General features: G+C 41.1%; 116 protein-coding genes, 3 pseudogenes, 1 riboswitch and 1 other annotated feature (1 of these 121 running past the window's edge). Of the genes and pseudogenes, 97 read left to right on the top strand and 22 right to left on the bottom strand.

Translation table 11 applies throughout. The features are described from left to right. From hutU to C1A12_RS04610, 5 genes are all read left to right on the top strand, one after another. Positions 1 to 314: the 3' portion of a urocanate hydratase gene (gene hutU, locus C1A12_RS04590; RefSeq protein WP_101842657.1), read on the top strand. It extends 1,366 nt beyond the left edge of the window; 314 of the gene's 1,680 nt are visible here — the last part of the coding sequence; the start codon falls outside the window, past its left edge; its stop codon occupies positions 312 to 314. Then, complete coding sequence (gene hutI / locus C1A12_RS04595; RefSeq protein WP_101842658.1) at positions 314 to 1,588, top strand: imidazolonepropionase; 1,275 nt, start codon at positions 314 to 316, stop codon at positions 1,586 to 1,588. Before hutU ends, hutI begins: the two co-directional genes overlap by 1 nt. Beyond that, on the top strand, positions 1,585 to 2,577 hold the full coding sequence (locus tag C1A12_RS04600) for an agmatinase family protein (RefSeq protein WP_101842659.1): 993 nt from the start codon (positions 1,585 to 1,587) through the stop codon (positions 2,575 to 2,577). The genes hutI and C1A12_RS04600 overlap by 4 nt, the downstream gene beginning before the upstream one ends. 84 nt (positions 2,578 to 2,661) lie before the next feature. Continuing rightward, positions 2,662 to 3,990: a YjiH family protein gene (locus tag C1A12_RS04605; protein ID WP_101842660.1), complete on the top strand. Its 1,329-nt coding sequence runs from the start codon at positions 2,662 to 2,664 to the stop codon at positions 3,988 to 3,990. A gap of 176 nt (positions 3,991 to 4,166) precedes the next feature. Then, a complete protein-coding gene (locus C1A12_RS04610; RefSeq protein WP_101842661.1) occupies positions 4,167 to 4,727 on the top strand; it encodes a DJ-1/PfpI family protein in 561 nt (186 codons plus the stop codon). 111 nt (positions 4,728 to 4,838) lie between these two features. On the opposite strand, the gene C1A12_RS04615 is transcribed toward C1A12_RS04610, so the two are convergent. Together C1A12_RS04615 and ggt are read right to left on the bottom strand one after the other, a co-directional pair. Further along, positions 4,839 to 5,033: a hypothetical protein gene (locus tag C1A12_RS04615; protein WP_101842662.1), complete on the bottom strand. Its 195-nt coding sequence runs from the start codon at positions 5,031 to 5,033 to the stop codon at positions 4,839 to 4,841. Between the two features lie 238 nt (positions 5,034 to 5,271). Then, entirely contained in the window at positions 5,272 to 7,035 is a 1,764-nt protein-coding gene (gene ggt, locus C1A12_RS04620; RefSeq protein ID WP_101842663.1) for a gamma-glutamyltransferase, read from the bottom strand. A 339-nt stretch (positions 7,036 to 7,374) separates the two neighbouring features. Between ggt and C1A12_RS04625 the strand changes: the two genes are divergently transcribed. From C1A12_RS04625 to C1A12_RS04685, 12 genes are all read left to right on the top strand, one after another. Continuing rightward, positions 7,375 to 7,623 carry a hypothetical protein gene (locus C1A12_RS04625; protein ID WP_101842664.1) on the top strand — a complete coding sequence of 83 codons (249 nt, stop codon included), beginning with the start codon at positions 7,375 to 7,377 and terminating at the stop codon, positions 7,621 to 7,623. Positions 7,624 to 7,758: 135 nt separating this feature from the next. Then, on the top strand, positions 7,759 to 7,935 hold the full coding sequence (locus C1A12_RS04630; RefSeq protein WP_101842665.1) for a glycine zipper family protein: 177 nt from the start codon (positions 7,759 to 7,761) through the stop codon (positions 7,933 to 7,935). 121 nt (positions 7,936 to 8,056) lie between these two features. Then, complete coding sequence (locus C1A12_RS04635; protein WP_101842666.1) at positions 8,057 to 8,278, top strand: DUF3953 domain-containing protein; 222 nt, start codon at positions 8,057 to 8,059, stop codon at positions 8,276 to 8,278. 64 nt (positions 8,279 to 8,342) lie between these two features. Next, a complete protein-coding gene (locus tag C1A12_RS04640; protein WP_145997032.1) occupies positions 8,343 to 8,714 on the top strand; it encodes a hypothetical protein in 372 nt (123 codons plus the stop codon). Between the two features lie 578 nt (positions 8,715 to 9,292). Continuing rightward, a complete protein-coding gene (locus C1A12_RS04650; protein ID WP_101842669.1) occupies positions 9,293 to 9,574 on the top strand; it encodes a hypothetical protein in 282 nt (93 codons plus the stop codon). A gap of 92 nt (positions 9,575 to 9,666) precedes the next feature. Next, a complete protein-coding gene (locus C1A12_RS04655; RefSeq protein WP_101842670.1) occupies positions 9,667 to 9,954 on the top strand; it encodes a hypothetical protein in 288 nt (95 codons plus the stop codon). Between the two features lie 502 nt (positions 9,955 to 10,456). Beyond that, a complete protein-coding gene (locus tag C1A12_RS04660; protein WP_101842671.1) occupies positions 10,457 to 11,146 on the top strand; it encodes a response regulator transcription factor in 690 nt (229 codons plus the stop codon). A gap of 1 nt (position 11,147) precedes the next feature. Further along, positions 11,148 to 12,152: a sensor histidine kinase KdpD gene (locus C1A12_RS04665; RefSeq protein ID WP_101842672.1), complete on the top strand. Its 1,005-nt coding sequence runs from the start codon at positions 11,148 to 11,150 to the stop codon at positions 12,150 to 12,152. Positions 12,153 to 12,249: 97 nt separating this feature from the next. After that, a complete protein-coding gene (locus C1A12_RS04670; RefSeq protein WP_101842673.1) occupies positions 12,250 to 12,933 on the top strand; it encodes an ABC transporter ATP-binding protein in 684 nt (227 codons plus the stop codon). Then, positions 12,930 to 15,512: an ABC transporter permease gene (locus C1A12_RS04675; RefSeq protein WP_101842674.1), complete on the top strand. Its 2,583-nt coding sequence runs from the start codon at positions 12,930 to 12,932 to the stop codon at positions 15,510 to 15,512. Before C1A12_RS04670 ends, C1A12_RS04675 begins: the two co-directional genes overlap by 4 nt. Positions 15,513 to 15,748: 236 nt before the next feature. Then, positions 15,749 to 16,102: a DUF2200 domain-containing protein gene (locus C1A12_RS04680; RefSeq protein ID WP_101842675.1), complete on the top strand. Its 354-nt coding sequence runs from the start codon at positions 15,749 to 15,751 to the stop codon at positions 16,100 to 16,102. 246 nt (positions 16,103 to 16,348) lie between these two features. Continuing rightward, positions 16,349 to 16,918, top strand: coding sequence for a GbsR/MarR family transcriptional regulator (locus tag C1A12_RS04685; RefSeq protein ID WP_101842676.1), 570 nt, complete (start codon positions 16,349 to 16,351; stop codon positions 16,916 to 16,918). Between the two features lie 296 nt (positions 16,919 to 17,214). Here the strand turns inward: C1A12_RS04685 and C1A12_RS04690 are convergent, their stop codons facing one another. After that, complete coding sequence (locus tag C1A12_RS04690; RefSeq protein ID WP_101842677.1) at positions 17,215 to 18,237, bottom strand: DUF3231 family protein; 1,023 nt, start codon at positions 18,235 to 18,237, stop codon at positions 17,215 to 17,217. A 282-nt stretch (positions 18,238 to 18,519) separates the two neighbouring features. After that, positions 18,520 to 18,621: riboswitch (guanidine-I (ykkC/yxkD leader) on the top strand. Between the two features lie 59 nt (positions 18,622 to 18,680). Between C1A12_RS04690 and C1A12_RS04695 the strand changes: the two genes are divergently transcribed. Both C1A12_RS04695 and C1A12_RS04700 read left to right on the top strand, forming a co-directional pair. Continuing rightward, on the top strand, positions 18,681 to 19,019 hold the full coding sequence (locus tag C1A12_RS04695) for a multidrug efflux SMR transporter (protein ID WP_101842678.1): 339 nt from the start codon (positions 18,681 to 18,683) through the stop codon (positions 19,017 to 19,019). Continuing rightward, a complete protein-coding gene (locus C1A12_RS04700) occupies positions 19,019 to 19,333 on the top strand; it encodes a multidrug efflux SMR transporter (RefSeq protein ID WP_101842679.1) in 315 nt (104 codons plus the stop codon). The genes C1A12_RS04695 and C1A12_RS04700 overlap by 1 nt, the downstream gene beginning before the upstream one ends. A 106-nt stretch (positions 19,334 to 19,439) precedes the next feature. On the opposite strand, the gene C1A12_RS04705 is transcribed toward C1A12_RS04700, so the two are convergent. Then, positions 19,440 to 20,552, bottom strand: a complete 1,113-nt coding sequence (locus tag C1A12_RS04705; protein ID WP_101842680.1) for a glycerol dehydrogenase — start codon at positions 20,550 to 20,552, stop codon at positions 19,440 to 19,442. A 157-nt stretch (positions 20,553 to 20,709) separates the two neighbouring features. Between C1A12_RS04705 and C1A12_RS04710 the strand changes: the two genes are divergently transcribed. The 7 genes from C1A12_RS04710 to C1A12_RS04740 all read left to right on the top strand — a co-directional run bounded on the left by C1A12_RS04710 (position 20,710) and on the right by C1A12_RS04740 (position 28,899). Further along, positions 20,710 to 22,098, top strand: a complete 1,389-nt coding sequence (locus C1A12_RS04710) for a PLP-dependent aminotransferase family protein (protein WP_101842681.1) — start codon at positions 20,710 to 20,712, stop codon at positions 22,096 to 22,098. A gap of 115 nt (positions 22,099 to 22,213) precedes the next feature. After that, on the top strand, positions 22,214 to 23,512 hold the full coding sequence (locus tag C1A12_RS04715) for an MFS transporter (protein ID WP_101842682.1): 1,299 nt from the start codon (positions 22,214 to 22,216) through the stop codon (positions 23,510 to 23,512). Between the two features lie 22 nt (positions 23,513 to 23,534). Further along, positions 23,535 to 23,900, top strand: a complete 366-nt coding sequence (locus C1A12_RS04720) for a hypothetical protein (RefSeq protein ID WP_101842683.1) — start codon at positions 23,535 to 23,537, stop codon at positions 23,898 to 23,900. After that, the gene (helD, locus tag C1A12_RS04725) at positions 23,860 to 26,193 is read left to right on the top strand and encodes an RNA polymerase recycling motor HelD (RefSeq protein ID WP_101843286.1); all 2,334 of its coding nucleotides are present in this window, start codon (positions 23,860 to 23,862) and stop codon (positions 26,191 to 26,193) included. Before C1A12_RS04720 ends, helD begins: the two co-directional genes overlap by 41 nt. A 257-nt stretch (positions 26,194 to 26,450) precedes the next feature. Beyond that, on the top strand, positions 26,451 to 26,726 hold the full coding sequence (locus tag C1A12_RS04730; RefSeq protein ID WP_101842684.1) for an autorepressor SdpR family transcription factor: 276 nt from the start codon (positions 26,451 to 26,453) through the stop codon (positions 26,724 to 26,726). Continuing rightward, positions 26,723 to 27,355, top strand: coding sequence for an SdpI family protein (locus C1A12_RS04735; protein ID WP_101842685.1), 633 nt, complete (start codon positions 26,723 to 26,725; stop codon positions 27,353 to 27,355). The genes C1A12_RS04730 and C1A12_RS04735 overlap by 4 nt, the downstream gene beginning before the upstream one ends. Before the next feature lie 263 nt (positions 27,356 to 27,618). Beyond that, entirely contained in the window at positions 27,619 to 28,899 is a 1,281-nt protein-coding gene (locus tag C1A12_RS04740; protein WP_101842686.1) for a histidine--tRNA ligase, read from the top strand. 90 nt (positions 28,900 to 28,989) lie between these two features. Here C1A12_RS04740 and C1A12_RS04745 read toward each other — a convergent pair whose 3' ends face one another. From C1A12_RS04745 to C1A12_RS04765, 4 genes and pseudogenes are all read right to left on the bottom strand, one after another. Beyond that, positions 28,990 to 29,457, bottom strand: coding sequence for a FixH family protein (locus C1A12_RS04745; protein ID WP_101842687.1), 468 nt, complete (start codon positions 29,455 to 29,457; stop codon positions 28,990 to 28,992). Positions 29,458 to 29,483: 26 nt separating this feature from the next. Next, positions 29,484 to 29,765 (bottom strand): annotated as a pseudogene (locus C1A12_RS21325) (PepSY domain-containing protein); the annotation flags it as partial. A gap of 818 nt (positions 29,766 to 30,583) precedes the next feature. Next, positions 30,584 to 31,303, bottom strand: a complete 720-nt coding sequence (locus tag C1A12_RS04760) for a GntR family transcriptional regulator (RefSeq protein ID WP_101842689.1) — start codon at positions 31,301 to 31,303, stop codon at positions 30,584 to 30,586. Positions 31,304 to 31,382: 79 nt separating this feature from the next. After that, a complete protein-coding gene (locus C1A12_RS04765) occupies positions 31,383 to 32,486 on the bottom strand; it encodes a tartrate dehydrogenase (RefSeq protein ID WP_101842690.1) in 1,104 nt (367 codons plus the stop codon). A 186-nt stretch (positions 32,487 to 32,672) separates the two neighbouring features. Between C1A12_RS04765 and C1A12_RS04770 the strand changes: the two genes are divergently transcribed. From C1A12_RS04770 to C1A12_RS21200, 5 genes are all read left to right on the top strand, one after another. Continuing rightward, on the top strand, positions 32,673 to 34,307 hold the full coding sequence (locus tag C1A12_RS04770) for a DASS family sodium-coupled anion symporter (protein WP_101842691.1): 1,635 nt from the start codon (positions 32,673 to 32,675) through the stop codon (positions 34,305 to 34,307). Positions 34,308 to 34,786: 479 nt separating this feature from the next. Then, the gene (locus tag C1A12_RS04775) at positions 34,787 to 35,656 is read left to right on the top strand and encodes an SDR family oxidoreductase (protein ID WP_101842692.1); all 870 of its coding nucleotides are present in this window, start codon (positions 34,787 to 34,789) and stop codon (positions 35,654 to 35,656) included. Between the two features lie 17 nt (positions 35,657 to 35,673). After that, the gene (locus tag C1A12_RS04780) at positions 35,674 to 36,201 is read left to right on the top strand and encodes a D-lyxose/D-mannose family sugar isomerase (protein WP_101842693.1); all 528 of its coding nucleotides are present in this window, start codon (positions 35,674 to 35,676) and stop codon (positions 36,199 to 36,201) included. Positions 36,202 to 36,423: 222 nt separating this feature from the next. Further along, positions 36,424 to 37,680, top strand: a complete 1,257-nt coding sequence (locus C1A12_RS04785) for a YeeE/YedE family protein (RefSeq protein WP_101842694.1) — start codon at positions 36,424 to 36,426, stop codon at positions 37,678 to 37,680. A gap of 125 nt (positions 37,681 to 37,805) precedes the next feature. Beyond that, on the top strand, positions 37,806 to 37,973 hold the full coding sequence (locus C1A12_RS21200) for a hypothetical protein (protein WP_200816547.1): 168 nt from the start codon (positions 37,806 to 37,808) through the stop codon (positions 37,971 to 37,973). A 149-nt stretch (positions 37,974 to 38,122) separates the two neighbouring features. On the opposite strand, the gene C1A12_RS04790 is transcribed toward C1A12_RS21200, so the two are convergent. Next, complete coding sequence (locus tag C1A12_RS04790; RefSeq protein ID WP_101842695.1) at positions 38,123 to 39,007, bottom strand: AraC family transcriptional regulator; 885 nt, start codon at positions 39,005 to 39,007, stop codon at positions 38,123 to 38,125. A 171-nt stretch (positions 39,008 to 39,178) separates the two neighbouring features. Here C1A12_RS04790 and C1A12_RS04795 point away from each other — a divergent pair, with 171 nt between their 5' ends. From C1A12_RS04795 to C1A12_RS04810, 4 genes are all read left to right on the top strand, one after another. Then, on the top strand, positions 39,179 to 40,831 hold the full coding sequence (locus tag C1A12_RS04795; RefSeq protein ID WP_101842696.1) for a catalase: 1,653 nt from the start codon (positions 39,179 to 39,181) through the stop codon (positions 40,829 to 40,831). A gap of 143 nt (positions 40,832 to 40,974) precedes the next feature. Further along, positions 40,975 to 41,592 (top strand): hypothetical protein, encoded by a 618-nt coding sequence (locus C1A12_RS04800; RefSeq protein ID WP_101842697.1) that lies wholly within the window; start codon positions 40,975 to 40,977, stop codon positions 41,590 to 41,592. Between the two features lie 169 nt (positions 41,593 to 41,761). Continuing rightward, positions 41,762 to 42,520, top strand: a complete 759-nt coding sequence (locus C1A12_RS04805) for a gamma-glutamyl-gamma-aminobutyrate hydrolase family protein (protein ID WP_101842698.1) — start codon at positions 41,762 to 41,764, stop codon at positions 42,518 to 42,520. Then, entirely contained in the window at positions 42,517 to 43,146 is a 630-nt protein-coding gene (locus tag C1A12_RS04810; protein WP_101842699.1) for a hypothetical protein, read from the top strand. The genes C1A12_RS04805 and C1A12_RS04810 overlap by 4 nt, the downstream gene beginning before the upstream one ends. A gap of 81 nt (positions 43,147 to 43,227) precedes the next feature. On the opposite strand, the gene C1A12_RS04815 is transcribed toward C1A12_RS04810, so the two are convergent. From C1A12_RS04815 to bla, 3 genes are all read right to left on the bottom strand, one after another. Then, entirely contained in the window at positions 43,228 to 43,893 is a 666-nt protein-coding gene (locus C1A12_RS04815) for a TrkA family potassium uptake protein (protein WP_101842700.1), read from the bottom strand. Between the two features lie 15 nt (positions 43,894 to 43,908). Then, a complete protein-coding gene (locus C1A12_RS04820; RefSeq protein WP_101842701.1) occupies positions 43,909 to 45,276 on the bottom strand; it encodes a TrkH family potassium uptake protein in 1,368 nt (455 codons plus the stop codon). A gap of 228 nt (positions 45,277 to 45,504) precedes the next feature. Further along, on the bottom strand, positions 45,505 to 46,398 hold the full coding sequence (gene bla / locus C1A12_RS04830) for a class A beta-lactamase (protein WP_101843287.1): 894 nt from the start codon (positions 46,396 to 46,398) through the stop codon (positions 45,505 to 45,507). Between the two features lie 220 nt (positions 46,399 to 46,618). Here bla and C1A12_RS04835 point away from each other — a divergent pair, with 220 nt between their 5' ends. Continuing rightward, a complete protein-coding gene (locus tag C1A12_RS04835) occupies positions 46,619 to 47,056 on the top strand; it encodes a cell wall hydrolase (RefSeq protein WP_101842703.1) in 438 nt (145 codons plus the stop codon). Positions 47,057 to 47,167: 111 nt separating this feature from the next. Here the strand turns inward: C1A12_RS04835 and C1A12_RS04840 are convergent, their stop codons facing one another. After that, positions 47,168 to 48,721, bottom strand: coding sequence for a glycosyltransferase family 2 protein (locus C1A12_RS04840; RefSeq protein ID WP_101842704.1), 1,554 nt, complete (start codon positions 48,719 to 48,721; stop codon positions 47,168 to 47,170). 229 nt (positions 48,722 to 48,950) lie between these two features. Between C1A12_RS04840 and galU the strand changes: the two genes are divergently transcribed. The 9 genes from galU (at position 48,951) to C1A12_RS04885 (ending at position 57,863) form a co-directional block, all read left to right on the top strand. Beyond that, positions 48,951 to 49,838, top strand: coding sequence for a UTP--glucose-1-phosphate uridylyltransferase GalU (gene galU, locus C1A12_RS04845; protein ID WP_101842705.1), 888 nt, complete (start codon positions 48,951 to 48,953; stop codon positions 49,836 to 49,838). Between the two features lie 334 nt (positions 49,839 to 50,172). Next, entirely contained in the window at positions 50,173 to 51,948 is a 1,776-nt protein-coding gene (locus tag C1A12_RS04850; protein ID WP_101842706.1) for a sigma-54-dependent Fis family transcriptional regulator, read from the top strand. 193 nt (positions 51,949 to 52,141) lie between these two features. Continuing rightward, the gene (locus C1A12_RS04855) at positions 52,142 to 53,146 is read left to right on the top strand and encodes a 2-keto-3-deoxygluconate permease (RefSeq protein WP_101842707.1); all 1,005 of its coding nucleotides are present in this window, start codon (positions 52,142 to 52,144) and stop codon (positions 53,144 to 53,146) included. Positions 53,147 to 53,176: 30 nt separating this feature from the next. Next, a complete protein-coding gene (locus C1A12_RS04860; protein WP_101842708.1) occupies positions 53,177 to 54,475 on the top strand; it encodes a four-carbon acid sugar kinase family protein in 1,299 nt (432 codons plus the stop codon). Continuing rightward, the gene (gene pdxA / locus C1A12_RS04865; RefSeq protein WP_101842709.1) at positions 54,472 to 55,473 is read left to right on the top strand and encodes a 4-hydroxythreonine-4-phosphate dehydrogenase PdxA; all 1,002 of its coding nucleotides are present in this window, start codon (positions 54,472 to 54,474) and stop codon (positions 55,471 to 55,473) included. The genes C1A12_RS04860 and pdxA overlap by 4 nt, the downstream gene beginning before the upstream one ends. Before the next feature lie 312 nt (positions 55,474 to 55,785). Then, the gene (locus C1A12_RS04870) at positions 55,786 to 56,094 is read left to right on the top strand and encodes a hypothetical protein (protein WP_101842710.1); all 309 of its coding nucleotides are present in this window, start codon (positions 55,786 to 55,788) and stop codon (positions 56,092 to 56,094) included. 182 nt (positions 56,095 to 56,276) lie between these two features. After that, positions 56,277 to 56,756, top strand: coding sequence for a DUF2975 domain-containing protein (locus C1A12_RS04875; RefSeq protein ID WP_101842711.1), 480 nt, complete (start codon positions 56,277 to 56,279; stop codon positions 56,754 to 56,756). Between the two features lie 10 nt (positions 56,757 to 56,766). Then, positions 56,767 to 56,988 carry a helix-turn-helix transcriptional regulator gene (locus tag C1A12_RS04880; protein WP_101842712.1) on the top strand — a complete coding sequence of 74 codons (222 nt, stop codon included), beginning with the start codon at positions 56,767 to 56,769 and terminating at the stop codon, positions 56,986 to 56,988. An 83-nt stretch (positions 56,989 to 57,071) separates the two neighbouring features. Further along, complete coding sequence (locus C1A12_RS04885; RefSeq protein WP_101842713.1) at positions 57,072 to 57,863, top strand: DUF817 domain-containing protein; 792 nt, start codon at positions 57,072 to 57,074, stop codon at positions 57,861 to 57,863. Between the two features lie 148 nt (positions 57,864 to 58,011). On the opposite strand, the gene C1A12_RS04890 is transcribed toward C1A12_RS04885, so the two are convergent. After that, positions 58,012 to 58,881 (bottom strand): DMT family transporter, encoded by an 870-nt coding sequence (locus C1A12_RS04890; RefSeq protein WP_101842714.1) that lies wholly within the window; start codon positions 58,879 to 58,881, stop codon positions 58,012 to 58,014. Between the two features lie 221 nt (positions 58,882 to 59,102). Here C1A12_RS04890 and C1A12_RS21035 point away from each other — a divergent pair, with 221 nt between their 5' ends. The 6 genes and pseudogenes from C1A12_RS21035 (at position 59,103) to C1A12_RS21205 (ending at position 63,203) form a co-directional block, all read left to right on the top strand. Then, positions 59,103 to 59,261: a hypothetical protein gene (locus C1A12_RS21035; protein ID WP_159462138.1), complete on the top strand. Its 159-nt coding sequence runs from the start codon at positions 59,103 to 59,105 to the stop codon at positions 59,259 to 59,261. Positions 59,262 to 59,297: 36 nt separating this feature from the next. Beyond that, entirely contained in the window at positions 59,298 to 59,960 is a 663-nt protein-coding gene (locus C1A12_RS04895; RefSeq protein ID WP_101842715.1) for an AraC family transcriptional regulator, read from the top strand. A 129-nt stretch (positions 59,961 to 60,089) separates the two neighbouring features. Continuing rightward, positions 60,090 to 60,272: a hypothetical protein gene (locus C1A12_RS04900; RefSeq protein WP_101842716.1), complete on the top strand. Its 183-nt coding sequence runs from the start codon at positions 60,090 to 60,092 to the stop codon at positions 60,270 to 60,272. A 2-nt stretch (positions 60,273 to 60,274) separates the two neighbouring features. After that, positions 60,275 to 60,616, top strand: a complete 342-nt coding sequence (locus C1A12_RS04905) for a hypothetical protein (RefSeq protein ID WP_101842717.1) — start codon at positions 60,275 to 60,277, stop codon at positions 60,614 to 60,616. Between the two features lie 379 nt (positions 60,617 to 60,995). Further along, positions 60,996 to 62,378, top strand: a complete 1,383-nt coding sequence (locus C1A12_RS04910) for a DUF2254 domain-containing protein (RefSeq protein WP_159462139.1) — start codon at positions 60,996 to 60,998, stop codon at positions 62,376 to 62,378. 563 nt (positions 62,379 to 62,941) lie between these two features. Continuing rightward, positions 62,942 to 63,203, top strand: a pseudogene (locus C1A12_RS21205) (hypothetical protein). Positions 63,204 to 63,267: 64 nt separating this feature from the next. Here C1A12_RS21205 and C1A12_RS04920 read toward each other — a convergent pair. Further along, positions 63,268 to 64,632: an LVIVD repeat-containing protein gene (locus tag C1A12_RS04920; protein WP_101842719.1), complete on the bottom strand. Its 1,365-nt coding sequence runs from the start codon at positions 64,630 to 64,632 to the stop codon at positions 63,268 to 63,270. A gap of 728 nt (positions 64,633 to 65,360) precedes the next feature. Continuing rightward, positions 65,361 to 66,122 (bottom strand): MBL fold metallo-hydrolase, encoded by a 762-nt coding sequence (locus C1A12_RS04925; protein ID WP_101842720.1) that lies wholly within the window; start codon positions 66,120 to 66,122, stop codon positions 65,361 to 65,363. 117 nt (positions 66,123 to 66,239) lie between these two features. Between C1A12_RS04925 and C1A12_RS04930 the strand changes: the two genes are divergently transcribed. The 3 genes from C1A12_RS04930 to C1A12_RS04940 all read left to right on the top strand — a co-directional run bounded on the left by C1A12_RS04930 (position 66,240) and on the right by C1A12_RS04940 (position 68,494). Then, positions 66,240 to 66,665 carry an Lrp/AsnC family transcriptional regulator gene (locus tag C1A12_RS04930; RefSeq protein WP_101842721.1) on the top strand — a complete coding sequence of 142 codons (426 nt, stop codon included), beginning with the start codon at positions 66,240 to 66,242 and terminating at the stop codon, positions 66,663 to 66,665. Positions 66,666 to 66,744: 79 nt separating this feature from the next. Then, positions 66,745 to 67,299: a TetR/AcrR family transcriptional regulator gene (locus C1A12_RS04935; protein ID WP_101842722.1), complete on the top strand. Its 555-nt coding sequence runs from the start codon at positions 66,745 to 66,747 to the stop codon at positions 67,297 to 67,299. A 58-nt stretch (positions 67,300 to 67,357) separates the two neighbouring features. Beyond that, the gene (locus C1A12_RS04940) at positions 67,358 to 68,494 is read left to right on the top strand and encodes an MFS transporter (RefSeq protein WP_101842723.1); all 1,137 of its coding nucleotides are present in this window, start codon (positions 67,358 to 67,360) and stop codon (positions 68,492 to 68,494) included. Positions 68,495 to 68,651: 157 nt separating this feature from the next. Here C1A12_RS04940 and C1A12_RS04945 read toward each other — a convergent pair whose 3' ends face one another. Further along, entirely contained in the window at positions 68,652 to 68,954 is a 303-nt protein-coding gene (locus C1A12_RS04945; RefSeq protein ID WP_101842724.1) for an SHOCT domain-containing protein, read from the bottom strand. 86 nt (positions 68,955 to 69,040) lie between these two features. On the opposite strand from C1A12_RS04945, the pseudogene C1A12_RS20920 reads away from it, so the two are divergent. From C1A12_RS20920 to C1A12_RS05000, 12 genes and pseudogenes are all read left to right on the top strand, one after another. Then, a pseudogene (locus C1A12_RS20920) lies at positions 69,041 to 69,178 on the top strand (acetoin reductase); the annotation flags it as partial. 345 nt (positions 69,179 to 69,523) lie between these two features. Then, entirely contained in the window at positions 69,524 to 69,730 is a 207-nt protein-coding gene (locus C1A12_RS04955) for a hypothetical protein (RefSeq protein WP_101842725.1), read from the top strand. 55 nt (positions 69,731 to 69,785) lie between these two features. Then, positions 69,786 to 70,268: a ribonuclease E activity regulator RraA gene (rraA, locus tag C1A12_RS04960; protein ID WP_101842726.1), complete on the top strand. Its 483-nt coding sequence runs from the start codon at positions 69,786 to 69,788 to the stop codon at positions 70,266 to 70,268. A gap of 76 nt (positions 70,269 to 70,344) precedes the next feature. Continuing rightward, on the top strand, positions 70,345 to 70,716 hold the full coding sequence (locus C1A12_RS04965) for an iron chaperone (RefSeq protein ID WP_101842727.1): 372 nt from the start codon (positions 70,345 to 70,347) through the stop codon (positions 70,714 to 70,716). A 217-nt stretch (positions 70,717 to 70,933) separates the two neighbouring features. Beyond that, positions 70,934 to 71,110: a hypothetical protein gene (locus tag C1A12_RS21040; protein ID WP_159462140.1), complete on the top strand. Its 177-nt coding sequence runs from the start codon at positions 70,934 to 70,936 to the stop codon at positions 71,108 to 71,110. 88 nt (positions 71,111 to 71,198) lie between these two features. Further along, on the top strand, positions 71,199 to 71,744 hold the full coding sequence (locus tag C1A12_RS04970) for a 2'-5' RNA ligase family protein (RefSeq protein WP_159462141.1): 546 nt from the start codon (positions 71,199 to 71,201) through the stop codon (positions 71,742 to 71,744). A 144-nt stretch (positions 71,745 to 71,888) separates the two neighbouring features. Further along, entirely contained in the window at positions 71,889 to 72,431 is a 543-nt protein-coding gene (locus C1A12_RS04975; RefSeq protein WP_101842729.1) for a GNAT family N-acetyltransferase, read from the top strand. Between the two features lie 288 nt (positions 72,432 to 72,719). Next, the gene (locus tag C1A12_RS04980; protein WP_101842730.1) at positions 72,720 to 73,301 is read left to right on the top strand and encodes a nitroreductase; all 582 of its coding nucleotides are present in this window, start codon (positions 72,720 to 72,722) and stop codon (positions 73,299 to 73,301) included. A gap of 1 nt (position 73,302) precedes the next feature. Continuing rightward, on the top strand, positions 73,303 to 74,277 hold the full coding sequence (locus tag C1A12_RS04985) for an ABC transporter substrate-binding protein (protein WP_101842731.1): 975 nt from the start codon (positions 73,303 to 73,305) through the stop codon (positions 74,275 to 74,277). 50 nt (positions 74,278 to 74,327) lie between these two features. Further along, positions 74,328 to 75,341: an iron ABC transporter permease gene (locus tag C1A12_RS04990; protein WP_101842732.1), complete on the top strand. Its 1,014-nt coding sequence runs from the start codon at positions 74,328 to 74,330 to the stop codon at positions 75,339 to 75,341. Between the two features lie 25 nt (positions 75,342 to 75,366). Then, positions 75,367 to 76,410 carry an iron ABC transporter permease gene (locus C1A12_RS04995; protein WP_101842733.1) on the top strand — a complete coding sequence of 348 codons (1,044 nt, stop codon included), beginning with the start codon at positions 75,367 to 75,369 and terminating at the stop codon, positions 76,408 to 76,410. Positions 76,411 to 76,506: 96 nt separating this feature from the next. After that, positions 76,507 to 76,766: a binding site (T-box leader), on the top strand. A gap of 74 nt (positions 76,767 to 76,840) precedes the next feature. Next, positions 76,841 to 78,097 carry an MFS transporter gene (locus C1A12_RS05000; protein ID WP_101842734.1) on the top strand — a complete coding sequence of 419 codons (1,257 nt, stop codon included), beginning with the start codon at positions 76,841 to 76,843 and terminating at the stop codon, positions 78,095 to 78,097. Positions 78,098 to 78,154: 57 nt separating this feature from the next. Here the strand turns inward: C1A12_RS05000 and C1A12_RS05005 are convergent, their stop codons facing one another. Both C1A12_RS05005 and C1A12_RS05010 read right to left on the bottom strand, forming a co-directional pair. After that, complete coding sequence (locus C1A12_RS05005; protein WP_101842735.1) at positions 78,155 to 78,880, bottom strand: poly-gamma-glutamate hydrolase family protein; 726 nt, start codon at positions 78,878 to 78,880, stop codon at positions 78,155 to 78,157. A gap of 543 nt (positions 78,881 to 79,423) precedes the next feature. Beyond that, positions 79,424 to 80,236 (bottom strand): ZIP family metal transporter, encoded by an 813-nt coding sequence (locus tag C1A12_RS05010; RefSeq protein WP_101842736.1) that lies wholly within the window; start codon positions 80,234 to 80,236, stop codon positions 79,424 to 79,426. A gap of 361 nt (positions 80,237 to 80,597) precedes the next feature. On the opposite strand from C1A12_RS05010, the gene C1A12_RS05015 reads away from it, so the two are divergent. From C1A12_RS05015 to C1A12_RS05025, 3 genes are all read left to right on the top strand, one after another. Then, positions 80,598 to 81,131 (top strand): DinB family protein, encoded by a 534-nt coding sequence (locus C1A12_RS05015; RefSeq protein WP_101842737.1) that lies wholly within the window; start codon positions 80,598 to 80,600, stop codon positions 81,129 to 81,131. 255 nt (positions 81,132 to 81,386) lie between these two features. Further along, positions 81,387 to 82,970 (top strand): zinc ABC transporter substrate-binding protein AdcA, encoded by a 1,584-nt coding sequence (locus C1A12_RS05020; protein WP_101842738.1) that lies wholly within the window; start codon positions 81,387 to 81,389, stop codon positions 82,968 to 82,970. Between the two features lie 145 nt (positions 82,971 to 83,115). Next, positions 83,116 to 84,045: a helix-turn-helix domain-containing GNAT family N-acetyltransferase gene (locus C1A12_RS05025; RefSeq protein ID WP_101842739.1), complete on the top strand. Its 930-nt coding sequence runs from the start codon at positions 83,116 to 83,118 to the stop codon at positions 84,043 to 84,045. A 105-nt stretch (positions 84,046 to 84,150) separates the two neighbouring features. Here C1A12_RS05025 and C1A12_RS05030 read toward each other — a convergent pair whose 3' ends face one another. Then, positions 84,151 to 85,038, bottom strand: a complete 888-nt coding sequence (locus C1A12_RS05030) for a LysR family transcriptional regulator (protein WP_101842740.1) — start codon at positions 85,036 to 85,038, stop codon at positions 84,151 to 84,153. Between the two features lie 194 nt (positions 85,039 to 85,232). Between C1A12_RS05030 and C1A12_RS05035 the strand changes: the two genes are divergently transcribed. From C1A12_RS05035 to C1A12_RS05090, 12 genes are all read left to right on the top strand, one after another. After that, positions 85,233 to 87,410 (top strand): malate synthase G, encoded by a 2,178-nt coding sequence (locus C1A12_RS05035; protein WP_101842741.1) that lies wholly within the window; start codon positions 85,233 to 85,235, stop codon positions 87,408 to 87,410. A 67-nt stretch (positions 87,411 to 87,477) separates the two neighbouring features. Further along, positions 87,478 to 88,242, top strand: a complete 765-nt coding sequence (locus tag C1A12_RS05040) for a FadR/GntR family transcriptional regulator (RefSeq protein ID WP_235001538.1) — start codon at positions 87,478 to 87,480, stop codon at positions 88,240 to 88,242. Beyond that, positions 88,235 to 89,569: an FAD-binding oxidoreductase gene (locus C1A12_RS05045; RefSeq protein WP_101842742.1), complete on the top strand. Its 1,335-nt coding sequence runs from the start codon at positions 88,235 to 88,237 to the stop codon at positions 89,567 to 89,569. Before C1A12_RS05040 ends, C1A12_RS05045 begins: the two co-directional genes overlap by 8 nt. A gap of 13 nt (positions 89,570 to 89,582) precedes the next feature. Continuing rightward, a complete protein-coding gene (locus tag C1A12_RS05050; RefSeq protein WP_101843289.1) occupies positions 89,583 to 90,962 on the top strand; it encodes a (Fe-S)-binding protein in 1,380 nt (459 codons plus the stop codon). Further along, complete coding sequence (locus tag C1A12_RS05055; RefSeq protein WP_101842743.1) at positions 90,962 to 92,428, top strand: FAD-binding oxidoreductase; 1,467 nt, start codon at positions 90,962 to 90,964, stop codon at positions 92,426 to 92,428. Before C1A12_RS05050 ends, C1A12_RS05055 begins: the two co-directional genes overlap by 1 nt. Before the next feature lie 19 nt (positions 92,429 to 92,447). Next, a complete protein-coding gene (locus tag C1A12_RS05060; protein ID WP_101842744.1) occupies positions 92,448 to 93,224 on the top strand; it encodes a fumarylacetoacetate hydrolase family protein in 777 nt (258 codons plus the stop codon). A gap of 77 nt (positions 93,225 to 93,301) precedes the next feature. Next, on the top strand, positions 93,302 to 94,069 hold the full coding sequence (locus C1A12_RS05065) for an IclR family transcriptional regulator (protein WP_101843290.1): 768 nt from the start codon (positions 93,302 to 93,304) through the stop codon (positions 94,067 to 94,069). Between the two features lie 262 nt (positions 94,070 to 94,331). Further along, the gene (locus C1A12_RS05070; RefSeq protein WP_101842745.1) at positions 94,332 to 96,113 is read left to right on the top strand and encodes an L-lactate permease; all 1,782 of its coding nucleotides are present in this window, start codon (positions 94,332 to 94,334) and stop codon (positions 96,111 to 96,113) included. A 538-nt stretch (positions 96,114 to 96,651) separates the two neighbouring features. Then, positions 96,652 to 96,912, top strand: a complete 261-nt coding sequence (locus C1A12_RS05075; protein ID WP_101842746.1) for a hypothetical protein — start codon at positions 96,652 to 96,654, stop codon at positions 96,910 to 96,912. Positions 96,913 to 96,972: 60 nt separating this feature from the next. Then, positions 96,973 to 97,404 carry a hypothetical protein gene (locus C1A12_RS05080; RefSeq protein ID WP_101842747.1) on the top strand — a complete coding sequence of 144 codons (432 nt, stop codon included), beginning with the start codon at positions 96,973 to 96,975 and terminating at the stop codon, positions 97,402 to 97,404. 32 nt (positions 97,405 to 97,436) lie between these two features. After that, positions 97,437 to 98,123, top strand: a complete 687-nt coding sequence (locus C1A12_RS05085; protein WP_101842748.1) for a VOC family protein — start codon at positions 97,437 to 97,439, stop codon at positions 98,121 to 98,123. A gap of 112 nt (positions 98,124 to 98,235) precedes the next feature. Beyond that, positions 98,236 to 98,598, top strand: coding sequence for a hypothetical protein (locus C1A12_RS05090; RefSeq protein ID WP_101842749.1), 363 nt, complete (start codon positions 98,236 to 98,238; stop codon positions 98,596 to 98,598). A gap of 252 nt (positions 98,599 to 98,850) precedes the next feature. Here C1A12_RS05090 and C1A12_RS05095 read toward each other — a convergent pair whose 3' ends face one another. Continuing rightward, the gene (locus C1A12_RS05095) at positions 98,851 to 99,777 is read right to left on the bottom strand and encodes a DMT family transporter (RefSeq protein ID WP_101842750.1); all 927 of its coding nucleotides are present in this window, start codon (positions 99,775 to 99,777) and stop codon (positions 98,851 to 98,853) included. 174 nt (positions 99,778 to 99,951) lie between these two features. Here C1A12_RS05095 and C1A12_RS05100 point away from each other — a divergent pair, with 174 nt between their 5' ends. The 16 genes from C1A12_RS05100 to C1A12_RS05175 all read left to right on the top strand — a co-directional run bounded on the left by C1A12_RS05100 (position 99,952) and on the right by C1A12_RS05175 (position 114,908). Beyond that, positions 99,952 to 100,506 carry a GNAT family N-acetyltransferase gene (locus C1A12_RS05100; RefSeq protein ID WP_101842751.1) on the top strand — a complete coding sequence of 185 codons (555 nt, stop codon included), beginning with the start codon at positions 99,952 to 99,954 and terminating at the stop codon, positions 100,504 to 100,506. A 333-nt stretch (positions 100,507 to 100,839) separates the two neighbouring features. Continuing rightward, positions 100,840 to 102,771, top strand: coding sequence for a fructose-1,6-bisphosphatase (gene fbp / locus C1A12_RS05105; RefSeq protein ID WP_101842752.1), 1,932 nt, complete (start codon positions 100,840 to 100,842; stop codon positions 102,769 to 102,771). A 32-nt stretch (positions 102,772 to 102,803) separates the two neighbouring features. Beyond that, the gene (locus tag C1A12_RS05110; protein ID WP_101842753.1) at positions 102,804 to 103,658 is read left to right on the top strand and encodes an AraC family transcriptional regulator; all 855 of its coding nucleotides are present in this window, start codon (positions 102,804 to 102,806) and stop codon (positions 103,656 to 103,658) included. A 140-nt stretch (positions 103,659 to 103,798) separates the two neighbouring features. Then, a complete protein-coding gene (locus C1A12_RS05115; RefSeq protein WP_101842754.1) occupies positions 103,799 to 104,647 on the top strand; it encodes a sugar phosphate isomerase/epimerase in 849 nt (282 codons plus the stop codon). A gap of 36 nt (positions 104,648 to 104,683) precedes the next feature. Beyond that, positions 104,684 to 105,844 (top strand): Gfo/Idh/MocA family protein, encoded by a 1,161-nt coding sequence (locus C1A12_RS05120; RefSeq protein WP_101842755.1) that lies wholly within the window; start codon positions 104,684 to 104,686, stop codon positions 105,842 to 105,844. Positions 105,845 to 105,873: 29 nt separating this feature from the next. After that, the gene (locus C1A12_RS05125; protein WP_101842756.1) at positions 105,874 to 106,950 is read left to right on the top strand and encodes a Gfo/Idh/MocA family protein; all 1,077 of its coding nucleotides are present in this window, start codon (positions 105,874 to 105,876) and stop codon (positions 106,948 to 106,950) included. A gap of 227 nt (positions 106,951 to 107,177) precedes the next feature. Further along, complete coding sequence (locus C1A12_RS05130) at positions 107,178 to 107,756, top strand: biotin transporter BioY (protein WP_101842757.1); 579 nt, start codon at positions 107,178 to 107,180, stop codon at positions 107,754 to 107,756. A gap of 67 nt (positions 107,757 to 107,823) precedes the next feature. Further along, positions 107,824 to 109,290: an AMP-binding protein gene (locus C1A12_RS05135; protein WP_101842758.1), complete on the top strand. Its 1,467-nt coding sequence runs from the start codon at positions 107,824 to 107,826 to the stop codon at positions 109,288 to 109,290. Then, positions 109,291 to 110,427 carry a thiolase family protein gene (locus C1A12_RS05140; RefSeq protein WP_101842759.1) on the top strand — a complete coding sequence of 379 codons (1,137 nt, stop codon included), beginning with the start codon at positions 109,291 to 109,293 and terminating at the stop codon, positions 110,425 to 110,427. A gap of 142 nt (positions 110,428 to 110,569) precedes the next feature. Continuing rightward, a complete protein-coding gene (locus tag C1A12_RS05145) occupies positions 110,570 to 111,172 on the top strand; it encodes a TetR/AcrR family transcriptional regulator (RefSeq protein ID WP_101842760.1) in 603 nt (200 codons plus the stop codon). 22 nt (positions 111,173 to 111,194) lie between these two features. Then, on the top strand, positions 111,195 to 111,353 hold the full coding sequence (sinI, locus tag C1A12_RS05150; RefSeq protein WP_101842761.1) for a DNA-binding anti-repressor SinI: 159 nt from the start codon (positions 111,195 to 111,197) through the stop codon (positions 111,351 to 111,353). A gap of 450 nt (positions 111,354 to 111,803) precedes the next feature. Continuing rightward, entirely contained in the window at positions 111,804 to 112,034 is a 231-nt protein-coding gene (locus C1A12_RS05155) for a hypothetical protein (RefSeq protein WP_101842762.1), read from the top strand. A 366-nt stretch (positions 112,035 to 112,400) separates the two neighbouring features. Continuing rightward, on the top strand, positions 112,401 to 112,691 hold the full coding sequence (locus tag C1A12_RS05160; RefSeq protein WP_101842763.1) for a hypothetical protein: 291 nt from the start codon (positions 112,401 to 112,403) through the stop codon (positions 112,689 to 112,691). A 43-nt stretch (positions 112,692 to 112,734) separates the two neighbouring features. Further along, the gene (locus C1A12_RS05165) at positions 112,735 to 113,232 is read left to right on the top strand and encodes a GNAT family N-acetyltransferase (protein ID WP_101842764.1); all 498 of its coding nucleotides are present in this window, start codon (positions 112,735 to 112,737) and stop codon (positions 113,230 to 113,232) included. A 121-nt stretch (positions 113,233 to 113,353) separates the two neighbouring features. Next, a complete protein-coding gene (locus C1A12_RS05170; protein ID WP_101842765.1) occupies positions 113,354 to 114,418 on the top strand; it encodes a DUF3231 family protein in 1,065 nt (354 codons plus the stop codon). Between the two features lie 22 nt (positions 114,419 to 114,440). Continuing rightward, the gene (locus C1A12_RS05175; RefSeq protein ID WP_101842766.1) at positions 114,441 to 114,908 is read left to right on the top strand and encodes a hypothetical protein; all 468 of its coding nucleotides are present in this window, start codon (positions 114,441 to 114,443) and stop codon (positions 114,906 to 114,908) included. Positions 114,909 to 115,177: 269 nt separating this feature from the next. Here C1A12_RS05175 and C1A12_RS05180 read toward each other — a convergent pair whose 3' ends face one another. Then, positions 115,178 to 115,288: a YjcZ family sporulation protein gene (locus C1A12_RS05180; protein WP_101842767.1), complete on the bottom strand. Its 111-nt coding sequence runs from the start codon at positions 115,286 to 115,288 to the stop codon at positions 115,178 to 115,180. Positions 115,289 to 115,343 lie beyond the last annotated feature (55 nt).

Consider the following 115,343-nt stretch of genomic DNA (forward strand, 5'->3'; position numbering starts at 1 on the left):
GTATGAAGGATGGCAGTGATGCTGTCGCAGACTGGCCGATCTTAAATGCATTGATTAACAGTGTAGGAGGAGCAAGCTGGGTCAGTGTTCATCATGGAGGCGGGGTAGGAATGGGCTACTCGCTTCATGCAGGCATGGTTATTGTGGCAGATGGAACGAAGGACGCAGAAGCCCGTCTTGAGCGGGTATTAACTTCAGATCCCGGGATGGGGATTGCCCGCCATGTGGATGCAGGGTATGAGCTGGCAGAAAATACGGCACGTGAAAAAGGCGTCAATATTCCAATGCTGAACCAACAGGGAGGTGGGAAATAATGACCCAGTCCATTTATATAAGCAACGCTGCTCAATTAATTACGCTTGCCGGTCACTCGCAGAAGCCGGCTGTAAAAGAAGCGATGTCGGATTTGCAGATTATCGAGAACGGAAGTGTATTGATTGAGGACGGAAAAATAACCGCCGTCGGTCCTGATTCTGAACTTCAAAAAAAATACACTGACCGCATCAAAGCTGTGAAAGAAATCGACGCCGCAGGTAAAGTGGTGAGCCCGGGTCTGATTGATCCGCACACTCATCTCGTTCACGCCGGAACAAGGGAAAATGAATACGCCATGCGCCTAAAAGGCAAATCCTATATGGATATTATGGAAGCCGGGGGCGGCATCCATGCTACGACTCGTGCGACACAGAAGGCAAGCCACGAACAGCTTTTCGAGGAATCGATTAGCCGCTTAAATAAATTTTTCCTCCATGGTGTGACCACGGTGGAGGCTAAAAGCGGCTACGGACTGACGCTTGAACATGAGCTCAAACAATTGGAGGTGGCGAAACAGCTCCATGAAAGCCATAACATCGATATTGTTTCCACATTCATGGGGGCCCACGCCGTGCCAATGGATGAGAAAAACAATCCAGATGCGTTTGTGGACCGCGTGATTGAAGAGATGATTCCGGAAGTCGCCAGGCAGGGATTGGCGAAGTTTAATGACGTCTTTTGTGAACGCGGCGTCTTCACTCCAGAGCAATCCCGCCGAATTCTTGAAGCTGGTAAAAAACACGGACTCATTCCAAAAATCCATGCCGATGAAATTGAACCATATGCTGGAGCTGAGCTAGCTGCCGAAGTCGGGGCAATTTCTGCCGACCACCTGCTGCGTGCCTCTGATAAAGGAATTCAAGCAATGGCTGACCAAGGAGTCGTCGGCGTGCTGCTTCCAGGGACCGCGTTTTTCCTGATGGCAGAATTCGCCCGCGGCCGTAACATGATTGATGCAGGCGTACCCGTATCCCTCTCTACAGACGCGAACCCTGGGTCTTCACCGACGATTTCCCTGCCATTCATTATGAACTTAGGATGCCTGATGATGGGAATGACGCCTGAAGAGGTGTTAACAGCATCAACGATCAACGCAGCTCATGCTATTGGAGTAGCAACAGAAGCGGGCAGCCTGGAAGAAGGCAAAAAAGGTGATGTTACCATTTTTGACGTGCCGAACTACATGGTCTTATCCTACCAATATGGGATGAACCATGTCGATACAGTAATCAAAGCTGGAAAACCTGTCGTTGTTGGGGGGCAGCTGCAATGAGCAGCTATCCATACCCTCAACTAGACCGTCCGAAGTTCGTTTGGAATACCCGGACTGAAGCAAAGTCAGATGTGAAGGTCCATGAATGGATTGAGACGTTGACAGAAGAAGAGCCAAATTGGGCAGAGTATGATGTCACAATACTTGGCGTACCGCTTTCCAAGTCGTCCATTAGCTCTTCTTCCGCCAGTGAAAATCCAGATGCCCTGCGCCAAGCATGGAAGGGATTTGGTACGTATAATCTGGACGAAGACATTGACCTGGCCCAACTGCGTATCGTTGACCTTGGAGATGTCGAGCAGCACGTTACAGATATCGCCTATACCCACGAGCGGATTACCGAAGCTATGACCGCGATGCGCTCCCATCATCCTCATACGCTTCCCCTCGTTATGGGAGGAGATCACTCGATTACGGCTCAGCTGGTCAAAGGGTGGAAGCAGTCGCATCAGGAGGAGAAAATCGGCATCCTTCAACTGGATACCCACTTTGATTTGCGGGATCCCTCCACGCTCGGACCGGCAAACGGCACCCCGATCCGACAGCTGCTCGAGGGAGGAGTAGTCAAAGGAGAGCATGTCCACAACATCGGATTGCATGGATTTTTCAATGCCCGCGAATTGAAGGATTTAGCCGATGAAAAAGGCGTTCATTATACTACGATGAAGCAAGCGCGGAGAAAAGGAATCGAAACGACGATCCAGCAAGCTTTAGAAACATTAAATGGAGAAGTAGACACCATTTATTTGACAGTGGATATGGATGTGCTGGACATCACAAATGGACCAGGTGCTCCAGCAGCCACACCGGGTGGCATGTACACCGCTGAGCTATTCGATGCCGTTCAGCTGGCCGGGCAGCATCCAAAAGTGAAGGCCATGGACATTGTCTGTCTTGATCCGCGCAAGGATATCGGCGAAATGCATGTAAAAGCTGCCGTCCATACAATGCTTTCATTTTTAACAGGGTACTGTCAGCGTGAAAAATAACAACAAACCTCAGGTCCTCTGCATGGGCTTGAGGTACATTTTTAAGTTGAATTTTCCTAATATTGTGAAATTGGAGGTTTTATTATGGAGCAAAGAAAAGCAACTGTTTCACAAGATCAGCACTTAAAGCACAGAGGAAACATCAGTAAATTCTTTATCATGAGTTTGATCGGTATCTTTACCTTTTTTATGCCTATAACAATTGACGGCAACTCGTCCATCCCGCTTGATCATATGGTCACTTTTCTCCAAACGACTTTTCCTGAACTTATCCCTTACTATGCCTTGATTGTCATAATTCTTGGTGCGATTTATCCTTTTATCAACAAATCCTGGAACAAAGATGGAGTAAACGTGACACTATCCCTCTTTAAAATTCTCGGTGTGGTCGCAGCAGTCATGCTTGTCGTCGATGCAGGTCCTGCCTGGCTGTTTGATCCGAATATGGGCCCCTTTCTGTTTGAAAATCTCGTCATTCCCGTCGGACTATTAGTCCCAATCGGCGCTATATTCTTGGCGTTGCTGGTTGGATACGGGCTGTTAGAGTTTATTGGTGTTCTCCTGCAGCCCGTCATGCGGCCGATTTGGAAAACGCCGGGGCGCTCTGCGATCGATGCCGTAGCCTCTTTCGTAGGAAGTTATTCGATAGGACTATTGATTACGAACCGTGTGTTCAAAGAAGGAAAATATACGATCAAGGAAGCGACGATCATCGCCACAGGTTTTTCAACGGTATCGGCCACCTTCATGATTGTCGTAGCAAAAACTCTCGGCCTTATGGAAATCTGGAATACCTACTTTTGGGTCACCCTCTTTGTAACCTTTCTTGTAACCGCGATTACCGTACGTATCTGGCCTTTAAATAAAATCAGCGACGACTATTACACCGAGGAAGGACATCCGGAAGAAGTGATCAAAGAAAACCGTATCAAGGCAGCCTGGCAGCAAGCGATGGAAGCATCCAGGCAGGCCCCTTCTCTTGGCAGGAACATTGGGCTCAATTTAAAAGACGGCTTTATTATGACCATGGCTATTCTTCCCTCGATCATGTCCGTCGGTTTGCTCGGACTGGTCCTAGCGGAATATACCCCTGTATTTGATATTGTAGGTTATATTTTCTATCCATTTACATGGGCCCTGCAGATCCCTGAGCCATTACTGGCTGCTAAAGCTTCAGCGATCGAAATTGCAGAGATGTTCCTGCCTGCTCTGTTAGTTGCGGAAGCTCCGCTCATTACAAAGTTTGTGATCGGAACCTTGTCCGTATCAGCTGTCTTGTTCTTCTCCGCTTTGATTCCGTGTATCCTGTCCACGGATATTCCCATCAGCATTCCAAAGTTAATCATCATCTGGATCGAGCGCACGATCTTAACGTTGATCATCGTCACGCCAATTGCCTATCTGCTCCTTTAGATGAATGACAACATATTACCGTGCTCATCCTTAACTTTTTACCAAATATCCAGTAAAATAAATATGTCTGAATATTCAAAAATAAACTCGCGAGGGGATGATCATATGAAAAATTCAAATAAGGTGGTACCCAGGTAACTTGTCCTTAAGTCTAAAACTATTGAGGGGTTGACGAGTTGAAAGCATTATTCTTCTTATATGAAGGGTATGTGGATTGGGAGATCAGCCCTCTGTCCTACATGCTCAACATTTCCGACGTCGATATTCACACGACGGCATTAAGTGATGAAGTTACACACCAGGGGAATTTCACAGTTAAACCTGATCTGAAAATGGAAGCATGCGAACCTGCTGACTACGATATTTTGATCATTCCCGGCGGTGAGCCTGCCCCCTTTGATCAGGATGAACGAGGGTTGAACCTCATCAAGAGTTTTGATAAGCAGGGGAGAAAGATCGCAGCCATTTGCGGAGGGCCGGCCTTCCTTGCAGCAGCAGGCGTCCTTCGAGAAAGGAAATTTTCAACATCCATTGATGATAATCCTCAGTATGCACACTATTTTAATGAAGACTTCATGAGTGAAAAAGATGTGACGGTAAGCGAAAACTTAATTACCGCTGAAGGAAATGCCTATATCGAATTTTCTATTGCTGTTGGAAAAGCATTGGAGATCTTTGAAGACAGAGAAGATGAGTTAGAAACGGTATTGTTCTTTAAAAATCAATTAAGAGGATAACACTGCTGTTTGGTCAACCTTTTGGGTTGGCCATCTTTTTATGGAGAAGTTCCGGGCACTATCACAGTATATGAGCCTCAGCAGTAATATCAAAAACGGACTCCCGAGTTGTCAGGACTCCGTTACAGCTTGTGGAGAAACCCCTGTTTCTCCACAAGCTTTTTTCTTGCCGCCAGGAGCGAAAGCCCCTTCCCTTTTTAGCGGACGAGCGCCCGAGCTTCCTCGCGAAACCCACGCTTGGCGATCTCGGCTCACTCGTTCTTCCGCAGGAGTGGAAGGGGGCCGCTCCTTAGAATTTCTTTTCATAGAGAAAAAGACTCTCCTTCATATGGGTCATCTTGGATAGTTTATGGACAATCTCCTTCATGTTCGGGTAGGCAGCTGTCATCAGCACTTGTTTCGAAAACATTTTCCTATCCGGACGAGCGACAATAAATCAGCCTATCCCGTTCTTTAGTGTACGGAAAGATCAAACTTAAGTAAAAATGCCAAAAATTAAAGCTGTCGAGAACTTTCTCGACAGCCTTGTTTTTTTGCAGAGGTGTTATTTATTTTTTCCTGCTGTTTTGTCTAGCCCAATGGCTGTACCGGCCCTTGATGAATCGGCTGCACCTTCGTAACTGCCGTCTTCAAGAACTCTTACAGCCTGTACGTTCCCAATTTCTCCTGGGCTGCTCTGCCATTGGTGTCCCCAGTCTTCCATTGTAGCTCTCGCATTATCCGGAATGCCCTCTTCCCACCTAATTTGAGGATAAGAGGCACTGTATATTCTCGGTTCCTCTATCGCATCCTTCAACGGCATATCATAATCGATTACATTAACAAGCGTTTGAAAGACAGAAGTGATGATCGTAGGGCCGCCAGGGGAACCCAGCGACAGATAAGGTTCACCGTCTTTAAACACCATGGTAGGCGTCATGCTGCTCATCGGTCGTTTGTCAGGCTCCACCTGGTTAGGTCCTCCCGGGATTGCATTGAAATCCGTTAACTCATTATTCAGCATAAAACCGTATTCCGGCACCATAATCCCAGTCCCGAATACCTGCTCAATCGTTGTCGTATAGGACACGTGATTCCCCCATTTATCCGCTACACTAAAATGGGTGGTCTCCCCAATTTCACGGTCGTCCTCACTACTGGCTGCAGGCTCTGAATCCCCGCCTTGATAATCCCATGGGTCACCTGGTTCGATATTATCATTAGCCTGACCCAGTTCGATAAGGGAAGCTCGTTCTGCTAAGTATTCTTCATTTAACATTCCTTCCATCGGTACATCCACAAACTGCGTATCTCCAATATAAGCATTTCGATCAGCATAAGCGAGGTGCATCGCTTCTGCCATTAAATGATATTTTTCAGGTGATCTTACATCATATTCACTTATATCAAATCCTTCAAGCATTTTGAGCATTTGAAGAACAGTCAGGCCTCCAGAGCTTGGCGGCGGCATTGAAGCAATTTCGTAGCCCCGGTAAGTCCCCGTTACAGGCTCATCTATTGTAAGTTGATAGTTCTCAAGATCATCAGATGTCATAGTGCCGCCAAAATCCTGAACCGTATCTGCAAGAGCCTGTCCAATTTCACCTCCGTAAAAAGCATCTAAGCCGTCTTTACGAATGAGTTTAAATGTATCGGCCAGGTCTTTTTGGACAAGCTTTTCTCCTTCCTGTAAAGGCTCACCCCCAGGTAAAAAGACATCTTTTGCTGCGCTTCTTGATAATTCATATTGATTATCATCAATGGCTTCAGCCAGAACACTATTTACTTCTACCCCATTTTGTGCAAGTTTAATGGCGGGATTGATTAATTGATTGAAAGGCCGGGTCCCCCATTCGTCATAGGCTGTCATTAAGCCTTTTAACGTCCCGGGAACCCCGACAGCATCCCCGGTAATATGTCGTTCGGAAAAGGGAATAACATTACCGTTCTCATCAAGGAACATATCCGGCTCCGCGCCAGCGGGAGCACGCTCACGGCTGTCAATGATCGAGACATCGTCCTTCTCAGCATCATACACCATCATAAAACCTCCACCGCCAATGCCTGACATCATCGGTTCGGCCACGTTTAGCGCAAGCTGTATAGCAATTGCTGCATCCATGGCCGTTCCCCCTTTACGGAGAACCTCTGCACCAATTTCCGAGGCAGCCGGGTGAGCAGTGGCTACCATTCCTTCCCCTCCATAAGCTACTTCATCGTCAGAATGATGAGGAGGACCCTTAGCAAAAGCCCCGGCCGGCAGTGCTGTAGTGAACAAAAGGACAACCAACACGATAAATGACCAGATTCGTACTCGTTTTACATTCAATAAAATTCTCCTCCTTTCTATATTATTCTACATTTTACAGAAGATTCTGAATGCTATATATAGACGATACCTCTCAATTATTTCAATTTAATGCGGCAACTTCATTCGCTTTTCTCAAACTTACAGTAAGAATAACTCAATAAATCGACACTATTTTTCTTTCTCTCTTATAAAAATTCACACATCGACAGCTGTTTTCTAGGTAAAAGGAAATGGAGTGTTTATGTAAAATCTTAATAGAATGCTATGATACATCAATACTCTTAAAGAAGAATTGCACAATTTGACAGATATTGTAACAATGAAGAAGAAAGGAAATCTCATGAGGGGGGATTAGTCATGAACAAATATGGAGGTTTTTCCATTCTAATGGTTGCGCTTAGTATTCTTGCATTTTTTGTATTAAGGGGGCCAAACGCAAACTTATACTTAATTATTGTCATTCTTAGTGTTTTTTCTGTTTTAGGAATTGTCTTAGCAGTTTTATCGAAGAAGTTAGTTGCAGTAACCCTCGGTATCTTTCTTAATGGAGGATTATTAGTGTTTACATATCTGCTTCTATTAACACTTGGAATGAGTGAACCATGAGTTTAGAAAAACATTACGTCAAGGCTTCATATATACGGGAGAGATAGCTGCACAGTGGCTGTCGCTTATTGTGTTAACAGAGCAGGGTTGTTGGAGAGCAAAAGCTAGTAAAATGATCAATGGGGGAGGTAAATGATGAGCAAAAATAAAAAAACAACACGAGACACTTATCTAGCATTTGGACTTGGTATAGGGTTACCTTTAGGAGCAGTACTTGGATTAATTATATTTGATAACCTGGCAATTGGAGCTGGTATAGGTTTGGTTTTCGGAATAGCAATAGGCACAGCAATTGACTCTAATAAAAATTAAAAATACTTATCCATTCTTCCGTTAACGGGAGCTAATCTTAAAGAGGTGTTTAATTCGACCTTGTTCAAGAAAAGGTCGGGATATTACAGGAATTAATTTTATTTTTAGAGGGGGAGTACTGGTGAAAATACTTAGAATAATTTTAGCAATTATTATAGTTGCTATTTCCAGTTATGGGTTGATAACTGGAACTATTGGAATAGTATTACCTTATGTTTTGCTGTTAGTGGGTGGAATGCTTCTTATTATGGGGGTTAATGAATTTCAGAAACGAAAACCAATTGCTTTCACATCATTTCTTGCCGCTGGATTTAGTTTTTTTGTTGGGTTTTATACTTTATAAAGTAGTCGGGCGCAATAATTTTTAACTTACAGAACAGTTTTATTGAAAAAAGTATAATAAGGGAGTGGTTATCATTGGATTTTCAATAATATTTTTAATGATCTTAGCCATGATTGCAATTTTAACGTCAATAATTACTGCATTTTTAGCTGTTAGAAAAAATAAGGAAGGAAATCCCCCTCGAAAAATTTCTTATGGAATATTAGGGCTGTTGGTTTTTCATTGGTTATTTTTCTTAACTAGTGGTTACTCATTATTACCAACGAACTTTGCAGACGTCGTATTTATGCCTGTATGGCTGGTGTTGTGTGTTGCAGGGTTGTTTACAGCTATATATGAATGTAAAAATAACATAGGTTTTGCTATCCCGGTTGCTGGCTTAACAACTATTAGTTTATTATTTAGTATTTTCATTAACGGGATATCGAAAATGTAAATCTTGCATTATACTCAATTATCCCAGGTGCGAAAGTAAATAATTCCCTGAGATATATCTCTGTATACAAGTCTAAAGTAGTTTCAAAAATAACTGATCTTTTGAAATGGATAGGAATAGAGATTGGAGAGAATCTTCATTAGACAAACAACAATTCATGTTATAAACATTATATTAATTCTTCTTCTGTTAGTGGTAGGAGCTGTCATGTGGTTTGGGCTTCATTTTGTACCGCAGCCTGATCCTTATACAGCTGAATACATAGCTATTAGTATAATTTACATGTTGTGGGCTGTAAGCTACTGGTTTCAGTTTAAGATAAGCACTACTAAAAAAATTATCTTATTTAATTTTGCAGTAATTATATTGGTTGTATTGTATATATTTTTTATTTACTATCCAATATCGTTTTTGGAGTATTTTCTAGAATAAAGTCTTCAGAAGTTATTTTGAGGAGCATTGTGGAAGATTTGAATCCGAGTAGATACCACTTTTGAAACTAAATTGTATTAGTTTCGTATTGTGTTATGAGAGATATCATATAGAGGAGAAAAAGATGGCTAAAAGGAGAGATTCTTATGATGCTTTATGGACCTTTATTAGTATCTTTAATACCTGGAATCATTGCATTGACGCTTACGTGGTGGTTCAGTAAAAAGGGCTTTTCCCTATTTATCAAGATGGTACCTGGATGCTTTTTAACTATTGCTGCTGCCATTCTCTTTTATAACGGTTTTGTTAACATCAGAGGCTTTGAAGGTGCAGCTTATGGTATTCTTAGTTTCTTTTTAATCATTTTCTCCATTATATCTTTTGCGATGGGAGTAAAGGTGAAAGAGGGCTTATCTTCAACAAGATAAGCCTTCTAATTTTTGTGAATAAGGATTGATAAGTTTCGGTTATCAATAAGAAGGATCTTACATGCAGTTAGTTTATTAGAAGGGGAGTTTATATGCGTATTTTTTCAGTTCTTATACTTCTTTTGTGGCCAATCGTGGCAGGATGCAGTGATGAGCAAACTCAAACCAAAGATAAGGAAAGTTTTCCAACTGAAGAAGCAGCATTAACCCATTTTATTGAGAATGAAAGTCCAAGAGATGATATTGAAAGAGTACAAACTTCACAGGGAAGTGAATTATTTATAGTCCGTTCCGGGAATCATCAATATAGTGTATATGATAGGGCAAATGAAAATGATGAGCATTCTGTAGAGAAATTAACCGCAACCTTGTCTCCATAATACGAACTCAGGCGGTGCTGAATTTACTTCCTCTAGAGGAGAGGAATACACTTTTCTGGTAGCAAAGAAGCAGGAAGGTTTGGCCAATACCACTAAACCGCAAAATGAGTTTCATCCCATTTTTTCTGATGATGCTTTCCTGGCATTAAGTAGCGGGCACAACCTTGATAAAGCTCAGAGTGGAGAAGCTGCAAATGTTATCCAAGCTACTGAGACATTACAAGATGACTCTTCCAGATAGACCGGTTATCTCATAACCTTCTGTCATTATTGAAGATTCATCTTGTTTTCAAGTAATTGAGATAAACAGGAAGGATAATACATAGTGCAACAATACGAGTTATTATAAATTCAGATGTACAAGTTATAATTATATTGAGGTTTCAATTCCTAAATAAACGTGTTCCTGAACAAGAAATAATTTGTAGTCATACACCAGGAAACAAATAGGGTTATTACAAATACACCCTCAATTTTTTATACCAAAGTTAGGGGGAGAACGGTGAAGATATTAGTAGTGGAAGATGATAAAACCATTGCTTCAGGACTTGAATATACGTTCCAGAACGAAGGATACGAAACCGTCATGTGCCCAGACGTCGACACCGCTATGAAAATGATAGACGAGCATGTGAACGAACTGGATTTATTCTTGTTAGACTTATCGCTCCCTGATGGCAGTGGGTATGAGTTATGTGAGGCAGTGAAAAAACGTGCAGACAAGCCTGTTATTTTTTTGACTGCCTTTGATGATGAAGTCAATGTAGTGATGGGATTGGATATGGGAGCAGATGACTACATTACGAAGCCATTTAGGATCCGGGAGCTGCTTTCGAGGATAAAGTCCGTGACGCGTCGATATCATAAACACTCCCAACCGTCATCCAGTAGTTATATAGATATTGGTCCTATTCGTGTCCATACTGCAGAAGGCAAAGTATACAAGAATGGTGAGGAAGTATTAATGACAGCGTTGGAGTATCGGCTTTTATTGATTTTTACGAATCATATTGGCCAGGTGCTAACAAGAACACAATTGCTTGAGTGGATTTGGGATGTAGCTGGCGATTTCGTTAATGACAATACGCTGACGGTCTACATTAAGCGGCTGAGAGAAAAACTTGAGGATGATCCTCATCATCCGAAAATTATTAAAACCGTTCGTGGAATGGGATACAAGGTCGGTGGTTAAGGTGTTGAGAAATCGGGAGATCCAGGTTCTTATTGGCATTTTAAGTTTAGTGATTTTGCTGGGAACGGTGATAGCGGCATACTTTTTTTCGACTGCGGCTGCGGTATTTCTCTTTATTGTTTCTGCTTTACTTGTAATGATTACCTGCCTGTTCACCGCCTGGCGTTATCGTGAAATCGAAAAGTTATCCGATTATTTAAGAAAAATACAAAGCGGGGATTACAGTCTGGATCTTCGTGACAATCATGAAGGCGAGCTTAGTATTTTAAAAAACGACATTTATAAAGTCACATTAATGCTTTCAGAACAGAGTGAGTATTTACAAAAGGATAAAATGAATTTAACAAATGCGATCTCAGATATCTCCCATCAATTAAAGACCCCGCTTACATCAATGATGGTCATGTCCGACCTGCTGAGTGATGTCGAGCTTAGTGACATGAAGCGTATAGAGTTTACTAAAAATATCCGTATTCAATTAGAGAGAATTGAATGGCTTGTTTTGTCACTATTGAAGCTTTCAAAGATTGATGCTGGTACTCTTCCATTCCATAAGGAAAAGGTACAGGTAACGGACGTGATTAACAAAGCCATGGAGCCTGTTCTTATCCCAATTGATGTTAAACAATTATCCATAAATATAACAGGAGAAGAGCAGGTGTCATTTACAGGGGACTTCAACTGGACGGTTGAAGCTCTTCTCAATATTATGAAAAACGCCGTAGAGCATACAGAAGGAAAAGGCGAGATTAACATCACCTTTACTGAAAATGCCTTGTTCACAGAAATTACCATACAGGATTCGGGAAAAGGAATTTCTAAAGAAGACCTTCCTTACATATTCAAGCGTTTCTATAAAGGGAAAAATGCCGGAGAAGACAGTGTCGGCATCGGTCTTGCCATGGCATACAGCATCATCACCAACCAGAATGGAGATATCGAAGTCAGCAGCGAGGAAGGGGAAGGGACCCGGTTTCAAGTGAAATTTTATAAACAAGTGATTTAATGATCTCCAAGGTGACTAAATTGTCACTTAACAGTCACCGGAGAGTCATTTTAGACAGATATACTGAAAGCACCAAGGACAACATGGAGGTTAACGTATGGAAATTTTAAAAATAGAAAATCTGTCTAAAGTGTATGGAAAAGGGGAAACCGCGGTCAAAGCCCTTGATGATGTTTCCTTTTCAGTCAATAAAGGAGAATTTGTTGTCATCATTGGCCCTTCTGGATCAGGGAAGTCTACTTTGCTGCATCTTCTGGGTGGTGTTGATAAGCCGACAAGCGGCAAAGTAAGCGTCGATCAAACAGATATGTATGGACTCGATGAAACACAGCTTGCTATTTTTAGAAGAAGACAAATCGGATTAGTTTATCAATTTTATAATCTGATTCCGATATTGACGGTTAAAGAAAACATCACGCTGCCGATGCTATTGGATTCTAAAAAAGTAGATCAAACCCAATTGAATGAGATTGTTGATATTCTAGGACTTGAAGAGCGATTAAATTACCTGCCGAACCAGCTTTCTGGAGGACAGCAGCAGAGGGTTTCCATCGGCCGAGCTTTATTCAGTAATCCATCTATTATGCTTGCAGATGAGCCGACAGGGAATCTTGATAGTAAAAACAGTGATGAAATTATGGAACTGTTAAAAATGTTCAATAAAACCTACAAGCAAACCTTGTTGGTCATTACTCATGATGAACGTATTGCTTTACAAGCCGACCGTGTCATTTCAATAGAGGATGGAAGGATCGCCAAAGATGAGGTGATTCGTCCATGAATATTGTCAATAAACTGACATTGCGCCATATGAGGGAGAACAAACGTCGATCTCTCGTTACCGTCATTGGTGTTATTATTTCGGTAGCCATGGTGGCAGCTGTTGCCACGCTTTCCGTATCTTTTCTGGACTTAATGAAGCGACAGACCATTTCCCAGGATGGAGAATGGCATGTCCAGTATGAGAATGTGGATGCTGAACAACTCAAGGCTATCGAGAATGACGAAGAGACAAAAAAACTCATCGTCGAAAATGATCTTGGGTATGCAGAAATGGAAAACTCAGAAAATCAAAGCAAGCCATATGCTTTCATTAAAGAATACAATGCTCAAGGTTTATCGCAATTTCCTATTCAAATAAGTGAAGGTCGTCTGCCTAACGAGCAAACGGAAGTGATGATATCCGAAGCCATGTTGGAGGATGGAGAGTTGGATTATGAGATAGGGGATCAACTGACCTTAGAGGTTGGCCAAAGGTACAATGAAGGTGTACAAGAGCCTTTAACACAGCAGGACCCCTTACAATCCAATGAAAATGGAGTTACTGAGAACATTCAAGTCGAATCAACCGAAAGCTTTACCATCACAGGAGTCATGGAACGTCCAACTTGGGAACCATCGTGGGCCCCTGGCTATACAATGGTCAGTTACATGAATCAAAGCCAAGTGGAATCAGCACAAAACGTCGATGCTGTTGTAGTGTTAAAAGATGTGAATCGTTCGTTATATGAGCATGCGGAGTCGCTGGCTGAGAAACATAACATTGAGAAGGTTTCTTTTAATAATGAACTTCTTCGTTATTATGGAGTATCTTCGAGAGATAACTTGAACCGTACAATGCTGATGCTGGCTGCCGTTATCATGGCTGTGATTATCACCGGCTCTATAGCATTAATTTATAATGCGTTTGCCATCAGTGTTTCAGAACGGACAAGACATTTAGGCATGCTTTCAAGTGTAGGGGCAACCAAGAAACAAAAACGGAATTCTGTATTATTTGAAGGGGGAATCATCGGACTGATCAGTATCCCCATCGGGTTATTAGCTGGGGTAGGTGGAATCGCCATCACTTTTTCCTTCATAAATTCTTATCTTGAAGGGGCACTGGGAATTCCACAAAAGCTCGATGTAGTGGTGACCCCGGTCTCTATTGCTGCCTCTTGCGTTATTTCGATGGCAACGATTTTTGTATCTTCTTATCTGCCGGCAAAAAGAGCGTCAAATATCTCTGCCATTGATGCGATCCGTCAAAGTCATGATATCAAATTATCCAAAAAGGCCGTCAAAACTTCCCCGCTGGTAAGGAAAATCTTCGGGATTGAAGCGGAAATCGGTTTAAAAAACATGAAAAGGAATAAGCGAAGGTACCTGGCCACGGTCTTTTCCCTGGTCGTCAGTATTGTTCTTTTTTTATCCGTTTCTTATTTCACAAACAACTTAAAAAAATCTTATGAAATTTCACAGGAAGAAATCAATTTTGACATTCAGGTATCAGGCAGCAGCCAATTGGAAAAATCAGAGTTAGAGCCGTTAACCCAGCTAAAAAATGTTACAGATTCAATAATCATCGAGCAAGTGGATTTGAATACACTCGTGGATCCCGATTCAATTGCTGAGCCGTTGAAGGATGATGTTCAACAAAATGATGATGTGCTTGAAAATGGAAAATATCCCTATTATGTTGTGCTTCATGCGTTAGATAAAGAAAGCTTTAACAGCTATTTGCAAAAAGCCGGGATCGATGGGGAACAGCTTCAAAACGGAGACCATCCTGGTGTGATTGTGATTGATAAAATCAGCTATGAAGACAGTGAAACTAGAAAATTCCGAGAGACCAAATCCATCGACACGACGATTGGCGAGGAAATCAATTTGTACTCTATGAATCACGAAACAGAAGAAAAGGATTCTATAAATAAAGTAGAGGTCGGTGCATTAACGGACGCTGTTCCAATGGGGGTGAATACGTCCTATCCTGGCGGGGTGGATCTCGTGGTGTCGTCGGAAATGATGGATGAGATAATCACTGAACCCATTGGTCAAAAGAGGACGTCGATGTACATGAACAGTTCCGATCCTATGGCTACCCAGAGTGCTTTAGAAGATGCGAAGAAATCAGAGATGAATGTGTATAATGTGCATCAGGAACGAAAGCAAAATGAGCAGGTTATCATGTTTTTATCCATCTTTGCTTATGGATTCATTGTTTTGATCTCAGCGATTTCCATTGCAAATATATTCAATACGATTTCCACAAGCATCTCGCTGAGGAAACGCGAATTCGCCATGTTGAAGTCTGTAGGAATGACACCCAGAGGGTTCGATAAAATGATCAACTATGAAAGTATATTCTATGGAGTCAAAGCCCTTCTCTATGGCTTGCCGGTCGGGTTCATTGTTATGATTCTGCTCCACTTATCCTTTAAGAATACTTTTGACTATGGCTTTTTAGTGCCATGGTGGAATATTCTTTTTGTTATTGTAGCTATCTTTTTGATTGTAAGCGCAGCTATGCTGTATTCGATTAAAAAAATCAAAAAGGAAAATATTATTGAGACATTAAAGCAAGAAAACGTTTAAGGAAAAAGCAAAATGAATTCCGGCAAATTAGGTTTTTAATTTAGTAATCAATTTAATACTTTTACTATATGGGGCGAATACTTAGTGGAGTATTCGCCCCTATATTGTCTCAGAGCAGCATAATTGAATATAAGTTGGGGTTAAGAGAGATATATTAGAGTATGTCCCAGGTCTAACCTAAGAAAATGATATAATTAGAAGAATCAATCAAAAATACATGAAAGGGAGGATCTGCCATGACGAAACACAAGATTTATACAATGAGTTTCTCAAGTGTCTATCCCCATTATATTACGAAAGCAGAGAAAAAAGGACGTACGAAAACAGAAGTCGATGAAATCATTCGCTGGTTAACAGGGTACAGCCAGGAAGAGTTAGAAGCGCAACTGGAAAAACAGACAGACTTTGAGACCTTCTTCGCGGAAGCTCCACGGCTGCATCCTTCCCGGGCTGTGATCAAAGGTGTGATCTGTGGTGTACGAGTGGAAGACATTGAAGAACCAACTATGCAGGAAATTCGCTATTTGGATAAGATGATCGATGAGTTAGCAAAGGGAAAAGCGATGGAGAAGATCTTGAGGGATTCATAATTATATATGATGGAAAAGAGTCAGGTAAATAACAGCCTCTTCCTATTATGTTTCCCAACTCATAAAACGAACAGGAACCACCGCAGAGGCAGAAGGTTTAATGTAATGATACACTTACCGTATGAAGATAATTACAGTGTGATGAAATTGGGGTAAATTCCTTCTATTGTTTAAATAGGAATCATTAGAAAACATTTGTAACAGTTACAATAAATTGCCCCATATAAAGAGAAAGGGGAGAGAACGATGGACGAGAAAGGACAGCTGTCCACTGAATCAAAAATAAACGATGCTGAGAAAGAAGTCATTAATGCGATTGCTGAAACGATGGATTTGTATGGGATCACCCCGTCAATTGGCCGACTCTATGCCACAATGTATTTTAAACGAGATTCAATGACCCTTGATGAAATGAAAGACGAGCTCGGCATGACGAAACCTAGTATGAGCACAGCGGTCAAAAACTTACAAGAGATCAACATTGTCCGGAAGGTATGGCAAAAAGGCTCCAGGAAGGACCACTTTGTGGCTGAAAAAAACTTTTTCAATTATTTCGGCCGATATTTTGGAAGTAAATGGAGAAGAGAAGCAGAAATAAACCTTTACGCTATAAAACAGGCAGAGTATCAACTTCAAGAAATAGTAGAAGATGGAAAGGTCGAAGAAGATTTATATGAAAGAGCCAAACTGGACCTTGAACAGTTAGAGGAGTACAAGACATATTGTTACTGGCTTGAAAAGCTTGTAGATTCAATCGAAACTGGTGAGATCTTTGACTTCTTGCCGGTGGATCATCAAAGGTCTGATTCCAAGTAATGGCTAGGATTGTAAAATTAATTAAAGAATTTTAAATAGGCTCGACCAAATGTCTAAAGCGCAACAAATTATCATTTTAAAATCACCGAAAGAAGTTCGAGAATTTCTAGCAAAATTAGGATAACAACTGGTCGCAGCTAATCAAAAGTTTTAATTCTAGATTTCAATATAAGAGGGAGCGGGGCTGAAAACCAATCAGATGATTTCAGCTCTTTCTTTGTACAGAACGGTAATTTCTCCAATAAGTCTATGCTGCCGCCGTTGAAAAGACTGAAGTATTCATAGCGTGAATATAATTATTTAGTCTTTTTTGTTTTAGCGAGCTTATGCTTATCGATCGTTCCAAACGGCTCTTCAAGCCAACCATTACGTACCATAATATCACCGCCATCTTTCGCATATCGAGCAATCTCTACAGATAACCGTTCATAATTTACCATAAGGTCATTTCTTTGACTGGCTGCGGCCGCAGTTGCATAGTTACCTGCTCCAGCCCCGCTTAATAACCCCATATGAAAAAGGATAAGCTTATCTGAAAATGGTGCCTTCGTGGAATCAGTAATACTTACATCTGATGGGGCAGGAGCCTGAAGGTCATTATCTATAAGTAATTTCGTAAAGATATTAATATGTTTCTTTGAAATATCAGCCCCTCGTAACAACCATTTTTGAACCTCTTCATTAGGTGATGTTTGAGCAAAACTAAGCGCTAGTTTATTCCCTATCACGTTGGTTTGAATATTCATGAACAAATGAGATATTTCAATTGTATTTAATGGTCGTTGACTGCCGAGCAACGTATACCCATTAAAATATTTTTTTGAGTCTGCGTAGTCTGTTTTGGTTGGATAGGCAACATATGGAGAACGAACGAATAGACCTTTGGAGAGAAGCACGTTTGAACTATTATCATATAAATCAGAGGTTTCTTGTAGTCCTTCCATAAAGTAACTTCTTATGTCTTCGCGGGCACTCATCGCAATAAAGCTGCTGTAAGCAAGTAATCCTACCTTAGCCATGTGATTGATATAACTAAGCATAAATATGTCTGTGTAAAGTCTCGGAGCATTTAAATTTAAATCCTCTTCTTCTGTAAACCCAGCAGGAACAGGTAAATCCTCACCCAGGAAGATATCGGTTAATTTCCCTAAATGGGTCGATGAAAGGTCATAAGAGAACTGGACGACAGACCGAATATCTTCATCTTCCACATATTTCAAAAAATGGCTTAATATGCAAGCGGACAAAGAATCATTCATATAAGAAGTCCATATAGAACTTAATTCAGAAGAAGTTAACTGCATATGGTTGTGAGTCATAAAGGCATCCTCCAATAGATAAAAATTTTCAGGTATGTATATTCTTTGCAATAAAGGCTGAATTATTAATAAAAAGCTAGGTGCTTTGGATTTGAGTTTTCCATAAGAGAGCGATTATTCAATTGTAAGTAATTTTTTAGGTAAGAGGGATAAACTGAATGATTTCTGTGCAGGAACTTGAGATGTTCTATAAGGGAATGGACCAGCAAAACTTTGATAAGGTAAAGAACTGGCCTTGATTCCGAGGTTCTATAGTGTTAAATTGTACTCAATTAAATAAAACTAATGGTTTTCTAGGGTTCCGTAATTTCATTAAATTAGTCTGGTCCGAGAGAAAACACACAGTTTTATTCTGTGACACGGAAGGACAAAAGCCTGGGAGATACTGTTTTTACAGTGGTCTCTCAGGCTTTTTTATTTACTTGGAAATGGAGGAGTAAATCGTGAACAAGAACTGGATTAAAGTTTTTATTGCTGCTTTTTTTGAAGTCCTCTGGGTGATTGGGCTAAAACATGCAGATAGCTTTTGGGCCTGGTCGGGGACAGTTGTTGCTATAGTTATCAGCTTTTACTTTATGATTATGGCAGGGAGAAATCTTCCTGTAGGAACGGTATACGCGGTTTTCGTAGGACTAGGGACGGCAGGTACGGTTATTTCAGGAATTGTATTTTTTGATGAACCTTTTCAATGGGCGAAAATGATTTTAATATTCTTTTTGTTAGCGGGGGTTATAGGCCTGAAAGTAGTGACAGGTAATAATGAAGAAGGGGCTGCGTCCTAATGGCATGGATCTCACTAATCATTGCAGGGATATGCGAAATGTTTGGGGTGGTGATGATCAACAGGGTTCACAAGTATCGTAATTGGCAGTCCGTGATGCTCTTGATTGTTGGATTCGGAGCTAGTTTTATCTTCCTTGCCCAGGCAATGAAAACATTGCCTATGAGTACAGCGTATGCTGTATGGACAGGAATTGGTGCATCGGGCGGAGCTATATTAGGGATGTTTCTATATGGAGAACCAAAGGATCTGAAGAGAATTGTTTTTATTGCTATGGTATTAGGGGCTGCGATTGGTTTGAAGTTGATTTCATAACCTTCACTAACAGAAAGGAAATCCGGTTGAATCTTCCTTTCGCGTGGGCAATGATTTATTTAGATATGAAAAAGCTGGGGAACTTCTCCCCAGCTTCTTGTGTGGGTCACTCTATTTCCAACATTCCTTTGAAGCTTCTGGCATATTGATCGGCAGCCATAATCGCATCAGCCACTTCATCAGCTGTTACTGAAAAGGCTTGATGGATCGTTTCTCCTTCGGCTGTTGCGGCTTCTGCTACTTTGAGAATGTCATCTTTAGAGACATCTTTTAATTTGATATCTTCTAAAGTAATAGGGAGACCAAGGCTCATATATAACGCCATGTATTGTTCGATTTCTTCTTGAGGATGTTCTTCCATCGTTAATTGAACAAGGGTGCCGAATGCTACTTTCTCTCCATGGGCGAGGTGATGGATTTCACCTTCCAGAGCGGTGAATCCGTTATGAATCGCATGGGCAGCACCTAGTCCGCCACTTTCAAACCCAAGGCCGCTGAGAAGGGTGTTAGCTTCAATCACATTTTCCAGAGCTGGCGTTACTACTTGACGTTCGTTCGATTGGTAAGCGAGTAAAGCATAATCAAATAGGACTTCTTCACATTTTTCTGCTATGGCCTGGGCAGCGAGTGTCGTTTGTCCTCCTGCCATCGTATTACCGCTGTTGTTGACCACACTTCTCACCTCAACAAGTGTAGCCAGGGCATCTGCAATACCGGAAGCCAGGAAACGCGGCGGAGCTCCTGCTATGATTTTAGAATCTAGTAACACGAGGTCTGGATTTTTGTTATAGAAACGATAGGATTCAAACACGCCTTCATCTGAGTAAACAACGGAAAGTGCGCTGGTAGGAGCGTCTGTAGATGCAGTTGTAGGAACGATGACCATAAAACCTTGAACCTCATCCGCAACGGCTTTTGCTGTATCCAGCGTTTTACCTCCACCAACGCCAATGACAATTGAAGCTTCAGCCTCCTTCGCAATACCAGCAATTCGATCCATTTCTTTAGGAGATGCTTCGCCATTGAACACGACATTCTTCGTATGGATGTTTGCTTCATTTAGATGACCTGTGACGTCATCTCCTGCAATTTTCCATACTGTTTCGTCTGCCATCACAACAGCAGTTTCACCAACCCCTTCTAAAAGTTCTCCAATGTTTTGAATGGCGTTTCTACCTTGTACATATTTCGCCGGGCTGATAAATATACGTTCCTTCATCAATAATCCCTTCCTTTTTTAATCGATTATAATTGTTATCTTCCCTTGTGCTTAAGAGTGTTAAACCAACGTCACCGCGTTCCTGTTTTTACTTGAAACCGAGTACTTGTTTTATAAATGCCGCAGCCATATAATTTTCATAAAAAGGATGGGGATTATGCCGATTAATTCTTTTGAAAACTATCCGATGAGCTGGAAGCCCTCCATCGATAAAACCAAAAAGCCGATCTATCAAGTACTTGCAGATCAGTTAAAACAGGACATATTGCACGAAGTTTTATTACCTGGCACAAAACTTCCCCCGCAGCGAGAACTGGCCGATTATTTAGATTTAAATTTGAGTACCATTTCAAAAGCGTTTAAAGTGTGTGAGTTAAAAGGCTTATTAAGTGCCTCGGTTGGAAAGGGTACGTTTATATCCTATGATGCGTTATCGAATGCTTATTTACTGGAAGATACGAAGCCGCAGCATTTAATTGAAATGGGAGCGACCGTGCCAGATGATGCTTCCTACGAGCCGCTGCATGCCGAACTGAAAAGTATGCTGGAAGAGCCGGATTATGAAAAATGGTTTGGTTACGGTCGGGCAGGAGAAAATCTTTGGCAAAAGGATGCTGCGGTAAAGCTCATGCGAAGGGGAGGGTTTGAAACAACAGCTGATCGCATTTTATTTACAAGCGGCGGTCAGAATGCGATTGCCGCCTCACTTGCGAGTCTTTGCCAGTCTGGAGATCGTATTGGTGTTGACCCTCATACTTATCCGGGGTTAAAAACGGTTGCAGCGACACTAGGTGTACAATTAGTACCGATTAAATCAGAGAACTATGCAATGAGTCCGGCAGCCTTTGAATATGCATGTAATAATGAAAATATTAAAGGCCTTTACTTGATCCCGGATTATCATAATCCGACAGCTTGCCGTATGTCAGTGGAGAACAGAAAAGAGATTGCAGCTATTGCCCAAAAGTATAGTCAGTTCATTATTGAAGATGCGGCGTATCATCTCCACAACGAAAAATCACTTCCGCCAGTTGCCGCATTTGCGCCGGAACAGGTCATTTATATTGCAAGTTTATCGAAATCAATAGCACCGGGGTTACGACTCGCCTATGCAGCGGTGCCGGATCAATTTAAAGAGCTGATTTCAAGGGCCCTTTATAATTTAAATGTATCCGTTTCTCCGTTATTAACAGAATTGGCAGCACGTACTATTGTATCGAATCAGTTTGAAGTCATAATTAAGAGCCATCAGGAACAAACCATTCGCAGAAACCAAATCGTCAATAAATATCTGGCAGACTATACGTATTTCGGTGCAGAAACAGGCATCTTTCATTGGCTGCTTTTACCAGACCGGATTACGGGTGCTGAATTTGAAAGCTTAGCGGCACAGCAAGGGGTACAGGTGTATGCGGCTGAACGATTTGTCGTTGGAAATAGTAGGCCGGACAGGGCTGTAAGAGTTGCGGTCTGTGCACCAGAAACGCTCGATGAGCTTGAGGAAGGATTGAGTATTCTTAAACATTTACTAACCGAACTTACTTAAAATTGTTCGCCACACAATTAAAATATTGTTTGGTTTTATACGGTGTGCTAAGCTGATTGAAATCTAGTTGGATAATATGAAATAGAATTAGGTTTCTTGAGAGGCAGGTTAGAATGTGTTACAAGATCGTGAAACAAAGTTAGATGTTCAATCCGCTTGGCTACAAGCCTACATTAGTTCTTCAGAAAAACAACACCAATTATATAAAAGAACCTTAGTGGTGGTTGTTCTATCCCAAATTTTTGGAGGGGCCGGACTTGCAGCAGGAATAACAGTGGGAGCACTTCTAGCGCAAGATATGTTAGGAACAGACAGCATAACGGGGCTTCCGACCGCGTTATTTACTTTAGGCTCAGCAGGGGCTGCGTTGCTTGTGGGACGACTTTCTCAGCGATTTGGGCGTCGATTCGGCCTTACGACAGGATTTTTGGCTGGTGGTATCGGTGCGCTTGGCGTCGTGATGGCAGCTTTAACGAACAGCATTCTCCTTTTATTTACTTCACTGCTCATTTACGGGGCTGGAACAGCTACAAATTTACAAGCACGTTACGCAGGAACTGACTTGGCCAGCTCAACGCAAAGGGCAAAAGCTGTCAGTATGGCCATGGTTTCGACTACATTCGGTGCTGTGGCAGGTCCTAACCTGGTTGGTGTAATGGGGGAGTTTGCGCAATCCGTAGGAATTCCTGCTTTAGCTGGTCCCTTTATATTAGCTGCCGCAGCTTATATACTAGCTGGTTTGGTTTTCTTCATTTTACTTCGCCCTGATCCGTTTATTGTGGCAAGAGCGATATCAGAATATCAAAGCACAACCAGTAAGGTAGAGAAAAATTCTAATTTGCTGATGACAAACAGGCGGGGCATTTTAGCGGGTGCTGCAGTAATGGTTCTAACTCAATTTGTTATGATTGCAGTGATGACGATGACTCCTATACATATGGGACACCATGGTCATGCTCTAAAAGAAGTGGGGCTTGTGATTGGCTTTCACATAGCTGCTATGTTTTTGCCTTCTTTAGTCACTGGTTATCTAGTTGATAAAATTGGCCGTGCTTTTATGGCCGTTGCTTCTGCGGTTACACTGCTTGCTTCTGGCATTCTAGCTGCTATGGGACCTGCTGATTCGATGGCAGTACTCATTACAGCACTGGCTTTACTTGGACTTGGCTGGAATTTTGGTTTGATCAGCGGTACAGCCATCCTTGTAGATTCAACTCCCCCACCTACACGGGCCAGGACGCAGGGTTCTGTAGATGTGGGGATTGCTTTGGCTGGAGCATTAGGAGGAGGCGTTTCCGGACTGGTGGTAGCCCACTATAGTTATCCAGCCCTTTCCATTGCGGGGGCTGGACTTTCCTTACTGGTTATTCCCATCGTTATTTGGGCCGGTATCAACCGAAAGAATAAGGTCTGACAATAACTACAGAGCATGTCTGTTGCTGGATGCACAACGGTTTGATTTAAAAGAAAGTATGGCACGCACCGAGCAAATCGCATCCTTTATGGACCTAACTCTAAGAAATAAACACACACGTGATTTTAAACGAAAAAAAACAGCTGTGCTTAATTGCTCAGCTGTTTTTTTAATTCAAAAGCTAAAAAATCAGAGAAATCTATATTGCTTAAAAAAAGAAATTGTGGTAATTTTAATAAGTGACTCTTTTTATTTTAATGTGGATATAATTATTCCTATTATAATTATAATGCAATATTTTTCTGGAGTCAACCCCCCTAATCTGCATTTTTTAAGGAGTGGTTTTTCTGACCAAAGAAATTCGGAAAGAGCAGGAGTATTTGGATAAGGTAATGAGAACCATTGGCGGGCAAATTAACGAGATGGAAGCAGATGCGGCGAAGCGGAAAGAAGAAGTGATCCACATCCGTAAGCACTTCTGGGATGACCTTAAAGTTAATATGGATACGTTTGACGATTATCTTGAAACGATTATTGGAATGAGGCAGCAGGCACAGGATCTGTCTGTAAGTCAAAGTACACACAGACATGCCTATAACAGGCTGGCGAGACTGAAACGAATAGAGAAATCTCCTTACTTCGGCCGGATTGATTTCGTTGAAGAGGGAAATGAAGTTACAGAGCAGATTCATATCGGCGTTTCGACAGTGACTGATGAAACAGAAGATAACATCCTTATTTACGATTGGAGAGCTCCGATTTCGAGCATTTATTATGATTATCCTCCCGGCCCGGCCGAATACACTATTCCTGATGGAGTCATCCGCGGGGAACTTGAGAAAAAGTGGCAGTATAACATCAGAAATGGCGTGATCGAATCGATGTTCGACACGAGCCTTACCATTGGCGATGAGATTCTGCAGGAAGTGCTCGGTAAAGGGTCCAATAAACATATGCAAAGTATAGTGGCCACGATTCAAAGAGAACAAAATAAGATCATTCGAAACATAAGTGGAAGACTATTAATTGTACAGGGAGCTGCGGGAAGCGGGAAAACATCAGCTGCCCTTCAGCGAATCGCTTATTTCCTCTATCGATTTCGAGAAAATTTAAAGGCCGATCAAATCATTTTATTCACACCTAATACGATGTTCAGCAACTATGTTTCTCACGTTTTACCTGAGCTTGGAGAAGAGAACATGCAGCAGGAAACTTTTCAAGACTATCTGGAATACCGGCTGGATCGCTCATTTGAAGTTGAAGATCCTTATGATCAACTGGAATATCTGCTCGAAGCTGCGGATGACCCTCTTTATCGTACAAGAAAAGCTAGTATTCAATTTAAAGCCTCATCCAGCTTTTTTGAAGGGATTAAAAGGTATCGAGAAACCTTAGAGTCAACAGGCATGATTTTTAAAGGGATCAAGTTTCGCGGTCAGTCTATCGTTTCCTCTAAACAAATCAAAGACTTTTTTTATAGTAACCATACCTCTCTCCGCTTTCATAATCGAATTGACAAGTTGAAAGAATGGTTAATGAGTGAGGTCGACAAAACGGAAAAAGCTGAAATGAAGAAGGCCTGGGTACAGGAAGAAATCGAGCTGCTCAGCAAAGATGAACTGCAGAAGGTATACAACCAATTAGAGAATTCTAATGAAGATTCCTTTGATTTTTATAAAAGAGAGAGAAAGATGCTTGCCCGTATGGTCGTGCGCAGGAGACTGCGCCCTTTACGTAAAAAAATAGAATCCCTTGAATTTATAAATATTAAAAGATTATACAAACAGCTATTTGAAGATTCTCTCAGCCTCAACCTCTGGGAAGAGCAAGATATTCCAGGCGAGTGGAAAGAAATCTGCTTTTTGACAAAAGACATGCTGGACGAAGGGAAGCTGTATCACGAAGATGCCACTCCATACTTGCTGCTGAAGGAACTCATCCAGGGTTTTCAATCCAACACTTCTATCAGATATGTACTTATAGATGAAGCGCAGGATTATTCTGTATTCCAATTCGAGTTTATCAAAAGGCTGTTTCCCAGGGCCAGGATGACAGTCCTCGGTGACTTTAACCAGGCCATATTCGCCCACTCTGATCATTTTGCAGACTTTGATTCGCTGACCAGCTTATACGGATCTGATGAAACAGAGCGCATCACATTAGAGCGCAGTTACAGATCCACAAGGCAGATTATTGAGTTTACCCGTGAACTTGTTCCAGAAGGTGAACAAATCAAGGCTTTTGACCGGGAGGGAGAGAAGCCGACGCTTACAAGGCTGCCTGACCATGATGAATTACACGAAGAAATCACTTCTAAAGTAGAATACTTGCAAAACAACGGTTTTCAAACGATTGCGATCATTTGTAAATCAGCTGCTGAAAGTTCATCGGCTTATCATGGTCTTCGTACCATAGACAATCTTAAACTCGTTAAGAAAAACACCGATGAGTATGCACAAGGGGTTATTGTTATTCCAGCCTACCTGGCGAAAGGGATTGAGTTTGATGCTGTCGTGATTTATAACGCCTCCAGCCAGGTATATGGAGAAGAGAGTCTTCGCCGGTTGTTTTATACAGCGTGCACTAGAGCTATGCATCACCTGCATATTTATAGTGTTGGCGAACCGAACCCATTTTTAAAAAACGTTCCTTCAGGAAGACTGCAAATGTCCCGTGAGTAAGAGGGATTGAGGAGCGCTGCTGCTCAAAATATTTCATTATAAAAAAGCCGCAAACCTGCAGGTGGAAAGGGTTTGCGGCTTTCCTTTTTTATTTGAAATCGATTGTCGGCGGAGTTTTATCCAGTACATTTGAAATTTTTGTTAATAAAGTATTGTCATAAAACATAAATTTGTATAAACTATGATTAGATATTTAGAAATTTATCTAATCATCTAATCAAATCTTTGTAAAATAAATGTAGATGAGAGGTGACACAATGTCTCTTAATGAAGCTTTCAAAGCATTATCGGATCCAACTCGAAGACAAATCCTAACTTTGTTAAAGGAAGACGAACTAACCGCAGGGGAAATCGCTTCTCACTTTAATATGCAAAAACCCAGCGTTTCCCATCATTTAAAACTATTAAAACATGCTTCATTAATTGATGATGAAAGAAGAGGCCAGCATATTTATTATTCTTTAAATATGACCGTTTTTCATGAATTAATGAGCTGGTATTTCACGTTTATTGAAAAGGAGGAGAAGAAATGAGGAAGTATGTATTCAGTTTAATTCTCATCGCAGTAAGCCTGGGGATAAGTGCGGCTGTGCTCCCGTACCTGCCAGACCAGGTAGCTATGCATTGGAATATAAATGGGGAAGCTGATCAGTTTTGGAACAAATCCTACGCAGTTTTCTTTGCACCGCTTTTAATGATGGCAATGCTTGGTTTATTTATTCTGCTGCCTAAGATCGATCCTAAAAAAGAAAACTATAAAAAGTTCTCAGGCAGCTATACGATTGTTGTGAATCTGCTCATCGTATTCTTTTTTCTGCTTCATATCGTAACAATGGGGTATAACTTAGGTTTTGCTATTGATATTTCTTTAGTCATTCTCATAGCAGTCGGGTGTCTGTTTATCATCCTGGGGAACTACCTGCCTCGAATTAAACATAATTATTTCATGGGGATCCGTACCCCCTGGACATTGGCGAATGAAAAAACTTGGAGAAAAACACATCAATTAGGTGGCAAAGTGTTTGTGACGGCAGGAGTATTAATAATTGCAGTTTCTTTTTTACCTGGACTTTTTAAATTTATCAGCTTAATGATTGTAATGGTCGTTATGCTCTTAGTTTTAACAGTTTCCTCTTATATATTTTTTAATAGATATCAATAAATCGTACGAAAGATAGATAAATGGTCGATGAAAGCATTTGAAAAAAACATCGATTTGCAGTATGATACGTTACAAGAAATTCGAGGTGAACAACATGGCATATAATATTTTCTGTTCACAACTGCATCATCATATGAATTAGCCTTGCTATTCGATTGAATAATCGTAAATAGGAAGGCTGTTTCTCATGAACCGCATTTGATTAAGTTCTACACTTAATTCAAGTGCGGTTTTTTTATATTTAAATAACCGGAGGGATAACGATGAAGAAAATGAATTATCAAAATGTAAAAGGCACCCAGGATTACCTGGGAAATGAAGAAGCAGTAAGAAGAAATATAAAAAGAACATTAGAAGATGTCTTTATCCAATATGGGTGTAAACCATTAGAAACGCCGATTTTAAATTATACAGAACTACTAGCTTCTAAGTATGGAGGAGGGGCTGAGATATTAGAAGAAATGTACACGCTGACTGATCGAGGAAAAAGGAATTTAGCTTTGCGGTACGATCTCACTATTCCGTTCGCTAAAGTTGCCGCAATGAACCCGGCTTTAAGAATGCCATTTAAGAGATACGAAATAGGCAAAGTGTTTAGAGATGGACCAATCAAAGAAGGGAGGTATCGAGAATTCACCCAATGTGACGTGGATATAGCAGGGGTGGATTCGCAGGCAGCCGAGGCTGAATTAATGACCATGGCTCTGGACGCGTTTAATAAACTGAATATAAGTGTGACCATTCAATATAACAATCGAAAGTTAATAGTCGGCATGCTTGAAGAATTCGGGCTGGAAGAGGAGATGACTAGTAAAGTAATCTTAGTCTTTGACAAGCTTGAAAAGGTTGGGGTCAATGCTGTCCTGACTGAACTGGCCTCACTGGGGATATCCAATTCATTAATTCAGCAGATAAAAGCATTTTTGACGGATAAAGGGAACACAACGGTCAGCTATTTTGAAGCCTTAGCTGAACGAAGTGAGCTTGTTAAACAAGGATTAAACGAGGTCCAAGAGCTCGAATCTTATTTAGACACACTCGGCGTGAAAGCACAGTGTCAATTTAACCCTTTTTTAGCAAGAGGATTAGAGATTTATACGGGAACCATTTATGAGATATTTTTAGCTGACAGATCTATCAATTCCAGCATTGGCAGTGGAGGAAGGTATGATAACGTAATAGGCGGTCTTATGGAGACCAATGAAAAATATCCCACTGTCGGTATATCATTTGGTTTAGATGTCATTTATGCGGCTTTAAGTAAAACGATAAAACAGCAGGAGATCACGGATGTAGATTACTATATAATCCCGCTCAATACCCTTAACGAATCATTACTAGCAGCAAAGTATTTTAGAAACCAAGGATTTAAAGTCGAGCTGGAGTTAAGTAATAAGAAATTAGGTAAAGCTCTTGATAAAGCAAATAAAGAAGGGATCCCTAACGTAGTTATCATAGGAGAGGAGGAGGTGCGAAAACATCAACTTAGAGTTAAAAATATGGATTCCGGCGAAGAAAGCATGAAATCCTTTGATTTTATATAAATGTGTTTTTCTTCATTAGAAACAGCTCCAGGTGAAGGAGGCGATTATTATAATAGAAGTAACCGCCTCTTATCCTGGAAAACCGGGTAATTAATGATGAGGCTCTGAATTTGAATTTTGTTCTGGTGAATTCTCTTTGAGAGCCTCTCTTTCACTGTCAGAAAGTTCTCCCACGACAAACTGGGTTTGAGGAACAATGGTTGACCCATCATTCCCTGCATGTAATTTGGCATAATATAAGCCTTCACTCTCTAATTCTTTACTTAGACTGTACACCCCATCCCCGATATTCTTTACTTCTTCCATTCGGTATGAAACGGAACCATCCTGTTTCCACACCTCCATATGAACAAAGTCGGCATCGGGGACTCTTTGTCCAGACTGGGTGAGAATGACTTTGATTTCTTTATTTTCATTCGCATTAAATGATTCTGGGATGATAATTTCTGCCTTCAGGGGTGTTTCCTTTTTATAGAGAGAAGCGGCATCTTGTTTGAGGGAACATCCTGTCATCATCACAATCAAAAAAATAAGAGACATACCTATCTTTTTCTTCACGGAAAAACCCCCTTTACCAGTTAAGATTAAGCATTTAGAAAGTTTTTGACACTCGTTATTCTTTGGATGATCAGCCAGTCTATCAGCCACACCACGAGGAGAGACAAACCAACCAGCGGAAATACAAGTCCCAATGCTATAAAAAGAACAAGGAAGTATTTATTAATGGCACCGAATTGGGTTCCTTTATGAAGGGTAATACCCCATGCGACAGTTTTTCCAATCAAGCCGTAATGATCGTAGCGATAATCTGCCAGGATAGCACCAGAGTATTGATCGATATGGATAGTGGCTTCATCCTGAGCTTTACGCGTTCTTTAAGCGAGGTGCTTTTGGCGCACCTAATCCTTGTTGTGGTTTTCGTTTCCACCATAAGTATAAGCCGCTGACCGCTACAAGAATAATCCCTAAACAAATAAGCAGGCTGATGAATTGAAGGTAAGAAGAGAATTGCAGGCTAAAAAGAGAGGAAGATTTTTGATAGAGGAAATTCAAGTTGAAACTATGCTTCTCTTAGTGTAAGAGGCTAAAATGTAATTGTTTTTAAGAAGAATTGGAGCTGAGAAGTGGGGAATGGAATATGGAATGAAAAAGGTTTTAAATTGGTTTCTTTGTTTATAGTAAATGCATTAATTTCATATAAGGAGTAGAAAACAGGCTGGGAAAAAACTGAATAAATCATAAAATAATCCGAATGATTCTGTAGAAATCAGTTCGGATTATTTATGTTAAAAAGAATTCACACCATCGCTCCGTCAAAACACTTCGCTTTCCGTGGGCGCGGCCTCAGCTTCCTCGGAAAGCAAAGACCGCTTTCCTGTGGGATCTTCGGCTCGCGCTATTCCCACAGGAGTCTGCGTATTTTGACTAAGCTAATGATCTGCGTTTATACGAACGTTCGTTTTTTTGAATCACTGCTTTACTCATGTTTCAGTCCTTTCTAACTGAAATTATAGACATCAATTCAAGTTTAATATTGGGAGATTTTGATTGGAGAGGAGACCACTATTAGCTCTTGAAATGATGATTGGACCTATACGATTCCTACAAAGTCATTTGCAGCCAGCTAAGAAGAAAAACAACAGAACGAATAGGGGCAAACTCACCTTCAGCTCTACTAATCATCTTATAAGAATTTCAGAATTTCGTTTCTTGCTCTTTTTCTATGTGACTGCATAGAAACCTGAGCAGCTTCACCATCGCTTGCTCTCATGCAGGCTACAATAGCACGGTGTTCGACTATCGATTGAAAAGGTAATGGTCGTTTGTTTATAGTAATAAGGCGAGCTCGATATAATTGGTCTGCATGGACTTCTATAACGTTTGAGAGTCTATTATTTTCAGCATAGCCAATAATTTTGAAGTGAAATAAATTATCAAGCCTGGCCCATTCTGACAGGTCATTTTCGTTAATTGCTTGCTCTTGCTGTTCGATCAGCGTTTCTAACTCATTTAGCTCTTCATCATTAATAGTGTGTGTTGATAGCTTAGCAGCTAAACCTTCAAGCATTTCTACGACTTCGTAAATTTCACGCAAATCCTTAGCTTCAATAGGTTCGATTTCAAAACCTTTTCTTGGTATAAGGTTGACAACTCCCTCTGTTTGCAGGCGAATCAATGCTTCTCTGACTGGTGTACGGCTCATCCCGAGGACCTCTGCGATTTCTCGCTCAAGTATTGTCTTTCCAGGTAATAATTTAAGATTTCTAATGGCTAACCGAAGTATTTGGTAAGCTCGTTGGGGAAGCTTTCTCTCTGTCACATTCATTAGAATGGGTTCCAAATCTTGTTTAACTTTTTGGATGTTAATCGATGATTCAGCATTCTTCGTATGTTGCTCTTTCATAGTTCACCACTTCACTTTTTGTCTTTCTACTTATTATAACAAGAAGAGAAAATAAAAAGAGGGGCTCCCCTCTTTTTATTTAGACACGATTAGATACTCGTGTAGTTTTCGAAATGTGGGATATAATTGAATCCGTTACTTCCTTAGTCGTATTGTTACCTCCGATATCAGCCGTTAATATTCCATTTCTTGTTGTCGCTCTAATTGCATCATTGATTAAATGGGCTTCTTCAGGTAACCCTAAATGTTCCAGCATTAACGCTGCACTTCCGATCGTTCCGATAGGATTAGCGATTCCTTGGCCGGCGATATCCGGGGCAGAACCATGGACAGATTCAAACATGCTGGGAAAGCGGCCATCAAGATGTAAATTTGCACTTGGGGCAATGCCAAGGCTTCCTGCTAGAGCACTTCCCAGGTCAGATAAGATATCCGCATGCAAGTTTGAAGCAACCACCACTTCTAATTCTTCTGGGTGCAGCACGAACTGTGCGGCCATAGCATCCACAAGCCATTTATCTGTTTCCACTTCTGGGTATTCTTTGCTTACTCTCTCAAATACTTCATCCCACAATACCATTCCGTACTGCTGGGCATTACTTTTGGTTACACTCGTTACTTTTTTCCTTTTTCTTTTAAGGGCTACATTAAAGGCGTGTCTAATCACTCTTTCACATCCTTCTTCTGTGAAAACGGATGATTGGATGGCGACTTCTTTTCCTAGCCCTCTTCCTGTAAAATTGCGTCCGCCAATGCCTGAATATTCACCTTCTGTATTTTCCCTGACTAATACCCAATTTAAATCTTCTTTATTAGGATGGTTAAGCTTACCTTCTACGCCTGGTAGAAATTCAACAGGTCTGATGTTAGCCCATTGGTCAAAACCTTGACAAATAGCTAGACGAAGGCCCCAGAGGCTAATGTGGTCAGGGACAGTCGGGTAGCCAACAGCTCCAAAATAGATAGCATCGTGGTTTTTTATTTTATCCAACCCATCTTCGTCCATCATCTTTCCAGTTTCCAGATAATATTCACATCCCCATGGGAAGTAATCGCTTTCAAAGGTGAATCTGTTTAATGTACTAGATAGGTAATCAATAACTCGCAAACCCTCGTTTATTACTTCTTCACCAATTCCATCTCCTGGAATAACAGCTAATCGAAAATGCTTTTTGCTTTCCATACTTAAATTCCTCCTAATAGTAAGATTTGATTCATTATTCTAAATTTTAAATAATGTATACGTAATTGTCAAATTAATTCATGAAAAATAATAAATAACCGGTATTTACAAAATTTTATTGACTTTAATGTATACGTAAAGTATTATGAAAGCGTTACCAAATTTGAGGAAAGGAAGGATAAACGAATGTACTTTCATTCAGTATGGGGTCAATTATGGAGTTGGGACCGTAAGATTAGGAAAGATATAGGGAAAGCTGCATCTTTTTTATTTTTTAGTGTTTCAGCAAATGCTAGCGCAAAGGAAGAAGTCGACACCTCTAAAAAAGAAATAGAGAATAATTCTCCCCAACCAGGGAATTATTCTATTGCGCAAAGGTTAGGTTTGTTTCTTGGTCCTTTATTGTACTTTTTTATTACTTTACTACTTCATCCAGAAGGGATGAGTAGGGAAGCTGTACAAATGCTTGGTCTTATTAGTTGGATTGCCACCTGGTGGGTAACTGAAGCCCTGCCTATTCCTATAACATCCTTGCTCCCTCTTCTATTGTTTCCTATAACTGGGGTTATGGAGACAGGTGAAGTGTCCTCTTCTTATGGGGATCCTCTTATTTTTCTATTTGCCGGGAGCTTCATGATCGCTTTAACAATGGAGAAATGGAATTTTCATAAACGAATTGCACTAGCTATCATTGCCTTCATAGGGGGGAGTCCAACTATGATTATTCTAGGATTTATGGTGGCTACTGGGTTTTTGTCTATGTGGATTTCTAACACCGCCAGCACCATGATGATGGTTCCAATTAGTTTAGCTGTAACGAAACATGTAGCTGATTCATTAAAGAATAGGCGAGATGTTGATGTCTCTCCAGGAAACTTTCCGTTTGGAACCGCTATTATGCTTGGAACAGCATATTCGGCAACAATAGGGGGGTTTGGTACTTTAGTTGGAGCCCCTGCGAACACCATTTTAGCTGCAACGGTTAATAATTTGTACGGAATAGAGATCTCCTTTGCAAGATGGATTCTATTTGGGTTTCCCATGGTTATGCTGCTTATCCCGGTTGTTTGGTTTTACTTGGTTAAGATCGCTTATCCTATGGATATAAAGAATATCCCCGGCGGGCGTAAAATTGTAAAAAAAGAGCTGAAAGAACTCGGGAAAATGAATTATGAAGAAAAAGTAGTGTTAACTGTATTTTCCCTAACAGCCTTAGCTTGGATGACAAGAAGCCTGTTTCTTGAAAAATTCATTCCAGGTATTGATGATACGATAATCGCCTTGTTTGGAGCATTCGCTTTGTTTTTAATTCCTTCCAAAAATAAAGAAGGGAGTATACTGGACTGGAATACGGTATTAAAACTGCCATGGGGAATACTGTGGTTGTTTGGGGGTGGACTGGCTCTAGCTGCAGGGATTGTGAGTTCTGGACTGGATAAGTGGATTGGTAATCAACTCGTTAATTTTACTGATGTTCCTTTTTTTCTCATGGTAGGTTTAATTATAGCTGTAATTACCTTGCTCACAGAGTTTACGTCGAATACAGCTACCTCCACTATGGTTTATCCAATAGTTGCGGCAGGTGCTGCGGCTTTAGGAACTGATCCGATTATTCTCATGGTAGCTGCTTGTATGGGGGCAACATTTGCATTTATGTTCCCTGTGGCAGCTCCGCCTAACGCGATTGTATTTGCTACAGGTTATATAAAAATGAGTAAAATGGCGAAGACTGGCATTTGGCTGAATATTTGCAGTATCGTTTTTTCTATCGTTATTGTTTACTTCTTTGTGCCGTTTATATTTGGAGATTTATTGAATTAAAGAAATTATGATAAGTCCTTTATAATTAAAACCACGGAGACGCGAAAGTTCTTCGTGGTTTTCCTTTCCTCCTTTGCTTAATCCCTACCTTAACCTATTGATTATTCCTGGGGAAAAGACATGGATAACGATATGCTTGAAATAATCAGGTATGGCTGGTTGTGGGAATGGTGGAATCGTTTGGTTAGGAGAGTTAACGGGCGATACTTTTACAGTGGACGGGCACATAGGTATATAAGTGAGAAGAAATATTTAGCGTATTCCGCTTGAAAAGTTTCACTATAAAGAAAAGTTGTACTTAATTGAATACAGATGATAATTTTTAATGAAAAAAGAGGAAGATTCTCTCAACTTAAATGGGTGAATCTTCTCTTTTTTATCGAAATTTTCCATGCATCCGTTTACAAATGTTTACAGGCTTATAAGGTGAGGTAAGTTTTCTACATACACTAATGAATAATGACAAAGGAGAATGTGCGATGGATATTCATAAACGACAGGTTGGCGGCCAGCCTGAGCAGACCCAGGAGAGACAGCCGGGGATAGAATCTGAAATGGATCCACTTCCTGTTCAGCCGCTTGATTACAAAGGAAGCGAGAAGCTGGTAGATCAGGTTGCTCTGATCACAGGCGGTGACAGCGGCATTGGACGTGCGGTCGCGATTGCTTATGCGAAGGAAGGAGCTCATGTGGCGATCAATTACGTAAGCGGTGAAGAGAGTGATGCTGAGCAGACGAAGGAATGGATTGAACAGGAAGGGGTTCAATGTCTCTTAATTCCAGGGGATATTACTGAAGAAGATACCTGTAAGGAGTTAATAGAGAAGACCGTAGACCACTTCGGCCAGCTCGATATACTGGTCAACAACTCTGCGGTTCAATACCCGACTGATGATCTTCAAGACATTTCCTATGATCAATGGGATAAGACGTTTAAGACGAACATCTACTCGATCTTTCATTTAACTAAATTCGCACTGCCGCATTTAAAAGAAGGGAATTCAATCATCAATACAACTTCTGTCAACCCTTATAAAGGGAATCCGGTTCTCATTGACTATACGGCAACAAAAGGAGCCATTGTCGGTTTTACGCGCAGCATGGCAGCCAATCTCGTGGAAAAAGGCATCCGTGTCAATATGGTGGCACCAGGACCGATCTGGACCCCGCTGATTCCGGCGACCTTTGATGAAGAGAAGGTTGGAGAATTTGGAACCGACACACCGATGAACCGTCCTGGTCAGCCTTCAGAACTGGTAGGTCCATATGTATTGCTAGCTTCCAGAGAAGGTTCTTATATGACCGGACAGTGTATTCACGTCAACGGCGGTCAGATTATGACATCTTAGAAAGAGAGATGTATAGGATGAAAATAAACGAATTAACCGAACGAGACGTCCAGCGTAAAGCCAATGAATATTTTCAGAAGGCAGATGTGGTCTTAACTGATGATGAAATTCAGTCGATCCAGGTGAATGACTTCGGTCTCAATCGGCTCGATGAACTCGGCCTTCAACTGTTTGTCTACATTAATACGGACAGATACTGTGCGAAGGAATGGGTACTGTTCCCGCGCCAGACCTGCCCGGAGCATCTCCATCCGCCGGTAACAGACGGAGATCCCGGCAAGGAAGAAACATTTCGTGTGAAATTCGGCACGGTATACTTGTACGTAGAAGGAGAGCCCACGGTGCCTCCAAAAACTCAGCCGCCGGAAAGGGATCATGATTATTTCACAGCGGCTCATGAAGTCGTTCTTACAGCGGGTGATCAATATACAATCCCGCCGAATACGCGTCACTGGTTTCAGGCCGGGGAAACAGGAGCGGTCACAGCGGAATACTCGTCTCCAAGCACGGATGATTTTGATATTTTTACCCATCCGGATATTTAAGAACAAGCAGGGCCTTAGTGGTCCTGCTTTATTATCGAAAAAACACCATAGATCTATTAGAGGCACATCCGGAATATCAAGGAAGCCTTCATTTTAATAGGATAATATAATACTGTAAGCTAGCTGCCCATAATATGATTCTATTCTTTGACATTTCTAAGAATCCCCGTTATTCTAATGATGTAATTCCGACTATTTTTATAAGGAAAAGGGTGTTTTTAGATGGAAACAACAAGAGTTCAACCTATAGATGAAGTAAAAGACCCCGTGCAGCGAAAAGACGCCGACTTAAACAGCCCTCAAATGCCGCTGATTGTTGGCGGTCTCATCGTTGGGGCCATTTTAATGATATATCTCATGGTTACGCAAAATATCGTACAGTCGTTACTGCTCGTTATTGGTTTATTGCTTGGCTACACATTGTTTCATGCTCGTTTTGGGTTTACTTCTGCATTCCGCAGGATGATGTCGGTCGGTAATGGGCAGGCATTGCGTTCGCACATGTTAATGCTGGCTGTTGCCGTGACCTTATTTGCTCCGATTCTGGCATTTGGTTATTCCTTCTTCGGAGGGGAAGTAGCTGGATATGTGTCACCGGTAGGAGTAAGTCTTCTCGTAGGAGCATTTATGTTTGGGATAGGCATGCAGCTTGGAGGAGGATGTGCTTCTGGTACGCTTTATGCAGTAGGAGGCGGCCGTTCTGTCATGCTGGTCACGTTGCTGTTCTTTATCATCGGCTCTACGATTGGCGCGGCTCACCTGCCATTTTGGACAGAAGATCTTCCTGCTTTTGAACCTGTATCGCTTGCTACCTCTACAGGTTTTGGATATGGGGGAGCATGGCTGCTGTCCATTGGGCTGTTTGCCGTAGTGGCCTGGATTACCCTGGTCGTAGAAAAGAAGAAAAAAGCACCGAAGATGGCTCCTGTGCCATCAACGAGTGGATGGAAAAGAATCCTCCGCGGTTCATGGCCATTATTCGCAGCAGCGATTGTGTTAGCTGTTCTTAATGCACTAACGTTAATGACCCGGGGAGCACCTTGGGGCATCACTTCAGCTTTCGCCCTGTGGGGATCGAAAGTCGCCCAGTTCCTGGGCTTTGACGTTGCCAGCTGGGGATACTGGCAGGGAGAGAATGCAGCTGTATTAGATGCATCCATTTTTGCAGACTCTACCACCGTATTAAACTTAGGCGTTATTTTAGGAGCTTTCTTAGCCTCAGCAGCAGGCGGGCTATTCAAGTTCTCTAAGTTAAATGGAAAAAATGTAGCAGCTTCTGTGATCGGAGGCTTGTTCATGGGTTATGGCGCCCGACTTGCTTTCGGGTGTAATATCGGCGCCTACTTTGGCGGGATTGCATCGTTCAGCCTTCACGGCTACATTTGGGGAATCTTAGCATTAGGAGGAACCTTCCTGGCTCTTTACCTAAGACCATTATTTGGGTTATCCGTTCCGAAATCAAAAGATTCCTTCTGTTAAAAAGAAGTAAAAAAATCGCCATGTGATGTACTCACATGGCGATTTTTATTACACCGCCCAATGAACTTGTGTCTGTTTTATCATTGCTGTTATTTTAGGCTACTAACCAAACTGGAGGGATGCTTTTGGGTGCCATCTTGGCTGTATTGATTATAACAGTAGTCCTATTGGATTTCTTTATTTATGTCGATCGGAAACGATGGGGGTGGATGAAGAGCTGGACAAAATATCAGAAAGGCTTATTTTTTTCTAGCTTTATAGTTGTCACCATTTTATTTTACATAACGATTTGATAAATAAAAATTTATATAGGCTATTATACTACAAGTCTTAAAATTAGAATGGATGCTGGGAGCATGAAGGTTAAACTCCCAGAGAAAGATAGATTAAGCAGGAAAAGAGTCCAATATTAAGGACTCTTTTCTAAACAGTAAAGAATGCTTTAGCCTCGTCTTTGGATTGGAATATAAATATCAATCTGTTTGTTCTCTGCTCCGTAACATCTCTTATCATAGAGTTCGAAATCTACGATACCGCTATGTTCATACCCCGATTGAGGAAACCACTCTGTGAAGATGTAGTTCCAAGTAGACTGAATGGTAGATGGAAAAGATTCCTCGTCAGCCTTTGGTGTAGTAAACACCGTATAGGTCAGCTCCGGAAAACTTCTATACACCAATCCTTCAGGTGCTTCGCTTCCTTCTTCGACTTCCATCCCAATTACGTAGACGAACTCGCCTGTTTCCGGAGAAAAGTCAGTACAGATGCCAAGTTCTTCGTTGGTGTGCAGAGGATCGGGAATATTGGAGCTCAATTGATTCTGAAGGTACTGCTGCCAGAACTGAGGGATGTCTTTATCGTTCTGCCCATTTGTATTCTTTGTTTTTAGTTCATACCCAATGATGTGAAAAGCAGGTTTCGTAACTATTTTCGGTTTCATCTTTCGCCCTCCTGATAAACGTATTGGTTGAAGGCAGGCTTTGCCGAGAAAAGGGCCGGCGATTCGGTTTGAGCTGCGGTACTGCTTAGGGGAAACGCCATACCACTTTTTGAATGCCCGATTAAACGATTCATGATAGTGAAAGCCGACATCAAGGGCAATATCAATGACTTTCTCCTCTGAGTAAAATAGACGTTCTGCAGCAATAGTAAGCCTTCTTTTCCGGACATAATCGATCACAGGCTCTCCTACCATGGCTTGAAAGACACGATGAAAATGAAATGGGGAAAAGAAAGAAGCCTCAGCCAATTTTTCTACTGTGAGTTCTTTATCCACATTCTCTTCAATGTAATCGAGCGTTCGTTGTATGCAGTCCCTGTAATCCATACCGCTTTCACCTGCCTTACGTCCACAATATCAGCAAATCAGAATTTTCTCTTAACACTTTTTGCTATCTTCATTTTACATTAAGTATACTGGAAAAACTCACTCACTTCTGCATAAATTTTCTAGTTGGAGTTAAGATAAAGGCGACTACTGTGGAGGAGGTTTTTCATTTTGGCTGCTGATAAAAATAGGAACGCTACAAACGGGCAAGACAGGGAACGCGAGACCTTGACCACGCGCCAGGGGCGCCCTGTAACGGATAATCAAAACATCCGTACTATTGGGAATCGAGGTCCAGCCACGCTGGAGAATTACCATTTTATCGAAAAGATTTCTCATTTTGACCGGGAAGAGGTACCTGAGCGGGTCGTACATGCGCGAGGAGCAGGTGCCTTTGGATATTTCGAAACGTATGGAAAAGTCGGGGACGAGCCGGTAGAAAAATACACGCGGGCGAAAGTGTTCTCCGGCGCAGGAAAGAAAACCCCGTTAATGGTTCGGTTCTCCACTGTGGCTGGAGCGAAGGACGCCCCGGAAACCGATCGCGATCCCCGGGGCTTTGCGGTAAAAATGTATACAGAGGATGGAAACTGGGATTTAGTAGGGAACAACTTGAAGATCTTCTTTATTCGTGATGCGATGAAGTTCCCGGATATGATCCACGCGTTTAAAGCGGATCCGGCTTCAAATGTAAAAAATCCTGAGCGGATGTTTGACTTTGTTTCCCGTACCCCTGAGGCAACCCATATGATCACATTTCTGTTCTCACCGTGGGGGATCCCGGCCACGTACCGCCATATGCAGGGATCTGGAGTGAATACGTATAAATGGGTCAACGATAAAGGCGAGGCGGTTCTTGTAAAATATCACTGGGAACCGAAACAGGGAATACGGAACTTAACACAGGAAGAGGCTGACATGGTTCAGGCGAAAAACGTAAGTCATGCGACACAGGATTTATATGAATCGATTGAGCGTGGAGAGTATCCAGAGTGGGAGCTGTTCGTACAAATCATGGAGGATGGCTATCATCCGGAGCTTGATTTTGACCCGCTTGATGATACTAAGCTCTGGCCGGAGGAAAAGTTCCCCTGGAAGCGGGTGGGCCGCATGGTGCTTGACCGCAACCCCGAGGACTACCATGCGGAGATTGAGCAAGCCGCATTCGGTACGGGTGTGCTTGTCGATGGCATGGACTTCTCAGATGATAAAATGCTGCAAGGACGTACATTCTCGTACTCCGATACACAGCGTTACCGCGTAGGAGCAAACTACTTAAAACTGCCTGTGAACGCTCCTAAGACAGGAATTCGGACCAATCAGCAGCGCGGTCAAATGGATACACGCGACCCGAGAGAGTCTGGAGACAATCCGCATATTAACTATGAGCCATCCATGAAGGGCGGTTTCCAGGAAGCAGATGGGGCAAAAACTCCCCCGCATGAGCCAACGTACAATGCGGCGGCCATGAGTGCACCCATTGACCGGCCAAACAACTATGGCCAGGCGGGACATACGTATCGCAGTTTTGAGGATTGGGAGCGCGATGAATTAATTAACAACCTTTCAAACGCGCTGGCTGTTAGTGATGAGCGCATTCAAAAGGCCATGATCGAACACTTCACTCAGGCGGATAAAGATTATGGACGCCGGGTGAAGGAAGGGATTGAAGCTAAAATGAAAGAGATGCAGGAAATGGATAAAGGCAGTGAAGTTCCCGGCCGTGAACCAGGAGAGCAATCGAAATATGGCCAAGGGTCTTTTGCTCAGCATGAAGCGGCAGAAGAGGCCGTGAAGAAAAGCCACGAAGCTGATCCTTATTAATTTCAACACAAGAAGGCTGCCCGGAAAACTGACGGGCAGCCTTTATTTTAATCTAGCCAATAGAGCGCAAACTTCAGCTGGATATAGGTTGTGGTGAACTGATATCATGCAATTGGTTGGAATTTTGAAAAGGAGGTTATTTTTTGAAACAGCTATTTATCATTTTATCTGCCGGATTTATTCTTGCAGCGTGTTCTGATGCCTCTACAGAACCTGATGAGGAGCCAAGCTCTAAGGATACGCCTTCTTCAGCGGATTCCTTAGCCCTCAATTATTCAGAAATTCTCGATTATTATGGAAAGTTATACAATACAATTGATAGGTCAATGGCAGAGGGTAAGAATAAGGAGTATTACGAGGGTATATCTGATAATGCGCAAATCACTCTACAAACAGCTTTAGTATATGACCAGCTGGAGAATTTGTCCTATGAACATTTATCTGAATACATCTCAGATGAGGAAATAGAAGACGTAAAAGAGATTAATAGCTATTTATACGATGCCACTTACAATTTAACTGAATTAATGAAGGAAGAAGATTTCGATAAAGAGTCCATAACTCCCTATCTGACAGAACTTAAAGCAGAACTTGACGTAAGTGGAGTATCCAGCAGTGATTTAAACTATTTTAACTTAATTCGAAACCCGCGAGCTGTTGCAGAAGAAAACAGCGAGCAAGAAATCACCGAATTAGTTAATCAAATGCTGGATGATGCTAGAGACTTCTTTGAAACAACTCATACTATGTATTCCTCATAGGGAGGAGGCGGCTGCCGCATATGATAATCACCTTCTTACTAGATCCTTCCTTATTATAAAGACTGGGTATAGTATCCCGACGATACTAACAAAATAATAGACAACAGCAAGAATGAATAAAGTCTGCGATAAACCCTTTTAATGAATAATGAAGGAAAGTGATGATGTAATGAAACAGCTGATTCGACCTCTAATTGGAATTACCAGTTCAACAGTTAACCATAATAACATTCCAAGCATTAATCTACACGAGAAATATATACAAGCTGTTATCCAGGCCGGAGGAATTCCTGCTGTCATTCCAGCGGGCACCGAAAAAGGAATGGCGGAAGCGTGGCTCGCCGTCTGCAGCGGCATTATTTTAAGCGGCGGGGAAGATGTTGATCCATACTCATACCAGGCAGAACCGTACCCTAAAATGCAAAAAACGAATGGGAAGCGTGACAAATTAGAAATTGAAATCGTGAAGCAAGCACAGAATCAAAATAAACCGATCCTGGCTATTTGCAGAGGCCTTACAATGGTAAATGCTGCGCTAGGAGGAACAGTCATCCAGGATATTGAAACGAACCTGCCAAACGCCATAAATCATTTTCAACAGGCAGCGAGACCTGAACCTACCCACGAAATTCAGATTGATCCTCAGAGCCGGATTTTTCAAATTTTCAATCGTTCAAACATTCGAGTAAACAGCATGCATCACCAGGCCATTGACCAACTCTCCCCTGTCCTTAAACCAGTGGCTGTTGCTTCGGATGGTATAATTGAAGCCGTTGAGGGAAGCAGCGAAACCTCATTGCTGTGGGGAATTCAGTGGCACCCTGAAGAAATGGCGAGTGAAGACCCAGGTATGCAGCAGCTGTTTAAAGAGTTTGTAGCTGAGTGTACAAACAAAGGCAATAATCAAGAGGATGTGAGAACTTTATGAAATCTGAAAAACTGGACCATGTGTGGTACGCAAGCTATGGTTCTAATTTAAATAGAGACCGTTTTTTATGTTACATAAAAGGAGGCAAACCTGAGGGGTCAGAGAAAGTAGAGACAGGATGCAAAGACCCGACTCTTCCTATTGAAGAAGCCACATATATCATGCATTATCCTTTATATTTTGCAAAGGAATCCGGCCGCTGGCAGCGAAAAGGTGTAGGGTTTATAGGCTTACAACAGGATCCTAAACAGCGTACGTACAGCAGGAAATATTTAATAACCGTCGAGCAGTTTAAGGACGTGGTAAAACAGGAAAATAACGGGATTGCGCTGGATATCGATCTAGATAAAATTATGGAGCAGAAATATAAGACTATAAAAGATTCATGGTATGGAACGATCTTATACTTAGGTGATGAGGGCGGGTATCCTGTCCTGACTTTTACAGCTGACTGGGATTTAGATGTTCCTTTTAATTCCCCATCGAAAGAGTATTTAAGTATGATTATTCACGGATTGCAATCGACCTTAGGTTTAGAGAATCAAGAAATCATTGATTATCTTAGTACAAAGCCGGGGATAGAGGGGTCTTACACAGAGAATGATATAGCGCAGTTAATTAAGTAGTTGATCGTAAAACAGAAACCCCCCATAAAAAGGTCTGGTGTATCGATCCTGACTCCTTATGAGGGGGTTTTTTATAGGCTGTTAATCTTCCACCACAAGGTTTTTCTCAAAACGGTTTACATCCTTATCTGCACCAATGACAATTAAAACATCGCTTTCTTTAACTTCCTCCGTTGCCATTGGTGATACAATGACATCCTTACCACGCTTTATGGCCACGATGTTACATCCGTACTGAGCGCGGATATCCAAATCGACCAGTGTCTTCCCGCTCATTTTTCTTCCTGCTCTTACTTCAACGACACTGTGATCGTCTGATAACTCGATATAGTCTAATATGTTGTCTGAAACGATATGGTGAGCGATCCGCCTTCCCATGTCTCTTTCCGGGTGAACTACTTGATCTGCACCAATTTTGTTTAAAATCTTCTCATGATAATCGTTTTGCGCTTTTACTGTAATCTTCTTAATGCCCATTTCTTCAAGAATTAAAGTCGTTAACATGCTCGCTTGAATGTTATCTCCGATAGCTACAATCACATGGTCAATGTTTGAAAAACCTAATTCTTTAAGCACTAACTCATCCGTCGAGTCAGCCATGACAGCATGAGAGACAATATCTCTGTATTCATTAACTTTATGCTCGTCGAGGTCCACTGCCAGAACCTCCATCCCCTCACGACTCAATTCTTTGCATATACTGCCGCCGAAACGACCAAGTCCTATGACTGCAAATGTTTTTTTCATATTGTATTCCTCCTGTTAACCGATAATCATTGATTCTTTTGGATAATGGTAGTTATCCTTGATGCCTTTGCCTCTAATAATGAATAAGAAAGAGAAAATTCCGATCCGTCCAATAAACATGAGACAGATAATGATAATTTTACCGGCTGTATGCAAATCAGGAGTAATTCCCATGGATAATCCGGTAGTTCCAAAGGCAGAACAGGCTTCAAACATTATTTGCACCAGTGTAAATTGCGGTTCAAAATAATTTAATAATATGACAGCCAGGGCTGTAATAGCTATGGCTGTATTAATAACGATGAATGACCGAAAGATATCATCCGGATCTATTTCACGTCTGAATACCCGTACACTGCTTTTGCCGCGCGCATAAGCGATGACGCTTAATAAACAGATAGCAAACGTGGTCGTTCTAATACCGCCTCCTACACTGCTTGGAGATGCACCGATAAACATAAGAATGCAGATCACGAGTAAGGTGGGTGCACTAAACTCTGCAACATCCATTGTAGCAAGCCCTCCATTCCTCGTGGTGACTGATTGGAAAAGAGAGAAGAAAAAGGCCTCGTGCCATGACTTATCTGCAAAAAAATGGTTCCTGTCCAAAAGGTAAATTAAAATGGTACCTACCACGACGAGAGCACCAAACGTGATGGAGGTCAACTTAGCGAATAATGAAAAGTTGATATAGCTCTTTTTATTATGAGTGAGATAATCTTTAATCTCGATAAGAACAGGAAAACCAATCGCCCCTAAAGTCAGTAAGAGGATATTAATAAATTGAACAAAATAGTCGTCTTCAAACATGACCAGGGAAACCCCTGTGATATCAAAGCCCGCGTTGGTTGTTGCACTAACGGAGGCAAACATCCCCTGAACAATGGCATCTCCTACGGTAGGAAAGTACTGAGTGAAGTAAATGCTTAAGATAACGGCACCAATCATCTCAATCAGGAGGATGATCAATAGTATTTGTTTAATCAACTTTACCATTCCAGCAAACGTTGATCGGTTCTGGTCCGTTTTAATCAATTCTCTACGTTTCAATCCGATTCTTTTCCCGAGTAAGAGCCAAATAAAAGTTCCCAGTGTCATAACGCCTATTCCCCCGAACTGGAGGATAAACATCAAAACAAAGTAACCTGGTGTGTTAAATGTTTCCATCGTTGAGGTAACAGTCAACCCTGTGACGCTTACAGCACTGACCGCCGTGAATAAAGAATCGATGAAACTTAACTCTACCCCTTCTTTATGTAAAAATGGGAGGCTTATGAGAATAGTTGAAACCAGGACAGCAGTTGCATAGAATAAGACAATCACCTGAAAAGGAGTTAACTGGTTGAAATATCTGTTGAATTTTGGTTTAAAGTTTTTTAACATAGGTATTCTCCTTCAGACAAAAACAATACGAGTTATCTTTGAATTTTATACGTTCCTGACTGCTATTACAATATTAATTATGGCGTGGTTACAACCGCAGGTTAAAATTCTTGGAGTAATGATTAAAAAGAAACATTAAATGGATTGGAAAGTAAAGCGAAAGGATAGTCACTAAATTAATAAAACCCAGAAATCAATGGATGACCTCTGGGCAGTTAATTTTCATCTTTATTTAAAGATATCGAATATGACTTCGGCAGACTGTTCAATCAGCGCATCGTCATATTCGGCATCTTCCATATCATGACGTGACATAATTGCCATAACGATAGGGTCTCGGTTTGGCGGCCAAACAACTGCAATATCGTTTCTCGTGCCGAAACTTCCAGCCCCACTCTTATCAACCACTTCCCAATCCTCAGGTGCGCCCGCTCGAATGAGTGTATCTCCTGTAGCATTGCCCCGCATCCAATCCACAAGCAATTTACGCTTATCATTCGAAAGCAAGTCATCGACTGCGAAGGTCTGGAGACTGGCAGCAAGCGCGCGTGGTGTGCTGGTATCCCTGGAGTCTCCTGGAGTGAACTCATTTAATTCAGGCTCGTACCGATCCGCCTCGATAACGTTATCGCCGATTTGCCTCAGTGCCATTTCAAACTTTTCAGGTCCTCCTAGTGCCTCAAATAAGAGGTTACCTGCTGTGTTGTCGCTAGTCCGGACTGCCGCCTCACTTAGTTCCAAAAGAGTCATACCCTCATCTGCGTTTTCCTTGGTAACTGGAGAATAAGGCACCAAATCATCCTCCGTGTACGTGATGACTTCCTTAAGCTCAGCCGTAGATTTCTGCTGCAGCAAGGTACCTGCAGCTAATGCTTTATAAGTGGAAGTGAAGGCGAAACGTTCCTCTGGCCGATATTCGATAGTTTGATCTGTACCCATATCGATCGCATAAATACCAATCTGGGCGTCGAACTTATCCTCGAGCTCGGCAAATTTTTGATTTGTATCTGCCTTTTTGTCCGCTTCTTTACCCATAGCAGATGAATCCTTAGTTGAACTGTCTGCATTCATGCAGCCTGCGAGGGTGATTACGGGGAGAAATAATAGGAATATTATAAACATATGGCTGAATTGGAGTTTTTTCACATCGACACCTCTTTCCCATGGAAAATTATTTATTGATCATAATTATAGCTCTAACTGGTAAGTTTTCCATAAATATGTTTTACAGGGACGGGGAGACCTTCAATACAGACTTAAAAACATTAGACTAAAGCCCAACAACCATGAATTCGTAAATATTGTATCAAACCGTTTCATACAATATTTTTGGGGTGATAAAATGCCACGAGTAAAGTTTACAGATTCCGACGTTGCCTTAATGGCCAGGATGATGAGAGCGGAAGCGGTGGGTGAAGGAAAACAGGGGATGTTGTACGTCGGAAATGTGATTGTTAATCGAGCGGTAGCGGATTGTTTAGACTTTAGAGATGTAAGAACGATTTATGATGTTATTTATCAAGTGCAGGGAGGAAATTATTCTTTTGAGGCTGTCCAAAAGGGGAATCTTTTTTATAACAGAGCGAGATCTGTTGAGAAAAGATTAGCAAGACAAAATTTAAATTTTTGGAGGCAGCACCCAGCAAAATATTCTCTTTGGTATTTCGCACCAGGAGGAGAATGTCCTCCAACGTGGTTCGGTCAAACTTTTGCAGGTCAATTCAAAAATCATTGTTATTATGAACCGGAACCTGGCACGTGTGATAGTGTTTATAGATAAGTTTAAGCCTGTATTCCTTTTTCCCGCATTCCTCATCAAATCAATTATAAAAAGGGGTTTCCATCTGTGGAAATCCCTTTTTAAATTTTGCAATCTCTAAGTCTCTTATAATCACTTACCTTTTCTTACTTTGAGTGATAAGTTCCCATTTACCGTTTGATAGAATTTATACTTTTTCTTACCTGAACTTAGTTCATATTCAGCATCCGAATCTTTGCTTATCATCACACTTTCGTAATCGTCATATTGAAGACGCATCACATAACCGCCCCTATGAAGAGTCTTTAAGTGATCGGTTCTTATTTTTAATTTGAGACGGTTCTTATTTTGGGACAAGGATTTCTCTACATTAAATACCTTTAAGATTGACGTTCTGCTATTAAATTCAATTGATTGAAATTCAGGGATATGGTGCCCTGCTAATTCAATCTCAAACACTATAAGACCTTTCTTTTCTTGCTCCCTGATCACTTTTGCTTCTACCGGTATTTCCAGTGGAACATCCACGCCGTTATTTAAATGAGCCACTGTATAGGGGAGCCCGTCAGTATAAGTATGGGATTCTTCCCCGCCTTCAGCAGACCATTCAGCAAGTGCTTGAACATTGTTATACTGCTTGGTTGTTAAAAAATTAAAGAAAGCTTTGTTTAACGGCTTATGAATGATATCTCCTAACGTATACGGTCGGTCGTAGCTGTTAAATACATTGATTACTTCTTCAAAAGCATCGTAATATGACTCTTTTTGGTTACTGTTGATGAAATGTCTTCGATTAAATAGTCGCGTGATGCTGTCGAATTCAACAAGACGGTTTACGATCATTTTTTCTTCTTCGATTTTTAAATTTTTATTTAAGACATATTTTAATACAGCAATATTGGTATCCATCTTTTCCATAATGTCCGTTTGTTTGGTTAACGAATCGTTTCCAGGTATACGATTTAAGTAATAAATCGGCTCTGTCGTAGTAGAGATCTTTCCAACAGAAGTAAGAACATCGATAAAAAATTGTTTATCTTCGGCATATTTCATTTCTGGAAAACGAAGCTTATTTTTCCTTATAAAAGATAATCGCATCATTCTCGCGCGAGGACCAAGATGATAAAAGATATGAGGGATTGAAAATGGTGAAACATTGGTTCTGTTCTTACAAGACTCATACTTCCCTATAATTTTCTCAGACTTTGCATTCACCTGAATGGTCTTGCCTACCGCATAATCACTTTTTGTACTTTCTAACACGTGATAAAGATGTTGGATCCCATCGTGAGCCAGCCAGTCATCTGCATCCAGAAAAGTTAAGTATTTGGAATTAGCTAAGTGGGCTCCCAAATTTCTTGGAAAAGCCGGTGTCCCCGTATTTTCGTCCAAGAAAACAACTACAATATTAGAATAGAGCTCAGAATACCGCTTTAAAATGGTCCTTGATTTATCGTTTGAACCATCGTCCACTAAGATAATCGTAATGTTTGAGAAGCCTATATTCTGCACAATGACCGAATCGACGGTTTTTGCTAAATATTTCTCCGCATTGTAAACAGGAATTACGACGGTAACCTCTGTTTTCGTACTTAACGCTTTGTAGTTATGCACTTTGTAGTTTATTTTTTCAAAATATTGGTCTTCAAAACTTCTAGTAAAAGGTAATATTTTCTTGAAATCCATGGTCATTCTCCTCATTTTAAAGATGAATAATGGAAAGATACGCATAAATCTATCAACTATCCCAATTTCATAAGTAGTATCATACCATGGTTTCCATATTAATCCAAAATTAATTTTTCCTATTTTTTCAATTTATATTTATTTAGTACTTATTTCATGAAAAAATGCATTGTTGTAACATAAGAAATTAAGTATAATCAGGTTATTATGTAAATTTTTGGAGGCTACCATGAAATCTATTAAAAAAGCAATTATTCCCGCAGCTGGTTTAGGAACTAGATTTCTTCCTGCGACTAAAGCCATGCCTAAAGAAATGCTCCCCATTGTTGATCGTCCCACTATTGAATATATTGTAGAAGAAGCTATTGACTCCGGCATTGAAGATATTATTATTGTGACGGGAAAAGGAAAGAGAGCCATAGAAGACCACTTTGACAGTGCCTTTGAACTTGAGGACAGTTTAGCTAAAAAAGAGAAATTCGATATGCTCGAGGAAGTAAGAAAATCGGCTAAGGTAGACATTCACTATATTAGGCAAAAAGAACCAAAAGGTTTAGGTCATGCGATTTGGTGTGCAAGAAAATTCATTGGTCATGAACCATTTGCTGTATTACTCGGGGACGACATTATTAAAAGTGAAACACCTTGTTTAAGTCAGCTTATGGATGAATACAGTGCGGTCCAATCTTCTGTAATAGGTGTTCAGTTTGTCCCGGATGAGCACACCCACCGTTACGGTATCATTGATCCAGCTGAGCAAACAGGCAGAAGGTTTAAGGTTGACCGTTTCGTAGAAAAACCTTCGCAGAATGAATCTCCTTCTAATATGGGAATTGTAGGGAGATACATTCTGGAACCTGAAATCTTTGACTATTTAAGTGAACATAAGATAGGGGCAGGAGGAGAAATTCAACTGACCGACGCTATCGAACAATTAAACAGGCTGAAACCAGTCTATGCGTATGAATTTGAAGGCCGCCGTTACGACGTAGGAGAGAAGTTCGGCTTTATCCAAACCACTCTTGAACTCGCTCTTGCGAGAGAAGATTTACGTCAGCCGATAAAAGACTATATAAATGAGCTTCACGAGAAGTTAAACGTGGCGGATAAGGTCTAAGTCGAGGATTATAAGTGCTATCTAACGAGCTTTATAGAACAAGAAATAGGTCGTTTTAAGCAAAAACGGCTCGGGTCAAAACTGAATAAATCATAAAATAATCCGAACGATTTTGTTGAAATCAGTTCGGATTATTTATTTGGCAAGAAAGGATTTAGACCATCGTTCCGTCAAACACTTCGCTTTTTCGCGGACAAGACCTTAAGATTCCTCGAAAAAACAAAGTGCGTGATCTTCGACTCGCGCTCATGAATTATTTTCCTTGAAAACATTCATGTTATGTATTAAATCTTGATTCTTCAATCAGAGTATGAAAAAATAAAGGTGTTTAAATATGCAACGATTGAAGGTGTGGGAAATGATAAATATCTTAGTAATTGCCCCATACCAAGGGCTTGCTCAAATTGCTAAAAGTTATCAAAATTACGATGAGGAACTTAAAATTGATATAAAAACGGGGAATCTTGAGGCTGGTGTAGAAATAGCGAAAACAGCTGAGTCCGAGGGTTACGATATTATTATTAGTCGTGGCGGAACTGCCAGCTTAATTGAAGAACAGACAAGTGTGCCTGTGGTGGATATAAAAATAAGCGGATACGACATGCTTCGGATTTTCACATTACTTAGAGGGACGAATGGTAAGGCAGCTTTGGTCGGCTTTTCTAATATTTCCCGCGGAGCTTCTACTATATGCAGTATTTTAGATATGGAAGTAAAGACAATCACGATTAACAGCGGGGAAGAAGTAACTGCTCATCTGGATGGATTAAAAAGAAAAGGTTATTCCGTAGTGATTGGGGATGTAGTAACGGTTCAACAGGCTGAAAAGATTGGATTGCAGGGAATATTAATAACTTCTGGAAAAGAAGCGGTTTTGGATTCATTTGAGGAAGCAAAGCGTCTTTTCTATTTATTTCAGGGGATGCAGTCTCAAGCTTCGGTTTATTCTGAGGCTGTAGAACATTTTCCACAGCCTATGATCACTCTAAATAAACAGGGAGAAGTGGTTTTTAAAAATTACTTGTTTAGAGAGTATTTGGATGAGGGGATCATTCAACATTCGCAGTTTCAAGAGCTTTTAGATCAGGTGTTTTTTGAAGAAAAGGAAGTGTGGAAAACTGTTGCCCACCTTAATATAAATTACCAGTTGCGAGGCTATCCATTAAATGGTGAAGAAAAATTGGTGAATGTCATAATTTATAAGGACTTTTTGGTAGAAGAAGAGGGTATAAAAGTACATTCGCGCCTTTCTCATATTAAAGTATCTGGGAAGAGTCCTTTTGCTAAAAATATGAGAGGTAACCTGGGACGTTTTGCTAAAATGAGATCTCCTTTATGGATAGAAGGCGAGCAGGGCACGGGTAAGATGCTCTTGGCAGGTAACCTTCATTTTGAAACTTATGGGCATCGTGTTCCTTTAATCACTATCAATTTACAAAAGGTATCGGTTGAACAGTTATATGATAGGTTTACAAGCCAATTTGACAGGTTACCGAAAGAGGGAACAATTGTATTGCTGAACATTCATGAACTTGACAAGGGAGATCAGCTAAAAATAAAAATATTTGTGCAAAGACTGACTGAGTATTATAAAGTGATTATTGTTTCAAATGATGGTATGGCTGAGCTTGTCAGAAAAAAACAGTTGGAACATGACCTGTACTATAAACTGCCTAACACGTTGATTTATTTGCCTCCACTCGCTGATCGGCTGGAGGACTTAAAAGATCTGGTCCAAGCATTTATTACTCAAAGTCATATGAATTATGGAAATGAAACGATTGGAATTCGTGAAAATGCTCTCTCGAAATTATTAGAATATCCGTGGCCGGGGAATATAGACCAGCTAAAGAAAATGGTCGAAAAACTAATAGCAATAAGTGATACTTCGTATATAGAGTTAAAAGACGTTGAAAAAACCCTGCAGGAAATTGATCAACCCTCTTCGGAGGAGGACATGGAGAACATCATCGAAATAGATGGAACGTTAAAGGATATGGAGAAGCGAATTATTCAGCAGGTGATGAAACAAGAAAATAATAACCAATCGAAAGTAGCGAAAAGGCTGGGAATTAATCGAACCACATTATGGCGCAAACTAAATTCATAGTTTGCGTCTTTTTTGTTGCAAAAATAAACAAAAAATAATGAAGCAACTCTTAATCTCTCATTTTTTATTCATTTTTTAATAATTTCCTGTTGCATAATAAAAATGTAAGCGTTATTATCGTAGTATGAAATCGCTTTACTAAGTGTCATTTGTTTCATTTTGTAACAGTTATGATAGAATAGGAGGAATAAAGATGAAGATTAAAGCAACTTTGGAAAAAATCCCTGGAGGTATGATGGTAGTACCTTTGCTGTTAGCGGCTATTCTAAATACGGTGGCGCCCGATTTACTTAGGATCGGGAACTTTACACAGGATTTATTTGTGGACGGTGCAGGTACATTGATTGCCTTGTTTCTATTATGTACCGGAGCTCAAATTAATTTGAAAACGGTTGGGGTAAGTCTTGGAAAAGGAGCTACTCTATTGACCGTAAAGTGGATAGTGGGAGCGGCTTTTGGTTTACTTGCCTACTTTTTTGCAGGAGATAATGGTCTTTGGTTAGGATTGGCTCCTATTGCAATTATTGCAGCTATGACTAATAGTAATGGCGGCTTGTATATCGCGGTAGTCGGACAATATGGTAATAAAACAGATCGAGCCGCTTATTCACTGCTTGCTTTGAATGATGGTCCTTTCTTCACGATGGTAGCACTATCTATTTTCGGGGCAATGGGCTTTGTTGATGGCCTGTTTTCATTAACTTCCTTTATTGCCGTATTATTACCAATAGTAGTAGGTATGGTGTTAGGTAATTTAGATGAAGAAATGCGGAAATTTTTGGATCAAGGAAGTTCCATGTTAATACCTTTCTTTGCTTTTGCGCTTGGAATGGGAATTGATTTTGGAAAAATCATTGAAGGTGGAGCAGCAGGTGTGCTTCTTGGAGTGGCCACGACGTTAATTACGGGAAGCGCAGGTTACTTTGCTTTTAAAGCCTTTAATTGGAACCCGGTTGCTGGGGCAGCAGAAGGTTCTACAGCAGGAAACGCGGTAGCTACACCAGCTGCCATTGCAGCGGCTAATGCCGGATTTGCAAACGTTGTTGATATTGCGACGGTTCAGGTTGCGGCTTCAACCGTGACGACAGCTGTCTTGCTGCCAATTTTTATAGGCTTCCTTGTTAAACGCTTAGAGCGTAAGGGTGTGAAACTGCCGGATGATTATACCACTGAAGCCGAGAAACAAGCGACAGCGTAGCAAGTTTATTTAGGAAATGAGGATTTATAGATGAACTTTAAATTTGGAATGATAGCAGATGATTTAACAGGCGCTAATGACAGCGGCATTCAGTTAAAAGAAAAAGGGCTTTCAACTTCTGTTTATTTTGAAATTCCAGCGGATCAGAAATCTCTGGATGAAGCCATTGTGATTGATACAGATTCCAGGGCATTAAACAGAGAAGCAGCTTACGAAGCGACGAAAGCAGCAGCAGAGTTTTTAGCGCAAGCCGGATATACAAATATTTATAAAAAGATGGATTCGACATTGAGGGGATATATTGGTCTGGAGTTACAAGCTGTGGATGAGGTTTTTGATCCTTCATTTATAGTGGTAGCTCCAGCATTTCCCCCATATGGAAGAACGACAGAAAATGGTATTCATCTTTTACACGGAGAGCCTGTAAGTGAGACGGAGCTTGCGATCGATCCAAAACATCCAGTGAGCGAATCTCATCTTCCTACATTAATAGAAGAAGAGACTGGTAAAAAAACCGCACTGATAAATGAGAAAGTGTTAAATCAAGATGTTGACGACTGGTTAAAAACTATAGATCGATTACAAAAGAAAAATGTAAAATATTTAATCTGTGATGCCAATACAGAGAGAGAGTTACGCGCTATGGCTGAAAAGATTAACAGCCTTTCCCTTAACATTGTATGGGCAGGATCTGCAGGTTTGGCTGAAGTACTCCCAAATGTTTTACGCATTGATCAGTCAACTAATAGCAAAGATAAATGCGAACAAAAAGGCTCTGTGCTGACCGTGTGTGGTTCGTTATCAAAAACGACCCAAGACCAGGCAGCTTATGCAATGAAACAGCCGGGCATCCAGAATGTTATGGTAGATACAGAGAAAATTTTTTCAGATGAATGGCAAAGGTTCGCTGATGAATACTATAACTCTAGCATGGAGGCTGTAAAGAAAGGGAAAGATGTCGTTCTTTATGTCCCGTCTAATTTAGATATAAGAAAGCGGGTAAAACAAAGAGCAGTGGAACTAGGGCTGAGTCCGTTTGAGATGGGGAAAAAAATCTCCGAAGCTCTTGGTCAGATTACAAGAAGAGTTGTAAATGAAGTTTCCCTGTCTGCCCTTGTATTAACAGGAGGCGACACAGCAAAGGACGTAGTTAAAAGTTTAGGAGCCACGGGCTTACGTTTGGATTATCAATTAGAAGCCGGAATACCTGTGGGCACCCCTATAGGAGTAGAGCCTGCTATTCCTATAGTGACTAAAGCAGGGGCATTTGGGAATGAAAGTTCTATCTATCATGCCATGGAGAAAATGAAAGGGGCCGTCAGAAAATGAGTAATAAACCGGTAATTGGGATTACCATGGGCGATGCAGCGGGGGTTGGACCAGAAATTATCGTCAAAAGTGTTGAAAACACGGATATAAGGCAAAACTCGATCCCGCTTATTATAGGAGATTTAAAAATTTTAAATAGAGCAGCGTCCTTGTTAGATTCGAATATAACCTTTAAAAAAGTAGATAAGGACTATGACTTTTCGCAATTAGAGCAGTCGAATGAGGTATATTGTCTGGATCTGGATCTTCTTCCTGAAGATTTGCCTTATGGAGAAGTTTCTTCAGAAGCAGGCAATGGATCTTTCGAGTTTCTCCGAACAGCTATTGAGTTAGCAAATGAACGCAAGATTGATGGGATTTGTACCGCTCCTTTAAATAAGGAAGCCCTGCACAAAGGAGGGCATCTCTATCCAGGTCACACTGAAATTCTAGCTGAACTAACAAATACTAAAAACTTTTCTATGATGCTTTCTTCGCCGAAACTTAAAGTGATTCACGTTACTACTCATGTTGGACTTCGAGATGCGATAGAGCGTATTGAGCCCACTCGTGTGTACGAGGTTATTAAAATGGCCCACGATACTCTAATACAATCTGAAAAACATCCACCAAAGATTGCTGTATGCGGGATTAACCCTCACGCTGGGGAAAATGGATTATTTGGTTATGGTGAAGAAGAAGAGAAAGTCATCCCCGGTGTAGAGCGGGCACAAAAAGAAGGGATAGATGTACAAGGTCCACTTCCAGCAGATACGCTATTCTTTCGTGCTGTTAGAGGAGACTTTGATATAGTAGTTGCTATGTATCACGATCAGGGGCATGGTCCAATAAAAGTACTGGGTCTCGACGCTGGAGTTAATATTACCGTCGGTCTGCCAATAATTCGTACGAGTGTCGATCATGGGACGGCTTTCGATATAGCTGGAAGTGGTCAGGCAGATGAAAAAAGTATGCTAGAAGCATTAAGGCAGGCCATTGAACTTGCGCCGACAAAATAGACAGAAAGCTTATCTTTTCCTGTAATATAAGAAGAGTATACTAAACAATAGCCCCTTGCTGAAGGAAATGTCTGCAAGGGGCTATTTGTGTCTGAAATCTGCAAAATTTCACCTCTTACCAACAGCTTTAACCATAGTAAATGTTCGAGAAAAATAGGAAAATCGAAAAAGGATTATCCCGCTTTTTTGTTTAATATATAGATTGAGGGAGATGAATATTACGTTATTATTATCCAAGAAGAGTGACAAGCTGATATACATTGCGCTCTCAGAGTGCCCGGTGAGAAACGAACAATAAAGGGGGAATTAAACATGGCAGGTTACCTGAATATTGGCAGCCTTTTACTCGGATTAATTGCCTGGATACTTCCTGTTGTGACTCTCTTGAGTAGTCATGGCAGCAAAAAGTGGGTTACCTTTTCGATGATGAGCTTCAGTGCTTGTGCCATTGCGTTATTTTTTCAAATTCTATATCGCTACCATCTGGTAAAGGTTGAAGATTGGTCCGCTCTAATGGACATCACAGGTGCGGTTGCGTTCGCTGCATCAGTTCTTCTTGTCGCTACTATCCTATTGAATGCAATGACTCTGATCGTATGTCGTAACAGAACGACTGGTTGATATTTTCTTCTTTACCACGAGGGATTGAAAAAGGAGCATTTCCTTATACCAGGGGAATGCTCTTTAATTATGCTGAATTATAGTTATCAATAAAATAATAATGCTAAGTGATAAAAATTTATTGTAAAACGATAAATTAAGTGGTAAATTAAAAAAGACAATAATTAAGTGAGGTGCTTTTTATGATAAGAGAAACCCTCTTTTTAAAGATCGCTGTGTTTCTTATGGCTCTTCCTATTCTTGCTTTATGCATATTCGGGGTGCCTTCGATAGCAAGAGAAGCCGCAGGGTTTTATCCGGGATTTTCATCTTTGCCATATTTCATTTTAATTGGATTATATATAACAGCGGCAGCGTTTTTTACTGCATTGTACCAGGCGTTAAGACTGTTAAGCTATATTGATAAGAACAAAGCTTTCTCCGATTTATCCGTTAAGGCACTACAAATGATTAAATACTGTGCGTTTACGATCAGTGGGGTGTATGTGGCAGGCTTACCATTTCTGTATCTTATTGCAGAGAAGGACGACGCTCCAGGACTGATAGTCATTGGATTGGTCATTATTTTCGCTTCCATGGTGGTGGCTGTCTTTGCTGCAGTTCTTCAAAAACTATTAAGAAGTGCCATAGATATAAAATCAGAAAATGACTTAACGGTCTGAGGTGAATAACATGGCGATAATAATCAATATTGACGTGATGCTGGCAAAAAGGAAAATGAGTGTGACTGAACTTTCGGAGAGGGTTGGTATTACAATGGCTAACCTTTCTATCTTAAAAAATGGAAAAGCGAAGGCGATTCGAGTTTCGACTTTAGATGCCATTTGTAAGGCGTTAGAATGCCAGCCTGGAGATCTGTTGGAATACACACCAGACGAAGAAAAACCTGAGTAAAATGCTTTTTCGGAACTGGAGGTGTTCGTACCGAATGCCTTCATTACATAAGATCCCCCGAAAATTCTTGGAGGCAATAAATTATGAAAGCAATAAAACAACTCCTCTATTTTGGATGGGAACAGGCCTTATCCTGCTTGTTTCCTGTTGTAATTTTTACTTCTTTGGCTATAACCCAGGTCCTTCCTCTCCCCTTGCTGCCAAGGTATGACTGGCTGCTCATCATCTTTCTTCTGACCCAGTGGGGAATGCTCCGTTCTGGTCTTGAAACACGAGACGAATTAAAGGTAATTACATTATTCCATGTGATTGGAATCGCACTTGAACTATTTAAAGTACATATGGGATCGTGGTCTTACCCAGAGGAAGGATACTCCAAGATTTTTGGTGTTCCCTTATATAGTGGGTTTATGTACGCAAGCGTCGCTAGCTATCTTTGTCAGGCGTGGAGGAGGCTGAAGGTTCAATTAGTGAAGTGGCCGCCGTTTTGGATCGTTGTAACCCTCGCCGCTGCTATTTATTTGAATTTTTTCACCCATCATTATTGGATTGACATTCGTTGGTGGTTATCTGGCCTGGTGATTATCGTCTTTTGGCCATCGTGGGTCACCTATGCTGTGAATGGAAGAAATTATCAAATGCCTCTCTCACTGTCTTTTGTGCTCATCGGATTTTTTATATGGATCGCAGAAAATATCGCAACATTCTTTGGCGCCTGGGAATATCCGAACCAAACAGATGCATGGAGTCTCGTCCATCTTGGAAAAGTAAGCTCGTGGCTCTTATTAGTCATTGTAAGTTTTCTTATCGTGGCGTCGTTAAAGCAAGTCAAAGGGAGAAGTTCCACTAGCATAGAGGCCAGGCAAATTATTTAGATCACTAGAGCTATAGGGTTTCTGGTATTCTTCGAGTACCTGAAAAATTGGTCACAATAAATAGACCAAAAGAAAAAGAAAAGCAAATTAACCCACCTTTCTTTTTCCTCTTGTCACAGGATTTAAAGTTTAATCTAACTAAACATTCTCAGTCGGATTGCTTCACACTAAGTACGGTGACCGTAAACAGGATGAGCAGCATTCCTAAAAGTTGCATGATGGACAGATGATCTCCAATAAGCAGAACACCAAATAATGAGGCTGTCACCGGTTCCACCATAGCGACCATTGAAGCCGTGGCCGGGGTAGTCCTTCGAATGCCCATCACATAAAATATAAATGAAATACCTGCCCCTACAATCCCTAACAGAAGAAACCATCCGATATCGCTTGACGTCACCACAGCAGCTGTTTCACCCTTGTCCGTGAAAAGAAAAAGGATGAGACAAAATGAAAAAAAGGCGATGGTTAACGAAGTCTGCGGTTTTCCGATAGAAGAGGCATTTTTAAATCCAAATATAAACAAAGCATAGGAAAGGCCGGCAGTAAGCCCCGCTGCAGCTCCTAGAAAACTCACTGAAATTGAATCAGTATTGTAAGCACCTGTAAGCAGGACAATTCCCATAAGTACACCGGAAATGCACCCCCATTTAAACCAGGTTGAACGTTCAATTCGTAATAAAAAGGAAATTAAAAGGACAAAAACAGGGGCGGTGTACATTAAAGTAGCAGCCACAGCTACGCTTGAGGCTTGAATACTTAGAAAATAAAAAGTGAAATTTCCAGCAACACCAACACCCGCTAATAAGGACCAGATGTATAATCGGGCAGAGGCAAACCAATTTTGTCTAAAACGAAAGAGAAACCACGCGAAAAAACATATAAAACCAACAGCCCCTCGATAAAATGAGATCACAATAGGATCCCAGCCCCTGGTCATTAAAATATCTGCAATGCCCCCACTAATGCCCCAGCATATAGCGGCCAGCATAACTAAGCCTACACCTGCAAATCTCATAGTCTGCCTCCTGATACGTATTTTTAATTACGATTAGAAACCTAATGCGAACGTAATCTTAAGGGCTCCATCCAATATAGGTTTAAAAAAAGATATTAATGGTAATTCCTTTAAATTCTCATACTTAAACTTAAGTCGGACTGTATGCAATATGAAAGAGCGGTATTCTTTACAACATCTTATAAAACAAATTCTGTGTATACAGTAAGGGGTACGGGTAGATGACGAGACGATATTACTTACAGGTGCCAATTTATCCTAATGCATACGAGGATCCGCAGGCGATCAGTTTCCCCGGTAACGACCATATTTTTGAAAAGTTATTAGAAAGAAGATTTGACAATATAAGTGTCCATTACTGGGAAATCTTGTATAATTAAAGTCAACGTTTATAAAATAAAGCAGGGAGGGTTAATGTGATTCGAACAGGAACAGTACAAATTCTAAATGGAACAGAAATGTATAAGAATTTTAAAGAGACACATTTTCTTGAACCCGAACTGATGATTCCCTTTAACGAGGCAATGTGTTATGGGGCAGCATGCGAGGATTTATTTTCCGATGAATTTACCGAAATACGCGCGAAGGTTCATCATGTAACGCCAGCTCAATATGCTGAAATTACACTAAACCCATTGGAGCCTGTCTTTTGTGGAAATTTTGATCATATAGCACTATGGTTTGATGAGGATATGTTTTGTCAAATTAATCTTCTCACCATCCTCGCCTGGTTAGACCAAACAGATTATAAAGGTTCAGTTGATCTCCATCTTGTCGGTGAACATTTTCAACCTGTAAATTATTACAGCTTAAAAGTAAAAGGATATTATCAGCTCTACAAGCAAGTAGTGATACATGAAACTTCTCCTCAAAAAGTTTATCCAAGCCCTTTAAACATGGGGATTGAGCTTTATTTGAATTATCTTAAGAAAGATAGTGATCTTATGTTGTATATTCAAAAGCATCAAGAGGTTCCGATAAAAGAGCTTGTGCCTCTCCTTATTGATAACTTCAAAGACTATGGCTTAGGAGATACACAATATGCCGAAATTATAAAATCTTATCGTCAAAATCAGTAACGTTCTTTAGAAAAAAGAAGTATTTCTTAATTCAGGACGTAAATACTTTTATATTCCGATAAAGAAAAAATACTATATTTTGAAATACTTGTGTTAAATTTTTTGAGCTTGAATACTGGAGGATTACATATGGTTACATTATCAGCAACAGGCAGTTGGAATATTGGGGATATGATAGTACAACTGTTTTTCTTCATTATTTTAATTGCTATAATAGTAGGAATTGTTAATTTTGTTTTGGTGGTTAAGCAAAGAAGAAGACAATTAAATAGAATTGAAGAGAAATTAGATAAACTCATTAAAGGAGGATAATTTTGAGACAATTAACAACTAATATTTCTCTTATATTCTTAGGATTATGTATTTTTGCTGGAGCTTGGATGGTGTCTAGTGCATTAAATGATAGTGGTTCTCAAAATGCAGTTGAACAAGTTACCGTCCATCCAGCACAAGACGAACGCCAATTAATGAGTCATTCAGAACTAAAAGAATACTTAGGCATAAGTGACGAGCAACTTGAAAAGATATTGCCTGAAAAAGAAGATAACGTTATTAAAAGTAAAATTCCTTACATAAAGATTGATCATGAGTACTACTTTTCTGTTAAAGCGATAGATAAATGGTTAACTGAAACGGAAGTTGAAAACTTTCAGTGACAAATCTTTTCAACATGAAGGGGGCAAAGCGTCAACCGTAGGTATTCCTCGTGAGAGTGTAGGAGGTACCCGGCATCATTATAGAGCCAGATGATTAATGTTAAGAATCGTACAAGTTACTGTTCTTTACAGGGTCCTATATACTAGTCCGAGTTCCTCTTCAGTCATCTTGGAATCAAGTCTTAAAAAATCAATACGGAAATTTAACATAAAGTAAAGGAGCCCAGGGGATTTCTCAATAATTTTCCTGTTTAATGGAAACATTAAATTTTAGATTAGTTTACTTCTTTCCGGGGTAGGAAATAGAAGTATTTAATAATCTTAGGAATGGATTGGGGATCATATGGGGTTCTTTTACTATATAAAGAAGTATTTTAAAATGTCGAGACGTCAGCGGAAAAGTGAATTAAAATCAACTCTCTGGTTTATGCCTTTATGGTATATCGTTGGAGCGATCGGTTTATCGGTTTTCACCTTTTATCTTGATTACGTGGTTGATATCAGCTTATATTTACCACCTGCCATCGGTTTTAGCGGACAAACGCTGCAGGTTCTTTTGAGTGCACTCGTAGGCGGGGTACTGACCTTAAGTGCTTTTACAATTAACTCCCTGCTAGTCGCCCTGACGACGTTCAGCGGACAGTTTTCTTCCAAAATGCTTGTAAACTTTGTCAGTGACCGAGCGACTCAGCACGTACTCGGTATTTTTAACGGCAGTTTTATTTATGTGCTCTTAAACTTCTTATACGTTACACATGAAGAAGAGGAGTACATTGTCGCGACACCGGTTTTATCCATCTTGACGGCTGTTACGGCTGCAGTGACCTTTATTTATTTTATTAACCATACGACGACTTGGATGCAGGTGCATAATATCAGCTTCAATATGAACGCCAAGTCAAAATCGGTGCAGGCTTCTCTAGAAAAAGAATTAAAACCTTACCGCCTTGAGAAGGAAATAGAGAAGGAATCCCTGCCCCTTGAGTCTGATGGAAAGGTTATAAAAGCCGATCAATCCGGCTATCTTCAAGTTGCTGACTTTTCAAGACTGATTAAACAGGCGAGTAGATACAACAGCCTCTTAAAATTTGACGTCAGAATTGGAGAATTCGTAGTAGAAGGAACACCGCTGCTAACGTATTGGGAATACGGACAAACCATGAATCCCGAGCGCTACTTCAAGTCTATTGAGATCGGGGTCAAACAAACAGAAATTCAGGACCTGGAGTACGGGCTGATTAAGCTTGCCGAAGTAGCCGTTAAGGCCTTAGGTCATAATGACCCACTTACAGTTACAAATACGATTCATCAGATCACTGATTTGCTGAAAAGCATTGGACAGTCGACCAATTTCTCTCCCTACCTTTTCGACGAGGAAGAGCAGCTTCGTATTATCTTAAACCAAAAGGATTTTCGGTATTACCTTCATAAGGGATTGGCCTCCATTCGTGAGTATGCGAATCAGAACTCGATCGTTATGACGGAGCTTTTAACGATGGTATCCCTGCTAAGTAAAACGATGGATAAAGAGGTTCACGAGGATCTATGGGAGTTTGCCCGTCAGACGATCTTTGGGTTTGATAACTATAGCCTCTACGAAAATGACTGCCTATATATTTTAGAACAATTATCCGAGCTTTCTAAAAACACAGGCAATCAGAAGGATTATCTTTTCCTGCTTGAATATATGCTGCAGCGGGTCAGTTCGAAGAGCGCCTCAAAGGTGCCGCTAAACTATCCTGAAAATGAACAGCCACGCTAAACGTAGTTTTGTGATTTTTAGTTTTTCAACTATCAGGGAAGTTGTGGTTAATAGGAAATCCCACATGTTCGATCTAATTGAAATCTTAAGACTTTGGACAACTTGCATTGACCATTCGTGAATATGATTAAAATATAAAACCGAAATGTTTAAAATGACTAGAGTGATTGAAGGTGTTTTGGAAAATAATTGGAATTTATGTAGGTGAAATCTATAAGTTAAGGGAGTTTTAATATATATTATGGTGTACCTCTTAGTGTTTTCTTTGGTGTTTTATACTGTGGACGGAGCCACTTAAAGTACTATACAGCCTTTTTAAAGTGAGGACGTTACCACTTTGAATATTATAATATTTTACTTATTCCCTGTAGTTATTGCGTTAATTACAGGTATAATAGTTTACTATCTTTAGGATTACAAAACGAACGTTTAGTAGCACTATTAATTGATTCAAGGTTAGCAGATTATTTGTAATTCCATATAAGGGGCTATTATCAGATTATCAAATAAGGACAATTTTTTTAAAAAGAATTGGCCGGGATTTGTTTATTAAGGAGTTATTTATGAAAAAAGTTATACCTATCGGTACTGGTGAATCAGGGAAATCTACACTAGCAAGGCGATTAAGTCCTAGAACAATCTGTATCTACCGTGCCCTTAAAAGAACACCGCAGTACCAAAATAAAATCAGACCAGATGTGGGATGATCCCAAATCTAAAAGACCAAAAATCTTAAAAAGGATTGAACAAATGTCTGAAGCGCAACAAGTGATTATTCTAAAATCCACAAAAAGCCTGACAATAACTAAACGCGGTAAATCATAAATGGAGGAAAAACAGCTCAGGCCGTAGAAAAAGTCTACAGCCTGAAGTATAAGCAATTTCTTAATTATTTGCTGTTGTTTTTCTGTAAAACCTTTAATCCATTATCCATATCAGAAGCGAGGATATAGTTTCGGTCTACATCCACACCCCAGAAATAAGCTCCTTCAGGCAGGTATTGTCCTGTTTGAACCGGGTTTGCAGGGTTTGTAATGTCAGCAGCAATTAGGCCACCTGCATAGTGAGACAGGTATAAGGTGTTGCCATGTACTTTAGGGTCGTGTACCGTATTGGCAAATGTGATGCCATCTTCAACATTATCAATTAAATCCGTCTTAAACGTACTCAGTTCTTTTGGATTGGCAGGGTCCTTAATGTCAAAAATTCTAGTGTATCCATACGATTCTTCGTACCCCTCTTTAACAGGGTTATAGACTTCTCTTGTTTCAATCAACACGTTTCCACCCTTCGCTAAAGCTGCAGAGTGAGCAGAGCCTTGTACGTCTGGCGCATAATCCGTACGGCCTTCATATTTTACGTTATAAGGGTCAGAAATATCGAGAATGATCGTACCTAAATCCCAGAAGGATAAGAGGGCCGTGTCCCCATTGGTATCGGTTATAGCGCTATGATTGAAAACCGGTCTTGTTTTTCCATCAGGGGAATCCCAGTGATAGCCGTTAAAGTTGTCTGAGACTTCAGGGAGTGTACGAGGGTCAAATTCATAAATGGTTTCTGGCTGCTTCGGATCCGAGACGTCTACTAACGCGAAATCTTTATTCTCCCCATGAGTATAGTAGTCGGCGTAAGGATTTGCTGATAGTACAAATGGCTTTCCATTTTGTACCGTTAAGTATAATTCATGAGTTCCTGGCACACGCTTGTCCATTTCCCAGAAACCAAGTTTTTCTGGATTATGTGGGTCAGATACATCATATAAGAGGAAGCCGCCTTTAGAATCAGGGTGACTTCTATCTAATTGCTGAACACTCACCGCCGCTAATTCTCCCTTAAAGTCAGGTGTGTTCACAGATTTCACAATCACTTTTTCCTGCCACGTGCCAGGAATGTCATCTGCAAACTTGGCAATTTCTTCAGGGTTCTTAGGATCCTTCATATCAAAGATTCGAACTCCGCCTTCTCCGCCGTTCTGTGTATGCGTACCTAAATAAGCATAGCCCTTGTGAGAATAAACGTCTGCAGTATTATTTTTGATTCCGTCATACTCTTTTAGAGGCATCGCTGCAACTTCTTTCCAATTCGAAAGACTCTTGTCCCCTTCAATTTTAGGGATAGCATTTAGGTCTGCTTCATGAGCACCTTTTTCAATCCCTGCATCATCTAACATATCGTGAGCAAAGGCCGTAGGTGTAAATAAAGAGAAAGTCATGATACCAGCAATCGTGGAATGAACTAAAAATTTTTTATTCATATTTTCCCTCCAATTGAAATAGTTTCCTTTTACTATAGTACCATAGGGTGTACATCTCTTCAGTAGTTATTAGAAAAATAAGACAATTATCGTGCCATAGGACCTGAACATGCTGGGTCATATTACTCTAAAATGGAAATTAGTCATTCTATGTAACTATTTTTTAAATTGCAAGCAAAGCGTTTGTCAGTTTACTAATGGCATCCTGGAGCGTACTAGAGCTGGATTCTAGAGCCTTCGACGGGTTCAAATCATCTTACTGGAAGTTCTTTTAGTTTATCTCGATATTGAGTTTTTCACGTAAGGGGCGTAATATTTAATAAGTCGAAAAAGGTGAGCATTCAAAGTGCTCACCTTTCTCATGCAACCTGAAATCGAACATACTGATTGAATATTATATTAAAGAAGGCACTCTTAACACCGAAATTGATTGGGCGATTAAATCACTAAATAAGAATGCCGCCTTATACCCCATTTTTATTATGTGTAGGACAAGGCTAATTAGAAAATGCCCCAATATCCCTCCTTCCATTTACCGATGCCCCATTTGAATATTCCCTTATTGGAAGATCTAGAGCACAATTCATCTTGTCATCCCTGGGATTATAGAACTGGAGAAAGAAGAAAAAATAATCCGAACGATTCTGATGAAATCAGTCCGGATTATTTATGGACCAGGAAAGGATTTTTACCATCGCTTTCTTGTTGGGGCTTCGACTCGCGCAGTATTAAAAAGAGTAAGAATCACCGTCATTAGGAATTAAAACATCGGAGACGATTCCTTCTTGGTTAATAAAGTCTTTTAGCTCCTCTCTAGATAACGTCCAATGGTTAACAGCCTCCGTATGAACGACAATGATTGTAGCATCAGGTGCAGCATCATGGGTTTCTTTGATGTCCTCTTTCCCCATGACAAGAGAGCCACCTTCATAGAATTGATTGTCGCCGCCGTTTACAACAATGATATCGGGCTGGTGGGTATCGATTTCTGTTTGGACGGCATCATACCATACAGTGTCTCCCGCAACATATAATGTTTTCTCATCTTGATGTTTAAAGACGATGCCACATACTTCGCCGGCGAGTTTAAGGATTTCCCCTCTACCGTGCTGGCCAGTTGTTTTGATTAACCGAACATCGTCAAAATCCGTATGTTCTGTTAAAACTTCTACATTTTGGAAACCCGCCGTTTTTACTTCTTGCGCATCCTCTTCGTTTTGTACGAACACTTTAATACCTTTAGGTAAGACATTTTTAGCTGAATCGTCAAAGTGATCGAGGTGTAAATGAGTGACAATGACAGCATCGACATCTTTTATCACATCGTCGAGGGATACTGGCAAATCAACTAAAGGGTTATTCTGATCCTGCCTGATTGAATTCGGGAATGGCGGGTACGTGCCTTTCTCTGCTAACATTGGATCTATAAGAAACTTTTTGCCTGCGTATTCAACAATTAAGGTTGCGTTTCGGATAAGTTTAATATCCATAGTAACCACTCCTTTTCTAAAATCTACGTTATATTTTAAACGGAGATGATAGAGTAATACATAGATGCAATCAAGTCTTTCAGCCATTTGACTTGAACTTTGAAAGGATTTGATGAGGTGCTTGACCAAACAGATCTTCGAATTGTAGAAGAGTTATCCAAAAACAGCCGGATTACCATGAAAGAATTAGGGGAGAAGGTACATTTAACAGGGCAGGCTGCCGCAGCCAGAGTGGCCAAGCTTGAAGATCAAGGAGTAATTGAGGGCTATACGATTAAGGTTAATCAAGAGAAAATGGGTTATTTCATTAAAGCGTTTATTACGATTATTACAAAAGATACCCACCATAAACCTCTCCTTTCCTTTGTAGAAACTAAAAAGGAATATGTTATCAATAATTATAAAATCAGTGGAGATGGCTGTTATATTCTTGAATGTAAATTTCCGACTCATGAGCGTTTAAATGAGTTTTTGACAGCTTTAAACAAGCACGCGAACTATAAGTTGTCGATTGTAATTAATACTCAATCTTCTAATGACTAAAAGTTGACTATTGAATAAGAAGTTGATAACCTGTCAGGTAGAAAGGTTGTTCTATCTAAATAAAGGAGAAGTTGATTATATGAGTCGATCTGCAAAAAAAGATACAATACTCCAGGTAGCGGAAAGGTTATTTTATGAGCATGGCTTTCGAGGGGTAGGGTTAAAGCAAATTATTAACGAGTCTGACGTCGCCACGATGACGATCTATAACCACTTTTCCTCAAAAGATAACCTGGTAGAGGAGGTATTGAAGCAGCGGGAAGAGCGGTACTGGTCCTATTTGGATTCCCATGTTGAAATGGATTCAGATTCGCCTTTTATCCTTGCCGTTGAAGCCCACGGACGCTGGTTAAAAGAACAATCCTACAGAGGGTGTATGTTCTTAAGAGCGATAGAAGATTACGCAGGAACGGATAATGAAATTGAAGATATAGCCCGGGGGCACAAATCTAAATTGCTCAAATACTTTCAATTACTGGCGCAGAGGAAAGGGAAAGATAACGAAAAAGACTTAGCCCATCAATTCACACTGCTGCTTGAAGGGACTACCTCTATGACCACATTGATCGGTGCGGAAAAAGCAACAGAACATTCTATTGCGATGGCCCGGATGCTCATCCGGCATACATCGTAATTTTTTTACAGTTAAATAGAAAGGTCGTTCTATATAATTTAATGGTGAGGAGGCTACTATGAAATTCTCAAGTTTAGTTTTCCCCGGCGTGACCATGATTGCTGTTACTTATGGATTGGCCAGGTTTAGTTTTGGGCTGCTTCTTCCTGATATCAATGAATCCCTTGAAATGTCTGAGCTGGTATCAGGGATGACTTCTTCGTTGTTTTATTTAGCATACTGCTGCACGATTATCCTTTCCACGGTGATAACTACAAAAGAAGGACCAAGAAGGATGATTATCTCAGCTGGGCTGTCAGCTTTTATAGGATTGCTGTTGATGGGGATCGCACCGAATGGATGGGTGCTTGCGTTAGGCGTGTTATTTGCTGGAGGAAGCACGGGTCTCGTATCTCCTCCTTATGGCGCGGCGATATCTCTTTGGATTAAAGAGAATAATCAGGGGAAAGCAAATACATGGATCAATTCAGGAACAAGCTTCGGTATTGCCCTTTCTGGAGCAGGGGCGATTTTATTAACACCGAATTGGAGACTGACGTATATAATTTACGCGATCTTGACCCTCTTGATATTATTATGGAATTTCCAGGCGATTCCGAAGAACGGGACTCGCACGAAGGTAAGGTTTAAAACAGGGAATCTCTCTATCCGAGGAGTAGAAGGATCCATCCCTTTGATTATAGCCTCTCTTACCCTGGGAGTTTCCACAGCGGCTTTCTGGACTTTTTCCAGATCTTTTATTGAAGTGACGGGTGATTATAGTGATTGGCAGCTTTCTGGATTTTGGGTCATTATAGGTCTTTGTGGCGTGCTGGGAGGGTTTTCCGGTTCTTTAGTGGAATCAAGAGGATTATCTTTTGCTTATAAGTTGGGAAGTTTGTCGATTGCTTCAGCTCCGGTTATTCTATCTGTTTCATCGGGGAATTGGTTATTGTCTTTCTTATCCGCTGGAATCTTTGGATGCTCCTATATATTTTTAACAGGTGTGCTTCTAGTGTGGGGAATCCGTGTATTTATTACGAACGCCTCCTTAGGTATTGGAGTACCCTTTTTACTATTGGCGTTGGGACAGGTCCTGGGTTCAATACTCGCTGGATGGTTTATTGGGACATGGGGCTATGTTGTTTCTTTTCTGCTTTATGGTTTAATCGGCATTGGAGCTGCCCTTATGGGTCCTGAAAAAATTAGAAGATAGTATTTCCCTCAGTTTTTTCGTTCATTTTAACCCCTTTTTGAATCGTGGGTAATACGAATACGATATACAAAAGTGTACCTTTTGGCTTTTTGCTAAAAGGTACACTATGGTTTTAAAGAGGACTTGCCTGTTGGGAGGACTGCCGGATAAATAATGATTAATGTAACAGCTTTTGTTTTTCTCTTTGAAATTCTTCTTCTGTCAGATAACCTTGTTCTTTAAATTGTATTAATCGTTCAAGTTGTTGAAGAGACTGTTCTTTTATTTGTGCTAACTCTCTTAGTTGATCTGCTTGGGTGATACTTTCATTTAATTGAAGGGATCCGCCGGCTAAAACTAATATTTGATTTGGACCTGTTCGTTTGAGCACAAAATAGCCTCTTTCTGCGTGTGTTGCAATGCCCTCATCATTCGGCCGGCAATATCCATGTGAGGTGCTTCTTTTTTGCCATATATTCAATCTCTCCCTGGTTAATATACTCCTAATATCATATGTCCTCTAAATCTATTGGTATGTTTAGATGACTAGCTGAGGCAGGCCTTACTCAGACAGCAGCGCATGAGCTTGCTCAGTTTGATATTAAAGTGAATGCTTACTGCCCTGGAATAGTCGGAACTTCAATGTGGGATCGGATCGATGAAAGAATGGTAGAACGTTGCATCATTCAAAGGCTTGTAATCTAATAATAGAATAGAGGGAGCTACACTTTTTAAGAGTTGAAGTCTTCAGCTTTTTTAATTAAGTAGACAAATAAAGAAGGATATATACTAATTTTATTGAATATTGTTAGCATATGGTTAAATTAGGCGGAAAGATCAGTTCTGAACAAATAAATACTGTTTGAAGTTTAATAAAATTATAGCAATGCACCCATGCTTATTGATTGTTTATTCAGTCTATCCTTAATCTAAGCTTCGCCTGAGTACAGTATAGAATGCCTTGCTAAAAACTCCGCTGAAAAAATGCCGTAACTTTATTTAAAGTTGGCTATAAATAATATGATTCTAAACTTGAGTGGAGGAAATGTAATGAATTTTATCAGTTGGTTTGATTGGATAACTCCAACTAATCCAGTTGCTTCATTATTTTTTGGTGTTCTTTTCACTATTATTCTAGGCCTCACTGTTTGGATGGAGACAAGGGATTTTAAGACCGTACTTGTCACCACTATAACTGGTATAGTGATAACAAGTATTGGAGTTGCTATTTTAAACGGAATTGGCTTCTATGCTTGAAGATAATGCTGTTTAGAATGGGTTTTTGATATTATGAAAGAGGAGGAATAATTTTATGAAACTCAAAACAGCCGATTTATGTGATAGTTATCCAGATAAGGTAAGTATTGTCGATCCATCATTTTCAAGTTTTGGTAAAAAGAAAAGCTTTTTTGGCCCTATATCCACCGTTAAGGTGAAAGATGATAATGTCCTTGTCAGAAAGGCGCTGGAAACAATCCCCGCTGGCAACGTTTTAGTTGTAGATGGAATGGCTTCTAAGAATTGCGCATTGCTTGGTGGTAACTTAGCAGAAATAGCAGCAGAAAGAGGATTAGCCGGAATTATAATAAATGGATACATTAGAGATTTCATGGAAGTGTGTGAAACGGATATCGGAATAATTGCGCTAGGCACAATACCACTAAAAAGTAAAAAAGAAGGCAAAGGACAAGAAAATGTAACGTTAGAATTTGGGAATGCCGTATGGAATCCTAACGGTTATGTTTATGTAGATGAAGATGGAGTAATTGTCTCGTCTGAAAAGTTAAATATTTAATTAAACCACAGTTCAATGGAAACAAGCGGAGGACGATCATCGTCTGATGCTTAAAATTGTATCAGGAGGAATCAACTTGGAAGCTTTCGAAAAATACTTAGCAGGCATCGATAACCCTGACCACCGTGCCCGCATAGAAGAAATATTAGTCTGGGTTGCTAATAAGTTCCCAAATCTGGAACCGCAGATGAAGTGGAACACACCAATGTTTACTGATCATGGTACATTTATTATCGGCATAGACACAGCAAAACATCACATAAGCGTTGCCCCAGAAGAAACAGCCATGACAAAATTTGGCGATGACATTGAACAAGCTGGCTACAGTTCTACCAAAGGGTTGTTTCGCATTCGCTGGAATGAACCTGTCAATTACGAATTGCTTGAGAAAATAATCAAATTTAATATTGAGGATAAAGCAGACTATACAAATTTTTGGCGGAAATAGCATCTTCCTTAGCGGTACATATTTTATACTTAATAAACCAAAGGGTGGCGGATTGCCACCCTTTAAATTTATTGGATGATTTGTCTAAGCAGGACCGGAGAGACAGATAGCCAAGAAAAGAGAAGCTTTTGAAACTATGTTCATGTGACTTCGTATTATAGGTAAGGTTTGTTTAAAAATTTAGAAGAACTAATCTGGATAGGAAGCGAGGGTGTATATGAATAAAAATCAAAAAGGAGCAGTATCCTTTGCCATACTTGGTGCTGCTTTTATTGCTGGAGGAATAGGCTTTAACCAATTTTTTGAATATTCCCTTCTAATTGGGTGGGGGTGTGGACTTATATCCAAACTCGTTGCTTTAGGGTTCGCTATGAAATGGAATATAGAGAAATAATACATAATTTCGATTCTTTTCTGATGGTGGAATATTAAAAATCAACTCAATTTTTGATGGGATGAATTGTGATAAGGGGAGGCTAAAGATGGCAAAAACCATAGGTCTAGCTACTTTATTAAGTGGACAGGGAAAGAATATGGTTTACGAATTCTGGAATGTGTTTGAAAAAGAATATAACTCAGTAGGTGTACAGTCTTTTGACTACCCTAACTTAGGTTATCAAGGGGGAAGTTGTGAAGATATTAACTTATTAAAAATAGATGTAGAAAAAGTCAGTGAGAATATTCATTCTTTTGAAGTGAATATTGAAGGTTTCGGTTATTTTGAAGAACCTTCTGATGTAGTTTACCTGAAAGTTAAAAAGAACAATAAACTCACTAAATTACATAGTACCCTTAATAACTTGCTTACTAGACACTGTGATACAGTTTTCGATTTGTACAAACCCAATAACTGGGTACCTCATATTACACTGGCAATGGGAGATATTTCACCTGACAATCTCACATTATTTAGAAATAGGTATCAATACATGACACCCGAATTTACACAACTAATTACTAACATTTCACTTGTAGAGTTCCAAGACGATGGGGATGTAGAGCTAATAAAGAAGTATGAGATTAATTAATCTTCGAACTCGATTCTATCCAGGTGGGAAAGTCCTTTCTCATATGTGCATAAGAATATTATATGTTTAGGAGTAAATCTAGTAATTTTCTACTGTTGGTAATTAGTACACTGCTTTAATGACAAATTAGCGAGGAAAATTATTATGAATATCGAGTCTCAAAGGTTAAGGTTTTGTAAATATACGGACAATGAGTTTGAGTACTTAGCTGATTTATTAAATAACCCAGAAATGGTTAAGTACATAGGGGAAGGAAAGACGAAAGACAGAGAAGGGGCTAAAAACTTTCTAGAATGGATTTATCATACATATAATCTTGGCTCAGGTTTGGGGCTGATGGTTTTAGAAGATAAGGAACGTAATAATCAAGTTGGCCATGCGGGATTAATCCCTCAAGTTATAGAAGGAGAAGAAGAGATTGAAATAGGCTATTGGGTATCGAAAGAACATTGGGGTCGAGGGTATGCAACAGAAGCAGCAAGAGCGCTTCTACACTATGGTCACCATCAATTAAGGTTAACACGTTTTATTTCCTTAATTCAGCCCGGCAACACAGCGTCTCAACGAGTTGCAGAAAAAATTGGGATGACGTTAGAAAAAATGATTATTCAAGGTAATCAAGACGTGTATGTGTACAGCACTACGAAATACTCCAGGTTCAAGTCAACGAGTCTAAATGGAAATTAGTAATCTCCAATTGTATTACTACCCTCCTATGTAATGTGGTACTTATAGGTTAATAGTACAAATGTCAGAAATAGATATGGGCTGTAATAAGTCTCAAGGAAGGTATCAGCTATTAAATTTCATGTTTTTATAAGTAAATTTAGATAATTTGTTGCATCTTTTCCTTAGTTTATATATAATGAGAATCGTTATCAGTTAGTCTTTAAAAGAATATTCCTCAGTCTGAGGTTTATTTTTTTTATTATTTTTAAGTGAAAATGATTATCATTACCATATAGGAGTGAGGAAATGCTTAAGATCGAAAAGAGTAAGGTAGTCGAAACGATACGGAATCGTCGGTCCATAAAGAAATTCAAAAGCACCCCCATTGATCCGGATATGATCATTGACTTGTTAAATGATGCGGTGTGGGCTCCGAATCATGGGGTGAGAGAACCCTGGCGTTTCATGCTGTTTATGGATGAAGGAAAAGAAACTATCGTTGAAGCCCTGCAAAATGAGGATCAGCGCGGGAAACTATCAACGAAAAATCTTGAAAAACTGATCGAACGATACCGTCATATCCCTGCTCACTTAGTGGTCGTGATGGAGGAGAGTGATAAGAAAAAAGTGTGGGAGGAGGATTTTGCAGCTACAAGTGCATTAATTCAAAACCTTCAACTGCTTGGCTGGGAGAAAGGGCTCGGAATGATATGGAAGACCAATCAGTACATAAATTCCAGCTCGTTTTGTGAAGATATTGGGATTAAAGAAAATGAGAAGATTGTCGGGATTATTCATATGGGTTATCCAGAAGAGGTACCAAAAGCCCAGAATCGAACGAAAGCTGAAGAAAAAATAACAGTAATCGATAAAAAGGAGAGGTTATAAAATGAAAAATAAATGGGGAATAGGGAGTCTGCTCGTATTATCGTTAGTATTATCGGCGTGTGGGAGCCAGTCAGACGACACGTCGGGGGATTCAGAAGACCAGTCGAGTGATTCAGAAACTCGTGAAGTGGAGCACGCAATGGGGACTGCCGAAATTGAAGGGGAACCAGAACGCGTTGTATCGCTCTTCCAGGGAGCCAATGATGCGGCTGTGGCTCTAGATGTGGAGCCCGTTGCCATTGTTGAGTCCTGGGTGGAGAAGCCAGTCTATAAATACTTGCGGGATGATCTCGAAGGCGTAGAACAAGTAGGGGAAGAAACACAGCCTAACCTGGAAGAAGTAGCTAAACAGCAGCCTGATGTTATTTTTGCTAATAAAGACCGGCACGAGGATATTTATGATGAACTTTCAGAAATTGCTCCTACGGTCATGGTTGATGAGATATATGGCTGGAAAGATACCGTGGATTTGATGGGTCAGGCCCTGGATAAAGAAGAAGACTCGGATGAGCTGCTTGACGAATGGGATGAAAGAGTGGAAGATTTCAAATCGCAGATGGAAGAAGAAGGTCATTTCCCTGTTGAAGCCGCGATCACGAACTTCCGTGCTGATCATGCGAGAATTTTTTACACTGGCTTCGGTGGCGGAATTTTAAATGAGTTAGGCTTTGATCGCCCCGATAATCATCAAGAAGATACATGGGGAGTGAAATTAACGTCCAAGGAAAGTATTCCAGAAATGAATGCAGACGTCATCTTTAACTTTAATTCCGGAACGGAGAAAGACGAAATTCAGCAGACCTACGAAGAATGGACAAGTCATCCTCTCTGGCAGGAACTTGACGCTGTTCAAAACGACAATGTGCATAATGTTGATGAAGTAACATGGAACAGCGCAGGAGGTTATATTGCTGCTAACCATATGCTTGATGATTTGTATGAGATTTATGATTTAGAAGATCAAAATAACGACTAGAGAAGAGAGGATCCTCTCTTCTTCTGTCTGTCAAAGGATAAGGGCTCATTATGTCTTACTTATTAAAAACAATGCGATCAAAAATCATAGGGACTGTCGCCGCCGTAATTATATTTCTTGCTGCTTTTCTCTCAAGCTTATATTTTGGTCAGACTGCTATTGTGGTTGAAGATATTGTTCAAGCATTTACTCGTTTTAATTCTTCTTCTATTAACCAGGTTGTCGTTTTGGATGAGCGGCTGCCTCGAGCAGTGTTGGGTACTGTCATCGGCGCAAGTCTAGCTGTAGCAGGCGCTTTGATGCAGGCATTAACCGGGAATCCTCTAGCTTCTCCGAGTATTTTTGGAATAAATGCAGGGGCCTTGTTTTTCGTAGTAGTAGCGATTACTTTGTTTTCATTTTCTTCGCTTGTACAGATTATGTGGCTGGCGCTGTTGGGGGCGGCGGTCGCGGGATTATTAGTGTTTTTGCTTGGTTCGCTTGGCAGAGATGGGATGACTCCGATCAAAGTGGTTTTAGCAGGATCAGCCATCAGTGCTTTGTTTTTATCCATGACGCAGGCGATGCTGGTACTGGATGAGAATGGTCTCCAGCAAGTCCTGTTCTGGCTCTCCGGTTCGATAAGCGGCAGGTCTCTTAATATGCTTTACCCTATCTTACCTTTCATTATTATCGCCGCTGTTGGGGCTATGTTTATGGGGAAGGCGTTAAATGTGTTTACGACTGGAGAGGACGTTGCAAAAAACCTTGGACAGAAAACAACGCTTTTAAAAATTAGTATAGGTATTATTGTCATCATTCTTGCAGGGAGTTCTGTGTCGATAGCTGGTGCTATTGGGTTTATTGGTTTAGTCGTTCCGCATATCACGAGAGGAGTCTTTGGACCGGATTATCGATGGGTGATTCCACTCTCTGCAGTTCTGGGAGCCTCTCTACTCGTGAGCGCGGATGTAATAGCAAGACTGCTTATTATGCCCCAGGAAATACCTGTAGGAATTATGACGGCACTAATTGGAACGCCGTTTTTTATTTACATCGCGCGGTATGGTTTAACGAAAAGGTAAGGGGACCTGTGAAGGGAGGCTTAACATGACCAGACAAATGAACATTCGCAGTAAGAAAAACACGATATCTTTTCAAATTGATGTCAAACCTCTGCTGGTGACCCTATTATTATTGGCCCTTACCGCTGCCGCTCTTTTTGTTGGTCCTGGCCTGGGAGATCCTTTATTTAGCCCGGTAGAAATTGGTCAATCTCTGTTTGGCATCGGAAACGTGGGAAATGAGTTTATTATTAATACACTGCGTTTCCCTCGTGCGGCGGTGTCTCTGCTCGCTGGTTTATGCTTAGGGATAGCTGGAGCTATTCTTCAAGGTATCGTACGTAATCCTTTAGCATCTCCTGATATTATTGGGATTACTGGCGGAGCAGCAGTAGCGGCTGTGAGTTATATCACTTTCTTTCAGGATAGTTTAGGCATTCAGTGGCTGCCCTTTGCAGCGATTGGCGGTGCTTTAATTGCATCACTGCTCATCTTTTTAATTTCATGGAATGAAGGCGTCACGCCGATTCGACTGGTTCTTATCGGGATCGGCGTTTCGGCAGCGATGAATGCCTGTACGATGCTCATCCTAACGTTGAGCCCTGATTACTCTGCAAGCCAGGCGTATATCTGGCTCACTGGGAGTATTTACGGAGCCTCATGGGAAAGCTTGCGTTTACTACTCCCCTGGACAGTACTAATTGTTCCATTAATCATTGTGTATTCCTCTGTCCTTAATGTACAGGAACTGGGAGACGACACTTCTGCGGGCCTCGGGCTAAGTGTGCAAAAACATCGTGCAGTATTATTGTTGTTTAGTGTCATACTTGCCGGAGCAGCTGTTTCTGTTGTAGGCACTATAGGCTTCGTAGGATTGGTTGCCCCTCACATTGCAAGATTACTAGTCGGGCGTTCCTTTCCGTACTTACTTCCTTCTGCCGGCTTTGTTGGTGCGCTCATTGTTTTTACAGCTGATTTAGTCGCACGAACGGCTTTTTATCCAAGTGATATACCTGCAGGGATCTTTACGGCTGGTATAGGAGCTCCTTTCTTTATCTATTTGCTGATTCAGCACCGCAATAAAATGTAATAAGCAATCTTTAATGAGATCCCCTTGCTGACACGACAACTTTAATAAAAAACCATTTACAAAATGAATGGTAAATTGGATAATATAAACCAATATTAAACTGCGATGAAGAGAAGAGTAAGTAAACGGAAATTCTTTTCAGAGAGCTCCGCCAGGTGAAAAGGAGTAAGAATTTGTTTACTGAACCAAGCCTCAGAGCATCACATTGGAACCTTTTTTAGGGGATGGTGTGACGGGAGCTCCCGTTATAGAGATAGGGTATAAACAATATTGTTTGTCGTACCTGACAAGATTAATATGGTGACATATTAATAAACTGGGGTGGCACCGCGTTGAAATAGAATCTCGCCCCCAAGACAGATGTCTTGGGGGTGGGATTTTTTTATTATTTAATTCAATAAATTCTATTTAGAATGAAGGAGGATTTTAAATGGAAGTAAGAAAAGTATTTCACACGTGGAAAAACCCCTTTCTGTTAATAGTAGGTATCGGTGTATCAAATATAGGAGATTGGATATATTTAATTGCTTTAAACCTAATTGTTTTAGAGAGGACGGGGTCCCCGCTGGCCGTGGCCGCCCTTTATATTTTAAAACCGTTATCCACTTTGTTTACCAATTTCTGGTCAGGAACGCTCATAGACCGGCTGAATCAGCGAAATCTGATGGTAGGGATGGATGTGGTTAGGGCGATTCTAATCTTTTTTCTTCCTTCTGTCCCATACATCTGGCTTATATATTTAATCGTCTTCTTTATTAACATGGGAAGTTCTGTATTTGAGCCTGCTTCAATTACTTATATTACGAAATTAGTTACTCCTGAAAAGAGAAAGAGATTTAACGCATTAAGAAGTTTAATTGATTCAGGAGGGTTTCTAATCGGTCCTGCTGCAGCTGGGTTTCTCTTTATGATAGGAACACCTTATATGGCGATTTATGTTAATGCTGTTACCTTTATAGGATCTGGATTGATTACATTGTTATTACCTCCGTTAAAGACCTCAGCATTTGAGCAGAAGCGCCTTCCATCCCTTTCATGGAGGCTTCTAAAGAAAGACTGGAGCGCTGTGATTCTGTTTACTCGAAACCATTCCCCTATCATGTTGGTTTATTTTTTATTTAGTTTCATGATGGTGATGGCTGCATCTTTAGATTCACTAGAAGCGGCTTTCTCGAAAGAGGTTTTGCTGTTGTCGGATACGGAGTACGGTTTTTTGGTGAGCATTGCAGGCGTGGGTATTGCGGTTGGTTCAGTAGTGAACACTATATTTGCTCAAAAATTAGCCACCACCTGGTTAATTGGGTTGAGTCCTCTCTTTGTTTCAGCAGGGTACATCATTTATGCTTTTTCTTTTCATTTTAATACAGCTGCATTAGGATTCGGCGTGCTTTCATTTTCTCTTGCGTTTGCAAATGCAGGCTTTTACACTTTTTATCAAGATAATATACCTGTAGATATAATGGGCAGAGTGGGGAGTATATATGGATGGATTGAAGCGGTTTTAATTATTGCAGCAACTATCTCTATTGGTTTGTCAGCCCAGTTATTTTCCATAAAGTCAGCTGTTATAGCCGGGTCGTTTTTTATGCTGTCTGTAACTGCTGCGTTATGCTTCATGAGTTTTTTTACAACCCATAAGATTTATAAGAGAGGAGACGAGGAAAAAAGCAAAATAGCAAGAGTTTAAAATCAAGCCTTCAACCTAAAAAGACTCTCCATTCGTGGCAGTGGAGAGTCTTTATTCTTACTCAAATTCTTTCATTGCTGCTTGAATAGCTTTCACGTATTTTTTGAAGTCTTCTGTTTCATTCGAGGAGTCATTGCGGGACGCGTAGCTGATGTCACCGTTTTTATAGAATGCTTTTCTTTGCGCTCTTGTAATTTCAAGCTGAACGCCTCGTTCTGTTTTTGTTTTGTTGACGAAGTTATCGGGATGATCGCCGTCGATGTCTTCAGGGGCTTGTGAAACGGCGAACCCATTCTCATCTAAATGCCGCCAGACGATTTCCTTCAGTTCTTTGTCCAGTCCACCGATCATGGTCTTCGGCTCATCTCCGGAAGCACCGTGGAACGCAATGTGATGCTTGGCATCTGCGACCATCTCCAACGCTTGCGGCTCATCAAAACGAGTGGATGTGATATGTAAATTGCTGAAATTATTCGACGATAATCTTCCGTTAAAGGTGTAAAAGGGGTAAGAGGAGCCTGCAACCGCCTTAGTCAGGGAAGAGGTCGTTTCTTCAATCCCGCCTCCATGGATCGCGCTTACGAGCCAGCGACCGTCACCCTCCGTACTTTTGATAATATCCCAATCCTGCCCTTCCTCATATTCTTCGGTCAGTTCATCAAACGAGCAAAATCGGTCGCCTGAGCAATCGTCTTTAGTTGAGTTTGTCTCTTCGTCATTCTTGTTATTTTGGACCAACAGGATCCCTGCCAGAACAACAACCACTGTAAGTGCAAGTTTCATGTAAATGGTAACACCTCTCTTTTAAGAGTACCGTATCAGTATTTACTGCTTTTGGATACTAAAATGATCTGATTCTGGAAATTAAAGTTGAATCAGGAATTATAATTTATTTACTATAATAACGATGATTGAAACGTTGATGAGAGGATTTTGCTTTAGCGAATTCCGCGATCTTATACTGCGTTTCTTAATAAAGAACTAAACAAAACAGTGTGTGGTAATGTTTACCTTTAAAATTAGCAGAAAGTATATTATAATGAACACGTCGTCTAAAAAATTATCCTGTTAAGTAGATGACCTATGCCTATTTCAGACCCCGTTCTCGAGCGGGGTCCTATTTAATTAACTATTAGTTCTTTACCCATCCACTTTATCAGGAGCTGAGTTTTTCCTGCGAATATCCTATATTAATATGTCTCTCAGCTTTATAGTGGGTCCTTTTACGGATACAGGGACCTGATGCATGGCAGGAGGGATATAGAGAAAAGATCTGCCCCAAAGAGTCTAGAATTAGACTTTATGGGGCAGATCTTTTTAATTCGTTTATCCCAGGGAAACATCTAAGGTCATCATAACAGCGAAACCTGCCATTAAACATAAGGAAGCTATTTGACCGTTGCCTTTCTCGTGGGAACCAGGAATGATCTCTTTGGCTACAACAAATATCATAGCTCCTGCGGCAAAACTTAAAGCATAGGGGAGAAGAGGTTCGATAAAGATCACAGCCAGTGCTCCTACTACTGCGGCCATCGGTTCTACTACCCCTGAGAGTTGTCCATAGAAGAAACTTTTTCCCTTAGACATTCCATCCCGACGTAAAGGCAGAGAAACAGCCGTACCTTCAGGAAAATTCTGAATACCGATACCGAGAGCTAATGCTATCGCACCTGTAAATGAAGCTGTAGAGAAATCAGCAGCTAAAGCACCGAAAGCCACACCAATCGCAAGACCTTCAGGTACATTGTGAAGGGTAATTGAAAAAACCAGAAGTGACGTGCGGTGTTTTGCCTTTTTATCCTTTATGTCATATAGAAATCTATCATTGGCTTCTAATAATGGCAATAAACGATCCACCATGAGTAAAAATAATCCGCCTAACAGGAAACCGAGTAAAGCAGGCAGCCATGAAGGGGTTCCATTTGATTCGGCCATTTCAATAGCAGGCGCCAGCAGCGACCAGAAACTAGCGGCAATCATCACTCCTCCAGAAAACGCCAGCATTCCATCCAACACTTTTTGGTTGTTTTTCTTACCTAAAAAGACGAGAGATGCTCCCAAAGCTGTCATACCCCAGGTAAAAAGTGTGGCGACAAAGGCTTGGACTACTGGATCAAACCCATTGAATACATCCAACATAGAAAAAGAACTCCTTTTTACACTAGTAAAATATCTTTCCTTAATGCAAGATTATATTCCTGAGTTATGGAGGGTGTCAAATATTGGGGATGAACAGTAAATGAAAGGAGCAACAGCTGATTCTATAGAAGAAAGACTTAAGGAAGGAGACCTTAACCGTCTCTAAGGTTATCAATTACTCTGCACTGGGGAATAGTAACACTCCAATCATGTTATGTGATTGAGAAATAATACACGAAAAGGGGCAAACTGAAAAGACCAGTTTGCCCCTTTTGAGTAACACGATCCCTTAGTAATTATTAGTCTATATTTTTTTGAAAAGGTTGGTAGAATTTGTATGTGTGTATTAGGGGGGAAATAAATGATTGATTACAGGATAAACAGAGTGGAAGGATTCTCGGATAAGATTGGCGAACTCGTGTCTATGCTGGTGCATACCAGGGAAGTGACTTTGGGGGAAGTCAAGAATTTAAGACAGGATGAACTGGATTATCTAATAGATGAAGGCTCGAATAGTATTGGCGCATTATTACTTCATATTGCATCCATTGAGTTTGTGCATCAAGTGATTTCATTTGAGGAACGGGACATTCATGAAAATGAATGTAAGAAGTGGAAAGAGGCCTTGGAACTTGGCCCCCAGGCTAGAAATATGATAAGAAATAACAGTCTTACCTACTATCTGGAAGAACTTGCTCAAGTCAGGCAACAGACTTTATCCAAACTAAAAGCCTGTAATGATGAATGGTTGTTTAAAGAGAAACACTGGGAGAACGGTATCCCTTATAACAATTACTATCTTTGGTTTCATGTACTTGAAGATGAGATAAATCATCGAGGACAAATCAGAGTAATTAAGCGGGTCCTTTCAAAAAATAAGAAGATCAGTGAGTAAACTTATCTGTACTTTTAAAGAAATTGAATAATGAGACTAAGAGATTAGTAAAGTCTGCCGGAGCGATGGTAAAAACCCTTTATTGGCATATAATAATCCGAACTGAATTCAATAGAATTGTTCGGATTATTATATGCCTTATTTAGTTTTTAGAATAGAGCATTGAGTGATATTAGGTTGAATAAAAGTGTAATGATTACTATTTACAAATCGTAATCATTACGATAAGATGTTGGTGAATAAAGGAGGAGAGAAATGTTTAAAAAAATCACAGGGATATTTAGTTTATTTACGATCATTTTCACATTGGCTGCATGTGGAGAAGAATCAGCTAATCATAGCGAAAATGATTCACAAGGATCGGACGAGGAATTGAAAATTTTTACCACGGTTTACCCTCTTCAGTTTTTTGCTGAACAGGTGGCAGGAGATCAAGCGAACGTGGAATCCATTCTGCCTGCAGGGTCAGATCCGCATACTTATGAACCTACTTCCAAAGAAATGGTGGAGATCGCTGAATCGGATGCATTCATCTATAATGGAGCCGGTTTAGAACCTTACGCAGACAAAATCTCGGAATCTATTGAATCGGAAGACACGAAGATACTTGAAGCTGCTGAAGGTATTGATTTGGAAGCGCATAGTGAGGATGGACATTCTCATGGAGAAGAGCACAGCAACGAAGACGAACATGATGGGCATAATCACGGAGATCAAGACCCGCACGTTTGGCTGGATCCTGTTCGGTCTATTCAGATGGCAGAGCATATAAAAGATACATTGGTTGAATTAAATCCGGAGAAGGAAGAAGTGTTTAACAAAAATTTCGACGAGTTGAAAGAAAAGCTTGAAAGCTTAGACCAGGAGTTCCATACAGAGCTAGAAAGTTTACCCGGGAATAAAATTATAGTCTCTCATGCGGCTTACGGCTACTGGGAGAAAGCCTATGGAATCGAGCAGGTGGCATTGTCTGGCTTAAGCCCTACTAATGAACCTTCACAAAAAGAAGTACAAACGATCATAGATACGGCTGAAAAGCATGGATTAAATTATGTATTTTTTGAGCAAAATGTTACACCTAAAGTAGCAGACGTAGTTAGGAAGGAAATTGAGGCAGAAACGTTACGCATACACAATTTATCTGTTTTAACAGAAGATGATATTAAAAATAATGAAGACTACTTTACATTAATGGAACAAAATCTGGAGGAATTATCTAAAGCCTTATCTGAACCTTCTTCTGGTTCAGAAGAGGAAAGTGAACATGATCACGACCACAGTCACTCCCATGATAAGGAATCAGAAGAAATTTATGAAGGATATTTTGAAGACAGTCAAGTAAAAGAGCGGGAGCTATCTGATTGGGAAGGAGACTGGCAGTCTGTATATCCTTATCATCAAGATGGAACGCTGGATGAGGTCTATGCCCATAAAGCAGAACATGAAGGTGACAAGACAGAAGAAGAATATAAGGAATATTATCAGGAAGGCTACCAAACTGATGTAGATCGGCTTGTAATCGAGGGCGACACTGTGACATTTTATAAAGACGGAGATGAATATTCAGGGGAGTATGTCTCCGATGGCTACGAAATTCTAACTTATGAAGCAGGTAATAGAGGAGTAAGGTATATTTTTAAATTAAAAGAAGAGGCTGAAGGACTTCCTCAATATATTCAATTTAGTGATCATAGTATCTATCCCACGGATGCTGGTCATTATCACCTGTATTGGGGTGACGATCGTGAAGCGTTATTGGATGAAGTTACGAACTGGCCGACTTACTACCCATCAGAAATGGATGGCCACGACATTGCTCATGAAATGATGGCGCACTAAACGCAAGGGACGTTAGTGTTAAAGCTCAGGGAACATCTTTTATATAGGTGTTTCCTGATTTTTTACGGGGGTTTAGTTGACTGAGTCAACTAAATATACTACGCTATGGTTAGTTTGAACTTTCAGATATTGAGGTGAAAGTAACATGGAAACCATGCATTATGTAGAAAAGATTCGACAATTCAATAGGTATTATGCAAATGTGTTAGGTAAAATCGATCAAGAAATCTATAACCAGCCTTTTCCCTTAACGGAGGCGAGGGTAATAACAGAGATTCATTACAGGAATGGCTGCACGGCTACAGAAGTTAGAGAAAATCTGGGGATTGACCGGGGCTATATGAGTAGAATTGTTCAACGATTTGAAAGTGAAAATATTATTGTGAAGAAACAGTCACCAAGAGATAAAAGACAGCATTTACTCTATCTCACTGAATATGGTGAAAAAATTTACAACGAGTTAGTTGAGCATGCAAATTATGGAGTGGATAAGATGATTCAACGTCTCTCAAAAAGTGAACTGGCTAAGCTGGTTTCATCTATGGAAACGATTCAATCCATTTATTCAAAAGATCGTTCTACTCACTCAGAGGTTTCCATTCGAACTTTTCAACCAGGTGATGTGGGATACGTCGCATATTTACATGGCAGGTTATACGATCAAACCTATAAGTTCGGGCGTATGTTTGAATACTATGTCATGAAAGGCTTATCGGAATTTATGATCAATACTGAAGGAGGAGAGCTGTGGGTAGCTGAAGTGAACGGTGAAATAGTCGGCTCCATTGCCATCACGAAATCCACTGAAACAGTGGCCCAGCTAAGGTGGTTTATTCTTGATGAAAATTACCAAGGCAGGGGCATTGGGAAAAATCTTATGGAGACGGCTATTAATTTTTGTAAAGAACAAAACTATCAGCACTTGTTTCTGTGGATGGTAAGTACGTTAGATAAGGCTCGTTATCTTTATCAAAAATATAATTTCACTATAACTGAAGAAAAACCTAATGAAGAATGGACCGGAACAAAATTAATCGAGGAACGATGGGATCTCGATCTCCTTAATGGGCTCTAGAGGTAAGCTGGATGCTGTAAAATCGAGTAAAAAGGAATACGTAAAATAGCCGGGTGATAGGAACGTCCAGAGAAAGAAATCTGGACGTTTTTTTATTTTAGGGCACTAAACTCTAGTTAAGTATTGCTTCGACATGTCGATAAATTCTCGTACCGAAAAGGGTAAGTACTTATTCTTTTTCCATACCATTGCTAGTTCGAGGCTTAAATTCGAGTTTACGAGGGGAATTGCCTGGATATCACGATCTTGAATGTCATTGGCTATCTCACCAGGCAGTAGGGCGATCCCCATTTTAGCTTCGACCATTTCGATCATGAAGTCGCGGTGGGAGCTGTGGCAGACGACGTTCGGGTTGAAGCCTTTGCTGTTACATTCTTCAATGATCCGGTCATGGAGCGAGAAATCCTCTCTATAAAGAATGAAAGACTCCTCATCAAGCTCTGTTAAATCGATCTTTGTTTGTTGAGCCAGCTCATTATCATTATGGACCAGCAGCATGAGAGGATCATTAATTAGTTCGAGCACTTCTAAATTCTCATTTTTAACGGGAACGTTGCATACTAACCCGATGTCTAGAGACCCGTCCTCCACTCCTTGTTTGATCATTTTAGATCCGACTTCGCTTAAGCGGATTTTTACTTGGGGGTGCTGATCACGATAGTAACTGATCAGTTTCGAAAAAAAAGCAGCCCCGGTAATCGGCGGGATACCGATTTTAATTTCGCCTTTTTTCAGTTCAATAATATCACTTAGTTCTGAGGTTAAGTTATGAAAGGCGTCTAATACATTAATGGCATTAACGAGCACAGCTTTGCCGGCATCTGTCAACTCAACCTTCTTGGAGCGGTAAAATAACGGCACGCCTAATTCATCTTCCAGCTGCTTTACAGCTTTACTGAGTGAAGGCTGGGAAACATGCAGGGTTGAGGCTGCTTTAGTAAAACTTAGTTGTTTAGCCACTTCTGAAAAATACTCCAAATGACGAATGTCCAAACGATTCACTCTCCATTTGCCTTATTTGAAAGGGTTATAACTAACGGGAATAATGATCATTCCAAATATGTATTTTGGGTATGGTAGTTTTTATTATATGATAAATACCAACAAATAGATAGAATCTTGTGACAAATTTTTGGAAGCGTTTTATCTTAATTTGTTCTTGTATTCACTCAAAGGAGGAATGTACGATGAGAGATTATGTATCTGTAGGTAATTTAAAAGTGGCTCCTGTTTTGTATGAGTTTATAAACAAAGAGGCCATTCCAGATAGTGGTGTTTCCAGTGATGATTTCTGGTCTGGTTTAGAGGCGGTTATTCACAACCTCTCCCCAGATAACAAAGCTTTATTACAGAAGAGAGAAGATCTGCAGAATCAGATCCATAACTACCATAAACAAAATCCTGTGGTTCAGCCTGATGCGTATCAATCCTTTTTGAAAGAATTGAATTATATTGAACCGGAAGTAGAAGATTTTCAAGTAACTACTGAGGATATTGATGATGAAATATCTGTACAGGCTGGTCCTCAGCTCGTTGTCCCGGTCAATAATGCCCGCTATGCCATCAATGCAGCGAACGCCCGCTGGGGAAGCTTGTATGATGCTTTATACGGAACGGATGTGATTAGTGAAGAAAATGGGGCGGAAATCAAAGGAGATTACAACCCTGTCCGGGGAGATAAAGTCATTGCTTTCTCAAAAGAGTTCCTTGATGAAAGGGTGCCATTAGCGAAAGGCTCTCATAAGGAAGTAGACGCTTATCAATTCTTTGATGGCCGATTGGTCGCAAAGCTGGCAGATGGGGAGACTACGGGGCTGCAGGATGCTGATCAGTTTGCTGGTTTTTCAGGACAGCCTGACACCCCTAAAGCCATACTGGTGAAAAATAATGGCATTCATTTGGAGATACAGATCGATCCTACTGATCCGATCGGTCAGACTGATCAAGCAGGCGTGAAGGACATTCTCGTTGAATCAGCATTGACGACGATTATGGATTTCGAGGACTCTGTAACAGCCGTTGATGCCGAAGATAAAGTAGAGGTGTACCGAAATTATTTAGGTCTTCTTAAGGGTGATTTATCGGTAACTTTTTCAAAAGGTGATAAACAAGTTACGCGGACACTCAATCCTGACCGTACGTACACCACACCGGACGGAAGCGAATTAACACTGCCGGGCCGCTCCCTAATGTTCGCACGTAACGTTGGTCATTTGATGACAAGTGATGCGGTCATTGATCAAAACGGAGAAGAGGTTCCAGAAGGGATCATGGATACCGTGATCACCGGGCTGCTTGCAAAACACGACGTATTAAACAACGGTCCATACCAGAACTCCAAAAAAGGTTCTGTGTATATCGTGAAGCCGAAGATGCATGGATCTGAGGAAGTTGCTTTTGCGAATGATCTGTTTAATCGGACGGAAGACCTGCTCGGGTATGAGCGGAATACATTAAAAATCGGTGTGATGGATGAAGAACGCCGTACCACATTAAATCTTAGAGCCTGTATCAATGAAGTTAAAGATCGAATTGCATTTATCAATACCGGTTTCCTTGATCGTACGGGCGACGAAATCCATACATCCATGGAAGCAGGACCGATGATTAGGAAGAACGATATGAAAGGCTCCGCATGGCTTAATGGCTATGAGAGGTCGAATGTCCGTGCCGGCCTTGCCAGCGGGTTCCAGGGAAAAGCCCAGATCGGCAAAGGAATGTGGGCTATGCCTGATTTGATGGCAGAAATGCTGGAAACAAAGGACGGCCAGTTAAAAGCAGGTGCGAATACCGCCTGGGTGCCATCGCCGACAGCTGCTACCTTACACGCCCTTCATTACCATCAGGTTGATGTTGCACAGGTACAAAGCGAACTTGCTAAAGACCAGACGGATGATCAAGAGGACATTTTACAAATTCCTGTGGCTAAGGATCCGAACTGGAGCGCTGAAGAAATTCAACAAGAGCTGGATAACAATGCGCAAGGGATTCTCGGGTACGTTGTACGATGGGTCGAGCATGGAATTGGATGTTCTAAAGTACCGAACATCAATAACGTCGAACTTATGGAAGACCGTGCCACTCTGCGTATTTCCAGCCAGCATATGGCGAATTGGCTGCATCACGGAATTGTTGACGAAGCCCAAATACTGGATACCTTAAAACGCATGGCTAAAGTAGTTGATGAACAAAACGCAGAAGATCCGGACTATCAACCGATGTCGGCTGATTATGACGCATCTATCGCTTTCCAGGCTGCCTGCGATCTGGTGTTCAAAGGGTATGACCAGCCGAGCGGCTATACTGAACCGATTTTGCATCGTCGACGCAGAGAAGTGAAGGAGAAAGTGTACGCAAATAAATAATTGTTATCCGAACTATCAACAGAGCCATTAACACAAAGTTAGTGGCTCCTGTTGCCTGTCATTACATTTGCCTAATTATGAAATAACTTATCAGATATGTGATAACAGAAAAGGGGGAAGGGTTCTGAACGTCGAAAAGATCTCTGCTAAAAAAGTATCTGAGCGTGTAGAAGAGCAATTAGAAAGCTTCATTCGTTCCGGCACATACCAGCCTGGTGAAAAGCTTCCATCTGTCCGTGAATTGTGTGACCTTTTTGACGTAGGAAGATCTGCTGTGAGGGATGCTATTACTTCACTAAAAGGCAAAGGGCTGGTGGAAAGCAGGCAGGGGGAAGGAACGTACCTTTGTCATTTCGACTCTACTAAACTGCTTGATCAGTTTCTGTTTTTACCGAACGTTAAAGACATCGAAGCGTTATTTCAAGTAAGGGAGATGCTGGAGGCTGGAATAGTAAAGCTTGCGGCTCAACATCGGACAGAAGAAGACCTGCAAGCGATAGAGAAGTCGGTAACCGAAATGAAAACAAAGGGTGGAGAGGATCAAGGTTTATCAGATTATCAATTTCACCTTTGTATTGCCAGGGCTTCCGGCAATCACATCCTTTATCAATTGATGGAGTTCATCTCATCGTCGACGAAAAAATCAATGATCGGTTTCCACGGTGCTATTGCTTTAGATCCACTGCTTTTAAAAGAAGTTATCCAACAGCATGAACGGATTCTTGAACACATTAGAGCAGGAGAGTCTGAATGGTCAGGAGAAGCGATGGTAGATCATTTAGAGTTTGTTAGAAACTTTATGAAAAAAGGTGACATAAAAGGAAATGTCTAATGTTAAAACGACAAAAGAGGTGAAAACAATGGGTGCAAATGAAGTGCCTCAAAGGCAGGGAAATGGCTCATCGGTTTCTTTAGCTGACGCGTTCGGAAACAGAGGGGCGGTAGTGCTTACCCCTAAAAGTGAGGAGGAAATAGCAGAAATCCTCCAGAAGGCAAATCAAGAGGGTAAGAGTGTGTCGGTTGAAGCTGGAGGCAGCAAACGAGGGTATGGCGGCACAAAAGAGCATTATGATTACACCCTTTCGATGGCCGAGTACAAAGGGGTTGTGGAGCATAAGGTCGGGGATATGACGGTAACCGTACGAGCAGGAACTACAATTTCTGAGCTTCAGGATTTTCTTCAGGAACACAATCAAATGATCTCTATTCATCCGAATTGGCCGGATCAAGCCACCATTGGGGGAGTCATTGCTGCAAATGAAAGCGGTCCCAAAAGATTAAAGTATGGGTCGGCGAGAGATTTAGTTATCGGTTTGCGAGTGGTCTATCCAGACGGAAAGATTATTCGAACCGGAGCCAAGGTGGTAAAAAATGTGGCTGGTTATGACATGAATAAACTGTTCGTCGGAGCGATGGGAACGTTAGGAGTGATCACAGAAGTTACGATGAAACTCCGCCCGACGCCTAAGTATGAGAGTCTTGTGCAGGTTTCGGCGCCTGAAGAAAAGCTGCTGGATTTAAAGGAACTGGCTGTAAGCATTCAGGATTCAATAATTGAACCCGTATCTCTTGAGCTTTTAAACCCGACCTTATCGAAAAAAATGATGAACCGTGAAGCTTATACGCTGCTGATCGCTTTTGAAGATGTCGAGAAGTCCTGTCGCTATCAGGAAGAGTGGGTTTATAAGCATATACCTAAAGGAGCCGATGTGGAAGTCATCCATCAGCAGGAAGCCCGGAATTTTTGGCAGACATTTAAAGACCTGGCACCGAGCAGCCTGGTCGAACCAGCTTCAGGAGCAACCCGGGCGGTAGTTAAGATAGGAAGTAAAAACATGGACGTCTATGAAATTATGAAAGAAGCGTTAGATATCGATGCACCTGTAAGGATTGAAGCCCACGGAGGTCTCGGCCACGGGATCAGTTACTATATATTGTCAGGGTCAGAGCAGGAAGTCATTTCAGCCATCCGGCATCTGCGAAAAGCCGCTGAAGAAAAGAAAGGATATGCAATCGTAAAGCATCTTCCGTATCACCTGAGGAACCAAGTTGATGTGTGGGGCAAAAAGACATCGTACTTCTTCTTGTTTGAAGGAATTAAGCGCACCATCGATCCAAAAAATACTTTGAATCATCAAAGATTTATAGGAGGGATTTAAGTTGCTTAAGGAAATGGCAGAGCAGGAAAAAACAGCCCCTTGTTCATCGGCTGGTATAAGCAATTATTTCAACGCTGATCATCCTGACGAAGACAAATGGGCAGACTGTGTTCATTGCGGAATGTGCTTAGAGGCCTGCCCTACTTATTTAGAAACCGGGCAGGAACAGCATTCTCCCCGCGGCCGTGTGCATTTGATCAAATCGGTGGCGGAAGGGAAAATTCAGCTTAATGAACAATTCGCAGATCCCGTTTTTCAATGCCTTGATTGCCGTGCGTGTACAACAGCCTGCCCTGCTGATGTCGATGTCGGCGGGTTGATCGAGGAAGCTCGCGGACAGGTCCGGCAGGCGATGCCGCTTAAAGGTTGGAAGGGCGCAATGAGTTCTTTTTTCTTAAAAGGATTGTTCCCTTACCAGGAGCGCATGCATACCGTCAGTGGACTGCTTAAATTTTATCAAAAGAGCGGTCTGCAGAAGGCCGTTCGTACAACCGGGGTTTTAAAGGTGATGCCTGATCATCTGGCTGCTATGGAGAGCATTATGCCAGAGCTCAAAGTGTCCGTTCAGAAGAAATATAAAGATGTGGATGTGATACCCGCCAAAGGTGTACCTAAAGCGAGAGTATCCATGCTGACAGGCTGCATTATGGATGTCATGTTCGGGGATATCAATCAATCCACCATCAATGTACTGACCCATAACGACAACGAAGTCACGATTCCGAAAAAGCAGACGTGCTGTGGAGCCCTGCACGTGCATGCGGGGGATCGTGAAACGGGAAGAAAGCTCGCCAAACAGAACATTGAAGCGTTCGAAAACTCGGAGAAAGTTGTTGTTAATGCAGCGGGTTGCGGGTGTGCGTTAAAAGAATACCCGGAATTATTTAAAGATGATCCACAATGGAAGTCGAGAGCTGAAGACTTTGCAGAAAAGGTGGAGGATATCTCCAAATATTTATATGACACCGGTTATGAGAAGCCTCGTAGTTCGTTGAATAAGAAAATTACGTACCATGATGCCTGCCACTTAGCCCATGGACAGGGGGTCCGTCATGAACCGAGGCAGATGCTCAAGGACATTCCAGGCGTCGAGTACACCGAGTTGTCCAATGCCGATACTTGCTGTGGCAGTGCCGGCATCTATAACATTACCAACCCAGAAATGGCTGAAGCGGTGTTAGATCGAAAAATGGAAAATGTCCCGGAGGATGTCGAGATGATTTCAATGGGGAATCCTGGATGCATGCTGCAGATGGCAATGGGCGTCCAGAAATACGGACGAAAAAGCGAGATCGTGCATACCGTTCAATTGCTCGACTGGGCTTATCAGAAAGACGAGCAAACCGCTCCGCTGGATAAGGTTAATGCTGTAACAGGAGAGGGGGAAGGCTGATGTTTGGAAGCAAAAAGAAAAAAAGAACGCAGAGGGATCCGCATATTAATAAGCTGATTGAAATTGTCGGAGAGAAAGAAGTGCTTTATGAAGATGCCGATCTCCTATCTTATGATTGTGATGGCTTTACAGTCCACAAGGCGATGCCTAAAGCTGTTGTTTTTCCGGAAAATACTGAAGAGGTAGCGGAGATTGTTCGTTATTGCTCCACCAATGATATCCCTTTTCTCGCCCGAGGAGCCGGGACAGGATTAAGCGGCGGAGCGATTCCACTAAACCGTGAAGTGATCATCAGTTTAGTAAAAATGAAGAATTTGCTCAGTGTGGATTATGAAAACCGTCAAGCCGTTGTCCAGCCTGGCTTCGTCAATTTGAAATTGACCAATTCTATTTCGGATAAAGGATATTATTACGCTCCCGATCCCTCCAGTCAATATGTATGTACGATCGGCGGCAATGTAGCGGAAAATGCAGGTGGAGCCCACTGCCTGAAATATGGGGTGACGACGAACCATATCCTTGGTCTTGAAGTAGTTCTGCCAAATGGAGAGATTATTGAAATCAGTGAAGATGGTGTGCCGGACAGCCCCGGATATGACGTAATGGGGCTGCTGACCGGTTCAGAAGGGACGCTTGGAATAGTAACAAAAATTACAGTGCGGATTTTGAAAAATCCAGAAGGAAAGCAGACAGTGCTCGCCTATTTCGACCATATCGAAGATGGCAGCCGTGCTGTTTCTGATATAATTTCTGCCGGCATCGTTCCTGCTGCACTGGAGATGATGGATAAGACAGCGATTGAGGGAGTAGAAGCAGGGTCTTATCCTGTCGGGCATCCTGCTGACATTGAAGCGCTCCTGCTTATCGAAGTGGACGGGATAAAAGCAGGAATCGGTGAACAAATTGAAGAAATCTTAAACGTCTGCAAGGGGCGGAATGTAAGAGAAGTAAAAGTTGCGGAAAGTGAAGAAGAACGGGGCCGATGGTGGGCAAACCGTAAAACCGGATTTGGGGCGATGGGAGCGATCTCGCCCGATTATCTCGTTCAGGATGGTGTGATTCCGAGAAGCAGGCTCCCTGAAGTACTGGAGAACATTTATGAAATCAGCAGAGAATCAGGGTTGAGGATCGCGAATATTTTCCATGCCGGAGATGGGAACCTTCATCCCTTGATTTTATTTGACTCCCGCAAACCCGGGGAAACGGAAAAAGCTTTAAAAGCAGGAACGGCCTGTTTGAAAGCATGCTCTGACGTCGGAGGGTCCATTACCGGGGAACATGGAGTCGGAATTGAGAAGAAGGAAGAAATGCGCTTTGTTTTTACAGACGAAGAATTAGAAGCCCAAATCAATATAAGAGAAGTGTTTAATCCAGACGACCTGCTGAATAAAGGAAAGCTTTTTCCAACCCCAAGCCGCTGCATGGATGTGAAGAAAATCGTAAAAGACACAGTGGCTGTCCAATAATGAAGAAGGAGTGAACGCTATGAAATTTGCTAGATTTACGTACAAAGATGAAGTTCAATATGGAGTCGTAACGAAGGACGATGTGAGTGTGATCGAAGGAAATATTTATGGAGATTGGGATTATACTGGGGAAGTGCTGCCGCTTGAACAAGTGGAGGTATTAGCTCCCGTTAACCCGGAGAAGGTCATCGGAATCGGAGCAAACTATGTAGGCAGTAAAGAAGAGAAGCCGGAACAATTACCTGAGATCCCGGTTTTCTTTTTTAAACCTGCCTCTTCGGTGGTTGGTTCTGAAGCAGAAATTATCATCCCGGGGGGGATCGATGAAGTCAAATTTGAGTCTGAATTGGCAGTTGTTATTGGGAAGGAAGCTAAAGACATTGAGGAAGATGAAGTACTGGATCATATTTTCGGTTATACGATTGGAAACGATGTAACAGCACCACAGCTGTTCCACGAAAATGGGCATTGGACATTAGGGAAGGCGTTTGATACCTTCACCCCGATCGGTCCTTACATTGAAACAGACCTGGATCCGTCCAGCGTCTCTGTTAAAGCCGACATTAATGGAGTGGAAACCCAAAACAGTCCGACTGAACTTATGATTGTCTCGCTTACGTACATGGTGTCGTATTTATCGAAAGTAATGACTCTGAAGCCTGGAGACTGTATCTTAACAGGCAGTCCACTTGGGGCCCATTTTGTAAGAGATCAAGATGTGATTGAGTGCAAAATCGATGAAATCGGAACATTGAGAAATAGAACCGTAAAATCTTCAGTTTCTGTAAGATCCTAAATGGACATCATTCCTCCTCCTAAATCGGACTGTCTTCCTATGCTATAATGAAGACAATAGGGAGTGAGGTGAGTCTACTGGAACGGATGAATATGGTTAAATCGGTCGGCCGGGCAATGGACGTCATAAACGCGGTAAGTACGAGTAAAGATGGCTTAGGAGTCACCGATATTGCCCAGCAGATGGACATCAACAAAAGCTCGGTCTATCGAATTCTGCATACATTAGAAGAGTACGGATTTATTGAGCAGAACGAAGAAAGTGGGAAGTACAAGCTTGGTTATAAGTTTCTGGAAATCAGCTCCCGCTTATTGGAATCGATTGATTTACGGACAGAAGCTCAACCTTTTTTAAGAACACTCGAAAACTACACGAGTGAAGTCATTCACCTGGTCGTCTATGATCAAGGGGAAGTGGTGTATTTAGAGAAAATGGAAGGGACAGAAACCCTGCGGATGCATTCGAAAGTAGGAAGACGAGCACCTATGCACTGTACATCGGTTGGAAAGGTTATTCTCTCTCATTTGACGGAACGGACCGTATTAGAAATTATTGAGAAGAGAGGACTGCCGAAGCATACAGACCATACGATTACTGAAACGGATCTGTTTCTTTCAGAATTAAAAAAAGTGAAACAACAGGGCTATGCTTTAGATTTAGAAGAAAATGAGCAGGGAATTACGTGCATCGCAGCTCCCATTTTTGATCATACTCAGCAGGTGGCGGCTGCTTTGAGTATCTCAGGTACGTCTCTTAGAATGACAGAGGAGAGGCTTTCTGATTTAAAGGATAAAGTGATCGAAGCAGGCAGAGGAATTTCTGCACGTTTGGGCTATATCGAGTAGAAAATAAAAGCGCAGGTCACCACATCAGGATGTGACGGCCTGCGTTTTTTGTCGATATTTATCAATACAATATATTTAACGCAATTTTCTGAATATGATTGAAAATGTTCAAGGAACACCTTATAATAATTACGAAACCGCTTACAATACGCAAATATTTTTTTGGAGATTATTTGAAACATTGTTTCGTAATAAGAAACAGAAAGGAGGCAAGAAGTATTCACCGAAGTCATATGACAATAAAATCATTGGAGGGTGAATCATGAATACCGGAACGTTAGCACTTTTATCACTTTTACCGATTGTTGTTGTTGGAATTTTTCTCGTAGGACTCAGGTGGCCGGCAAGCAAAGCGATGCCGATATCATACATAGTTGCCGTTTTGCTCGCTCTATTCGTTTGGCAGGTGCCTGGAGCGACCGTCGCTGCTGCCTCAATCAATGGATTAGTAGTTGCTGGGACGCTGTTATACATTATTTTCGGTGCGATCCTTTTATTAAATACCCTGCAGGAGAGCGGCGGGCTGAAGACGATTCGTCAGGGATTTATCGATGTTTCTCCGGACCGGCGTATTCAGGTAATTATCATAGCCTGGCTGTTCGGTGCATTTATTGAAGGATCGGCAGGGTTCGGAACTCCTGCAGCGGTAGCCGTTCCCCTGCTCGTTGGATTAGGATTTCCTGCAATGGCTGCGGTGATAGCGGGAATGGTCATCCAGAGCACACCTGTTTCCTTTGGTGCTGTCGGTACTCCGATGCTCGTTGGTGTGCAGTCAGGATTGGCAGCGGACGCCAGCATCACCGATAACTTTCTGGCATTGACGACCATGGTCGGCGGTCGTGTCGCTATTCTTCATGCCATTGTCGGGACACTGGTTCCTTTATTCGTTGTAGCGCTCATGACTCGCTTTTTTGGTAAAAACAAGTCATTTAGTGAAGGCATTAAAGTGTGGAGATTTGCTTTATTTGCAGCCCTTGCGATGACCATTCCTTATGTGATCGTCGCTAATGTCCTGGGCCCAGAATTTCCATCCATGATCGGTGGTTTAGTCGGATTGGCTATTGTAGTGCCTGCTGCTAAAAAAGGTTTCCTTATGCCGCCGAAAGAAGAACATTGGGATTTCGAGGAACAGTCCAAATGGGATCCTTCATGGACAGGAAAAATCGAGATTAAAGATATCGCTCATAAAAGTGGGAAAATGTCTATGTTCCGGGCATGGATGCCTTATATCCTAGTCGGTTTATTTCTGGTGATGACACGTTTGACATTCCTGCCGTTAAATGAGTGGTTAACTTCGGTGAATGTGACAATTCCAAACATTTTCGGCACGGAAATAACGGCAAGCTTCCAGCCGCTTTACTTACCAGGCACCATTTTTGTCGTCGTCTCTCTTATCACTTTTGCGATTCATCAAATGAACGTCAAGTCTTACAAGAGCGCGTTGTCTCAATCAGGAAAAACAATGATTCCGGCTTCTGCTGCCCTTCTTTTTACTGTTCCTATGGTTCAGGTGTTTTTAAACTCAGGCGGGGGAACTGCAGGCTTTGGAAGCATGCCGATTGAGCTTGCCAATGGGGTCGCTGCCTTAACCGGTGACTTATGGCCGCTGTTCTCTTCCTTTGTCGGAGGTCTTGGGGCCTTTATCGCAGGAAGTAATACGATCAGTAACATGATGTTCTCGCTGTTCCAATACGATGTTGGCGCTCAAATCGGCGTCGATGCCACCTGGATTGTCGCACTGCAGGCGGTCGGAGGAGCAGCCGGAAACATGATCTGTGTGCATAACGTAGTTGCTGCTTGTGCAGTCGTTGGATTGGTGGGTAAAGAAGGAGACATTATCCGAAAAACCATCTTCCCATTCCTTTACTATGCTACTTTCGCCGGGGCCCTTGGCTACTCCATCGTATGGACAGCGGAAAAAGGCATCTTCAATATCGGAACGATCATTGCAGCGATTATTACGACGGTTGCCGTCTATATCATCGTTACGAATAAGAATCGAGATCCACTCGCAAGCCTTCAACAAAAAAAGAAAACGGTATAAGCTCTCCAATGATGGAACCTGGACTTCAAAAGTGGAATACCGTAAAAAGATAATATGAAAATGGCGCAGGGCCTCGTTAAAGACCCTGTGCTTTTTTATATGGGGGAACTGTGGGGGTGTCCCTTGTTTTTGCCTTTAAAGCGGAACTTCTCTACAGAATATATTAAGTTATTCCTGATGAAGAAGAATTAACGAAAATAGGAGGCGAAAGTTGAGGTATAGGAAATAATTTGAAATAATTGGAACTATGGAAGGAGTAAGATCCATAGAGAATAGCAAAGGAGGGGCCATGAAGAAGCATTACGGGGTGAAAGGAGGAAATAATGATGTTGATAGAAGAGCAGCAAGTAAAGTTATAGTTGGAATGAATTAATCTACCAATCTAAAGAATAGTTACTCAATACAGAGTTTGTTCCAATAAGAGATGTGGAATAACCAGGGGATTATTAAATAGTTCGATTTTCAAGTTTGTCTATTTCTTGTTATCAGTAAAGGAGATAGGTGGTTAAAAGTCCATAAACTAAAGAGGTGATTTGCAGTGGGAGAGATTAAAGTTGAATTTGAAGTGAAGGGATTCGGAGAAGAAAAGTGTGACGGCTATGATGACGCAATAAAAAGCTTTGAAATGTTAAGAACGAAGACTCTTCCTAAATCTACTACATTAGAGCAGCTCGAAACGATCGTAAGTGAATTATTCAACGAATTTAAAAAAAGCTATAACCATCCACCCTGCCAATTAGGTGCGAAAGTAATTATAAGAGCTAAGGAGAAAAACGACCAGGTAATTTATTTAGGATAACTCATATTTAGCAAGCTCATCGTAACGGAAGCAAACACGAGAGGCAGGCAGAGAATAATAATGTATAAAGCGAGACACCAAAGGCTGGAATTGTATAATATTTTTTTCATCGTTCTATTATGGAATATATTATCATCTCATTATGGAAATTCTATTTTACTTTTCTTAATCGTTTTACTGTTGACTGCAGGATTGGCTTTGATTCGATTTGAACTTGAAATACGCAATGATCACATCGTATATCAAATAGGATTCTATAAAAAATCTATAATAAACAAGAAAATAGAACCTGCTCAAATCAAACAATTAAAATTTACTCGAGTCGGCTGGGCTAAGAAAGCAGCAATTATAAAACTACATAAAGGAATTAACATTAGATTGGCTGGATTCGACCCTGAAGAAGTGTATGACCAGTTGATTCAGTTTGGAGAGCAGCAAGACCTAACGATCCTTAAAACAAAGGACTATGCCGTTTTAGAAAGAATGAGGTAAAATAATTCACCATCATACAAGGAGGGGATTATTTGGAAATAAGAAAAGTGACATTAAAAACTAAGGATCTTCAGGTAATGAGAAGCTTTTATACTGAAACTCTTGGGATGTCACTAGAAGAAGAAAATAGGGATAGCTTCCAAATTTCTGCGGGTTCAAGTCAACTAGAATTCACGTCTAATAATGTTAAGGATGAACCCTGCTATCATTTTGCTTTTAATATTCCATCAAATAAATTCAAAGAGGCAAAAGCCTGGGTTAATACTAGAGTTGAAATAAATTGTGAGGAAGGTGAAGATGAGGCCTACTTTTCTCATATGAATGCTCACTCTCTCTACTTTTATGATCCGGCCGGAAATATTGTCGAATTCATCTCCAGACATTCCACATCCCCAGCCAGTGAGGCTCCTTTTACAATAGAAAGTATACTTAATATCAGTGAGGTTGGTTTAACCGTTGGGGACGCCTGTAAAGCAGGCGAACAATTAACTGCTATAGGAGTTAAAGAACGGGACAACTGCCCAATAAGCAACTCCTCACTTAATTTTATGGGGGATAAGAAGACTGGTTCATTTCTTCTATTAAATCAACCAGGGAGAAAATGGATATTTTCGAATAAAATCTCAGCTGTTTATCCGCTTGAGGTTCAGTTAGATACAAATAACCGCGTTGTAATTAATGAGGATGATGAGTTATTAATTAATCCAACAGTTGAATAAATAGAGATAACTGGTCGTGCTGCTCTCAATTATTTTTTACATTAATCTTCCTTAAGATTGTAATTTTCTCCTTTCAAATGAATATCCATGTATTTGAAAGGAGTGGTTAAAAATGAATGAAGAGTACAATGAAGAAACAAGGAATTTGCATGATCAGTGTAAAAAATACAGTTTTTATCATGTTACCTTAACAATGAGAGATGGCAGCTCTTTTGATGGAATTATCGAAGACGTAGACAGGGACAGAGTTAGTGTATTAGTCGGTGAAGATGTCATGGAAGGAGAAAGTGAGCATCAAGGGGATAATCGTCAATATTTTGATGGATATGGGAGGCCGAGAAGGAGATTTCGGCGGTTTCGACGTCGCAACTTCCCACTTGGGTCGTTAGCAGCATTAGCACTATTGCCTTATGTTACTCCCTACCCCTACTATCCTTATTACCCTCAGCCGTATTACCCTTATCCTTATTATTAAAAGTGGTGCGCCCGGGGTCCTTTCCATACTAATAACGATAAGGAACTTCGTAAAAGGAAGTTCCTTTATTTTTTTAAAAAAAGTTATGAGTTTACCCTTTCGCGTATAATGGAGGCAGATATCCTGGTCACCAAAGCAGAGAATAGTTGAATAAGGTTAGATTAACGAAATTTGAATAAGTGTATAAGGCAGTTATATTAATCGAAAAGCTTTGATATTTGTTCATTGTATGGTGAGGCTTTGCTACCTTAACTAAGGCGTACTTTTAGATCTAAGAAATAACTTTTTTCCATTCTTGATTCGAATTTTTCTTTGTCTGTGAAAGACTGTTAAGAATGTAGACGTTATGACAAGCATCATCCCCACAATTTGCAACAAACTCAATGAATCTCCAAAAATGAGCACCCCAACTAATATGGCCACAATGGGTTCCATTGCTCCCAGGATAGCGGCTTTGCTGGATTCAATATAGCTTAGTCCGAATGTGTATAACGTATAGGCTAAGATCGTTGATATCACAGCGATTCCAAAAATATTAAGCCATACATCGAGGGATTGAAAAGCTTCTGTTTTTTTCCATATTCCACTTGTAGGAAAGATGAATAAACTCCCCATCAGCAACGCATATACAGTAATGGTTAAGAAGTTATACTGCCAGCTGATGAGTTTCCCTATCACACTATAAAGGGCACAGAAAAAAGCAGACAATAACCCAAGGAGAATACTTGTAATTGGAATGAAACCACTATTTAGAGGTAGTAATTTAATAGCGAGTGAGCAGCCGACAATGGTAAGGATAATGGAAGTGATTTTCCGTCGAGTGATTTGTTCTTTAAAAATTAATTTCGATAAAATTGCAACAAACACAGGAGATGTGTAAAGTAATACTACTGCAATGGATAACGAGCTCTGCTCCATAACAGTAAAATAACACCAATTAAATATGACGATACTTACAACACCTAAACCGATAAAGTGGGGGATGTGCTTTAGTTGAATACGCAGATGCTTTCGCAGGAATAAACCCATCAAAAGGAGAAGGATAAGGGTTGCACTAGTCAGTCGAATCGTCACAATTTCCCATGCTGTAAAACCATGGCCGTACAAAGATTCTACAAATAATCCTGTTAATCCCCAAAAACTTGCTCCAAGAATTGTTATGAGGTAGGCATTCTTCATACTTTCACCTTCTTTTCTCTCTTTTTAAAGGTTTCCGTAAGTTGGCTTTATGTCTTAGTGGATGGCTTAAGCGTAACATACTTTGAGGGAGTCTATGCTTAAATTTACATAAAAACAGTGATTAATAAATGAAATAGATTTTAAATGGATAAGTAATCAGTTGGAGGAATATAAATGATTGAAGTTAAAGGACGAAAAGTCGTATTAAAGGAAGCTACAGACAAAGCTATTGATGAATTATATTTTTGGAAATATGAAGATAAGGAACAAGAAGCTAAGAAGTGGAACGGCCCCTACATAATAGAAGAAAAATTATCAAAAGGAGATTACGAAAAAACATGGAAACAACAGCTAATTACCGCTGTACCTGCTTCTCTGGTTATAACGGCAGACGAAAAAACAATCGGTTATGTTGGAGCCTACTGGGTAGATCCGAATACCGATTGGTTAGAAACTGGTATAGTTATTTATGATAAAGCTTATTGGAATGGTGGATACGGCAGTGAGGCCTATAAATTGTGGATTGATTTCCTTTTCCGCCATACCCATTTACACCGCCTGGGCATGTCGACTTGGTCAGGTAACGTGCGGATGATAAAGGTTGCTGAAAAATTAGGAATGAAAGAAGAAGCAAGAATAAGAGAAGCAAGAAAAGTAAGCGACCAATACTATGATGCTGTGAAAATGGGGGTTTTACGTAAAGAGTGGGAGGCCTTTCGAACACAGTAAGCGAATTTCGAGAGTTTGGGGAGACGACTAAGGAAGAGAAGAGTGGTTAAGGTCCGAAGTGGTACCTTTAACTGCCCAGCTGAGTGTTGGGCTGACCAATAAAATTATCAGTAAAAAGCGTAATTCAGTTATACTGGGTTACGCTTTTTGCCTGAAAAAGCAGAGAATCATTTCGACGTTCTCTATAAATGTCAGAAAATATGTTATTATCATATATAATTTATAAATTTTTTTATAATTGCGAACAAATCTAGTAGATTCTGAAATGGAAGTAGTGAAGGCAGGATTTTTAGATATTAAACAGAGATCAATTTTGAAAGGGGATACACGAAGTTGCACTCAAAATACCTGGATTTACTGGCCCAGAAATATGATTGTGAAGAAAAAGTAGTCACGGAAATTATTAATCTAGAAGCTATTCTTAACCTGCCCAAGGGGACAGAACATTTTGTCAGTGATTTGCACGGAGAGTACCAAGCCTTTCAACATGTGTTAAGAAATGGGTCGGGAAGAGTTAAAGAGAAAATCAGGGATATTTTTAACGGGGTCATATACGAACATGAAATTAATGAAATGGCGACCCTCGTTTATTATCCTGAAGAAAAATTACAGCTCATTAAAAATGGTTTTGATAACGATCAAGAATTAAACCAGTGGTATAAAGAAATCATTGAACGTATGATAAGGCTTATTTCTTATTCTTCATCCAAATATACCCGTTCGAAGTTGCGTAAAGCTTTGCCTGATCAGTTTGCCTATATTATAGAAGAGTTGTTATACAAAACAGAGGAATCAGCCAATAAGGAACAGTATTACACTAAAATTGTCCAGCAGATTATTTCTCTTGGTCAGGCGGACAAGCTTATTATAGGTCTTGCTTACAGCACACAAAGGTTGGTTGTTGATCATCTTCATGTCGTGGGAGATATTTATGATCGCGGACCTGAACCTGATAAAATCATGGAAGCGCTTATCAATTATCATTCCGTTGATATTCAATGGGGAAACCATGACGCTCTATGGATCGGGGCTTTTGCCGGTTCTAAAGTTTGTCTCGCTAATATTATTCGGATCTGTGCCCGTTACGACAACTTAGATATTATTGAAGATGTGTATGGAATCAATCTTAGACCGCTTCTGAACCTGGCGGAAAAATACTATGAGGAAAACCCTGCCTTCAGACCGAAAATTCACTCAGATAAAAAGATATCCGACCATGAAGTATCACAAATTACGAAAATTCATCAAGCCATTGCCATGATTCAGTTCAAGCTCGAAAGTCCGATCATCAAGAGACGACCGAACTTTAACATGTCAGAAAGGCTTCTGCTTGAGAAGGTTGATTATGATAAAAATGAAATCACGCTTAACGGAAAAACTTACCCGCTGGAAAACAGCTGTTTTGCCACGGTGAATCCCGAACAGCCTGATGAACTGTTAGAGGAAGAAGAGCAAGTGATAGATAAGCTGTTATTTTCAATCCAGCATTCAGAAAAGCTGGCCAGACATATGAAATTTCTTATGAAAAAAGGCAGCCTATATTTAAAATATAATGGAAATTTATTAATCCATGGGTGTATTCCTTTGGATGAAAAAGGTAATATGGAAAAAATGAAGATTGAAGATAAAACTTATGGAGGCCGTGATTTACTTGATGTTTTCGAATACTATTTACGGCATGCTTTTGCTCATCCAGAAGAAACAGATGATCTTGCGACAGATATGGTCTGGTACTTATGGACAGGAGAATACTCATCACTCTTTGGGAAAAGAGCAATGACTACCTTTGAAAGGTATTTTATTAAAGACAAGGAAACCCATAAAGAGAAAAAGAATCCATATTACTATTTACGTGAAAATGAGGAAACCTGCCGCAGTCTCCTGAAAGAATTTGATATGGATCCTGATCAGGGCCATATCATAAACGGCCATACCCCCGTTAAGGAAATTGAAGGAGAGAATCCAATTAAAGCAGATGGAAAGATGATCGTCATTGATGGTGGTTTTTCCAAAGCTTATCAATCTACAACAGGAATTGCTGGATATACTTTATTATATAATTCCTATGGCATGCAGCTGGTCGCCCATAAACAATTCAACTCCAAAGAAGAGGTGCTGTCAAATGGAACAGATGTATTATCAGTAAAAAGATTGGTGGATAAAGAGCTGGAAAGAAAAAAGGTTTCCGAAACGAATGTGGGAGAAGAATTGTTGCAGGAAGTCTCTATTTTAAATCGCTTGATGGAATATCGCTATGTGAAATGAAACACACTTCTTAAGACGAGAAGGAGCTTGATATGCCAACATCCATGCTGGAAGGGCAAAGCCGGTTTAATTTGAATTATTGTGACGATAAGAAAACGGCCAATGCGTTCCATTCTCATCTGGAATATGAGATTTATTATTTTCATAAAGGCAGCTGCCGTTATTTAATTGGTGATAAAATTTATTTACTTTCTCCCGGGGATGTCATTATAATGGATGGCTTAACTTTACATCGGCCGAGAGTCTTTGAACGGGAAGAGTATGTCCGTTCCACCATCCACTTTGAGTCTGACTATTTCAAGGAAATTCTTAGCGCCATGAATATGGAAGAGCTGCTGAGGCCATTCTCTTCTTTAAAGTCCCATTGCATAAATTTAGAAAGTCAGGATCGTGCTGATTTCGAAGCCGTTCTTAAGAGGATGGATGAACATAATATCAAGAAGGAGAATCCTATCTCAGGGTACCGTTTTCAACTTGCTTTCATAGAATTACTCACTCTATTATACTCGTTCCTTAAAAGAGAAATAGATGAGAAGAGCGAGGGTGAGAAAGGATCCCCGGGGCAGATGGATTATGTGCAGAGGGTCGTTTCTTATATTGAGCATCACTATATGGAAGATTTAAGTATGGAGAAATTGGAAATTGAATTACATTTGAACAGGTTTTACTTATCAAAAATGTTTAAAAAGGTTACAGGTTTTACTATATTTAATTACTTATATCAAAGAAGGATCAACCAGGCAAAAATCGATTTTCTTGTGCATCCTGACCGTAGTGTGACAGAAGTCAGCTTCCTTATTGGCTTTAAACATCCTGCTCACTTTAGTCGCGTATTCAAGAAGTTGACGGGCATGACTCCTGAACAGTATAAGAAAAGCTTAGGGTGATGTTGCTTCTTTCTTTAAATTAGGAAATTACACAATCAGAGTTAAATGGGAAGATGTATTGGCTAATGGGAGAAAAGCCAATACATCTTTTTTTTATTATGGTGGAAAATGAATACTTCAGTTAGGAGTGGTGGGAAGGCATGAAATTCTCAGTTTTTACGGTTATGACACCGGATTTGAAGCCTGAAGAATTAGTATCATCTCTCCGGGCGTTTGGGTATGACGGAGTGGAATGGCGTTGTACCCCTATTCCGGAAAAAGTGAAGAGAAATCAGCCAAGTTACTGGGGGAATAACTTATCTACCCTTGATCCAAGAAACACAGATGACGAATTAAAAAGCTTTTACACGGGTTCAATGAACAGTGAGATAGAAGTCGTTAGTGTAACGCCTTATTTAACATGTGGAGATTTGCAGGAAACCGAGCGCATATTACAGATTGCAAACAAAATAGGAGCCGGTTCCATTAGGCTTGGGGTACCGCAGTATAATCGGACATTCCACTATAATGATCTCTTTGACCAGGCAGTTCATTATTTATATGAATGTGAACAGTTATGTAAGCAGTATGATGTGAAAGGCCTGGTGGAAACACATCACAATACTATTGCCGCCAGTGCAAGTTCAGCCTATCGGTTAGTAAGTCCTTTTAGTCCTGACCACATCGGTGTATTGTATGATCCTGGAAATATGGTCATAGAAGGCCATGAAAATTATCGGCTTGGGATGGAACTATTAGGTCCCTATTTAGCGCATGTCCATGCGAAGAATGCGGCCTGGGTGCCTGTTGAGAAAAACGAGGAACCGCTCAAATGGGAGTCACAATGGACCTCACTTCCAGAAGGATTCGTAAAATGGGAGGAAGTCATTAAAGATTTAAAAGCCGTAGGATACGATGGATTTATTGGGATGGAGGACTTCAGTGGAAAGTACGAAACGAAGGAAGCTTTACAACGTAATTTAGCCTATTTTAAACAATTATTAAGTTAAGAACAGCTGAATCCTAAACAAAAGGAGAGACTGGAAATGAGTAAAGTCCGGATCGGAATTATAGGAATGGGGAACATGGGGACCTCTCATGCTGCATATCTGCTCAATGGAGAAATTGACGGAGCAGAACTAACCGCAGTCATGGACGTACGAAAAGAAAGGATTCAAGAGATTCAAGAAAAGATGGGAGAAAAAGTCAAAGTATTTAATGATGCGGATGCCTTTTTTGAATCAGGTTCCATTGATGCTGTTTTGATTGCAACTCCCCATTACGATCACCCGCCGCTGGCTATTAAAGCTTTTCGTCATGGGATCCATGTGTTATGTGAAAAGCCTGCGGGTGTGTATACAAAACAAGTGCGTGAGATGAATGAAGCGGAAAAATCCAGTAAACTTATTTTCTCAGTGATGTACAATCAGAGAACCAATCCACTGTATCAAAAAATACGGGACCTGATTCTGACAAATGAATTGGGCGATATACGCCGGGTGAACTGGATCATAACCAGCTGGTACCGGTCACAAAGCTATTATGACTCAGGAGGATGGAGAGCCACCTGGTCAGGAGAAGGCGGAGGTGTATTAATTAATCAATGTCCCCACCAGCTTGATTTGTGGCAATGGATGACGAACATGATGCCAACCCGAGTCAGAGCGTTTTGTTATTTTGGCAAGTATCGGGAGATAGAAGTGGAAGATGATGTCACAGCCTTTGCAGAGTATGAAAATGGAGCTACAGGAGTCTTTATTACGTCCACAGGAGAAGCGCCAGGAACGAATAGACTGGAGATTTCCGGGGATCGAGGGAAACTAGTAGCTGAAGAAAATAAACTAACCTTTTGGAGACTGCGAGTACCAGAATCTGAATTTAATAAAGTCTATAAAGGCGGATTCGGAAGCCCTGAGACATGGAAATGTGAAATTCCTGTTCATGGTGTCGAAACGGGACATAAAGGAATTACCCAAAATTTTATAAATGCGATTCAAAAAGGTACACCTCTTCTCTCCCCCGGGGAAACAGGGATAAATGGTGTGGCTCTTTCCAATGCTATACAACTATCAACGTGGGAGGATAATTGGGTGAATTTCCCGCTGGATGAAGAGCTCTATCTAAAGCATTTACAAGCTAGAATAAAAAGTTCGACGATGGTAAAGGAAGAAAAAAATGTTTTGTTTAACGTCGAGGGTTCCCATTAAACGAGCCAACATACAGGAGGGGTTGTGACATGGATAAAAATGACGGAATGAACTATTCTCCAAAAGGAAAACCGAATAAAGTCGTCAGCGAAGGGGAGTTTGTTTTTGCGGCGATCGCTTTAGAGCATGGTCATATCTATGGCATGTGCAATGGACTAATCGAAGCCGGGGCCACTCTAAAGTGGGTATACGATCCGGATGCTGAAAAAGTCCAGCAGTTTGTTGAAGCATTTCCACAAGTTAAAGTTGCTTCTTCAGAAGAAGAGGTTATGAATGATTTAGAAATCCAATTAATTGCGGGTGCAGCCATCCCTTCCAAGCGGTGCGAACTCGGGCTGAGAGTCATGGATCATGGGAAAGACTACTTCACGGATAAAACACCATTTACAACCCTTGGGCAGTTAGAACAAGCCAGAAGGAAAGTTCAAGAAACAGGACGGAAATACATGGTCTATTATAGTGAAAGGTTACATGTAGAAAGTGCTGTTTTTGCCGGCCAGTTAATTGAACAAGGGGGGATAGGCAGAGTGATTCAAGTCACAGGCTTCGGTCCTCATCGGTTAAATGCGTCTGGTCGGCCAGATTGGTTTTTTAAAAAAGAGTTCTACGGGGGGATACTCTGTGATATAGGAAGTCATCAAATCGAACAGTTCCTCTATTACGCTGCTTGTGAAGATGCCATAGTGGTCCACAGTAAAGTGGCCAATTACCGCTGGAAAGAAGAATATCCCGAACTTGAAGACTACGGGGACGCCACATTAATAGGTGATAATGGAGCTACACAATATTTCAGGGTGGACTGGTTCACACCTTCTGGTTTAAGTACCTGGGGAGATGGACGAACGTTCATCGTAGGCACGGATGGATTTATTGAAATCCGGAAGTATGTAGAGATTGCCAGAGATACTGGTTCTGATCACTTGTATCTAGTGAATAGTGAAGGGGAAAAACACTTTTCATTAGAGGGAAAAGTAGGCTACCCTTTTTTTGGAGAATTGATTCTAGATTGCATTCATCGGACTGAAAATGCGATGACCCAGGCTCATGCCTTTAAAGCTGCGGAGCTGTGTCTTAAGGCTCAGGATATGGCTGAAAGGATCGAATAAAATCCGGTAAAAACGTCCGGATTTTAACGATTGTACGGTTACCTGACTTTATTACAGGATTTACGTGACGGATGACTCCGGCAGGATAGGGCGTAAAAGAGCAGAACCTTTGTTGATTTTGCTCTATTTTACTCAGGTACGTTAACCGATAAAGAATAAAGTTGACAATAAATATATAAATAAGGTACCCTTCATTCATACATACCATGAAAAAGTAGGTGCCGAGAATGAAGTTAAAAACAATGGTTTATGCGGCTTTATTTGCTGCGATTATGGGAGCGTTAGGACTGCTGCCTCCAATCGTGACGCCTTTTACGCCTGTCCCGATTACCGCCCAAACCTTAGGAGTTATGCTGGCTGGATCAATTTTAGGGGCGAAACGGGGCGGTTTAAGTCTGCTTCTTTTTGTGTTACTTGTAACGTTTGGGGCTCCGCTGCTTGCTGGAGGCAGGGGAGGTCTCGGGGTTTTATTCGGTCCGTCCGGCGGCTATATTCTATCCTATCCGATTGCGGCTTATCTCATAGGATTTCTCGTTGAACGTTTCTGGAACAAGCTGAATCTTGGATTGTATATCGCCATTAATATCATCGGGGGGATTCTCTTCGTATATGCATGCGGGGTGACTTACTTGTCTTTCATCACGGAAACTCCATGGACAAAAGCCATGTGGGCTGCTTTTGTTTTTATTCCTGGTGATTTAGTGAAGGTGGTAGTCGCGTCCTTGCTTGCTGGACAGATCAACCGGGTTTACCCAATCATGGATACAGCGAAAAAACGGTCAAACAAAATTACGAACGTGGCTTAAAATCGAGGTTTGCCTGTATGATGGCAAGCCTTTTTTCAACAATAAGAAAGCCGGTGAGGTGAAGGGAATGGCATGTATTGGCGGTACAATTAGAGAAACAGCTAGAGAATATCCTGATCGCGTTGCTATTTACACAGGGGAGAGGAGTATAACTTACCTGGAATTCTATCAATCTTGCAAACTTTTTCAGAGAAAACTTGCTTCTGATTTTTCCAGGATGAAAGGGAAGAAGATTGGTTTCCTGCTGCCCAATCAGCCGGAATGGCTGGAATTGTTCATCGCTATTAGTGCAAGCGGCGGGGTAGCGGTTCCGTTTGATCCCAAATGGAGCACAACTCAGTTGAGGGATGTCTTAGAAGATGCTCAGCCTGATTTGTTTATTTATGATCGTGCTTTCAGCAGTCATCTGGAAGGAATCGCTTATGAAAAATCGGTCTTGTTAGAAGAGTGGCAGGCATGCTTTCAAGACTATGAGCAGGAAGAGGTAAATGCCGATGACCCTTTTTACATTGGCTATACCTCAGGGACGACAGGCGGGCCGAAAGGGTTTATAAGAAATCATGCTTCCTGGGCGGATTGTTTTTCGCTTGGGAGTGACGTTTTTTCTTTGAATGAGAAAGATCAGATCCTATGCCCGGGCCCTCTTGTGCATTCTCACTTTTTATATGCGGCAGTTCAGTGCCTCCATATTGGGGCAACGTTACATCTACCCTCTCGTTTTAATGCAGAGGAGACTTGGAAGTGGCTTTGCACCGAAGAGATTTCCGTAATGTATATTGTGCCCACCATGTTCGAGGCATTAAACCGTGTGAATGGTAATACGGCTTCACCTTGTTTAAAAGCACTGATTTCATCTGGAGCCAAATGGGAAGAAGCTTCTCAGTATAAAGCCAGGGAAGTTTTCCCTCAGGCAGCTGTTTATGAGTTTTACGGGGCCTCGGAACTTAGTTTTGTCAGTTATCGTGCCCTCCACGAAGGAAGTCACTATGAAGGGACGATTGGAAAGCCTTTTCCCAGGGTGGAAATTCAGGTGGTTACAGAGGAGGGAAACCAGGCGAAACCAGGAGAAATCGGCGAACTATATGTACGAAGCCCGTGGGTTTTTGAGGGATACTTAAATCGGCCTGAAGATACAAAGAAGGTGTTTAATGGTGATTGGGCCACGGTTGGGGATCTAGCTGTGGTAAATGAAAAAGGATACGTATTCCTTAAAGGACGAAAACAAAACATGATCATCAGCGGGGGACTTAATATTTATCCCGAAGAAGTGGAAGAAGCGATCCGGAAACATCCGTCCATTAAGGAAGTGGCAGTGATTGGAGTAGAAGATTCCTACTGGGGTGAGAAAGCAGCTGCTTTTATCACAACCAGGAAGGGAAAAATATTTGCGGTTGAAGAAATGAGAGAATATCTTTCACGGCTTCTGCCTAAGTATAAATGTCCGAAAGAGTGGGTGGAGCTCGATGGTTTCCCCTACACGAGCAGCGGTAAAATCGCAAGGCGGGAATTACGAATCCCGGTAAGGAGGAATTAGATGCGAGATGTCGTCATAGTTAAAGCCAAACGTACACCAGTCGGGAAACTAGGGGGTATCCTGTCGAGCATCCCTCCAGAAAAACTAATGCAGCCGCTTCTTGTAAATTTAATCGAAGACATTCCTCCGGCGGAAATGGACGATGTCATCTTAGGCAATGTCGTTGGCCCTGGAGGCAATATGGCCCGTCTCTCTCTGCTGACGGCGGGACTGCCGGTCTCCGTGCCTGGAGTAACGGTTGACCGACAGTGCGGGTCTGGTTTAGAGGCGATACAAATGGCCGCCCGTCTCATTCAGGCAGGGGCAGGAGATATGTACATTGCGGGCGGAGTAGAAAGTACAAGCCTCGCCCCCTGGAAAATTAAAAAGCCTGCGTTCCTTTCCCACCCAGGCGGACCTGAATTTTATACGAGAGCTAGATTTTCACCTGATTTCATCGGTGACCCGGAAATGGGGGAAGCGGCCGAGAACGTGGCTGAACATTATCACATTACGCGGGAGGAACAAGATGAATTCGCCTGCAGCAGTCATCAAAAAGCGGTTAATGCACAGCGAAAAGGACTATTCGATGAGGAGATCATTCCCGTAAACGGAATTCGTAATGATGAATGTCCGCGTCCCAATACTACGTTGAAAAAACTAGCTCGCGTAAAGCCTGCATTCAAGCAAGGTGGCACAGTGACCGCAGGAAATTCATGCCCGATGAATGACGGAGCGGCTGCGGTTTTACTTATGTCCAAAGAAAAATGCCAGCAATTAGGATTGAAGCCGCTCGCACGGTTTGTAGACAGTACCGCTGCCGGGGTTGATCCTAACTTGCTCGGCATAGGGCCGGTTCCAGCGGTCGAAAAGCTGTGGAAACGACAGAATTTAAGTGAAAGAGACATTGACGTTATAGAATTTAACGAAGCATTTGCCTCCCAGGTACTGGCGTCATTAAAAGGGTTAAACATTCCTTTTGATAAAGTAAATCGATCGGGCGGTGCGTTAGCATTAGGACATCCTTATGGAGCTTCAGGTGCCATTCTTGTTACTCGATTAATGACTGAGATGAAAAGAGGGCATTTGAAACGTGGAGTTGCTACGCTTGGAATTGGCGGCGGCATGGGTCTGGCTGCCCTGTTTGAAGCTGTATAAATGAAGATGATTCCGGTATTAGATCGGGGTCATCTCTTTTTTTTTGCATAATTTTCAGAAAACTCATTGTGGTTTTTGGTCTCATTACTTATAATACTAATAAGTAATATAATTTCAAAAGACAGAATTGGAGCAGTACCTCATGGGCGAACGCGGAAGAAGAAAGGGGTCTGTCGGCACAGAGAGCAGGGGGAAGCTGCTTGCAGTTGCTGCAGAGGAATTTGCCGAACAGGGCTATCACCGTACTAAAGTCAGTGCCATTGTTAAGCGGGCAGGGTTTACACAGCCGACGTTTTATTTATACTTTGCGAGCAAAGAGGATCTTTACCAGGAGCTTGTCGATTCGTTCCAGGAAAAATTAGGACAGCTTACGATTGCCAGCCGTCTTGAAGCCGAGCTGGATGTCATTTCACTTCCAGACCGGATTACAGCACGACTGGCAAGGATTCTTCAGTTTCTCGCTGACGATCCCAGTTTAACGAAAATCGGCTTTTATGAATCCGAGGAAGCAGCAGTTATTAAACAGGGGATGGTGGATCAGATTCATGAGAACTTACTTTTTGAACAGCACAATAATTATTTTGCCAGTCACTTGAACATGGAGTTAATTGCTCAGGTACTGGTAGGGGCAATTGAACGGATGACCATAACAAAGCTGTTCACCAACGAGGTGGCTCCAGGAGAGCTGGCAAGGGAAATCGTGGATTTTTTTCTATATGGAATGCTGACAAGGGAAGAAAAATAAAAATATAGGGACCGGTGAACGAATGGGATCTTTAAAAAGGCAACAAATCGAGAAGCTGGATGCGGAGTGGATGGAATTAATGAAGCTGGCGAAGGTTCTTGGATTTTCGGTAAAGGAGGTAAAGGAGTTTATTGTTTCTCATCCGAAGAAGGGTGAGCGTTCACGGACTCAAGAATCATAGATATTAGGTACCCAGTACTAAAGGGGATGTGAGAGGATAAAAATCGATTGGTCGCATAAAAATGCTCTTGAAGACATAAAGTCCATTTTTACGAACGTGCTGACCGCTCAGAGGGGAATGATCTTTAAGGGTTAACGAAAGCAGCATGTGAAGGAGTGTTTGGCGAAGTAAAGCTTAGTTGGTTTTATAAAGTGAGAAAGTCGGAGATGCTCATCAAAAAAAGAGGTTGATATTGATCTGCCACAAGTTAAGCAGGCATTTGTCTGCTTTTTTTTATGAAACGATTTGCGGTCTCAATCGTTAGGAAGAAAAAGGATGGTTTAGTGAATATGGGTTTACCGCTCCGTTTCCATATGTTAGAGGTTTTATACGGTAATGATAAAATGGTCACAGAGATGGACCTTCATACATAGTCAAACGGACCATTCTTAGAATATGAGAGGTGTTGTTATGTTAGGGATCATTCGATTTATATTTTTTCTGCTTACGCTGCTGTTTGCAGGATATGGATTACTGACAGGGGACTTCAGGCTGATGCCGTTTATGATGCTGTCGTTAGGTGGTTTGATGCTGGTCTCGGGGCTTTATGAATGGAACCGTAGCAGGGCCGTGGGGTACATGTTTTTCATTGTATCTACGTTTGTGTTTTATGCTTTTGGCCAAAGCATATGGCTTCACTAAAGATTCTGATCAAATAGGAGAAGACCTTCTGAACAGGGATTCCTATCGTAATTAAAGTGGTTAACCTGGTCGCCCGGGAAACGCGTGACAATCAAGAATATCCGTTTATTTTTGAGGGAGAGTAAAGAGAAGCTTTTTATGAAAACGGAAAAAGATGTGCACGGAATGTTTGCTGCTTTAGTTAATAAAGACATGAAGACCATTAATTAAAGAACCCCGCCTGCAGCCAGGAAGGCGGGGTTTTCTTATTATAAAATAAATGTCCGCGGGAATCTTCGGTCTTTCCTTGCCGTGTATAAAAAATATAATGAGCAGGAAAAACTCGCAGAAATATGGAATAATAGAGACAAGGAGGTCGGGATAGGAATGAAATCCATCAAACTCAACAAAGCTTTCAACATGAAAGACAATAGTGAAATTAATTTTTCTAAAGGGATGCTGTTAATTGATGATAAAAGTGAGCTGCCAAATTGGACGGTCAGCCTGGCAAAGGTAAAAGAACCCGGCGCCTTTAAAGAAGCTTCCAAAGAGGGAGTGCATATCCGTTTGAATTTAATCGATACTGACGGTGGAACTTATATCGGGGATGCACTACCTGATTTCGTTACAAGTGATGGCTCGGTTTTGATGAAATCAAAAGGTGAACTTGAAGGGTAAAGAGTATGAACGAACTTAAGATTAAGCACAAGCAGGTGTGAATATGGAGAACATATGTATTGAAGAAATGGTTCCCTCCGATTGGAAGGATGTTCGTCGTATTTATCTTGAGGGGATAGCGTCAGGACATGCCACCTTTGAGACAGCAGCTCCATCATGGGAGAAGTGGAATGCCAGCCACTCATCAGCGTGTCGGTTCGTGGCCCGCATCGGTGACACCGTAGCGGGGTGGAGTGCTCTAAAACCGGTTTCTGCCCGGAGTGTATATGCAGGTGTGGCAGAGGTCAGCGTATATGTTGGTAAGAGGAACATGAAACAGGGAGTGGGAAGCCGGCTTATGGAATCTGTAGTAAAGGATAGTGAGGCTCGAGGATTTTGGACGCTTCAGGCAGGGATTTTTCCTGAAAACAAAGCGAGCCTTCAATTGCACAAAAGGGCTGGGTTTCGAGAAGTCGGCCGCCGGGAGCGCATTGGAAAAATGGAAGGCGTATGGCGCGACATTATTTTAATGGAAAGAAGAAGCAGCATAGCAGGAATTTAACTACACTTATAAGAAGAGCAGTTGCAAATGTCTTAGATGTCTGCAACTGCTCTTTTTTATACTAATAAATCTGAAAGAATCACAGATACTATATTTATCTTGTGTTTCAGGAGGGCCACACATGCAGGAAAGCACAAATACGGTTAATGAAAAAGTAATGGAATTGATCAAGAAACCTGAAAACGCTAATTTAGTGGCAAGTGAGCTCGGAGATCTATTTGCCAATTATATTGGCGACAGTTTATTTAAGTGCGTGTTTGATCATTTCCTTCTGGTCGTGGAGGATGAAGAGGTCAAAGATTATCTTACTTTTTCCCAGGAGGTTTCGAAAAAGCATCTCCACATGATGAATGAGATTTATAAGAATGAAAAGATCCCTGCTCCTGTCGGCTTTGGGGAACAGGATGTGCGGAAGGATGCGCCGCGTTTATTTAGTGATGTATTTATGGTTTTTTATGTAACGGAAATGGCAAGGTCGGGATTAATTACTTACGCCAGTTCCATATCGACTGCATCCAGAAATGACGTGACTGCTTACTTTGAAATGTGTTTTCAGGATACCCTTCAAACATTCAGGCGAGGGATAAAGTTGTTAAAGGACAAAGGAGTCGATCTTACTTCTCCAACGATTCCCTATCCTAAAGGGAACGATTTTGTAGAGAAGAAATCTTTTATCTCAGCGATTACGGGTAAATTGCGGCCGTTAACCGCATTAGAGATTATGCACTTGCAACTGAATATCGAAACAAATACTTTAGGGAAAGCATTATTGTTAGGTTTTAGCCAGGTAGCTTCTTCAAGTGCATTAAGGGAATATTTTAAAGAAGGGTCTGATCTTGCAGAGAAACAGGTCAGAGAATTGAGCCGTTTTCTCCGGAATGATTACTTACCTTCTCCTACCCAGATGGGGTATCACGTAACAGACTCAACGATCCCGCCGTTTTCTGATAAGTTGATGCTTTATAATACGACACTCGCTAATGCCATAGGCATCCAAAATTATGGCCTGGCTTTTTCCAATATGATGAGACATGACATTCACGCTCAATTCGCTGCTTTGACTGCTGGTATTTCGAAGTATTCAAACAAAGGGTTTACGATCTCTATAGAGAATGGCTGGCTGGAAGAACCGCCAACTGCAGCAGACCGTGACAAACTGATCTCAGGGTCAGCAAAAACAAAATGAAGAAACACGAAGGTACATTATAATGGCAGTCAAGAAGCCAAAAAAGCATGAGGCTTTATTTTGGAGCATTGCAATGCCGGGATTAGGCCAATTTCTTAATGGAAAATTAATAAAAGGGTTCGTCTTTCTATTGCTGGAGTTTGTTGTCAACGTACAGGGGCACCTGAACATGGCGATTATTCATTCATTTAAAGGGAATATTAAAGCAGCGATTCAGGCAACGGACTATCAATGGCTTATGTTTTATCCTTGTTTATATATGTTTGCGATGTGGGATGCCTACCGGGATGCGGACGGGGAGAAGAATGATTATTCCTATCTTCCATTTGTGTTCGGTGCCTTTACGTCGACCGTGGGTTTAATGCAGTCATCAACATTGCAACTATCTGGAATCTTATTTGGCCCTGTATTTTTACCAATGCTCTTTCTCCTGCCTGGATTATTGCTCGGAGGTATATTATTTCTTTACTTATCAAGAAGAGAAGCCTGATCGGGATTATTTTATGGCACATATAACAGCTGCAAAAATAACGAGAAAAGCCCTTTGTAACTCAGGGGCCTTTCTCGTTATTTGGGGCTATGTATGACTGCGCATTTTAATCGGAGAGCCGACCAAAGATCGGCCCCGAAGAGACGTCCTCCCTCTCAATTATATACATCCGCAGTAAAAGTGTATGGGCGCTGAATAACCAAAAAAATCCAGGGCTTAAAGCCCCGGAGTATGAAAATACGAGTTAGAGTTAGTAAGCGCGGACTCTCTTAATACTTAACAAATGCAGCACCAACAATTATTAAAAGAATAAACAACACGACGATTAAAGCAAAGCCTCCGCCTTTATAACCACCGTAACCTCCGTAGCCATAGCTCATGATATCACCGCCTCTTTGGGTCAATACCATACTATATGTCTTAAAGGGAAAGAGC

The sequence above is a fragment of the Halobacillus sp. Marseille-P3879 genome, assembly GCF_900240285.1.
Lineage (GTDB): Bacteria > Bacillota > Bacilli > Bacillales > Halobacillaceae > Halobacillus_A.

What these genes read in the sequence shown, in the direction of transcription:
- hutI (WP_101842658.1), top strand. Translation starts at nt 314, where the DNA reads ATGACCCAGTCCATTTATATAAGCAACGCTGCTCAATTAATTACGCTT.
- C1A12_RS04600 (WP_101842659.1), top strand. Translation starts at nt 1,585, where the DNA reads ATGAGCAGCTATCCATACCCTCAACTAGACCGTCCGAAGTTCGTTTGG.
- C1A12_RS04605 (WP_101842660.1), top strand. Translation starts at nt 2,662, where the DNA reads ATGGAGCAAAGAAAAGCAACTGTTTCACAAGATCAGCACTTAAAGCAC.
- C1A12_RS04615 (WP_101842662.1), bottom strand. Translation starts at nt 5,033, where the DNA reads ATGAAAAGAAATTCTAAGGAGCGGCCCCCTTCCACTCCTGCGGAAGAA.
- C1A12_RS04625 (WP_101842664.1), top strand. Translation starts at nt 7,375, where the DNA reads ATGAACAAATATGGAGGTTTTTCCATTCTAATGGTTGCGCTTAGTATT.
- C1A12_RS04630 (WP_101842665.1), top strand. Translation starts at nt 7,759, where the DNA reads ATGAGCAAAAATAAAAAAACAACACGAGACACTTATCTAGCATTTGGA.
- C1A12_RS04650 (WP_101842669.1), top strand. Translation starts at nt 9,293, where the DNA reads ATGATGCTTTATGGACCTTTATTAGTATCTTTAATACCTGGAATCATT.
- C1A12_RS04655 (WP_101842670.1), top strand. Translation starts at nt 9,667, where the DNA reads ATGCGTATTTTTTCAGTTCTTATACTTCTTTTGTGGCCAATCGTGGCA.
- C1A12_RS04670 (WP_101842673.1), top strand. Translation starts at nt 12,250, where the DNA reads ATGGAAATTTTAAAAATAGAAAATCTGTCTAAAGTGTATGGAAAAGGG.
- C1A12_RS04675 (WP_101842674.1), top strand. Translation starts at nt 12,930, where the DNA reads ATGAATATTGTCAATAAACTGACATTGCGCCATATGAGGGAGAACAAA.
- C1A12_RS04680 (WP_101842675.1), top strand. Translation starts at nt 15,749, where the DNA reads ATGACGAAACACAAGATTTATACAATGAGTTTCTCAAGTGTCTATCCC.
- C1A12_RS04685 (WP_101842676.1), top strand. Translation starts at nt 16,349, where the DNA reads ATGGACGAGAAAGGACAGCTGTCCACTGAATCAAAAATAAACGATGCT.
- C1A12_RS04690 (WP_101842677.1), bottom strand. Translation starts at nt 18,237, where the DNA reads ATGACTCACAACCATATGCAGTTAACTTCTTCTGAATTAAGTTCTATA.
- C1A12_RS04700 (WP_101842679.1), top strand. Translation starts at nt 19,019, where the DNA reads ATGGCATGGATCTCACTAATCATTGCAGGGATATGCGAAATGTTTGGG.
- C1A12_RS04705 (WP_101842680.1), bottom strand. Translation starts at nt 20,552, where the DNA reads ATGAAGGAACGTATATTTATCAGCCCGGCGAAATATGTACAAGGTAGA.
- C1A12_RS04710 (WP_101842681.1), top strand. Translation starts at nt 20,710, where the DNA reads ATGCCGATTAATTCTTTTGAAAACTATCCGATGAGCTGGAAGCCCTCC.
- C1A12_RS04730 (WP_101842684.1), top strand. Translation starts at nt 26,451, where the DNA reads ATGTCTCTTAATGAAGCTTTCAAAGCATTATCGGATCCAACTCGAAGA.
- C1A12_RS04735 (WP_101842685.1), top strand. Translation starts at nt 26,723, where the DNA reads ATGAGGAAGTATGTATTCAGTTTAATTCTCATCGCAGTAAGCCTGGGG.
- C1A12_RS04740 (WP_101842686.1), top strand. Translation starts at nt 27,619, where the DNA reads ATGAAGAAAATGAATTATCAAAATGTAAAAGGCACCCAGGATTACCTG.
- C1A12_RS04760 (WP_101842689.1), bottom strand. Translation starts at nt 31,303, where the DNA reads ATGAAAGAGCAACATACGAAGAATGCTGAATCATCGATTAACATCCAA.
- C1A12_RS04765 (WP_101842690.1), bottom strand. Translation starts at nt 32,486, where the DNA reads ATGGAAAGCAAAAAGCATTTTCGATTAGCTGTTATTCCAGGAGATGGA.
- C1A12_RS04770 (WP_101842691.1), top strand. Translation starts at nt 32,673, where the DNA reads ATGTACTTTCATTCAGTATGGGGTCAATTATGGAGTTGGGACCGTAAG.
- C1A12_RS04775 (WP_101842692.1), top strand. Translation starts at nt 34,787, where the DNA reads ATGGATATTCATAAACGACAGGTTGGCGGCCAGCCTGAGCAGACCCAG.
- C1A12_RS04780 (WP_101842693.1), top strand. Translation starts at nt 35,674, where the DNA reads ATGAAAATAAACGAATTAACCGAACGAGACGTCCAGCGTAAAGCCAAT.
- C1A12_RS04785 (WP_101842694.1), top strand. Translation starts at nt 36,424, where the DNA reads ATGGAAACAACAAGAGTTCAACCTATAGATGAAGTAAAAGACCCCGTG.
- C1A12_RS04790 (WP_101842695.1), bottom strand. Translation starts at nt 39,007, where the DNA reads ATGGATTACAGGGACTGCATACAACGAACGCTCGATTACATTGAAGAG.
- C1A12_RS04805 (WP_101842698.1), top strand. Translation starts at nt 41,762, where the DNA reads ATGAAACAGCTGATTCGACCTCTAATTGGAATTACCAGTTCAACAGTT.
- C1A12_RS04810 (WP_101842699.1), top strand. Translation starts at nt 42,517, where the DNA reads ATGAAATCTGAAAAACTGGACCATGTGTGGTACGCAAGCTATGGTTCT.
- C1A12_RS04815 (WP_101842700.1), bottom strand. Translation starts at nt 43,893, where the DNA reads ATGAAAAAAACATTTGCAGTCATAGGACTTGGTCGTTTCGGCGGCAGT.
- C1A12_RS04820 (WP_101842701.1), bottom strand. Translation starts at nt 45,276, where the DNA reads ATGTTAAAAAACTTTAAACCAAAATTCAACAGATATTTCAACCAGTTA.
- bla (WP_101843287.1), bottom strand. Translation starts at nt 46,398, where the DNA reads ATGTTTATAATATTCCTATTATTTCTCCCCGTAATCACCCTCGCAGGC.
- C1A12_RS04835 (WP_101842703.1), top strand. Translation starts at nt 46,619, where the DNA reads ATGCCACGAGTAAAGTTTACAGATTCCGACGTTGCCTTAATGGCCAGG.
- C1A12_RS04840 (WP_101842704.1), bottom strand. Translation starts at nt 48,721, where the DNA reads ATGGATTTCAAGAAAATATTACCTTTTACTAGAAGTTTTGAAGACCAA.
- galU (WP_101842705.1), top strand. Translation starts at nt 48,951, where the DNA reads ATGAAATCTATTAAAAAAGCAATTATTCCCGCAGCTGGTTTAGGAACT.
- C1A12_RS04850 (WP_101842706.1), top strand. Translation starts at nt 50,173, where the DNA reads ATGCAACGATTGAAGGTGTGGGAAATGATAAATATCTTAGTAATTGCC.
- C1A12_RS04855 (WP_101842707.1), top strand. Translation starts at nt 52,142, where the DNA reads ATGAAGATTAAAGCAACTTTGGAAAAAATCCCTGGAGGTATGATGGTA.
- C1A12_RS04860 (WP_101842708.1), top strand. Translation starts at nt 53,177, where the DNA reads ATGAACTTTAAATTTGGAATGATAGCAGATGATTTAACAGGCGCTAAT.
- pdxA (WP_101842709.1), top strand. Translation starts at nt 54,472, where the DNA reads ATGAGTAATAAACCGGTAATTGGGATTACCATGGGCGATGCAGCGGGG.
- C1A12_RS04870 (WP_101842710.1), top strand. Translation starts at nt 55,786, where the DNA reads ATGGCAGGTTACCTGAATATTGGCAGCCTTTTACTCGGATTAATTGCC.
- C1A12_RS04875 (WP_101842711.1), top strand. Translation starts at nt 56,277, where the DNA reads ATGATAAGAGAAACCCTCTTTTTAAAGATCGCTGTGTTTCTTATGGCT.
- C1A12_RS04880 (WP_101842712.1), top strand. Translation starts at nt 56,767, where the DNA reads ATGGCGATAATAATCAATATTGACGTGATGCTGGCAAAAAGGAAAATG.
- C1A12_RS04885 (WP_101842713.1), top strand. Translation starts at nt 57,072, where the DNA reads ATGAAAGCAATAAAACAACTCCTCTATTTTGGATGGGAACAGGCCTTA.
- C1A12_RS04890 (WP_101842714.1), bottom strand. Translation starts at nt 58,881, where the DNA reads ATGAGATTTGCAGGTGTAGGCTTAGTTATGCTGGCCGCTATATGCTGG.
- C1A12_RS21035 (WP_159462138.1), top strand. Translation starts at nt 59,103, where the DNA reads ATGACGAGACGATATTACTTACAGGTGCCAATTTATCCTAATGCATAC.
- C1A12_RS04900 (WP_101842716.1), top strand. Translation starts at nt 60,090, where the DNA reads ATGGTTACATTATCAGCAACAGGCAGTTGGAATATTGGGGATATGATA.
- C1A12_RS04910 (WP_159462139.1), top strand. Translation starts at nt 60,996, where the DNA reads ATGTCGAGACGTCAGCGGAAAAGTGAATTAAAATCAACTCTCTGGTTT.
- C1A12_RS04920 (WP_101842719.1), bottom strand. Translation starts at nt 64,632, where the DNA reads ATGAATAAAAAATTTTTAGTTCATTCCACGATTGCTGGTATCATGACT.
- C1A12_RS04925 (WP_101842720.1), bottom strand. Translation starts at nt 66,122, where the DNA reads ATGGATATTAAACTTATCCGAAACGCAACCTTAATTGTTGAATACGCA.
- C1A12_RS04935 (WP_101842722.1), top strand. Translation starts at nt 66,745, where the DNA reads ATGAGTCGATCTGCAAAAAAAGATACAATACTCCAGGTAGCGGAAAGG.
- C1A12_RS04940 (WP_101842723.1), top strand. Translation starts at nt 67,358, where the DNA reads ATGAAATTCTCAAGTTTAGTTTTCCCCGGCGTGACCATGATTGCTGTT.
- C1A12_RS04955 (WP_101842725.1), top strand. Translation starts at nt 69,524, where the DNA reads ATGAATTTTATCAGTTGGTTTGATTGGATAACTCCAACTAATCCAGTT.
- rraA (WP_101842726.1), top strand. Translation starts at nt 69,786, where the DNA reads ATGAAACTCAAAACAGCCGATTTATGTGATAGTTATCCAGATAAGGTA.
- C1A12_RS21040 (WP_159462140.1), top strand. Translation starts at nt 70,934, where the DNA reads ATGAATAAAAATCAAAAAGGAGCAGTATCCTTTGCCATACTTGGTGCT.
- C1A12_RS04970 (WP_159462141.1), top strand. Translation starts at nt 71,199, where the DNA reads ATGGCAAAAACCATAGGTCTAGCTACTTTATTAAGTGGACAGGGAAAG.
- C1A12_RS04975 (WP_101842729.1), top strand. Translation starts at nt 71,889, where the DNA reads ATGAATATCGAGTCTCAAAGGTTAAGGTTTTGTAAATATACGGACAAT.
- C1A12_RS04980 (WP_101842730.1), top strand. Translation starts at nt 72,720, where the DNA reads ATGCTTAAGATCGAAAAGAGTAAGGTAGTCGAAACGATACGGAATCGT.
- C1A12_RS04985 (WP_101842731.1), top strand. Translation starts at nt 73,303, where the DNA reads ATGAAAAATAAATGGGGAATAGGGAGTCTGCTCGTATTATCGTTAGTA.
- C1A12_RS04990 (WP_101842732.1), top strand. Translation starts at nt 74,328, where the DNA reads ATGTCTTACTTATTAAAAACAATGCGATCAAAAATCATAGGGACTGTC.
- C1A12_RS04995 (WP_101842733.1), top strand. Translation starts at nt 75,367, where the DNA reads ATGACCAGACAAATGAACATTCGCAGTAAGAAAAACACGATATCTTTT.
- C1A12_RS05000 (WP_101842734.1), top strand. Translation starts at nt 76,841, where the DNA reads ATGGAAGTAAGAAAAGTATTTCACACGTGGAAAAACCCCTTTCTGTTA.
- C1A12_RS05005 (WP_101842735.1), bottom strand. Translation starts at nt 78,880, where the DNA reads ATGAAACTTGCACTTACAGTGGTTGTTGTTCTGGCAGGGATCCTGTTG.
- C1A12_RS05010 (WP_101842736.1), bottom strand. Translation starts at nt 80,236, where the DNA reads ATGTTGGATGTATTCAATGGGTTTGATCCAGTAGTCCAAGCCTTTGTC.
- C1A12_RS05015 (WP_101842737.1), top strand. Translation starts at nt 80,598, where the DNA reads ATGATTGATTACAGGATAAACAGAGTGGAAGGATTCTCGGATAAGATT.
- C1A12_RS05020 (WP_101842738.1), top strand. Translation starts at nt 81,387, where the DNA reads ATGTTTAAAAAAATCACAGGGATATTTAGTTTATTTACGATCATTTTC.
- C1A12_RS05025 (WP_101842739.1), top strand. Translation starts at nt 83,116, where the DNA reads ATGGAAACCATGCATTATGTAGAAAAGATTCGACAATTCAATAGGTAT.
- C1A12_RS05035 (WP_101842741.1), top strand. Translation starts at nt 85,233, where the DNA reads ATGAGAGATTATGTATCTGTAGGTAATTTAAAAGTGGCTCCTGTTTTG.
- C1A12_RS05045 (WP_101842742.1), top strand. Translation starts at nt 88,235, where the DNA reads ATGTCTAATGTTAAAACGACAAAAGAGGTGAAAACAATGGGTGCAAAT.
- C1A12_RS05050 (WP_101843289.1), top strand. Translation starts at nt 89,583, where the DNA reads ATGGCAGAGCAGGAAAAAACAGCCCCTTGTTCATCGGCTGGTATAAGC.
- C1A12_RS05055 (WP_101842743.1), top strand. Translation starts at nt 90,962, where the DNA reads ATGTTTGGAAGCAAAAAGAAAAAAAGAACGCAGAGGGATCCGCATATT.
- C1A12_RS05060 (WP_101842744.1), top strand. Translation starts at nt 92,448, where the DNA reads ATGAAATTTGCTAGATTTACGTACAAAGATGAAGTTCAATATGGAGTC.
- C1A12_RS05070 (WP_101842745.1), top strand. Translation starts at nt 94,332, where the DNA reads ATGAATACCGGAACGTTAGCACTTTTATCACTTTTACCGATTGTTGTT.
- C1A12_RS05080 (WP_101842747.1), top strand. Translation starts at nt 96,973, where the DNA reads ATGTATAAAGCGAGACACCAAAGGCTGGAATTGTATAATATTTTTTTC.
- C1A12_RS05090 (WP_101842749.1), top strand. Translation starts at nt 98,236, where the DNA reads ATGAATGAAGAGTACAATGAAGAAACAAGGAATTTGCATGATCAGTGT.
- C1A12_RS05095 (WP_101842750.1), bottom strand. Translation starts at nt 99,777, where the DNA reads ATGAAGAATGCCTACCTCATAACAATTCTTGGAGCAAGTTTTTGGGGA.
- C1A12_RS05100 (WP_101842751.1), top strand. Translation starts at nt 99,952, where the DNA reads ATGATTGAAGTTAAAGGACGAAAAGTCGTATTAAAGGAAGCTACAGAC.
- C1A12_RS05110 (WP_101842753.1), top strand. Translation starts at nt 102,804, where the DNA reads ATGCCAACATCCATGCTGGAAGGGCAAAGCCGGTTTAATTTGAATTAT.
- C1A12_RS05115 (WP_101842754.1), top strand. Translation starts at nt 103,799, where the DNA reads ATGAAATTCTCAGTTTTTACGGTTATGACACCGGATTTGAAGCCTGAA.
- C1A12_RS05120 (WP_101842755.1), top strand. Translation starts at nt 104,684, where the DNA reads ATGAGTAAAGTCCGGATCGGAATTATAGGAATGGGGAACATGGGGACC.
- C1A12_RS05125 (WP_101842756.1), top strand. Translation starts at nt 105,874, where the DNA reads ATGGATAAAAATGACGGAATGAACTATTCTCCAAAAGGAAAACCGAAT.
- C1A12_RS05130 (WP_101842757.1), top strand. Translation starts at nt 107,178, where the DNA reads ATGAAGTTAAAAACAATGGTTTATGCGGCTTTATTTGCTGCGATTATG.
- C1A12_RS05135 (WP_101842758.1), top strand. Translation starts at nt 107,824, where the DNA reads ATGGCATGTATTGGCGGTACAATTAGAGAAACAGCTAGAGAATATCCT.
- C1A12_RS05140 (WP_101842759.1), top strand. Translation starts at nt 109,291, where the DNA reads ATGCGAGATGTCGTCATAGTTAAAGCCAAACGTACACCAGTCGGGAAA.
- C1A12_RS05145 (WP_101842760.1), top strand. Translation starts at nt 110,570, where the DNA reads ATGGGCGAACGCGGAAGAAGAAAGGGGTCTGTCGGCACAGAGAGCAGG.
- sinI (WP_101842761.1), top strand. Translation starts at nt 111,195, where the DNA reads ATGGGATCTTTAAAAAGGCAACAAATCGAGAAGCTGGATGCGGAGTGG.
- C1A12_RS05155 (WP_101842762.1), top strand. Translation starts at nt 111,804, where the DNA reads ATGTTAGGGATCATTCGATTTATATTTTTTCTGCTTACGCTGCTGTTT.
- C1A12_RS05160 (WP_101842763.1), top strand. Translation starts at nt 112,401, where the DNA reads ATGAAATCCATCAAACTCAACAAAGCTTTCAACATGAAAGACAATAGT.
- C1A12_RS05165 (WP_101842764.1), top strand. Translation starts at nt 112,735, where the DNA reads ATGGAGAACATATGTATTGAAGAAATGGTTCCCTCCGATTGGAAGGAT.
- C1A12_RS05170 (WP_101842765.1), top strand. Translation starts at nt 113,354, where the DNA reads ATGCAGGAAAGCACAAATACGGTTAATGAAAAAGTAATGGAATTGATC.
- C1A12_RS05175 (WP_101842766.1), top strand. Translation starts at nt 114,441, where the DNA reads ATGGCAGTCAAGAAGCCAAAAAAGCATGAGGCTTTATTTTGGAGCATT.
- C1A12_RS05180 (WP_101842767.1), bottom strand. Translation starts at nt 115,288, where the DNA reads ATGAGCTATGGCTACGGAGGTTACGGTGGTTATAAAGGCGGAGGCTTT.